The sequence below is a fragment of the Pseudomonas sp. S3E17 genome (assembly GCF_024168685.1).
GTDB lineage: Bacteria > Pseudomonadota > Gammaproteobacteria > Pseudomonadales > Pseudomonadaceae > Aquipseudomonas > Aquipseudomonas marginalis.
Window position 1 is genome coordinate 114,476 of record NZ_JALJWE010000001.1, and the last position, 115,343, is coordinate 229,818.

Sequence of the window (115,343 nt, forward strand, 5' to 3'; positions counted from 1 at the left end):
GGCCACTCCACCCTTGAAAACTCTTCCCTGGTGTTGGACGAAGCCGACTGGCGCTGGTTGCGCGAGCGCCGCACACTCACGATGGGGGTGTCGGCGCCCGACTACGCGCCCTTTGACCTGAGTAACAACCAGGAGCTTGAAGGCATCACGGCCGATTTTGCGGCACTGGTTGCCCAGGCGCTGAATATCACCATCGACGTGAAGCGCTACGACACCCGCGATGAGGTGATCGACGCGCTCAAGGCGGGCGCAGTGGATTTCGTGGGGTCGGCCAACGGGTTCGAGGCGGCCGACCCGGAGTTGGTGCTGTCCCGATCCTACGCCAACGACCAACCCGCATTGGTGACGCGTGCGGGAGAAAACCAGGCGCTGAGGGCTGACCTTTCAGGCAAGCGCCTGGCGATGCTTTACCACTACATGCAGCCTGAGGCCGTCCAGGCCTTTTACCCCGATGCGCAATTGCTCCTGTTTGCCTCGACCTTCGAAGCGCTAGGTGCCGTTGCGTTCGGCCAGGCGGATGTGTACCTGGGTGACGCCATCAGCACCCGCTATCTGATCAACAAGAACTACCTTAATAATGTGCGTATGGCGGATTTTTCCGCATTGGAGGTCAACCCTTTCGGGTTCGCATTCGCCAAGGACAATACCCGCCTGTTGGGTATCATCAACACCGCGCTGGCTGCCGTTACGGCCAGTGAGCAAATGGAAATCCTGCGCCGTTGGAGTGCCGGTGGCAGCGGATTCCTGGAGGCGGAGCAACTGCGCTTGAGCGCAAGTGAACAGCGCTGGCTGGAGAAGCATCCGCGGGTGAAAGTGGCGGTGCTCGACAAGTTCGTGCCGTTGTCTTTTTTCAACGAACAAGCGCAATTCGAAGGGTTGAGCGCCGAGGTGCTGTCGCGCATCAGTTTGCGCACAGGTTTGAAGTTTGATGTGGAGCGGGGCAGTTCGCTGCCTCGGCAAATTGAACAGGCCAGTGCCGGTCGCGTGGACATGCTGGCGGTCGTCACGCCGAGTGTCGAACGGTCTGAAAAGATCCGTTTTACCCGACCTTATCTATCCAGTCCCTATGTCTTGGTGGTGCGCACCGACGACGAGCATCTGGTTACCCTGGAAGATATGACCGGTAAGCGCCTGGCGGTTCTTCGCGGCAACAGCCTGGCCGCGCAAATCAGCCGGGACTACCCAGGCATCGGGTTTGTCGAGGTGGAGAACCCCGAGCAGGCCATGGAATTGGTGGTCAACGGCAGTGTCGATGCGACTGCGGTTTCACTGATGAGCGCGCGCTACATGATCGCCCGCAATTACCGCAAACGGCTGCGCATCACCAGCACCGTAGGGAGTGAACCTGCGCGCATTACCTTTGGTGTAAACCGCAGCCAACTGGAGCTGTACTCGATCCTCGACAAGGCGTTGTTGAGCATTACGCCAGAAGAAATGGACGAGCTGACCAACCATTGGCGCAGCGAGATCATCATCGAAGACAACTACTGGACACGTCACCGCAACATCATCCTCCAGGGGTTTGGCTTGGCTGCGCTGCTGCTGCTGGTCACGCTGGGATGGGTGTTCTACCTGCGCAGCCTGATTCGCAAGCGCGCCCAGGCCGAGCGTGCGTTGAGCGACCAGATGCGGTTCATGAGTGTGTTGATCGACGGCACGCCGCACCCGATCTATGTGCGCGATCGCCTGGGCCGCCTGATGGCCTGCAATAACGCCTACCTGGATGTGTTCGGCTTCAAGTTGGAAGACGTCATCGGTAAGACCGTGGTGGAAACCGACACGGGTAACGCGCCCCAGGCCCAGTCGTTCCATGCCGATTATTTGCGTTTGATGGAGTTGGGCGAGCCGCAGGTTCATGACCGTGTGCTCAAGGTGCCCGGCGGCCAGGTGTTGACCATCTACCAATGGATGCTCCCGTACCGTGACAGCAATGGCAGCGTCGTGGGCATGATCGCCGGCTGGGTGGATGTCAGCGAGCGCCAGCGCTTGCTGGGGCAGTTGCAGGTGGCCAAGGAGGAGGCCGACACTGCAAACCGTGCCAAGACCACTTTCCTGGCGACCATGAGCCATGAGATTCGCACGCCCATGAATGCGGTGATCGGCATGATCGAACTGGCCCTGAAGAACGCCGAGCAGGGCGTGGCTGACCGCGATGCGTTGGAGGTTGCGTCGGTGGCGTCCCGGAGCATGCTGGAGTTGATCGGCGATATTCTCGACATTGCGCGAATCGAATCCGGCCACCTGTCCCTGAGCCTGGAGCCGGCCAATCTGTACGAACTGCTGGCCTCAGTGGCGCGGGTGTTCGAGGGGCTGGCGCGGGACAAGGGCCTGGTGCTGCAGGTGGAGCTCGACCCGTTGATCGACCGGCCGGTGCTGGTTGACCCGCTGCGCTTCAAGCAGGTGGTGTCCAATGTGTTGGGTAACGCGATCAAGTTCACCGCCTCGGGCCAGGTGCGCCTGGGCGCCCAGGGTGCACCGGTGTTGGCCGACGACCAGTTGCACCTGCGGTTGTGGGTGGAGGACACGGGTATTGGCATCAGTGCCGAAGATCAGCAGCGTTTGTTCAACCCCTTTATCCAGGGCAGCAACAACGAACAGCCGGCGCGAAGCGGATCGGGCCTGGGGTTGGTGATCAGTCGTAACCTGTGCGAGATGATGGGCGGTCAATTGCACTTGAGCAGTGTGCTGGGCAAGGGCACGCGGGTGGATGTGACATTGACGCTGGCGCTGACAACGGCGGCGCCGGTCAGTGTCCCGGTCCCGCACATTCCGCCAGCGCGCGGGTTGAATATCCTGGTGGTGGATGACTACCCGGCCAACCGCTTGTTGCTGGCGCGACAGCTGATTTTCCTGGGGCATCGCATCACCTTGGCCGAGGACGGCGCCCAAGGATTGTCACTGTGGCAGGCCGGGCATTTTGACGGCGTGATCACCGATTGCAATATGCCCTTCAAGGACGGTTATGCGTTGGCGCGTGATATTCGCGCACAGGAACGCCAGCGTGGGCTGGCGCCGTGCCTGATCCTCGGGTTCACCGCTAATGCCTTGTCGCAGGAAGCCGAACGCTGCCGGCAAGCAGGCATGGACGGTTGCCTGTTCAAGCCGACCGGGCTTGAGGACTTGCGCCTGGCCCTGGCATCACGGACCGCTGGCGCGCTAACGGATGAAGTGGAAGTGGCGTTTGATTTAAGTTCACTGATCATGCTGACGCAGGGTGATAAGGATGCTCTCAACGAGCTGCTGATGCCGTTGCTCAAGAGCCTCGAGGAAGACCGTGCGCTGTTGCCGTCCCTGAAATCGCCGGCTGATTTCGCCAAGCTCCATGACTTGGCTCACCGCGTTAAAGGGGGCGCGCGCATGGTCAAGGCTCAGGTGTTGATCACGTGCTGCGAGACATTGGAAAGCGTGTGTGAGCGGCATGACAGCGATGCATCGGACGCTGCGGTAGAGGCGGTAGCTTCGGCCATCGAACAGTTGCATCACAGCCTGGGCCGGTATGGCAATCAGGCTTGACTGCGGGAGCTGGCCATTCGGTTGATTTGGGAGAACTCCTACGCGAAGGGGGAACATGCCTGATTTTGTCTTCGGTATATGTCTGGAAAATGGGTCTCGCTCACTGACGAGCGCTGCCTGCCCAGGGGTTTGCCATGCCGAACAAAGCACTGACCATCCTGATTGCCGATGAACAGCACCTGCAACGGTTGTACATCGAAAAAATGCTCAATCAGTTGGGGTACCACCGGATCGTGCCGGTACAAACCTTCGAGGAAGTCCAGATACTCACGGCTATCCCGGCCGAACCTTTCGACGTGCTGATCATCAATGCGGGGCTGACGGCCCAGGCCTGTGGGCCCCAGCCCCAGGTGCGCCATGTATTGGTCTACGATCACCTGGATGTGGGCGCGCATCCCGGTGTAACGCCGGCGGTGCTAGTGCGGCTGCCCGGTGTGCCGGACAACGTCAATCTCGAACACTTCATGGACATCATCGACCCACCCGAGGCCACTGCCGGCCTGCGGGTGTTGCCATGGCTGCGCGAGTTATCCCGCACACCGGTGGCGGGGGTTTAGTCCCACTTCGGCGCGATGCCCTTGGGGCTGGTCAAGCGCTGGCCCCGTTCCAGCCCGGCAATGTGCGCCATGTCAGCAGCGCTCAAGGTCAGTTGCAGGGCCTTGAGGTTGCTTTGCAGGTTGGCACGCTTGGTTGAGGACGGGATGACCGCATAGCCCAATTGCATGGCCCAGGCCAAGGTCACTTGCGCCGGGGTGGCCTGATGGCGCTCGGCGATCTGCTGGATCACCGGATCCTCGAGTACTTCACCGTAGGCCAGGGTCATGTATGAGGTGATCTGGATACCGTTGGCGGTGGCGAAATCCACAACCTGCCGGTTTTGCAGATAAGGGTGCAATTCGATCTGATTGGTGGCTATGTGTTCGGCACCCACGACTGCGATGGCCTGCTTCATCAGGGCGATGGTGAAGTTGGAAACACCGATCTGGCGTGTCAGGCCCAGGCGTTTGGCTTCCAGCAACTGCTCCATGAATTCGGTGACGGGCACCTGGTCTTCCGGCGATGGCCAGTGGATCAGGGTCAGGTCCAGGTAATCGGTCTCGAGCTTGCGCAGGCTTTCCTTGAGGCTTGGGATCAGTTGGCCTTCAGCAAGGTTGGCAATCCAGATCTTGCTGGTGATAAACAGCTCGTCCCGCGGGATGCCGCTGGCGGCGATGGCCCGGCCAACGTCTGCTTCATTTTCGTAGATCTGCGCGGTGTCGATGACACGGTAGCCCAGTTCCAGGCCGGTGCTGACGGAATCGATCACCACCTGGCCTTGCAGACGAAAGGTGCCGAGGCCGAAGGCAGGGACTTTTGGCGTGAGGGTAGACATCGGTAACTCCAATAGGGTCGTAGGCAGTGGTGTTGAGTATCCCCTCGTCGTTGCTTCGGAAACACCGTCGACGCCGAAAAGGACTCTTGCCCGCACGTCACGAATGGCCCGTGTGCTGGGCGCTGTCATGCATGAGGCGCTGTACCTGCGGCAGCAGCGCCTCGATCGATCAGCCTTAAGCGCGCAGGCGCTCGGCAGCCGCACGCAGCAACTGCTCGGTGGCGGTCCAGCCCAGGCAGCCATCGGTCACCGACACCCCGTATTTCATCGACGGGCTCAATGGCTGGCAGCCTTCGAACAAATGGCTTTCGAGCATCATGCCGATCAGCGAGGTATCGCCCTGCAAGCGTTGCTCCAGCACATCGTTGAACACGGCCGGTTGGCGCAGCGGGTCCTTGTTGCTGTTGGCATGGCTGCAGTCGACCATGATCCGCGGGGTGACCTTGGACTTGGTCAGGTCGTGTCTTACCCGCGCCACGCTCTGCACATCGTAGTTCGGCCCGTGATGCCCGCCGCGCAGCACCAGGTGGGTGTCGGGGTTGCCCGGGGTCTGGATGATCGCCGGATGGCCTTGGCTGTCGACGCCGAAGTGGCGGTGCGGGTGGGACGCCGAGCGCATGGCGTCACAGGCAATCGCGACGCCGCCATCGGTGCCGTTCTTGAAACCCACGGGCATGCCCAGGCCGCTGGCCATCTCGCGGTGGATCTGCGACTCGGTGGTACGCGCGCCAATCGCCACCCAACTGAGCAGGTCATCGAAGTAACCGGCGGCCATGGGTTGCAGCAACTCGGTGGCGACCGGCAGGCCCAGGCGCAGCATTTCGCGCATCAGCTCGCGGGACAGGGTCAGGCCGGCGGCCATGTCATCGCTGCCATCCAGGCGAGGGTCGTAGGCCAGGCCTTTCCAGCCGATCGTCGTGCGGGGTTTTTCGACGTAGGCGCGGATCACCAGCAGCATCTGGTCGCCGACGTCGAGGGCCAGCTTCTTCAGGTTGCGGGCGTATTCCATGGCCGATTCCGGGTCATGGATCGAGCACGGACCGACAATGACCAGCAAGCGTGAATCTTCGCCATTGAGGATGGCGCGCACGGCTTGGCGGTGGGCGTGGATCTGTTCGTTGAGGAACGGGCTGAGGGGCAACTGGTGCTTGAGCTCAAGTGAGCTGGGCAGGCGCTGGGTCAGGGCTTCATTGGCACTGTTCAAGGCAGAGAGGGGCAGAGCGGCGACGGAGGAGTTCATATTCAAGGTTTCCTGGGCAAGCGGCGGGCTATTCCCGCGCGCTCGGCCTACTGGGGTGTTCGACAATTCGCCGTATCGGCGATGTGTGTTGGTTTGCCACCGATAGGTGACCGATCGGAGGCGGCAGGCTGTCCCGAGCGGAGCTGGCTAAATCGCCACGCAGTGCACAAGTCGTAGCGGTAATAGGTGGCGTAGTTCATGTCGTGATTCCCTTAAGTGTTCTTGATCAAGTTGAAAGGTTTATGGAGACCTGAAAAAACAAAACCCCCGGTCGGGGAGCCGACCGGGGGTTAGATTTCTCTGGTAGGCGACCCCTTGGTAAGTGGGCGCCGATTTCAGGTATCAGGCGCGCCAGTGGCTAAACCAATACCCAAAATAAAAGCTGACCAGTGTGCTCGAACCGTTCACACGGGTAGCCGACACCGAGCGCTGGGCGCTGGCAGCAGGGCAAACCTGAGTGTGGGTGAGTTGCAACATGGTGTGTCTCCAAATGTATGGAGGGAGCTTACTCGAGGCACGCAGGCAGATTCAATCAGTAATTTCTATTGCGGTGGGGGACTTACGACTATGGGGGGAGTGCCGATATGCTGTTTGCACTTTGATACTGATTGCTTGGACGCGACCATGACTGCCTTCACCCTTGCTGCTGCTCAATCCATTTCCATCGCGGGCGATGTCCCAGCCAATATTGAACGGCACCTCGCATTTATGCGCACGGCGGCGGAGCAAGGTGTGCAATTACTGGTGTTCCCCGAGTTGTCGTTGACGGGGTATGAGCCGTCGCTGGCCGCTGAATTGGCGATTGCGCCGGAGGACAAGGTGCTGGCGCCCCTGCGCGAGATGGCGCGTGAGCTGCGACTGACGGCGGTGGTGGGAATGCCGATCCGACTGACGCCAGAGGCGGGCGTGCTGATCGGTGCGTTGGTGCTGGGAGCGGATGGCTCCCTGGCGGTCTACACCAAGCAGCATCTGCATGCCGGCGAAGAGGCTGTGTTTGTCCCAGGGCAGGGCGGTGCGGTCCTTGAGCGAGGGAATGAGCGGATTGCGCTGGCGGTGTGCGCAGATTTTTCCCAGGCCAGCCATCCCCGTGCCGCGGCGCGAGCGGGCGCCACGGTGTATGCCGCCGGGGTGTTGATCAGTGAGGGGGGGTACGCCACGGACAGTGCGCTGCTTCAAGCCTATGCCGCTGAACATTGCCTGCTGGTATTGATGGCCAATCATGGCGGCCCGTCGGGTGGCTGGGCCTGCGCCGGTCGCAGTGCGATCTGGGCCGCCAATGGCACTTTGCTTGCTGCTGTACCTGGCGTGGGGGATGCGTTGCTGATTGCCCGTCGCGATGGCGGGGGTTGGGTCAGCCACGTGATGGCTCTCTAATGGCTTTTCACCTGCGCGCTGCAACGGACCAGGACCTGCCCTTTGCGCGGAAGTTGACCCACGAGGCCATGGCCCGCTACTACGTGCAGTACGGATTGTGGTGGTCCAACGAAGGCTTTGATACGGCCTGGGCCGGTCGGGAAAACTGGCTGATTTGCCGGGACGACAGGGTCTTGGGTTTTATCAGCCTGAGCCGCGATAGCCGGGCCCTTTATATTCGCGAGTTGCATCTGCTCGAGGCGTATCGCGGGTTGGGCGCGGGTGGCTGGGTGTTGGAACAGATGGCGCTCAAGGCGCAATCGTTGGGACTGTTGCGTTTGACCGTATTCAAGACCAACCCGGCCAGGAGGCTCTATCAGCGCATGGGGCTCAGCATCGTAGGTGAAGAAGACTGCTTCTGGCGTATGGAGCGTGTTTGTCGCTCAAGCTAAAACGTGCACCCACTCCTTATAAGCGCATACTGGCCTCAGGAGCCGATTTCCTGATCGTTGTTCAGGTCTCCCGTCTCAGCAAGGATGATCCCTTCTTTCATGCCCAAAAGGACCGCTACCTTATGGGCTTCCCCACGCCGTCCCTTTTTGCGCCCAGCGAGCACTTGATAGGTGGTTGCCGGATCTACGCCATGTTCACGGGCGAACGCTTGAACTGACTTTCCTTGATGTTCCAGCCAGGCCTTGGCTTGTGCAGCGGTACGGATTCCGGGCATAGTTCAAAACCGTTCAAGTTTGTTTAATAAGAGATGAATGTGTCACCTCTTGGGGTGTGCCAAATAGGATCATACATCCAAATGAGTGGAATCGGTTCGCGTTTACGGCAAGAAAGGGAGCGACTTGGCCTGTCGCAAAAAGTGTTTGGTGAAATCGGCGGCGTTGAAGCCAACGCACAAGGTAAATATGAAAGTGGAGGGCGTGCGCCTAAAGCGGATTACCTGTCTCGTGTCGCCCAAAGAGGCGTGGATGTACTTTACGTGTTGACCGGCGCAGCCACGCCGATTCAATTGGAAAATCTGAGCCAGATCGAAGAGAAAGTCCTCGGGGACTATCGCGCGATGCTCAAGGAAGACCAGGCTGCGATCCGTCGCCTGACCTCGACGTTGGCCGAGCACTCGATTGCGATGAATGGAAAACCCAAGCCCCAGCCCCAGGATTCCTGACCCTTCGCCCAGCAAATTGAGCCATCCGCCGCCCGGCGGATGGCTGTCGCTCAATCAATCTCTCTCTATATGACGCGTGCTATTAGGTCTGTGCCTTGGTTTTTTGCTAAGGTGTTCAGCAACCTATAAGACCATTTCGCGAGGTGTCTGCTTGATTAGGGTGCTAGTAGTCGATGACCATGATCTCGTTCGTACAGGCATTACACGAATGCTGGCTGACATCGATGGCCTGCAAGTAGTCGGTCAGGCCGAGTCAGGCGAGGAATCCCTGATCAAGGCCCGGGAGTTGAAACCCGATGTGGTGTTGATGGACGTCAAGATGCCTGGCATCGGCGGTCTTGGCGCGACGACCAAATTGCTGCGCAGCCATCCGGACATCAAGGTCGTGGTGGTGACTGTGTGCGAGGAAGACCCGTTTCCGACACGCCTGCTGCAGGCTGGCGCTGCCGGTTACCTCACCAAAGGTGCGGGCCTGGCGGAAATGGTCCAGGCCATTCGCCTGGTGTTTGCCGGCCAGCGCTATATCAGTCCGCAGATCGCCCAGCAATTGGCCATCAAGTCCTTCCAGCCCACCAGCGACTCGCCGTTTGATGCGCTGTCGGAGCGGGAAATCCAGATTGCCCTGATGATCGTCGGTTGCCAGAAGGTACAGACGATCTCCGACAAGCTGTGCCTGTCGCCCAAGACCGTCAACACCTACCGATATCGCATCTTCGAGAAGCTCGCCATCAGCAGTGATGTTGAATTGACCCTGCTCGCGGTGCGCCACGGCATGGTGGACGCCAGCGCCTGACATGACCACACCGTTTGATCCGAGTGCCTTTCTCTCAACCTGCAGTGGCCGCCCCGGCGTGTACCGCATGTTCGACAGCGAGGCACGCCTGCTTTATGTCGGCAAAGCCAAAAACCTCAAGAGCCGTCTGGCGAGCTACTTTCGCAAGACCGGTCTCGCGCCGAAAACCGCCGCCCTGGTGGCGCGTATCGCCCAGGTCGAAACCACCATCACCGCCAACGAAACCGAAGCGCTGCTGCTTGAGCAGACGCTGATCAAGGAATGGCGACCGCCCTACAACATTCTGCTGCGTGACGATAAATCCTATCCCTATGTGTTTTTATCCGACGGCAACTTCCCACGCCTGAGCATTCACCGTGGGGCAAAGAAGGCGAAGGGCAAGTACTTCGGGCCTTATCCCAGCGCCGGGGCCATTCGGGAAAGCCTGAGCCTGCTGCAAAAAACCTTTTTTGTGCGTCAGTGCGAGGACAGCTTCTATAAGAACCGCACCCGGCCCTGTCTCCAGTACCAGATCAAGCGCTGCAAGGCGCCCTGTGTGGGGTTAGTTGAGCCGGCCGAATACGCCGAGGATGTGCGCCATTCGGTGATGTTCCTTGAAGGGCGCAGCAATGCCCTCACCGATGAGCTTTCCACCGCCATGGAGCAGGCGGCCAGCACCCTGGATTTTGAGCGGGCCGCTGAGCTGCGCGACCAGATTTCGCTGCTGCGCCGTGTCCAGGATCAGCAAAGCATGGAAGGCGGTACCGGCGACGTCGACGTGATCGCGGCCTTCGTCAATCCGGGGGGGGCCTGTGTGCACCTGATCAGCGTGCGCGGTGGGCGAGTGCTGGGCAGCAAGAACTTCTTTCCGCAGACCGGTATTGACGAGGAGGTCGCCGAAGTCATGGCCGCTTTCCTGGGCCAATACTACGTGAGCAGCCCCGAGCGCGACCTGCCGTCGGAGTTGATCGTCAATGTGGTACACGAAGACTTCCCCGCGTTGATCGAAGCCATCCACGAACTGCGCGGCCGCGAGCTGGACATCAGCCACCGCGTGCGTGGCACCCGCGCACGCTGGCAGCAACTGGCGGTGACCAACGCCGAGCAAGCCCTGAGCGCCCGCCTGGCCAACCGACAGCACGTCGCCGCACGCTTTGACGCCCTGGCTGAAGTTCTTAACCTGGAGGAGCCGCCCCAGCGCCTGGAGTGCTACGACATCAGCCACTCCAGTGGCGAGGCCACGGTGGCATCCTGCGTGGTGTTCGGGCCGGAAGGGCCGATCAAGTCCGATTACCGGCGCTACAACATCGAAGGCGTCACCGCCGGCGATGACTACGCCGCCATGCACCAGGCCCTCACGCGCCGCTTCAGCAAGTTGAAGGACGGCGAGGGCAAGTTGCCAGATATCCTCCTGGTCGACGGCGGCAAGGGCCAGCTGTCCATGGCCCGCGACGTGCTCAATGAGCTGGCGGTGCCTGACCTGATCCTGTTGGGCGTGGCCAAGGGCACGACGCGCAAGGCGGGTTTCGAGACGTTGTACTTGAATGATGCCGCCCATGAGTTCACTTTGAAGGGCGACTCACCCGCGTTGCATTTGATTCAACAGATTCGCGACGAAGCCCACCGTTTCGCCATTACCGGCCACCGCGCCCGCCGTGGTAAAACCCGGCGAACCTCAACCCTGGAAGGGGTGGCAGGGGTAGGCCCGACGCGGCGTCGCGACTTGCTTAAACATTTTGGTGGCTTGCAGGAGCTGTCCCGTGCCAGCATTGACGAGATAGCCAAAGCACCCGGTATCAGTAAAAAGCTCGCTGAGCTGATTTATGCGAATCTGCATAGCGAATAGAATGCCTTTCCACCTCGTAGCCAGTTGTGCCGATGAATATCCCTAATCTGATCACCGTTCTACGCGTCCTGCTCATCCCTATTTTCATTTTGTTGTTCTATTTGCCGTACGAATGGAGTTATCTGGCTTCCAGTTCAGTGTTTGCCTTTGCCGCCGCCACCGACTGGCTCGACGGCTACCTGGCGCGCCGCCTGGAACAAAGCACGCCTTTCGGCGCGTTCCTCGACCCCGTGGCCGACAAGCTTATGGTGGCCGTCGCTTTGGTCCTGCTGGTGCAGGAACACGGCAACCTGTGGCTGACCCTGCCGGCCGCGGTCATCATCGGCCGCGAGATCGTCGTCTCGGCCCTGCGCGAATGGATGGCCGAAATCGGCGCCCGCGCCCACGTGGCCGTGTCCAATATGGGCAAATGGAAAACCGCCGCGCAAATGCTCGCGCTGGTTATCCTGCTGGCCAACCCGTCGGACTTCTCGTTCTGGGTCCTCACGGGTTATGCCTTGCTGCTGATCGCCGCGGGCCTGACCCTGTGGTCGATGCTCCAATATCTTCGCGCCGCCTGGCCGCATCTGCGCACCACCGTTGAAAAGAAATAAAACTTTTTTGAATCAAGGGGTTGACGGGTGCTGAGGATTCTATAGAATGCGCATCACCAAGCGGGAATAGCTCAGTTGGTAGAGCACGACCTTGCCAAGGTCGGGGTCGCGAGTTCGAGTCTCGTTTCCCGCTCCAAGATTCAGAAAAAGCCACTCATATGAGTGGCTTTTTTTGTGCCTGGAAAATGCCCCAGCGTTTGGATGCCTGTGCTAGATGGCCTGCAAGGCTTTTTGGTGCTCGGGCGTATCGGTAAATGCCAAGCACAAGGAGGCAATTTCAAGTGCTGGTGGAGTAAAGCCATCAATCCGAGACGATATTGGGCTACGGGATGATCAAGGCCCGCTGTACGGGGCTGGGCTATTTCTTTTGCGGCGTATGCATCGCCGCGTCAGGCTGGCGTGGTGGGTATAAGAGGGCGGGCTTTGAAGCGGCCTCTTGGCCGGCGGCGTTGTATGGACTCTTTTGGCCGATTCTGTTGAAAAAAATCGGCCATGGTTTTATCAAGGCTCGCTCCTACCTGGCACTAGGCGTGTCACTCTATCGCGCGTGATGTGCTCTGCGACGACTGCCTTAAGCTCAATGGGCTCATGTCGCTCCAGTTCTTTTCTATGTAGGCGAGGCAGTCCGTTTTGGTGCCTTGGAACTCAACGGTGCGCCACCCATTCGGGATTTCCTTGACGATTGGCCATAGGGAGTACTGTCCTTCTGCGTTGACGACTACGTGAAACTGAGTGTCTTCGTTATCCCACAACATGATATACCTTCATAATGAGCACTGTTTTATTCGCTTCTCGCGTTTGAAAACGGAGGAAAAGATCTGGAGGGCTTAATAGGCGTCAACCAATGCACTTCTGATATTTTCTACTCGGGTAGAAATAACCGACAGAAGTGTATCGCTCAGGCCATGAGTGTCCTCGCAGGCTCCTTGCAGGAAAACAGCAGGTTTGAAGTTTTCCGTCGAGCCTAGGCGGTATTGACGGTCTGCACGCAAGTCGCCCAGATAGGGCAGGAGCGGAGCGAGCAGCGTTTCGTGTTGGTTTCGCACATACCCCGTTGCCAGGATGACGGCGTCGTAGGTATGCCCTTGAGTTGAATTGCCAACCATATCGTATGTGTTGATGTGGACACCCTCGGCGTGCGCTTGGGCGCTAGTCACTGTATGGCTTTTCAGGAAGCGATGTTTGTACTGACTTTTGATTTTCTGGTTGTAGAAAATCTCAAACATCTTTTCTGCCAGTTCAACATCGGGTGCTGAGTAGTTGGTGTGCCAGAACTCTTTGATGAGTGCCTGGCTTTTATCCGGATGATGATAAACAAAGTCGACAAAGTCACTGTTGAATATTTCATTCACGAAGGGGCTGTTATCGGAGACCCTCAGCGTATGCCCGCGCATGATGATATCAATGTTGGGTGAGTCCGGGTGCTTCTGGAGGTCCATGAATATTTCGGCCGCGCTTTGTCCCGAGCCTATGATCGCAACGTTGCGGATGTTGGATCTGCACCTGATATCTTGTAGGTAAGAACTGGAGTGGAACACCCGGGCATCCGCTTTCAATGACAAAAAAGCCTCGGGGATATGTGGGGCGCCACCAATGCTGACGACGAGGTTGCGGGTCAGGCGTTCATGGGGCGTTCCGTCGCTATTGATGGATTGCACGCGAAGCGCGCTCACCTCATCTCCCGTTTTTTCAGGAGTGATGCTGACTACCTCTTCACCATAGCGGCAATGGTCTTCGAAGTGACTGGCTGCCCAGTTGAGGTAATCATTGAATTCATATCGACTTGGGTAAAAGGTCTTGAGGTTAATGAAGTCCTGAAGACGCTGTTTTTGGTGCAGATAGTTGACGAAAGTAAAATGGCTTTTCGGGTTGCGCAGTGACACCAGATCTTTCAGAAACGAGATCTGCATTCTAGTGTCTTCCAGCATCATATGTTTGTGCCAGGCGAACACTGGCTGACGCTCAAGAAAGAGGGTGTTGAGCGGACGCTCCTTCTGGGGCTTTTCATTTAGTGCAATGGCCAGCGCCAGATTTGAGGGGCCAAAACCGATGCCGATGAGATCGTGAACTTCCATGTTTTGACGTCCATTGAAATAAGAAAGTTGAATCAGTTTGCCTTTGGAATCCAAAGGCTTTCCTCAAAGAATCGCTCTCGTGATATTACACACAAGGCCGCTCGCTTGTGGGGAAAAGAGAACTCTTTAAGGAGGGCGTAGCCGCACTTGGATAAGTTGCCGATCATCTTCAGGTTGTCCACACGGGGTTCTACCACGACCCGTTCTGTACGGCAATCGTCGAGAAAAAGATAATGCGCAAGAGAAGGCAGCCACGCTGACAGATAGGCTCGGCCCCTGTATGTGGGCTCTCCCACCAAGGCGTGCCAGCCGCGGTCATGGTCGCCTGGATTGCAGAACGGGGCGATACGGTCTTCTTTGGCCCAGTACGTTTCGAAGTAGCCGAAGGGGACGTCATCGAAGCAGCCTACGACGCTTTGCTGATGTGGCATGCCTTGTAAAGTTTGGATGTAGGTTTTGTGTTGTTCTAGATCGCCTTCCTCCTGCCAGAAATGTGCAACACGCGGGTCATTCATCCATTTATGGAAGAGCGGCAGATCATCCTTAGGATCGAGTGTTCGAAAGCTCAGGGTTTTGTTCAGCCACGGCACATGGCGTTGGTACAGAACCCCGGATGTTTTGGGGCGGCGAAGGGGGTGTCGCGTGCCTTGGGCATTGACGTATCGGGTCGGATAGGGAGCGGGATTGGTGCTGTGCCAGATTCTTGGTGATTGCCAGAAGGCTTCCCGTGCAACGACCGCACCATGGTCGCCCTGGGGGACAGCAACGCCGGTATGCAGCAGATGTTCCACATGGTGTGGCGAGCCAGAAAAGTGAACGTGGCCGATGCCAGGGTTGCATGCAAACACGGCATCGATGACAGCCAGTGAATGTCGACCCTCATGTGAGGCCTCAACGTCGGTTGAGGACTCCAATTGCACCAGATGATTCTCGCCAGTCAATCGCCAATGGCTGTGCGTAGAACAGTCATGACTGTTCACTGTAAATGCCCTGCCGTTTTGCGAAATCTCCAGCAATTGCGCGTCGATGAAGGAGCGGAAGTGTTGGACATTATTCTCGATTTCGGAAGCACATCCTATTGCTTGCATGTTGTAATCTTCTGTAATGTAATATTAGCGAAACACGGTTCGAGCTATGGTAGCAGCAGTTCTTCCCGCAACGCACGCGAGTGACTGTCAAGATCATGAAGCATCAATGCTCGCTCTGGCTCACGTAGTAGCCGATTTTGGGCAGTAAGATCCATTCAAAAAAGGCGGCGAGCAGTTTCTTTCTAACTAATTTTTCCTCAAGCCTCCGTGTGTGTCAGCTGAAATGACTGGCCGCGCCAGTGCCGTGACAACGGCTCTGGCGTTCGAGCGGGTGCGCAGAATACCTACCGTTTGCAATAAGGATGTTGTGATGATCTGCGGCGATTACATCGAAATCACCCACAAGTTTTATTCCATTGAAGATATCAGCAAGGCAGCTGCGAGTGGGCTGCCTATTCGCCTATCGCCCGAGGTCGCTCGCAAGATTGATGAGGGCCGCGACTACGTGTTGAAAATCGCTTCGTCGGAAGATTTCGCCTACGGTATCAATACTGGTTTCGGTTCGTTGTGCACGACGAAAGTGGATCAGTCCGAACTGTCCGCTTTGCAGCATAATCACCTGCTTTCGCATGCCTGTGGCGTCGGGATGATCGTTCCGGAGTTGCTCAGCCGTATCGTGGTGCTGGTCAAATTGCTGACCTTCCGCAGCGGCAATAGTGGTATTGGTCGCGAAACCCTTGATCGGGTCATTGACCTCTGGAATCAAGGCGTGGTGGGTGCCATTCCTCAAAAAGGTTCTGTAGGGGCCAGTGGAGACCTGGCGCCGTTGGCGCATCTTGCACTACCCCTGATCGGCCAAGGTGAAGTCTGGATGGATGGTCATTTGATCCCGGCATCCGAGGCTTTGAATCGCTTGGGTATGGCGCCCGTCCAGCTCGGACCCAAGGAAGGGTTATGCTTGACCAACGGCGTGCAGTACATCAACGGTTACGGCGTGATGTCTTTGGTCCGGGCGCAGCGCTTGCTGAGGCTCGCAGACCTGTGTGCAGCCATGAGTATTCAGGGGTTTTGCACGGCAAACACCTTCTACGATGCGCTTATTCACCGCACGAGCCATCATCCGGAGCGCAGTGTTTGTGCTTCAAACATCACGGCACTTACCCAGGGCAGCAATCATTACGCATTGCCTCAATGTAACGCCGCCAAGGAAGATCCATACTCCTTCCGATGCGCGCCTCAAGTACATGGCGCAGTACGCCAGGTCATCGATTTCGCAACGTCGAGTATCGCCAAGGAATGCAACAGCGTCTCGGATAATCCATTAGTGTTTCCTGAGGCTGGCAAGCTTTTGACTGGCGGTAACCTGCACGGCCAGGCAACAGCGTTCGCCTTGGACTTTGCCGCGATTTCCATGTCCGAGCTGGCGAACATTTCGGAACGGCGCACTTATCAATTGCTATCGGGGCAGAACGGTCTTCCTGACTTCCTGATCAGCCGTCCTGGCGTAAACTCGGGCTTCATGGTGGTTCAGTACACTTCGGCGGCGCTGGTCAACGAGAACAAGGTGCTGTCGACTCCCGCCTCGATCGATACGATTCCGACCTGCCATCTACAGGAGGACCATGTCAGCATGGGCGGCACCTCCGCCTATAAGCTAGTCACGGTGCTTGATAACTGCGAAATCATCTTGGCTATCGAGTTTCTATGTGCCTGCCAAGCAACGCAGTTGAACGAAGGCCTGGTGCTTTCCGAGCCGGCAGAGCGTTTGCTCAACGCGTTTCGCAAGACGGTACCTTTCCTCGAGCACGATCTGTTGATGAGTGACCTTATCAATAAAACCCGTGTATTCCTGGCTTCTTCACCTGAAGTCAATGCAGTTCTCGAGACCCTAGAGTAGTCGATCATGGCTGGCATCAATGATGCAGCCGAGCCGGGTATCGAATTGATGGCTATCCCCGTTCCCGTATCGTCCGGGCCTGCATCGTTGATGCAGGAAGGGGTGTGGTTTGTCGAGTCGATGCGTCAGCAGCAGGGTGCTTATAACGAGAGTGTGGTCTTGCATCTTCGCGGTTCACTCGATGTGGCTGTGCTTGAGCGTGCGTTATCACACGTGATCGCGCGTCACGCCGCACTGCGCACTTGTTTTGTAGAGAGTCGGGGAGGACTCGTGCAATGCGTTGCGTCCTTACCGTCGGTAGTGCTGTCAGTCGCGCCCGCGTTGCAGGATGACGAGCAATCGTTGGCCAGTTGGATCAAAGGTGTCACGCTCCCAGGGTTCAATCTGCGAACAGGGCCTTTGTTTCGTGCAGAGCTCGGCACGTTAGCAAGTGACCATCACGTATTGGTCATTGCTGTGCATCACATCGTCGTCGATGGGTGGTCGCTTGGAATATTCAGGCGCGATCTCTCAGCATTTTACGGTGCTTTGGTGCGACAGGTGGATGTCCAATTACCTGAAATACTTACCACGCCAAGTGCCTATTCGGCACGGCAGCGGGCTTTTGTGGCCAGCGCCGCCGGGGAGGCCGCAGGTCGTTTCTGGTGCAGCCAACTGCGTGATCGTCCGCTGCGTCCGTTGCTGGTACAGCGCGCCGGGATGGCCGATCACGCCGTCCATGAGCGACTGGCTCCGCCACAGGCTTTGATCGACGGCGCTTCAGCCTTGGCTCGGCAGGCGAGAACGAGCGTGTTCGTGGTCATGCTGTCAGCGGTCGCTGTCGCCTTGGCCAAAATGACTGGAGAGAAGGACCTGGTGATTGCGACCGACTTCAGCGATCGGGGCCTGCCCGAGCTGGAGCCAATGATCGGATTGCTGGTGAATCAATTGCCCTTGCGCCTGAACATTGGTCATGTGAAGACGACGCAGGCGTTACTTGCCCATGTCCATGGAGTTTGTATCGCTGCTCTAACACACAAGGACTTGCCGTACCCGATGATTGCGCGTGCGTGCAAGGATGTGCCGGGAGCGGGCGCTGAGTTCGCGGTAAAGTTTGTGCTTCATAGCATGCCGATGCATACATTGGATATGCCAGGTCTGGCCGTCGAGCAGGTTGAGATCGAGCCCATGCGGGCGAAGTTCCCGTTGCTCATCGAGCTTTGGGATGCGCAGGCCGGCATGCGTGGCGATATGGTCGGTTCTGCGCATTACACCGATTCAGCTTGGTTGGGAGCACTGCACCGCGGTCTTTTCTCCACGCTTGAACAGATGGTCGCCGACCCTGGCGCCTCGATTTTCCCCGATGAGGCTGGTGTGCCTCCACCCGTGGTCGCCCCGGCAGCCTTTATCGCTCGGCGGGTACCGGTTGCCGTTGGAGCCTTGGCCCGTATCGTACGCAATGACGTCCCCGGGGCACTACCCGCGACGGTCATTGCCAGTCATGCCAAGGTTGATGCGCGAGCATGGGTTCGACAATCAGCTGTTGAACTCAACAACCTGCTGGTTGAAACCGGAGCTGTGTTATTGCGCGGATTCCATGTCGACAGTGCTCAGCATTTCAGTGACATCGTGCGCGCCTTTAACACCGATGTAATGGACTATGTGCAGTGCTCGACTCCTCGCATTGCCGTGCTCGATAAGGTCTATACGTCCACCGAGTACCCGGCGGATCAGGAGATTTTTTTCCATAATGAAAACTCATACGCCTCCGTTTGGCCTGAGCAGATTGCATTTTGGTGTGACCAGCCTGCTGCCGCAGGTGGCAGGACACCGATTGCCGATGGCCGCAAAGTCCTCGCAAGCTTACCTGGCTATGTGAAAGAGGCTTTCGAATCACGTGGGCTGTTGTATCGCCGCCAGTTCAGCCCCGGGATGGGGATTGCCTGGGAGCAAACATTCGGTGTTCGCAACCGGAGCGAACTCCAAGAGCGATTCGGGCCTCAGGGTTATCAATTTGAATGGCTGGGTGAACATACCTTGGTCGCGCGCTTTCGGGCTCCCGCCGTAGTGACTCATCCCGTCAGCGGCGACAGGAGCTGGTTCAACCATGCCAGTCTGTTCCACCGGGCGGCTTTGCCAGAGATGCTGCGCCGACACTTCCAGGATCATGATCCCGATGGGATGGCAACCTCGACATTCTTCGGTGATGGCGAGCCCATACCCGACTCGTGGATTGAAATAATCCGTGATACCTACCGGCGCAATGCCGTGCATTTCGACTGGCAGCAGGGTGACATTCTGTTGCTGGATAACCGACTTATGGCTCACGGCCGCGAAACCTACACCCCACCTCGACGAATACTCGTCAGCATGGCAGGTGGTTCGCGTCACTGAGCAAGACCAGATAAAAGGGAATTTATACATGGCGTCACATTTCGAGCCTGCGCCTCATCAAGTGCATTTCTGGGCGGTCGACCAGCAAACCGGGGACGATCAAGTGTCCACGGTAAGTGCATATGCTCGCATTCAAGGGGCCAGTAGCGACCTTAAACAGCTGCATGCGCATCTGCTGACCGTCTGGGATCTGCACCAGGGGTTGCGTTCCAGGCTTGAAGTGCCGGAAGGGTTTTCCGAGCCCCTGCTCGCTGTGGACGAATCGGCGGCACCCTGCATCGTCTCGTTGTCGCTGGAGGCAGTGGACAGTGAAGAGTGGTTGCGTGGTTTCCACGAACAAGTGGGAGAGGCCGAGCGAAACACTGCGAATCAGCATTGGCTTCAAGGCGGTGCGGTGCTTGCGGTCGCACCGGACGGTCTGATTCATGTGTCACTGCACCACCGCGCCGAGGTGGTCGATACCGCCAGCCTCGTCATGATTCTTGAGGATGTGGCACGGCGAATCGACGCTCTGCCCGAAGTCCACAGAATCCCCTTTGCTGACGTCGCGGGCTGGTTGTTGACGTCGATGCCTTCTGGCGAAACCTCCGTACCGACCAGGGTTGGGCAGCGTCCGGCACGCTGCTCGATGCAACTGAAGGTCGCGAGGGAACCCCTGGTCTCATTGTTTCCGGACGCTTGCGTGGAGGCGGTCCTGCTCGCCGCATGGGCTTCATTGGTGGCCCGCATGAACACCGTTCATGCTATCTCGGTGGAGGTCTGCACCGACGTTCGAACAGTGGTCGGCGACAGCGCGGGCGTCGGGCCGTATTCGATGCCGAGGGTCCAGTGTGTATCGGTCGAAGAGCAGGTGTCGTTCCAGGACGTGGTGCGCCAGGTGCACCTGGATATCTGCGAGCCCGTGGATGTTACGACCTTCATGCTCCCGGCACAGGCGTGCAACTACTCGTTCTTATATACCCGGATCGAGAAGAGGATCGAGATCGGACGGGTCAGCATTGAAGTCGGCGAGTTGCAATATTCGGCATCCGGCGTGCCATTGGTCCTTTCATGTGTGGATTCAGGCACATCCCTGCAAGTGAATATCAGCGCCGACCCGTCGTTGTATGACGTGCAATTGCTTGAGCATATAGTCCAGGGTTACTCCGCGATTTTGGCGACCATCCTGCAACAGCCCGATGCGATCGCTTTGCAGATGCCTCTGACTGCAGACCCGAAGCAGCTCGCTGCGCAGATGCAAGTGTCGGGGCCGGCATCTACTCAATACCTGCCATTTCCCCTGTTGTTGCAACGCACCTTGGGCTGGGCCAGCGAGCGGATTGCTTTGCGTTGCGGCGGGCAAGCCTGGAGTTACAAAACCCTTGATGCCGTGGCGAGTGGCATGCGCGTGCAGCTCGAGGCCGCGGGTGGCCGACGAGGTGACGTCATCGCGTTGATGATGCCACGCTCGCCGGAGCTGATCGCCGCAATGGTGGCGGTGATGCGCATGGGCGGCGTGTTTCTGCCGCTCGATATCAGCGCGCCGGCCCGACGCTTGGGTTACGTGCTTGATAATGCCGAAGTGGCGTTGGTCATGGTCGACCCGACAAGGCACGAACATCCGGCATTGGCGAACCGCCGCTGTGTCTTGGTACAGGATGAGGCCTTGCCGGTTGACCCCGCAGCCCAAGACGAGCCGGTGCTGCTCGAGCCGGATGACTTGGCGTATGTGCTCTACACCTCGGGTTCCACCGGACAGCCCAAGGGCGTCGAACTGACTCACGGTGGATTGTCCAATTACCTCCAGTACGCCGCTCATGCTTATGAACTCGATAAGGGGCGTGGGGCTGTCGTTCAATCGCCAGTGACCTTTGACCTGACCCTGACTGCCTTGCTCGGCCCCTTGCTGGTCGGGCAGACGGTGATCCTCATCGAAGACGATGCGGTCAACGGTGCTGGAGCGCAGATTGAAACTGTGCGTGATGAGTTGATCGCCGGGAACTTGACCCTGCTCAAGGCAACCCCTTCGTACTTGCAATTGATCAATGAAATCCTCCCCGAGAAGCATTTCAAGGGTGCAGTACATAGCCTGGTAGTTGGCGGTGAAATGTTGCACTGGGATGTCATTGCGCCTTGGCTGGCCGACGGTGTCACCACAAGAATTTTCAACGAGTACGGGCCGACGGAAACCGTGGTGGGTTCGATTTGTCACGAGGCGACCCGTGACGATGTTCGCATGGGGCATGTGCCGATTGGTATGCCCGTCGACTACACGCATATTCTGGTGTTGGATTCCCAGGGGAACCCGGTGCCGTCCGATGTGTTCGGTGAAATTTGTATTGGCGGCAGGGGTGTCGGTCGTGGCTATCGTAACCTGCCCGAATTGACGCAAAGGTCGTTCGTGACGCTGCCCTGGTTTGACACGCCACAGCGCTTCTACCGTACAGGAGACCTGGGACGGGTGCGGGCCAGTGGCGAAATTGAGTTGGTTGGCCGGATTGATGCGCAAATGAAGGTCAACGGTGTGCGTATCGAGCCAGGGGAAATTGAAGCCTTGCTGTTGGCGCATTGCCGAATCAGTGCAGCGGCGGTGATGAAAATCAGCGAAGGGGCCAGTGAGACGCTCAAGGCATATGTGGTCCCGGGTAATTCTGACCTGCCTGATTTGCTCGGTATGCAGGCTTGTCTCATGGAGCATTTGCCCGCGGCCATGGTGCCGGGGCAGATCGTAGCGGTTGCCGGCTTTCCACTGACGCGTCACGGAAAACTCGATCGCGAGGCATTGCTGGCAATGGCGCACATCGACTCGCTCAAGGTCGGCGCAGTCGAAAGCAAGACTCGGCCCGTCACGCCCTTGGAGAGCCTTCTGGTGGATGTCTGGTGCCGAACCCTGGGGCTGACCGATGTCGGTACCGATGAAGACTTTTTCAGTTTGGGGGGCGATTCGATACGCAGTATTGCGTTGGTCGGTGAAGCTCGTCTGCAGGGCGTGGAAATCACGGTCGCCGAGGTGTTTGCCAACCGCACGATTCAAGCCCTTGCCCAAGCCTGCCAAGCTCAAAAGGTAAGCCCTGAACAACCCGTGGAGCGCTTTGCACTGCTTGACGAACAGGATATGCGCCGGCTGCCCCAGGGGCTTGAAGATGCCTATCCAATGGCCACATTGCAGCTGGCAATGGTCTACCACAACGAACACGGCGGCAGCGATGCGCTGTACCACGACATATTCAGCTACCATCTGCGATTTGCGCCGGATGTGGCGCTACTGACTCTGGCGGCGCGCCAGCTTGTGCAAAACTACGAAGTCCTGCGTACTACGTTCGACTTGGTGTCGTACAGCCAGCCGCTGCAACTGGTTCACCCCCATGGGCCGGACATGCTGATTGTCGAAGATATCAGCCAGCTGTCGCTTGAGCAGCAGTCGGCCGTCGTTGAACGGTACATGGCTGAGGAAAAGAGTCGTCGTTTCGATATCGAAGCCCTGCCGATGATGCGCTTGATGCTGCACATCCGTGGTGATGGAACGGTGCAGTTGACCATGAGTTTCCATCATGCGCTGATCGATGGCTGGAGCGATGTGGTCATCCTCACAGAACTGTTCGAGCTGTATTTTGCACTGCTTGCCGACACGCTCCCTACGCCAGCCCCCAAGGCCCGATACGCAGAGTTCGTCAAGCTGGAACAAGCCACCATCGCCGACCCCGTCGCCCGCGAGTTCTGGCGCAAAGAACTTGAAGGTTATCGGTTCGTGCCGCTGCCCCGTGCCGTGGCAGTGAAACAGGGTGTCCATGTACATCCTATATCGCTGCCTACCCCGGTGGCAGAGCGACTGAAGCAAATCGCGCAGGACAACGACCTGCCCCTCAAGAGCCTTTTGTTTGCCGTCCACTTGAAGGTAATGGCCCTTCTTCGCCAGCAGGACGACTGTGCGTCATCGATTGTAGTCAACGGTCGGCCCGAAACCCTGGACGGCGATCGTATGGTCGGCCTGTTCATCAATAGCATTCCGGTCCGAATCCAGCTGGAAGACGAAAGCTGGATAGACTTGGCCCGCCGTGTCGTTTCCCGCGAGCGTGACTTGCTCGTTTATCGACGCCTGCCGTTCGCCGAAATCAAAACCCTGGCTGGCGGGGATGCGATCAGCGAAACGCTGTTCTATTTCACCAACTACTACATTGCCCGCAAGCTCAAGCAAGAACATGGAGTGGAGCTGCTCAAGCTGTCCGGACATGAGGCTTCGAGCTTCAAACTGGTGGCGAATTTCTGGGTGGAACCCTTCACTGAGGAAGTCAAGGCATCACTGGCCGTCGACCGAAGTGTGGTGGATGAGACGCTGTTGATGAAGCTCAGTGAGTGCTACGAACGTGCCCTGTCTTCCATCGCAGAGACTCCCTATGCACACCACAGTGATCTGAAGCTCCGGGACAGCAGCGATGTACAAGCGCATGCCGATTTCACGGTAGAACGCGCGATTGTATCGCGCGCGACGCTCAGCCCCGGCTCTAATGCGCTGATACATCGCAATACGCACGTATCGTTTGCCGAGCTCGCGCAGCGCGTACAGGCTTGTGCCCAACGCTTGCGCAGTCAGGGGGTAATGCCGGGGGACCGGGTGGGGCTGTGCGCGACAATGACACCGGCGTTCGTCATCGCCATGCTGGCGACCATGCGTTGCGGGGCGGTGTATGTGCCATTGGCGACTAACCAGCCGCCTGCTCGCCTGAGGCTGATCCTGGAGGACTCACAACCCAGCCTGGTACTGACGGACCTGCGGGGGCGCACACTATTGCCTGAAGCAACCCCGTGTGCCGACCTGATTGAAATGACACAGGTCTCTGCCGATCTGGCGGCTCTGGACGTGTCCCTGAGTAAGGCCGAGGGCTTGGCCTATCTTTCCTATACATCGGGCTCGACGGGTAAACCCAAGGGCGTCGCGGTTTCGCAAGCCAGCCTGTCGAGTTTCTGCGCGGCGATGAGCGATCTCTTGTCATCTGACTCTGCGTCAGTGTGGCTGTCGGGGACCAGTGTCGGGTTTGATATTTCGCTGCTCGAACTGCTGTTTCCGTTGACTGAAGGCCACACCGTTGTCCTTCATGACGATACTCAAGCGTTGCTGCCAAGTGTTTCATCTGGCAGGAAGAACCCGCGGTCCGGCCCGGACATGAGTTTGTTTTTCTTTGCCAGTGAAGCGCCTGACGACGCTTATCGGCTTCTGCTTGAGTCTGCCCGGCGCGCCGACGCGATGGGCTTTAACGCAATCTGGACTCCCGAGCGGCATTTCAACGCTTTTGGTGGGCCATTCCCCAACCCATCCATAACCAGTGCAGCGCTGGCCATGGTCACCCAGCGTCTGCAGATTCGTGCGGGCAGCCTGGTAATGCCTTTGCATGATCCCGTGCGAGTGGCTGAAGATTGGGCGATGGTGGACCAGCTTTCCTCCGGTCGTGTGGGTTTGTCCATCGGCTCGGGCTGGCATCCTGACGATTTTGTCCTGGCCAGAGAGCCGCATGCGCAACGACGCCAGAGCATGGAGGAGGGGATCGATGTACTCACACGTCTTTGGCGGGGTGAGGCTGTTTCGGTTCGTGACAGTGATGGTTCGACGCGATCGGTCAGTACCCTGCCTAGACCGGTTCAGGCCCAACTGCCTATCTGGCTTTCCGCCGCCGGCGGTCGTGAAACGTTTGAACTGGCGGGTTATTCCGGTTTCGGCGTACTGACGCACTTGTTGGCTCAGGATGTCGAAGGGCTCACGGAGAACATCGCGAGTTACCGTCGTGCCTCCCGCGAGAAAACTCATGTGGCCTTGATGCTCCATAGCTATGTAGGTACCTCTGCGCAACAGGCGCTGGATGTCGCCGGTGGCCCATTGCGTCAATACCTTGATGGGGCGATGAATCTGGCCAGCCCGGCGACGGGGCGCGAGGGTGACTCCCGTGCGCGTGACGCGCTGTTGGAGCAGGCGGTTCAGCGCTATCTGGAAAGCGCCAGCCTCATCGGTTCTGTCGAGGAGTGCGTCGAGCGCGCACGCGATCTCCATCGACGCGGTGTGGATGAGCTGGCGTGCCTGATTGACTTCGGGATCGATGCCAACCAGGTGCTTGAGAACCTTGAGCGTCTCGACGAAGTGCGGGCCAGGGCCGGTGAGATCGCCTCAGTGAGTGACGACCATTCCCTCGCCGCGCTGATTGAGCGCCATGGTGTCACGCACTTCCAATGCACACCGACCCTACTGCGCGAACTGATGGCCAACCCGCGTACAGGCCGTGCTCTGCGCAGTCTCGACGTACTGCTGGTAGGCGGGGAAGTCTTGCCTGAAACCCTGGCTCAACGCCTGCGCCGGGAAGGGCCGTCGAGAGTCCTACACATGTATGGGCCTACGGAAGCGACCATCTGGGTCAGCGGCAGCGAGTTAAGCGATGCAGTGCTGACGTTGGGGCAACCGTTGAGCAACAGCAGCTTGCATGTCCTGGATGACGAGGGTCAGCCGGTGCGGGACGAGGAACCAGGGGAGATTCACATCGCCGGTGCCTGCTTGGCCAATGGTTACTGGAACAATGCGCCACTGACCGCCACCGCATTCGTCGACGGTCTGGTGCCGAACCAGGGGCGGCTGTATCGCACCGGTGACATCGGTATGCGACTGGCCGATGGCAAGATCAAGTTTCTCGGCCGCAAGGACCGGCAGCTCAAGATCATGGGCCAACGTATCGAACCCGGTGAGATTGAGCATGTCTTGATGACCCATCCGGCGGTTGCCGACTGTGCCGTGGTACTGGAAGCTGATCAGTTGGTTGCCGCCATCGTGCCGGCCACCGGTCAAGTGCTGTCGGAGGACGCGCTGCGGCATTTCGCCCTGGATCACCTGCCGCTGGGTATGGTGCCCGTCCGTTTTCTCGTGATGCCGCGCCTGCCGCGTACGCCGAATGGCAAGCTGGATGCGTCCGGCATTCTCAGTCTGGTTGGCACATCGTCGGCCTCCACCGTGCCGGTTATCGAGCCAGCACCGGAAACGGCACTGAGCACACGCATTTCACAGCTATGGGCGCGAACATTGGGTGCGGCGCCAGCCAGTGCGGATGCGCATTTCTTTCGTTCCGGTGGCAACTCATTGAAGGCGATGTTGTTCGCCAAACATTTGAGCGAAGCACTGAGCGTCGATGTCACGGTGCGCACTGTCTTCGAAAACGCCACGGTCGAAGCGTTGACTCGCTGGATTTCGCAGCAGGCGCCGGTGACGCTGGAGGCTCGCACGGCCACTGTAGAGCAGCCTCATTCAGTTCATCCGCTGAGCTTCTCCCAAAGCAGCTTGTGGGCGATGGTGCAGTTGGCGCCGCAGTCGATGGCGTATAACGATGCGATGTTGGTGGAGGCCTGTGGCTCCCTATCGATCGAGCGTGTACGCGCAGCGGTCGAGTGCGTTATCGCTCGGCATGAGTGCCTGCGCAGCCGCTTCTTCGAAGAGCATGGCGTTGGCCGCGTCAGGTATGTGCAGTCGTGCGCTTTTGATTTCGAAACGGTCGACCTGCGCGAGCTCGACCAATCCCAGCGCATCGACGCGGGTATCGCCCTGGCGCGTGAGGTGGCGCGCAAGGGCTTCGATCTGGAGCAAGGGCCTTTGCTGCGTATGCTGGTCACCCGTTTGGGGGAGGAGCACTACCAGTTGCTGCTGGTGGTGCACCATATCGTTTCCGATGGCTGGTCACTGGCGTTGTTCATGCGCGAGATAGCGGCCAAGTACGCCGAGCCGGAGCGCGCGCTCCCACCGCTTGCGTTGACATACTCTGAGTTCGTTCGTCGCCAGCAGGACCATTTGGCGCCGGCGCTCAAGTCGGAACAGTTGCGATATTGGCGGGAACAGCTGGCGGACCTGCCGGTTCCGTTCGAACTGCCCCTGGATTACTCGCGGTCCCATGCTCTGGACAATCAGGGCGCGATTACCAGCCTGTTCATCGTACAGCCGCTGCTGAAGGCGCTCGACGAACTGGCAGTGCAGCAAGGTACTTCGACTCATATTCTGTTGGTTTCAGCACTGGCTGTTGTGTTGATGCGCATGTCGGGTCGTACCGACATCGTTGTAGGTTCGGACAGTGCCAATCGCTTGTCGCCTGACACCCAGGAGCTGGGCGGGTTGCTGGTCAACCAACTGGCGATCCGTTGCGATCTGTCGGCAGACCCGTCGTTCGCGCAGCTCCTGGCGCGTGTGCATGGCACTGCACTGGATGCCTACGATCACCAGGACCTGCCGTTCCAGATGATCGTCAACGATCTCAGCCCACAACGGGAGGTGTTCAGGAACCCGATTTTCCAGGTTGCTTTCACCCTGCAAGAGACGTTCGATTTCACGGTGGACAGCCTGTCGCAATTGACACTCAAGCCCTTGCCGTTCGACATTGGCATTGCGCGCCTGGATCTGGAATTCAACGCCCACAGAACCAGCCAGGGCCTGACGTTGCAGGCCATCTATAACAACCAGCTGTACAAAGTCGAGACGGTCGACCGACTGCTTGATTGTTTGTTGCGGTTGCTGCAGGGCGTGTTGCTCGAGCCTGGCCGACCTATCAGCCAGATCGATATCATTGGCGACGCCGAAAAAGACCGCCTGCTTAATCAGTTTAACCAGACAGCGGTGGCGTGGGAGCAACGGTCGTTTCTTGAGATCTTTGCCGATTGGGTGACGCGTACTCCCGATGCCCAAGCCGTGGTAGGCGAATCGGGCGCCTTGAGCTACCTCGAACTGGACGAGCAGGCCCGTTTGCTTGCGCTGCGTTTGCGGACGGAGGGTGTGCAGTCCGGTGACGTGGTGGCCGTTATCTGCCATCGAGATGTGCCATTGCTGGTGTCGATGCTGGCGTTATGGCGAGTGTCGGCGGTTTACCTGCCGCTGGACCCCAACTGGCCATCGCGACGCATTGGTGAATTGTTGCTGGAGTCGAGCGTCAGGCATGTGCTGTGTACCGATGACCTGACGCCCAGCGTTGGTGATGCCTGCTTGGTGGCGCGCCAGGCAGGCCAGGAAGTCGGGATTATCGACCTGCCTGTTCGCTTGGTGGTGCCCCTCGCGGGGGGGGAGGACATCAAACCTAATGAGGATGTTGCTGACGCTGCAGCGTATGTGATGTTCACGTCTGGCTCCACCGGCAGGCCCAAAGGGGCTATCGTGCAGCACCGCGGCATGATGAATCACCTGTGGGCCAAGATCAGCGACCTGTCGTTGCAGGCCGGGGACTGCGTAGCACAGACAGCACCGCAGACCTTCGATATCTGCGTGTGGCAGATGTTGTCGGCGCTGGTCGTTGGTGGGCGTGTGCGGATCTACGATGATGAAATGGCGCAAAACCCCCGTGCGCTCATCGATGCCATCGACCATGAGGCGGTCACCGTCTTGCAGGTGGTGCCCAGCTTCCTCGACTTGGCGATCACCGCCGCCAGTGCGGCCGGTGCGTCGACGCTGTTTGCGAAGCTGCGTTGGCTGATCTCCACTGGCGAGCCGTTGACCGTGGCGCTGTGTCGTCGCTGGTTTGTGGTGTTCCCGAATATTCCGCTAATGAACGCCTATGGCCCGGCAGAATGTTCGGATGATGTGACCCATCACGTCATCACGCACATGCCGGAGGTCGATGCCGTATCCATTCCTATCGGGCGTCCGGTCGGTAACGTACGCATCTACCTGGTGGACGAGCACCTGAACATCGTGCCAATGGGGGCTGCCGGCGAGTTATGTGTCACTGGCATCGCCGTGGGCGCGGGGTATCTGAACAACCCGCAAGCGACCCAGCGGCAGTTCCTCGAAGACCCTTTCAATGCGGGCAGCCCGTATGGGCTGTACCGGACCGGTGATCTGGCACGCTGGCGCCCCGATGGCGTGCTCGAGTTTCTCGGACGCGTCGACAATCAGGTCAAGATCCGTGGATGCCGTATCGAGTTGGGTGAGGTCGAAGCGGTGCTCAATGAAGATGCCCTGGTACGCCAGAGTGTCGTGATTGCGGCGGGGGAAACGCACACGCGATTGGTCGGTTACGTGGCCGCAGACTGGCCGCAAGTGGAGGCCTTCATCGCCGATCATGCCAACCATGATCGCACTGCGGAATGGCAGTCGATCTACGAATTTTACTATCAGGACGGTGATGAGCGTGCGGTTGAGCCGGCACACCCACAAGCGCCGATTGACCCGACTTTCGATACCCGAGGCTGGGTAGATAGTTTCACCTCCGACGCTATCCCCGCGCAGCAGATGCGTTCCTGGCTGGACCAGACCGTCGAGCGGATCCAGTCATTGAAGCCGCGCAGAATTCTGGAGATCGGCTGCGGTACCGGCATGCTGCTGTTCCGGCTCGCTGAGGGCTGCGAGCGTTATCGCGGGATCGACTTGTCTGCAGTGGTCATTTCCCAATTGCAAGTGTCGCTGGCCGAGCGACATCCGGATTGGGACCACGTGGAGGTCAGCCAATGCGCGGCCCATGAACTCGAGCTTATCGACGAGACAGGGTTTGACTGCATCATCCTCAACTCGGTGGTCCAGTACTTCCCAGGTGAGTCGTACCTGCGCAATGTATTGGAGGCGGCCAGCCGCAAGTTGGTGAAGGGCGGTCATATATTCCTGGGTGACATCCGTGCACTGGAAATGCTCGAACCGTTCCACCAAGCAGTGCAGTTGACCGGCAGTGAGGATGAGTTGTCGTTGGCCGAGTTGGCGGAGCGCACGCGTGTAGCGATCACCCGCGACAAGGAGCTATTGCTGTCCAATCGTTTCTTCAACGGGCTGCTGGCCGAAAGTGGCCTCGACGGTCGACCTGTCGGGGTGCGCAAGTGGCTCAAGCGCGGGCCGTTTGACAACGAGTTGGTGCGTTACAGACTGGATATCGTGCTGATGCTGGATACGCGCGCCAGCAACGTGATCGACAGCGTCACTTGGCAGGACGTGGCGGGATCGGGGATTGTGCAGCGACTGCGTGACAGTCGCGTCGAGACTCTGCTGATCACGGGCGTTCCGAATCTGCGGCTGGAGGCTGAGTGCCGAGCGGCCAGTTGCCTGGCCGCCAATGAATCGCTCAGGACTGTCGGTGAACTGCGTGAGCAGATGCGTCTGTTGGCGATGCCGACGAGGGTCTGCCCCGATGAGCTGATTCACGAGCTCGCTGTGCAAGGCTATGTGGTGCAGACGGGGTTCAGTTCCGTCAGCCAAGCAGCCTTCGGGTTCGATCTGCTGGTCAGTCGCCAGGAAATCTCCTGGCCGGTCGTGGAAGACATTGATACCGATGCCATCGCGTTGTCGAGCAATCCCCTGCGTAACCGTGCCCAACAGGTCCTATTGCAACGGCTGCGGGAAAAACTGGCTGAGCGCCTACCTAGCTATATGGTGCCTGGAACCCTGGTTGTATTGGACGACTTTCCACTGCTGCGCAACGGCAAAGTCAACCGGCGAGCGTTGCCGAAAGTGCAGTTGGTACAAGAAGAAACCCCGCTTGATGAGCCTCGTACCCAAGCCGAGCGCATTCTGTGCCAGATCTGGGGGGAGTTGCTCGGCGTCAAACGGGTAGGCATTCGAGCCAACTTCTTTGCGTTGGGCGGCGATTCGATTCTGGCAATCCAAATGGTTTCGATGGCGGCCAAGCAGGGCCTGAAACTTAAGACTCGGCAAGTGTTTCGTCATCAGACCATTGGCGACCTGGCCGCTGCCACTATCGGGCAGTTCAGTGAGGACAATCGAGACGAGCCGCTTCACGGTGACTTTGCGCTGGCGCCCAACCAAATGGATTTTTTTGTCGCGGGGCACGCGAACATCAACCATTGGAACCAGGCCGTCGTGCTGCACTGTAGCGAAGCGCTCAACGAGCCGCTCTTGCGCGACGCCTTGCGGCATCTGCTGCATCGCAACGACGCGCTGCGCATGCGTTTCGTCAATGAGCACGGGCGCTGGCATCAGGTGTATTCGCCGGTGGCAGAGTGTCCGGATATTCCGTTGACGCTTATCGCTCATGACAACACTGAAGCCTTCCAGGCTGCTGAAGCCCAACTCAACGCGGGCCTTTCGCTCGAGCACGGACCGATTATGCGAGTGGCCGTACAACCGGCTGGCGATGGCGGCACCTGCAAGATATTGCTGGTGGCACACCATTTGGTGATTGATGCGGTGTCGTGGCGGATTATCGTGGATCAACTGTCGCACTTGCTCCAGGCTCTGGCGGCGCAGCGTTCACCGATGTTACCGAGCAAAGGCGCGAGCTACAGGGAGTGGGTAGAGCGTCATATCGCCCTGGCGGAGTCCCAAGTACTGCGTGACCAATGGCCATTTTGGGTGGAGCAGGCGCGTGTGGGCCAGGCTCATCCGATTGCCGGATCGCCAGGAGGCGAACCGGCGGGTACCGCGATCATCACCACGATGATCGACTCGCACAGCGCTCACCGTTTGACCCAGCCAGCGCCGCGCCTGGCAGGTGCCAGCGTCGAAGAGGTGTTATTGACCGCCTTGATCCTTGGATTGAAACAGCGGTTTGGCAACAACGATGTGATCGTCCTCATGGAGGGGCATGGCCGGGATCTGTTTGATGAGCTGGACCTGAGCCAGACCGTTGGCTGGTTTGCGACGGAGTACCCCATGCGCCTGCGCGTCAACGAGCATGCGAATGTGGATCGGCAAATTGAGGGGCTGCTGGAGCAGATACGGTTCGCCAAAAGGCATCAGGTCGGTTTCGGCGTGCTCAAGCATTTCAGCCCTGACGCTTCGATGCGTCAGGCTTTGTCAGAGTTGCCACCTGCGGAAATCGCGTTCAACTATTTCGGCCGCGTTTCCCGGGCCGGTGGTGTTCCAGGCCCACTCAGCTTCATCGAGGCGGGCGGCGGAACGGTTCGCGACAGTATGAGTGTCAACCCTTGCGCGGTACAACTGGATGTCCTGGTGCGTGAGCAGGCGGTAGAGCTGCACTGGACACTTGACCTGGCACGGATCTCACGAGAGCGGGTGCTTGAAGTCGCCCGGGCGTTCGAGTCTCAATTGACCAAGGCGCTGGATATCCTTGAAGGCCGTGACGACACCACTCAGGAGCGGGTATCCGACCGCTTCGACTCAGTCGCCATTGAAGATCTTGGCGCTGCAATTTCAGAGATCAGTCAATAATGAATGTTGCTATGAGCAGACTATCGGCAGCCGCTCCCCGGAAGTTGGCAAGGCAGCCCCAAGACCTGATCTTTCGCGATCTGTTTTATGAGCTTGAGGGGTTCAGCGAGCGTGCACGAGTGATTGCCAAGCTCGAGGGCTTCAACATCACCGGGTCCATCAAGATCAAGACCGCGCTCGCGTTGCTCGATGACGCCGAAAGGCTGGGAGGGGCAGTGCCGGGCAAAACCACTATTGTGGAGTCGTCCTCCGGCAACCTAGGCGTGGCCCTCAGTTGCGCATGTCAGCAGCGCGGTTACCGTTTCATTTGTGCCACCGATCCATCCATGTCGCGCAGCAACCTGTTGGCAATGCGTGCCTATGGCGCGCAGATAGTCTCGGTGTCTGAACCTCACCCGGTTGAAGGTTTTGTGGGTGCCCGAATTGCCAGGGTACGGCAGATAGTGCTCGAAGAGCCCGATTGCCTGTGGTTAAACCAGTATGCAAACCCGGCAAACAAAGGGGTGCATGCCCGGGAAACGGCGCGTGAAATCCTGGCGCACATCCCACGTCCCGACTGGCTGGTGTTGGGGGTCGGCACCTCTGGCACGTTCATGGGGTGCGCCGAGGTATTTCGCCGCGAGTCGCCCTCTACCCGCCTGGTTGCCGTCGATCCCGTTGGTTCCGTGATTTTCGGCGGGCCGGCGGGAGTTCGCAGGATCCCCGGGCTGGGAGGCGGCCGAGTGCCTGAGTTGTTGGATACCACTTTGCCAGATCAGGTCATACAGGTTGAGGAACGGGAGACCATACGGGCCTGTCGGCACATTGCCCGCAATTACAGTCTGCTGCTGGGTGGTTCTTCAGGCACGGTGTTGGCTGCGGTGCGTGCACTTGAGTCGCAGTTCCAGGACGGGCAGACCGTGGTTGTGATCGCTCCGGATACCGGTGACAAGTACCTGGATACCATTTATGACGATGACTGGGTCATCGACCATTACGGCGCGTTGCCGACCGGTTACTGAATTTTTATTCAAGGAGCATGTTTTTTGAACGTTACCCCTTCATTCACCCTGGTTCCGGGTGTCGCCGTGACCGACGTCCTGGCCCGCGCCCACGATGCGATCGCCGAGGTTGTCGAGCAGGCCTATCTGTTGCATGCGCAGGGCCAGTCCGAGAACCCGGACAGTTACTTCCTGCGGTTTGCCGAAAAGCCTTCGGCGCGCATTATCGCGTTGCCAGCTTACCTGGGAGGTGCGTTCGATTGCGCCGGGCTTAAATGGATCTCCAGCTTTCCGACCAACGCCGCATTGGACCTGCCCCGGGCTTCTGCCGTGCTGGTTCTCAACGACTACACGACCGGGTTTCCAAGGGCCTGCCTGGAAGCCTCACAGATCAGTGCACATCGCACGGCGGCTTCGGCAGTGCTGGCGGCCGAGAGGTTGTCTGGACGTGGCCGTAGCAGTCAGCGTCTGGCGATTGTGGGGGCCGGCTTGATTGCACGGCATGTGGTCGAGTACCTCATCGGCCGCAACTGGTCACTGGGGGAGGTTGTGGTGCATGACCATCACGCTGATAGCGCCGACCGATTCTGTGGCTGGCTGGAGGGCAAATGCACATCTGCCCAACGCGCGGTAGACCTGGAGCAGGCTTGCCGCGACGCGGATCTGGTGGTGTTTGCCACCACTGCTGCCACGCCCTATGTTCACGATGCCGGTGTGTTTGCACAGGCGCCGACAGTGCTGCATTTGTCCTTGCGTGACCTGGCACCGGAAGTCATCGCCTCTGTGCAGAACATTACCGATGATGTGGAACACAGTATGAAGGCAAATACCTCGTTGCACCTGGCCGAGCAACAATTGGGTTCCAGGGCATTTGTCGCCGGTACGTTTGCCGATCTGGCGAGCGGCACGCTGCAACCGGATTTCTCCAGACCTCGAGTGTTTTCACCGTTCGGCCTGGGCGTACTGGATCTGGCCGTGGCGAGCCTGGTGCTCGAAGCGGCGACCAAGGCCGGTACAGCCATGGAGATCCCGGGTTTTCATATTCCCAATCTGTCCTGGTCAAGCTGAGGCGCCTGGGAGCGCTGAGTACAGGTGCGCGCTCAGGTGCTTGTGGCCATTTCCCGTTTCAGGCAGGCGATGACCGCATCCAGCTGGGTGTTGATGAAAAAGTGGTCACCTTCAAAGCTGTGGGTGCGGCACGGGCTCGCTGTTTCTTCAGCCCAGCGGTTGGTTTTATCAGGGCTGACCTGAAAATCCCCGGTTCCGTTCAACACGATGATCGGGCACTGCAACGCAGGGCCTGGGCGGTAGGTGTAGCTGCGAGCCATGTGCAGGTCGGCGCGGATAAGGGGGATGAGCAACTCCATGAACTCGCGATTTTCAAGGACGTCGGTGGGGGTGCCATTGTTTTTTCGCAGCCATATGGTCAGCGAGTGGTCATCCAGAGCCATCGTGCCTCGGTCCAGATTGAAGAGTGGTGGTGCATTACAGCCAGAGACAAACAGTTTCTCTGGTGGCAAGCCCCAAGCCTGCAGCTTTCGGCTGACTTCGAATGCCACCAGAGCGCCCAGGCTATGGCCAAAGAAAAAGAACGGGCCTCTGACGTCCTGTGCGATGCATTCGGCCAAGGGGGTCACGACGTGATCCATGCTGACCAGCGGGGGCTCCGAGAACCGCGTTCCTCGGCCTGGCAGTTGTACGCCGTAAACATCGGCAAGGGCGCCCAGGTGCTTTTGCCAGTTGGCGAAGCTCGATGCGCTGCCGCCCGCGTAGGGGAAGCAATACAGCTGTCGGCTACGTACTGCAGGCACTGGATGTATGAGCCAGGGAGAAGAACTGTACGATGGGGTCACAAGATTCATCCATCAGGGTGTCATGAAAAAGCGTGGGAGGTGCAGCCTATGGTGGACCTGTCCCGCGCAGTGTTTGGAACGCATTGGCGCATTGTGCATGACCGGTGAGCGCTTCCCAAGGTTTGCATGGTGTCCTGAAGACCACCGGGTCATAGGCATTGATATGAAAGGATTCAGTTCTTGAGCAAGAAATTTCCACTGTTGACGCGCGTCATCTTGATCATCGTCATTCCATTGCTGGTCGTGTTGGGGCTGATCGTTCATCAATTGCGCTCGGCGCTTCCCGAGCAGGACACGCAGCTGTTGCAGGGCGACGTTTCGAGCAACCCTGTGGCGCATATCCTGCGTGACGAACAGGGAGTGCCGCATATCGAAGCTGGTAATGATCGAGAGGTCTTCTATGCCCTGGGCTATGCCCACGCTCAAGACCGTTTATGGCAGCTTGAGCGACAGCGGCGCATTGCCCAGGGACGCTTGAGTGAGCTGTTCGGGCAAGGCATGCTCAAGCAGGACGCCTGGTTCCGGACATTGGGGCTGTACCGGGCCGCTCAGGCGGCCGTGCCCGCCCTGAGCGCCGAAGCCCGGGATTCGCTTGACGCCTATGCCGAGGGCATCAATGCCTGGATTGGCAGCCATCCCACGTTGCCGGTGGAGTTCACTGCGCTGGGCATCAAGCCGGAGCCCTGGACGCCTGCAGACTCATTGGCCTGGATCAAAGTGTTCTCCTTGAACCTGTCGGGCAACTTCAGTGAAGAAATCGAGCGCTACATCAGCAACCAGTACCTTTCCAAAGAGGAGATGACCTTCCTCTATCGGGATCGCGGCCAGGGGCAACCCGTTATCGTGGACACCCAGGCGCAAGCCAGGGCGAAGGCCTTGACATCGGTCATGGGGCTTACGCAGAGCGTTCAGGATGAATTGCATTTGGGTGGCAAATGGCTGGGTAGCAATGCCTGGGCTGTGGCAGGGCGATTGTCCACAGACGGGCATGCAATTCTCGCCAATGATCCGCACCTGGGGCTGAGCATGCCATCGTGGTGGTATCCGGTCGTGCTCAAAGGCTCACGCTTGAGGAGTTCTGGCATGAGTCTGGTGGGGCTTCCCATCGTGGTGCTCGGGCGTAATGCGGACCTGGCTTGGGCGGCGACCAGCATGACGGCGGATGTGCAGGACCTGTATTTCGAAACCACCGATACACGCAGGCCCGGGCAGTACTTGAGTAACGGTCACTGGGAAAACTTTGCGAGTCGAACGGAAAGTATTCAAGTGCGGTCGGATTTCCCGTCCAGTTTGCGCCCGCCGCTCCAGCCGGTAGACATCCGGGTGCGCTCCACCCGCCATGGCCCCGTGATTACTGACAGCGAAACGGCGCTGGACGCAACCGCATCGTTGCGTTGGGTGGCCCTGGATCCCGGGGACACGACGTATGAGGCGTTGCTGAAACTGAACTACGCCCAGGATTGGGCGACGTTTCAGTCGGCCCTGGCCTTGTTCGTGTCCCCGGCGATGAATTTCCTGTATGCAGATACCAAGGGTAATATCGGCTACCTGGGGGCAGGGCGAATCCCGATTCGCCAGCAAGGCGAGGGAAGCTTGCCCGTTGCCGGCGAAACAGACGCCTATGCATGGAAGGGATACATCCCTGCAAGCGAAATGCCCCGCAGCTACAACCCGCCCAGCGGCTACCTGGTGTCGGCCAATAACCGGGTAGTAGGGCCCGAGTACCCGTATTTCATTTCCAACGACTGGGCGCCGCCGGGGCGCGCGCAACGCATTACCCAGTTGCTGGACCTGTACAAAGCAAACGGGACAGGGATAGGCATTGAATCCCATCAGAAGATTCAGCTGGATGTGCTGAGCTTGCCTGCAGTCAAGATGCAGGCCGTACTGAAAAAGGTCGAGGGCCGAACGGCGCGTCAGCAGTCGGCCCTGAAGTACATTGAACAGTGGGACGGCCAGATGGCCATGGACAGCCAGGCGGCGTCGATCTTCAATGTGTGGATGCGCCATCTTGCCACCCAGTTGTACGGCCAAAGAATCAAGGCACCGTGGAACTCCAAGGGTCATAACACCTATTTGAACGCATTGATGGCGCGTACCACGACGGATGATTTGTACGCTTCGCTGACTGAACCTGCCAGCCCCTGGTGTGATCAGGCACAGTCGCCGCTACCGTGCGCCGATGCGCTGTCACGTTCGCTGGACGCAGCTCTGGATGAACTCGGTAAGCTGAAGGGCGATGACATGAGCAACTGGAAGTGGGGTGAGATCCAGCGTGCGTTTTATGAGCATATTCCCTTCAGCAATGTTAAACCGCTCAATGCGTTATTCGAACGCAAGGTCGGCACACCGGGCTCGACGGACACCATCAACATCGCCTATTCGGTGTTCAAGAATTCCGAGGGCTACCTCAAATACTCCGGTGCCGGCTTCCGCCAGATCATGCAAATGGGCCCTGAGCACAGCGAGCACGTCTACATGAACTCCACAGGGCAGTCTGGAAACGTATTGAGCCCGCACTACGCCGACATGGTGGTGCCTTTCGAGCAAGGTCATTACGTGAAACTCGACGATGCCGAGCCCTCTGCCAGATAAGCCATCTGGCTTGAAACCCATGCTGCAACAACGGTAATCGACATGCTGATCAGTGAATTCGGGCGCCAGGCGCCCAACCGACTCTTTGCCGCCGTGGTACTAGGGTGCCTGGCAGGCGTGTGCTATGCCTTTCTCATACCGATTGTGCTGAGCAGCCTGCGCGGCGCAGGCGAAGGGGAGACTGTTGCGGACAGCCAACCCTTTACGCTGTTTTCCATCGAAATTGCGGATCACAGGCTGGCGGCGGTGTTCCTCGCCTTGTGCCTTTTCATTCTAGTGGCTCGCACGGCCTCACGGGTGATGTTGACGCGCATTTCGGTGGAAATGACCGTGAGCCTGCGCAGCCGTTTGTATGCGCGAATCCTCTCGGCAGACCTGCACAATCTTGAGCGTGTGGGCGCGCCACGGTTGATGGCGACAATGACCGAAGACGTCAAGCGCATCATCCTCGGCGGGCAACTGCTGCCTGACCTGCTGATGAACTGCGTGACCCTGCTGGGGATATTGGGTTTTCTCGCTTTTCTCAATGGTCCAGCGTTTGTTTTTGTGCTCCAGGCCATTCTGTTCGGCGTGGTCACCCACCAGGTGCCGGTGTTCTTGAGCACCCGCAGTTTTCGCAAATCGCGCCAGATATTCGGCAAACTCCAGGAGTCCATTACAGGGCTGGTGTATGGCGCGAAGGAGCTCAAGCTCAACTCGGCAAGCCGACGCACTTATCTGGATGAAGTCGTCATGGGCCATGAGCGGGATTTGCTGCAGTCGGACAAAGCGACCTACACCACGCTGGTTGCCGCCAATGCCTATGGCGACCTGCTGAGTTTCTTCGTGATCGGCGTGGTCGCCTTCGTATTTATCAACTATCACGCGGTGAGCACCACAGAGTTGGTCGGTATCGTGATGGCGCTGCTCTATGTATCCGGCCCCGTGGCGGTGATCATGGATGTGATCGCACCGATCGCGATGGCCAAGAGCGCCGTCGCCAGTATGGAGCGCGTGTTCGCGGAGCTGTCCGAGGACCCCTCCCAAAATGCCCTTGAGGCGGTACAACCCTGGCGCCATATTACATTCGAGGACTTGGTCTACGAGCATCCTCGCAGCTCGCGCAAGGATGGTTTCAGCGTCGGCCCGGTGGGTTTTGAAATCAGGCGCGGGCAATTGACCTTCATCGTGGGTGGCAATGGCTCTGGAAAATCCACGTTGTGCAAAATGATCTCGCTGCATTATCTACCCATGAAGGGCAGGATTCATTTTGGCGAGCACCCCGTGACCGATAGGTCTCGAGAGAGTTTTCGTCAGGAGGTCTCGGCTATCTATTCCGACTACCACCTGTTCGAGCGTCTGCTGTGTCCGTTGGACGACCGCGTCCTGGCGCAAGCGCGCATGCACCTTGTCGACCTGGGGCTGGAAGACAAAGTCTCTATCGAGGATGGGCAGTTTTCGACCCTGGCTCTCTCTGACGGTCAACGCAAACGTCTGGCCTTGATGGTTGCGCTGATGGAGGATCGATCGCTGTATGTCTTCGATGAATGGGCGGCCGACCAGGATCCTGCCTTCAAGGAGGTTTTCTATCGCAAGATTCTTCCGTCGTTACGCGCGCGGGACAAGGCGGTCGTGATCATCAGTCACGACGATCGTTATTTCGATATCGCTGATCAGATCCTGGTGATGGAGTCCGGCAAGTTGGTTGATAGCCGCACGCCTGTAAAAGTGCCGTATCGCGAAGGGTAACAGGGCCTTTGCTGCGCCGCGATCAATGTCGGGCGCAGCAAGAGCGCCGGCCTACGTCAGGGCGGCGTTGGCTGCGGCGCAAGCGCTGAACGTTTTGCTGGCCAACGCTTCCACGGTTGGATTGGCAAGGAACTCGCCAATTGCAACTTGAGTGCCTGTGCGCCGCATCACTTCGTTGAGCAGTTGCATGGCAATGATCGAGTTGCCTCCCACTGCAAAGAAGTTGCTGGTGATATCAATCGTTTCCTCAGGGAAAAAACTGCTCCAGATCTCAATCATCAAGCGTTCGTTGGCACTGAGCTTGGTGGTGGCAGACGTCGGTGGTGTGACCGATCGCTTGGTTCGTTCCAGTCGCGTGCGGTCCAGTTTGCCGTTGAGCAGCCGCGGCAGGCTGGACACCCGGCGCAACTCGCCAGGAACGTGGGTATGCGGCAGCGCTTCGAGGCAGAAGCGGCGCAACTCGGTGGCATCCAGCGCAGTGCTGCCGACCACCAGGGCGATCAATGTCGCATCGGCGCCTTCTTCGCGGTCAAGGGTGACCAGACACTGCTCGACGTGTTCATGACGTAGCAGGGCCGCTTCCACCTCGCCCAGTTCGATACGCACACCTCGCAGCTTCACCTGATTGTCCCGACGGCCCGCCAGCTCCAGCACACCGTCGCTCAACCAGCGCCCACAGTCACCGGTGCGGTAACGCCCTTTGATAGCGCGCACAGGGTCAGGTTTGCGCACGAAACCGTTGCCGACGGCGGGCGCGCCAAAAGCGTAGTCCTGGGGCATGTCCCACGTCTCTACCCAGATATCACCTTCGATGCCCACGGGCACAGGTTCACCTTCATTGTTCAGAACCAGCAACGTGCGTTCATGGATCGGACGACCTACCGGGATCTTGGGGCGGCGAAGGTCCATTGCTGTCACATGATGGTAGGTGGCGGCGACGACCTCGCTGGGACCATAGAGGTTCAGCAGGTCCAGCGGCGCCTGGCTGCGCCCCAGGATCTCGCTCGCCAGTGCTGGCGTCAGTGCCTCACCGACATTGGCCAGGGTGCGCAGGTGCGAAGGCCATGGGCCCGGGCTGAAGCGCAGCACTTCGCTGACGAACGATGAAATGAGCTGTACGCAGTGGATACGGTCACGCTCGAGCCAGGCCATGAAATTACCCGGCGCCAGATCGGTATCGCGATTGGGCAAGCAAAGGGTTGCACCAAAACAGAGGGCGCCGAGTATTTCGCAGAAGCTGACATCGAAGCCGGCCACTGCGACTTGTGCCACCCGGGTGCCTGGCTGAATGGACAAGGCGTGGGCCTGCCACTTGAGGAACCGGTAGAAGGCCGCGTGGCTTTGCTCGATACCCTTGGGTGTGCCGGTTGAACCGGAGGTGAATACCAGGTAGGCGGGCGCTGTGCTATCGACCTCTCTACAGCGTGGAGATTGGGGCCTATCGCCGGGTACCGTGACATCGACCAGGGCAGTGCAACGGTGCCCCAGAAGAGGGGGCTGGTCGCCATCGGTCAGCAACAGTGCCGGATTGGCCGCTGCAATCCGTGCGCCCAGATAATCTTCGGGCGCCTGGTGGTTGAGTGCCATGGCGATCCCGCCCGCCTGCAAGGTGCCGAGCAGGGCTGCCACCTGCAAAACCGGATCTTTTATCAGCAGGCCTATACGTGGGTTGTGCCTTCCATGGGTTGCCCCGAGGATCTGGTCACGGATGCGCGCGGCCATGGCATCGAGTTGTTCATAGCTACAGGACCGAGTGCCAAGCAGCAGGGCGGTGTTCTGTGGCGTGTTGCGCACCCAATGATCAATCTGCGTATGCAGGCAGGTCGAGTTGGTTGCCTGGGAGGCGGGTTGGCCCCATACCAGGGCATTGTGGGTGTCGCTGGCCGAACGCGGGATATGTGGACTGATGAGTTCTTCCGGCGCATCGACGAGGTGTTGCAGGCATTCGGATACGCGAGCGGCAAAGCGCTCGGCGCTGGCCTTGGATAACACGTCAGCGTCCAGGCGGAGCAGCGCGTGCAGCGTGCCCGCACACTCGGCTGAAATCAGTTCGACGGTTTGTTCAAGCCGCGTGACGGGCAGCGCAGACAGTGAATAAGGCCCAGCCTCGATCGACGTATGGCTGTTGCGCAAACCCAGGCCTGCCCACTCGTGGGACAAGCCGGGCGGCAATGACAGATGAATGGCCGCCTTGTCCAGCACCAGTGATTGGTGAGCGTGGCCACTGCGGCGCAATGCACTCAGGATCGGACCGAGTGTCAGCGAGCGGTGATCGATTGCAGAAAAGATCGCCTGGCCGACGGCTTTCACCGCGTCGACATGGCTCATTCGCTCGTTCAGTGAGAGCCTGAGTGGCAGTGGGTTCACCTGGTAATCGACGCTGGTCGGGTCCTGGGCGTCATCGCGAACCGAGATGGGCACGGCAATGACGACATCGTTGTCTGGCGAGTAGCGCCAGAGTGTGATGGCGTACGCCGTCAGCAATACGGCGAAGGGAGTGTGCCCCCAATCGCTGGCACGCTGGTACACCGCTGTCGAAGGCACCGAAACAGATGCCTCATGGGGCGGATGTCGATAGTCCGGTAAGTTGTGAAAGTCTGTAGGGAAAGTGCTCCAGGTGCAGTCACGCAGGTTGTCCACCCAGTACGTTTCGTCGCGGCTGTCCGATTCGTCGCGAGAGCGGGCCAACGCTGGGCGAACCTCCAGGGGCGATGGCTCGTGCGGCTGCGGCGTCAGGGTGTTGAGCAGGTCGTTGGCCAGGAGCGCCAATGAAGTAAAGTCCGCGACGATGTGATGCACCATGACCAGTACGCTGTATATGCCACCGGATTGTTCGCCATGGACCAACCGGAGTGCACCTTGCTCCAGGTCCATGGGCGTTTCAAGTGCGTTGGAGAGCTCATCGCGCCACTGGGCTTCGTCATGTACACCCGTCAGATGCAGCTCTGCCGGTTGCGCTTGAGGTTGCTCGAGTATCACGGCAATGCCAGCCTGTTCCGCGAACCTGCGGGCCAAGGCCCTATGGCGCAGGGGCAACGCACGGGCCGCTGCGATCAGTGTCGTTGAATGTGACGCCTTGCATCGGACCTGAAAGGCCAGCAAAAACGCGGCATCGCCGATTTCTTTGCGGCGTATCCATATAGCCTGGGAATCCGGCCCGAGCTTTTGTTCCGCATGCACAGATAACGGCAGCGGGCTGGGCGCGGCAGGCGCCTCGGCAGGCATCGCGCGGGTGGACTGAAGGGTGGTGGCCAGATCCAGAACAGTGGCGTTGCCATAGAGCAAGCCCATGGGCAGCCTTACGCCGGTTTGTGCGCGGATGCACGAGAGCAACCGCATGGCATGCAAGCTGGGTAAACCGAGGTCTGTCAGTGGGGTTTGCGCAACAATTGGGTTAGTTGAGGTTGCCCAGTACCCACATAGCTGGCAAAGCGCTTCGATCATGGCCTCAGGTGCCTGTCGACGGTACGCCAGCCTCAGGGCTTCAAGCGCGGTAGAGGTTGGCTCGGCAGGCTGTTCGGCAGGGCGAGTCCAGCGTGCGAGCATTTTCAGTTGCTGATGAACCAACTGATGGCGCATCTGTGCCCGCCGGACCTTGCCGCTGGTGGTGAGCTCCACGCCACCTTGGTGAACGATCACGACAGCGGCGACGGCGATACCGTGTTCTTGCGCGATGGCCTGCCGTAGCGCAAGCATGGCGATGTCGATCTGATCCGCCGGGGTATGTCGGCCGACCTCATGTACGACCACCACGCTGTCGTTGGTTTCTCGCTCCGCGGACTCGATACCGAACGCCGCCTGCATTTCCTCCGGGCTCAGCGCCAGGGCCGCGCCGAGCCCAGGTGTCAGTAGGGCATGGGCAGCGCGCACGGTCTCTTCGATATCCTGGGAGTGATGATTGCTCCCGGCGATGATCAACAGGTCTTTCTGGCGCCCGACGATAAACAGCTCACCATCGATCAGGCAACCCAGATCGCCGGTGCGCAGAAAGCGGTGGTCGTGTGAGGTGTGATAATTCGACAGGTCATCGCGATCTTGCGGCCAGTATCCAGGGGTGATGTTCGGCCCACGGAGGCATACTTCACCAATCTGGCCGGGTAGCACGGCGGCATCGGTGTCGACCTGGGCAATGGCAATGTCGCAGACGGGAGGGCCGAGGGAAACCAGGGTCTTGGCGTCTTCATCGTGCGGCGAAACAGTCACCAGCCGATCTGTGCGCATGGCCGCTTGAGACAGGTGAACTTGGCGCGGCACGCTGTCACGACTCTTTCCGGAGCACAACAGTGTCGCTTCTGCCAGGCCATAGCAGGGCAGGAATGATTCTTGACGGAAACCGACGTTGCTGAAGGCGTCTGCAAAGGCTTGCAAGGTGGTCGCGCGCACAGGCTCGGCGCCGTTGAAGGCGACTTTCCAGGCGCTCAGATCGATGTTGCGCAGGGCTCGCGCCTCAGTGTCGCGCGCGCATAGCAGGTAGGCCGAATCAGGCGCACCGCTGGTGTGTGCGCGATAGTCGGAAACCATCTGCAGCCATCGAGATGGCTGTTCAACAAAGCCCGCCGTGGGTAGCAGGATGGATTCGGCACCGAGAAAAAGCGGCTGCAGTACCGTGCCCACCAAGCCCATGTCGTGAAACAGTGGAAGCCAGTTGGCAAAGCGACTGCGGGCGTCATGCCCGAACGCGGCGCGAATCATGCGTGCGTTGGCCAGCCAGCCCTCATGCGTGACGATCACCCCCTTGGGTTGCCCCGTGGAGCCTGAGGTGTACTGCAAGAAGGCAGCTTGGGTGGCCGGTACGCTGGCGGTGGTAAAACCTTGGCCAGGTTCTACATCGGCCATTGTCAGCAGGTTGATTTCAGGGTGGATGACGCTCGGGGTGGTCGCCGTGCTGGCGTCCATGATCCATGCCGTCGGCGAGCAATCGGCGACAATGGCATTGATCCGCTCACGGCGGCGTCCCCGGTTGACGGGCGCAGGAACTGGGATGGCACCCAGCAGGGACGTGCCCAGGAACGCGCAGACGAAATCGGCCGGGCTGGAGCACGAAACGACGACGCGATCACCTGCGCGCGTTCCACATCCTTGCAGTGCGCTGGCGACATCTGCGCAGCGTTGATACAGCTGGGCATAGTCCAGCTGTGTTCGCTCCTGGCCATCCTTGTCGAGAAAGCGAAAGGCCGGCTTATCGGCATCGTGCACGGCACGCCATGTGAGGATTTCACCCAGGGTAGACAGGCCGTCAAATGTGTTGGTCTGGAAATTCATCGGGTGGTGCGTTCCCTATAGGTTCGGCATGTCGAAGAGGTCGAGGAAAATGCCGAAGGTCAAGGCCAGCAGCACCGCGTCATCTTCGATATGAGGGTTCAGGGTCCGCCCGGTCTTGCGGCTGTCATCGATCATTCGGGTGATCCACTCGACATTGAGATAACCCTGGCGCTTGAGCGTTTCCGGTGCCAGCAATTCTTCGATCCAGGGCTCGTTGAGGCTGAGCAGATAGGGGCTGCCTGGCGCCCGGAACCCAAATTTTTCGCGGTTGAGGATGCGCTCTGGAACCAGGCCCTTGGCGGCCTGTTTAAGCAGGTATTTTTCTTCCAGGCCACGCAGTTTCAAGGACGGCGGTACTTTGATGAGAAAGTCGCACAGCGAGCGATCAAGAAATGGATATCGGCCTTCAATCGAGTACGCCATGTTCATCCGGTCGCCATGATCGCCCAACAGGTGATCGCCAAGACGCGCTTTGACGTCGATGTAGGAGCGCTGGTGCAGCCGATGGCGGCCCTTGAGCTGCTCAATGTCCAGGATAGGTGCGCCCAGGCAGCCCTGTTCGCCCAGTTCATGCAGTGCATCGGCGGAGAACAGGTTGCGTCGCCACTGGCTGAACTGACCGTATTGGCGTTCATAGCGAATGTCCGGCGCGCCCCACAGCCGCTGGTTGGCCACCTGCTCCTCGGGCGAGGCCATGCTTGGGTTGCTCGCGGCGAACTGGTCGAATCGATAGCCGGGATATCCGCCCAGCAGTTCATCGGCACCTTCTCCGCCCAGGACCACGGGGACTCCGCTGGCCCTGGCGGCTTCAGCGAGCGCCATGGTGCAGGTGTTGTAGGTTTCCTTGATCGGGCATTCAGAGTGCCATACGGAGTCTCTGAGCCGAGAGGCGATCTGCTCGCGGGAAAAGGCGATTTCGTGATGATCGAATTTCAAGGTCTGAGCAACCAGGCGCTGGTACTTGCGCTCGTCGATCAATGTCGAGTCGGGAAAAGTGATCGAGAAGGAAGGAATGCTTCTATCCGGTTGGAGCTCACGCATGACGGCGGCGACAATCGATGAGTCGAGCCCGCCGCTGAGATAGACACCCACCGGCGTGTCCGCGCGCAGTCTCAGCGCCACGGCATTCTTGAACCGGTAGCTGAACTCTTCGACGGCCTCGTCTTCGGTCATGACGTTTTCGGCCACGCCATCGGCGGGGTAATTCAAGTCCCAGTAACGGGTGGCGGTCACTTTCTGATTTGTCACGCTCAGGCAATGGCCTGGCGGCAAAGCGCTGATGCCCTTGAACATCGAGCGGGGACTGGTCAGGCCTGGAAAGCAGAGAATCTGGTCAAGGCCGGCCAGGTCCACGCGACGGGGCACCGCCGGGTGGCACAGCATCGCCTTGATTTCCGAAGCGAACACCAGCACGCCATCAAAGACCCCATAGTGCACCGGAGTGATGCCGAAATGGTCGCGAACGATGTGCAGCGCCTGGGTACGTTTGTCGAAGAGCGCCAGGGAAAACTGCCCGTTGAGCTGATGCACGAATGAGGTGCCCATTTCCTCGTACAGGTGCACCACGACCTCCAGGTCTCCTTCGGTCTTGAAGCAATGGCCGCGCGCCTGGAGTTGCTGGCGCAGCTCGCGGTAGTTGAAGATTTCGCCATTGCCGACAAGGATGATGTCGCCGCTCTCATTGAACAGCGGTTGCGCGCTGCCTTGAGCGTCGATAATCGAGAGCCTGCGCATGCCCATTGCCACGGGACCGTTGATATAGGTCCCGGTGCCGTCCGGTCCACGGTGCCAAATCTTGTCAAGCATTGCTGCCAATACGTTTGCGTCTGCCGGGTGTCTTCCCGAGAGATCAATGAAACCTGCTATTCCACACATGACGATCAACCAAAGCGGGGACGACGAATCTGCGGAATGATCTCCAGATCGTCATTGAAATCCTGGGCCTCCAGAGGAGGGTTCGTGGGTATATCGATCTGATTCAAGGGTTTGTCGGGAAACTCGCAGACGGCCAAAACCAGTTTTGTGAACGCATCGGCAAAACGCGTCATGGTGCCTTCGTCAAACAGGTCCATTCGATAACCCAGCCAGCCGGTGAGGCCTTCGCCGCTCTCGGCAAACTCGAACAGCATGTCGAACTTCACCGAAGTACTGCCTGCCGCCAATAGCTTGATATCTATCTGTGGCAATGACAGGGCAGGCTTGCGGGTGTTTTGCAGGATGAACATCACTTGGAACAGCGGGTTGCGCCCCGGTGGGCGCTCTGGCTGTAGCATTTCCACCAGCATTTCGACGGGTGTGTCTTCCTGTTCGAATGCGTCCAACGATGAATTGCGCACGCGTTCCGTCAGTTCCTTGAACGTCGGGCTTCCACCCAGGTTTGTACGGATGACGGCGGTATTGGCGAAAAAGCCGATCAGGTCTTCCGTGCTGGGGTGGGTGCGCCCGGCGACCGGCACGCCGACGGTGATGTCTTCCTGCATTGAGTAGAGGTGCAGAAGACCTTTGAAGGCGGCGAGCAGCGCCATGAATACCGTGGCGCCCCATTGCTCGGCCAACACCTTGAGGCGTGCAGTGGTTTGGGCGTCGAAGTGTACGTAGCGGTACCCCCCGCGGTCAGTGACCGCCGAAGTCGGCGTCCGGTCAAAGGGCAAGCGTAGTGGCTCGACGCCGGCAAGGCGGTCACGCCAGAACCTGCGCAGCGTGTCCAGCCTTGCGCTCGTCATGTGTTCTTGTTGCCAGCGTACGAAGTCGGCGAACTCGATGGCCAGCGGTTTCAACCGGTGGGGACGGTTTTCCACGCGCGCTCGATAGCATTCGCTGAAGTCGGCGACGAATACCCCTGTTGACCAACCATCACTGATGATGTGGTGCATGTTCACCACCAGGTAATGCAAGTGCTCGCCAACGCGGATCAAGGTCATTCGAACCAGCGGTCCGTTCTCCAGATCAAAGGAGCGATTGGATAGGTCGGTGAGCATCTGCGTCACCCGCTCCTCCCTGTTGGGGTCGCCTTCGGCGAAGGGGGCCTGGACGACTTCTACGGCCTGGTTCGTGACCGGCAGGATCGTCTGTGCGGGGCCGTGCTCGGTATCGGTAAAGACCGTACGCAGGCTGGAATGGCGCTCGAGCACATCATTGAATGCGCCGTTGAAGTGTTCCAGCTCGATGGGGCCGGTCAGTCGTGCGCACTCCGGCATGTTGTACATCGCACTGTCAGGTGTGATGCGAAACAGAAACCACAGCCTGCGCTGAGTGTATGACTGGGGGATGAAGGCGCTGTGGTCATAGCGCGGTATGGGCGCAATGGCGGTTTTCGCCTTGGCACGCATGGCCTCAACCAGTATTTGCCGCTGATGCGGTGTGAGGTCCTGGAAACGTTGGCTCAGGGATTGTTCAGGCTGCTTGCTCATGAGGTGGTCCACCGTTCGTTGAACACATTGGCCATGCGTTGATCTTCGCCATGGCGTAAATCGATGCTGGCGATCTGTACGTTGGCGTCATCGACCACAACGTCCAGCAAGCGCTGGAACCGTTGGGCAAAAGTTTCAATGTCTACCAGGTCGAACAGGTCAGTGTCATAGGTGAAGCGTAAGGTCAGGCCGCGATCGAGTTCGAACATCTCGATCAGCAAGTCGGTCTCTGCGGTGGCGCTATCCACTGCCTGCGTCTTGATGGGGATGCCGGCGATATGGCATCCGGGCGCTGGCATGTTTTGCATGACAATCATGATTCTGAACAGCTGACTGATACCGTCATGGCGATCCAGGCGCTGGACCAACTGCTGGAAAGGTACGGCCCGGTGACGATGCGCATCGAGGAATACCTGTTGTACGGTCGCCAGCAAAGTCTTGAATGAATCATCGGGGCAGACGGGTATACGCATCACCAGCGGGCGTGAGAGTGGCCCCACGACGGATTCGAGCCATGGCTCATCGCGACCGGCATCCATCGTGCCCAGACAGATGTCTTTATCCGCGTGGTAAAGGTGCAGCAGGACGCTGAAAGCACTCATCAGCGCAGCAAAGCGGGTCGCGGAGGCCAAGGTGGCTACGGTTCCCAGGCGAGTCATGGTGGCCGGCGAGATCGTCAGGGTGTGATGCCCGCCCACAAAACTGGGTACTGCCGGCCGTGGTCGGCGCAACGCCAGTGTCGTCGGGCGTACACCGCTCAGGTGTCGGCTCCAGTATCTGAGGGCTTCGTTGAAATGGCCTTCGCGCACGTGTTGCTGTTCCAGCGCTGCATATTGGGCGAATTCGGGACGCACTGTATCGGGTAGTGCGAGCGCAGGGTCTATTGCCGCTTCATAGCATCTGCCCAGATCGTCAATCAGCAACTTCAAGGACCATTCATCTACAAGGATGTGATGGATGATCAGCAGCAGGGTGGCGCTGGCTGTCTGCTCCATAAAAATGCAGCGAACCGGCACGCGCTCTTCGAGCAGCAGTGGGCCACTGATTTCCGAGCGCATCCGGCGCTCCAGTTCGTTCGGCGCAGCGTCGCGCAAGTCGATGACTTCCAGCGCCACTGTCGGGAGTCCGAACACCTTTTGCTTAAGGCTGTCGCCTTGCTTGACGAATGTCGTCCTCAGGATAGCGTTGCGTTGTTGCAATGTTTCCACGGCCTGGCGCAGCGCCAGCAAGTCCACTGAGCCTTCGAAGCGAACAGCGGCACTCAACTGGTAAGGATGGTTCGCCGGGGATATCTGCGTGACGTAATACAGGCGCTCCTGGGTGGCCGATGCGGGTTGAAGTTGCGCAAGATCTACCGGCGGCAGGGTGTCCTGTACGGCGCCGGGCGAGCGCAATGCCTGTTCGATAGCTGTGACGAACTGCCCGGCGCCAGGGTTTTCGAAGATGGTCGCCAGTGGCAGTGAAACGTGACAGGTCCTATTGATGGCCGACATCAGAGAGATGGCCTTGAGCGAGTGGCCACCGAGCGCAAAGAAATTGTCGTCGCGCTGGAAGGTTGCGACGCCCAGGATGGAGCACCAGATTTCTCCCACCGCATCCTGCAAGAGTGTGCGCGGGCCCGTCGCAGCAATTTCGGTATTGACGAGGGGGGTGGGCAAGGCTTTCCGATCGACCTTGCCGTTACTGCTGACGGGCAGTGCATCCAGATGCACTAATTTTGCAGGAATGGCAGCGCTGGACAGATGCGGCTTGAGGAACTCGATGAGCTGAATGTCCGCTTGCTTCAACCCGGCGCTGACGACATAGGCAACAAGCGTGTCATGTCCTTGCAGCGATACCACCTTGACCGCGACAGCGCTGACCTGCGGATGTTGGCTCAGTAACGCTTCGATTTCTCCGAGTTCGATTCGCACGCCTCGTAGTTTGACCTGCGTATCACTGCGGCCAATGAAGCAGATACGCCCATGCGCGTCCACGCGCGCCAGGTCGCCGGTGCGGTACATACGCTGGCCAGGGTGGTCCGGCATCGGGTTTGCGATGAAGGCATTGGCAGTTGCACCTGGATTGCCGGCATAACCCTGCGCCAGGCACGCTCCGGCGAAGTACAGCTCGCCGGCCACGCCATCCGGAACCGCTCTCAGCCATTGATCGAGGATGTAGCAATCGACGTTACTGATGGGGCGGCCCAGCTCTATTGGCGCGGGGCCAGGCTGGACCTGTGCAACCATGGTCCAGATCGTGGTTTCGGTAGGACCGTATAAATTCCACAGAGAGGCGGTGCACGCCAGGAGGCGGTCAGCGAGATCACGAGACAGGGCCTCCCCCCCACACCATGCCCGCAAGCACGAGCGGCCTTGCCAGCCACTCTCCAACAGCATGCGCCATGAGGTAGGCGTCGCTTGCATCACGGTGATGTCGAACTGTTCGATAGCCTTGGCCAGCAAATCAGCGTCACGCACCATGTTTTCTGCCGCGATCACCAGGCGTCCTCCGGACATGACGGGCAGCAGCAGTTCAAGTACCGAGATGTCGAACGACACGGTGGTGACGGCGAGCATGACATCTTCGGCACTGAAGCCTGGGTGTAATGCCATGGCGTGCAGCACGTTCTCCAGGGCGCTATGGGGGACTGAAACTGCCTTGGGCATACCTGTGGTGCCCGAAGTGAACATCAGGTATGCGATGCGTTCATCACCGCCTCGCAGGGTGTTCAGCGCTGGAGCTCCGATACTGGAAATCACCCCCGACTGATCAAGGGCTATAGTGGGGAAACCATTGGACGGTGGTTCCCAGGCGACAGCGATGCGCGCGCCACTGGCCTTGAGCATATGATGCTTGCGGGCTAAGGGAAGCATCGGGTCAATTGGCAGGAGCGTGGCTTTCAATTGCAAGATGCCGAGCATCGCTACCACCAATGCAGGTGAGCGCGGCAGGTGGATCGCCACGACATCACCGGCCTCAATGCCGGCCTGCGTCAGCGCCTGCGCGAACGAGCGGCTGCGTTGCGCCAGTTGTGCATAGGTCAGTCGGCAGTCGTCGTCAGCCCCTGACACTATCGCTATCCGGTGGGGCTGCGAGTCGGCAAGGGCAAGGATAGTCTTGGCGATGCCCGTCGCTGGAGCCGCACGGGCAGGGCCACGCACAACCGTGCAGGCGCCGCTGCCGAATGAAGCACCGTCCAGCAGTTGCTGTACGGTCTGGGGGGCTTGAAGAGCGCTGGATACGAGGCGTTCCAGTTGCTCCAGGATTCGCTCGATGCCGTCAGTGGAAAAGCGGCCACTGTCAAAAGAAAACTCAAGCTTGAGTCTATGCCCGGGGGCGATCATCAGCGACAACGGGTAGTTGGTCTGCCAGTGAGTACGCCGGTCTTCGATCATCAACTCACCCTCGGAGGAGGGCTTGAGGGCAGTTGGCAGGTTCTCGAAAATCATCACCGACTCGAACAGCTCCTGCCGAGGATCTATCGAAGCGACACGCTTGATCTCTGCAAGCGAAAGGTGTCCGTACTCATTCGCTTCTACAGAGCGCAGCGCGACTTGTGTGTAGAGGTCTTTCAGTGTTTGCGACGGTTCGACACTGACCAGCAGGGGAACGGTCGCGATCATCAAGCCCACCATCTCGGAGGCTTGTGCAAGGTCGTGCGGGCGAACCGACATTACCCAACCAAAGCAGATCTCACTTGCGTTGCTGTAGCGATGCAGGGCAACCGCCCACATTGACTGCATGAAGTGCGCCAGGGTCATTTGCCGGGTGCGTACATACGTTTCGACTGCGTGTGAGAGCTCAGGTGACAGCAAGCGCACTTGCTTGGTGATCTGTGTGGCGCCTGGGGGCGACGGCTCGGGCAACTGCATTGTGCCCGCGCTGTTGTGATTGGCCAGCAGAGATGACCAATACTGGCGTGCGCGATTGCCATCCTGGTGCTCTAGCCATCTTGCGAAATCCTTGAACCGGGGCGCGTTGCGTGTCGTTTGCTCAACGGGGTGCTGGTACATCTTCATGACGTCTGACATGACGATCAGGGCAGACCAGCCATCGAGGATCAAATGGTGATAGGTCCAGACAAACTGATACTCGTGTTCGCTCAGGCGAACCAGCGTCATTCTCATCAGGGGAGCGCTGGAAAGGTTGAGACCTCGGGCCCGATCCTGCGCCAGGAAATCTGTCAGGTTGAACGCTGTTGCATCCGGTAGGCGAGCATCGATCTCGTTCCATTCAGGAGCTGCGTTGGCGGCAATGACTTGTACGGCTCGCTTGACTTTCTTCCAGCTGAAACCGGCCCGCAGGATTTCATGATGGGCAATCACACTGTTCCACGCTCGCCTCCAACGATCGGTTTCCAGCCGGGTCAGCTTGCATGAAACTTGGACGATGTACTCATTCGCCTCCTCATCCTGCAAAGAGTGGAAGAGAATGCCTTCCTGCATCGAGGTCAGATGATAGGCATCGAAGATGTTCGAATTTCGATTCACTGAGGTTGCTTCGCACTGATTTCAAGAATGAGGAGACGGGCATGACGCTCCCCTTGATCGTATGACGATGTATGGGCGAGACAGGGTCGAGATAACGCCCGACACGAGTCGTACGTCAGCAAGGTGCCGACGTAAAAAGCATCAGGTCATTAAGCTGCCAGGCTGGCCAATCGTTGCGAGAAAGGCATCGAGAGGTCGCTGGTGAGAAGTCAGGGTCACCCCGGTATTGGTCACGGGGTTCCATCGACGATATTCGATTGTACTTTGCATAATCCTCCCTGATTCGCTCATGTGCAGTGGGGTGTGGCAAAAACTCCCCGCTGCTTGGGGCCGGCACGGCGATCGAATTCCCGGTGCTTGCCGAGTTCATCCGATGCCACTTGGGTATTGGCTACCACGCGCACGCGCAACGCGTTGTGTTTGCAATAAGCAAACCAGCAGTTGCGGATGTGTGAAGTGATTTTTGATGCCGTCGCTCGGATGAACGGATAAGATCTAAGCGCAAATGAGGCGTGCATTGCAAGAAACTTCTAATGGCGTCGCTGCGCTGAACGTTAAGTGCGAAGCGAACACTACCTATTGAATTTGGTGCGATGAGTAGTGCCTGCGAAGCGACGTCACGCTATGTTTCGCTTGCGCGGCAAGGATCAACTGAAACAAACTATTCATACATCGTCACTTCATATTCACACAACACTCGCACATTCTGTTTAGTCGAATGCTTTCGAGGGGATCCCGTGTGAGTAGGCAAGGCCTTTTTAATGAGATTTGTTATCAGTTCCCGTGAAAGGTCGCTCGGATAAAAAACATTGATAAGGCGTTTCTGGCGGACAATCACGTCTGCAGGCAAGTCGGTTAGCGTGCTGTTTCTGGTCAACTATTTCAGGGAGGAAATCTAGTGTCATCGAACATATCCGAAACGATCGCCCAGGTAATTACGGCATTGCCCGATCACGTGGCGATCAGCACGCCAGACCAGGATCTCAGCTATCGCGAACTCGGACATTGGGCTGCAGGTATTCAGCAGCAAGTGGCGCAGTTGGCCACCGACACTGAGGCTGCCGTACTCATTCTGAGCGCCGATGCGATGGGGGCCGCGGTCTCGATGATCAGCTTGATGGCCAGCGCCAAAGTCATGGTGCCGTTGGATATGGACCAGTCGCCCCACCGCTTGTCTCAGATCGTTGAACAGGTTAAGCCTCAGTTGGTACTGCATGACACCGAGGCTGCCAGGGTGTTGGATGCCGTCCCCGCGCTGGCTACAGTGCCCCGCTTGAATATTCAGCGCGATCAGTTATCGATCACCTCCTGCGGACAGTTTCAAGTCACCCCGCGTGATCCCGATGCGCCTTGCTACATCTACTTCACGTCCGGCTCCACCGGTCAACCCAAAGGTATCCTGGGTCGACTCAAGGGGGTCGCTCATTTTATCGACTGGGAAGTGGACGAACTGCAGCTTGAGGAGGGCGTACGTGTCTCACAGATCACGTCGCCTTCTTTTGATGCCGTGCTTCGCGACCTGTACACGCCACTCACATTGGGTGGCACCGTCTGTGTGCCATCCTCTCGCAAGATCGTGGGTGATGGCGCCGCCTTTGCCACTTGGCTTGGTAAGGCGCACGTAAGCGTTCTTCATTGCGTGCCGTCGGTGTTGCGCGTGTTGCTTCAGGCCATCAAGGCGAACGGCGCCCTGCGCCCTGCGTCGCTGCAGCATGTGTGTGTCGCGGGTGAAGTCCTGTTTCCCGCGGACGTGCAGGTGTTCAAGGAAACATTGGGCGACACGGTGTCGCTGATCAACCTGTATGGCCCTTCCGAAACGACCATGGTCAAGTTGTTCCATCGTGTGGACATGCACGCCGACTCGCGCGTATCGGTGCCGGTGGGCAAGGCGATGCCCGGTGCTCGCGCGTTGGTGATCGACTCGCGCGACAAACCCTGCGGCATTGGCATGGTTGGGGAGATCTACATCCGTACGCCTTACCGCAGCCTGGGTTACTTCAATCGCCCGGACCTGACCGCCGAAGTGTTTGTGCCTAACCCGTTGAGTGGTGATCCACTGGACCTGGTGTATCGCACCGGCGACTTGGGGCGCATGCTGGATTCCGGTGACATCGAGTTCGTAGGCCGGCGTGATCGCCAGGTCAAAATCAACGGCGTTCGTATTGAGCTGGCTGAAATTGAGAGCCTCATCCGTCTGGCCCCTGGTGTCACTGACGTTGCCGTGGTCGAGCGCCAGTTGCCTGAGCGTACGAGTGAATTGGTTGCCTATATCGTGATAGCCGAAGGCGCTGATATCGAACAGGTCCGCAGCTTTGTGCTGGAACAGGGTTCAGCCGTGATGCTGCCCCATCACTTGCTGCTTATGCCGGTTCTGCCGCGTACGGTCACAGGCAAGATCGACTATGCGAACCTTCCAGCCGTCGAATTGCTGGCAAGCGATAGTGGTGATGATGGTCCTCAGCCCGGGACGCCTCTGGAGATCGCGGTGGCAGAGTTGTGGCAGGAATTGCTGGAAGTGCCCGAACTACCGGGCATCGATGCGCGCTTTTTCTCCAAGGGCGGGCACTCGCTGCTGGCCATGCAGTTGCTGTCGCGGATCGAGGCGACGTTCGGGGTCAGCGTATCCATTCGCAACTTCCTGGACTCGCCCACCGTTCGTCATCTTGCTCAATTGGTCGAAACCGCGTTCCTTGAGGCCAGTGCGGACGACGACTTGTTCGCGCTAATGGACGAGGGGGCGTAAATGGAGTTGATCTCTGTATTTCCGACGACCTCGATGACCTCTGGCGCTTGGGTCTCGCGGATGCAGTCCGAAGGGCTGGCGACTGATGCCGTCCTGTTGAGGGCGTCCCAGCCCAAGGGCTGCCGTTGTGCGCGTTGTGGGATTTCCGATTTCGTGGACGGCATCGTGCTGGACGCGGCTGGAGTCTGTAGCGAGTGCCTGCGTTACGACACCTATCGGGATCGCCTGGCGGCCTATTTTCGGACACCTGCCCAATTGTCGGAAGTGTTCAGCGAAAACCGCGCCGTAAAGCGCGGGCCATACGATTGCCTCCTGCTGTACAGCGGTGGCAAGGACTCGACCTATGTGCTTTATCAGCTGCTGAAGATGGGGTTGAAAGTCCATACGTTCACCTTTGATAACGGCTTCATCTCAAAGCAGGCACTGACCAACATCAGCAACATCACGCAGAAGCTGGGTGTTGAACATACGACGCTTACCCATGCAAACATGCACGAGGTGTTCCGCGAGAGCCTCACCCGTCACAGCACGGTCTGTAAGGGCTGCTTCAAGGCATTGCTGGACCTGAGCCTGGAGTTTGCCGAGCAACAGGGGATCAATCTGATCGTCAATGGTTTGTCCAGAGGGCAGATCGTCGAGGAGCGGCTGAAAAAATTCTACGAACAGGACACTTTCGATTCGGGCACCATCGAGCAAGGGCTCAAGGATGGGCGACGGATCTACCACACTGTCGAAGCGTACAGCGGTTTGAATGGCGCCCGTTTCAAGGATGACAGTATCTTTGATCGCATCACGCTCATTGATTACTTCAGATACTCCGATGCTTCGAAGGAAGATATCTATCGCTGCCTGACCGATCACGACAGCTTGTGGAAAGAACCGGAAGATACCGGTTTCTGCTCATCCAACTGCCTGATCAATGACGTGGGCGTCTACGTGCATGGCAAAGAGAAGGGCTACTCCAATTATGAGGTGCCAACTTCATGGGAGGTACGCTTGGGCCATCTCAAGCGTGAAGCGGCGTTGGCAGAGTTGGCGCCAATCCAGAACGAGCGACCTGTGCTCGGCATTCTAAGACGTATCAACTATGCACCTCGCACCGGACACGCTGTAGCGGCTTCGGTTCTTTATTGCGTGCTGGCGCCCGGCAAGACGCTGGCGCAGGCGCAACAGGCGGTGAATGCCGTGCACACCGATGGTGTGCCTCCGCATGTCGTGGCCGTTTCGCATATTCCTCGCGACACCGATGCGAACGTTCAGGAAGATGCTTTGCGCCTGTTGGCCGCGGTCGTCAAGGAATCTAAGCCGGCAGTTGGCGATAAATCCACAGAGCCAGCCTTGGCGTCCGAATGGCTTGAGGCCCCGCCGCCTGCGGATTTATGGTTGCAACGCAAGATCGAATCCAGCCTGATCCTGGATAAGGCCGCATTCCGCCGCGTGATGTTGCAGTTGTTCATTCAGCACCCGGCACTGCGCAGCTCGCTGGTGGAAGTAGAAGGGCGCTGGCGCCGCGACTTTCCAATGCCTGCTGCCGGGTTGCCCTTGCAGTGGCTCGACCTGAGTCAAATCGCTGTGGACCGACGCGCAGCGGTAACGGCGGCGGCGATGGGCAAAGTGCTTGAAAAGGCCCGTGCTGGCTCCGGTGGCCCACTGGTGAACTTCCTGGTGCTTACCCATGATGAAAACGCAGGCAGCAGTCTTGTGATCACGACTCACGGGATGGTGGCTGATGATTGTGCGTGGGCGCTGTACCTGTCGGATTTCCAGGCGGCTTATGTCGCGGCGACAGAGGGCGCAACCGCTGTTCGTTCTGGCCCCGTTCGGCAGCGAGTTGAGACGCTGGCACCGCTTCAGGTCCCGCCTGGGGGGATAGCTTCTGCTGCGCGCCGCGCTGAGAGGGTTGCTACCGCGTGGCTGCCGTTCGCCGAGCCTGCGCAGTTGCTGGACGTCTTGCGCAAGCACGTTCCGGGGCACTGGTCATGGGCCTCGGATCAACTGGAGTGCAAGCGCGCTGACGACGGCCAGATCGTGGGGTCCCATTCACGGTTTGTGCCGATGAGCGTATTGCCCGGCAACGTCGGCGCCGAGCAATCGGGTGAGCAGGATTTTTGTGTACTGCTCTTCTCGGATGAAATACAGGGCAGCACGGCGCTGTTTCCCGATACGACCCAGGTCTACCGACCATTTTTCGTGGGGCAGGCCTCCTGGCTGACGATTCAGCCGGCTGACGGTGGCTTGAGCCTGATGTGGAGTGCCAACACAGACCGCGCAGATGACAGCGCACTGATGCAGGCCTTGGCCCGTCTCGTGCAGTGATGAGTGAGCGTCGCCGGTGCCTGCGATTGCGCAGTCATCGGCCTGGGCAACGTGGTTGCGTCGATAAAACGTACAAGGAAGGCAAGGATGGAATCAGGCGTCGAGGAGGCCGCCCGCGTAGCTCGGGAACAACGCAAGCAATTGTTGGATGCCATGCTGGCGAAGGGTGCATTCAAAAGAAAGCAGCTGATCCAGCCTCGTCCCGCAGGCCAAGATAAAATCCCATTGTCATTGGCTCAGCAGCGTATCTGGTTTCTCGATCAGCTTGCATCGGATCCTGCGGTTCATAATGTGCCCAATGCAACCCGGTTCTACACCGCCCTGGATATGTCAGCGCTCGGCCTTGCGATCAACGAAGTGATCAAGCGCCATGAAGTGCTGCGCACCGTTTTTGATATGCACGATGCCCAGCTCTGCCAAGTGGTTTTACCAGCATTGACGGTCGAGCCTGTGTTGGTAGATCTGACCCAGCAGCTATCCACCGAGCCCGGTAGCGCGGTGCTGTTTGAGCGTATTGACCGGGACGTGGCCAGCCCATTCGATTTGCGCACAGGGCCGCTCATCAGGGCGCATGTCTACCATTGCGGTCATGATGATTTTGTTCTGTTGATGACTGTGCATCACATTGTGTTCGATGCGTGGTCGATTGGGCTCTTGTATAAGGAAATGCTGACGATCTACCGCGCACTGCTCGAGGGCAGGGCTCACGGGTTGCCGGCGCTATCGCTGCAATATGGCGACTTTGCCCGCTGGCAAGCTGAACAGTTGGGCGGCCAATCCTGGTCCGGGCAGTTGGCCTACTGGCGTGATCAACTGGTGCAAATGCCTGAACCGCTTGAGTTGCCCTTCGACTTGTCCTCTTATGCCATGGCGGACAGCGCGGGTGCTGTGTTGCCGTTTGCTGTGGACGAGCGTGTGGCAACCCGCCTGAAACAGTTGGCTGCTGCCAACGACGCGACCTTGTTCATGGTGCTGGCCACTGCGTTTTATGTGGTGCTGCACCAATATTCCGGCCAGAGCGACATCTGCATCGGCGTTCCCGTGGCGGGCCGAGGGCGGTTGGAGTTGGAGCCGGTTATCGGACTGTTCACCAACATGCTGGTTATCAGGACTCAAATACCCGTCGATGAGACGTTCGCAGGGTTGTTGAAGGTCGTTAAAAAGAACTTGCTCAGGGCCTATGAGCATCAGGATGTCCCCTACGAAAAGCTCATGGAGTTAGCCAGCGCAGAGCGAGCCGTTGGCCCGCTTTTTCAGGTGGTATTCTCGATGCAGGGGACCGCGGAAAATGCGGCGCGCGCGCGTGTGTCTGAAAGTCAGGTGGCGTCGGTCAATTGGCATGGCAACCGGTATTCGAAATATCCCTTTTCCCTCTTCATGCAAGACACTGCCGAAGGGCTGGTAGGGTCTTTCGAGTACCAGACGTCGCTGTTTCATAAAGAGACGATGCACAACCTGTCGAGCAACTTCCTTCACCTGCTTGCGCAGATTGCCGAGTGTTAAGGGGTGCTGTGTCCTGTTGCTTGCATGGCGAGGTCAAGGATGGATATGGACAAAAAAGGAGTGTCGTGTGCGTTTAGGTGATTTGGATGTGCTCGCTCCCGCGCAGCGACAGCTTCAATTGACCGCCTGGAACGATACCTCGCGCCCCTATCCGCAAGGGTTGCGTCTGCATGAGGTGTTCGAGCGCCAGGCCAGTCAGTTTGCCGATTCGATAATCGTGGAGCACGGCGACGTTCGGCTGACTTACGCCCAGCTCAACGGTAAGGCCAACCAATTGGCTCACCGCTTGATCGAAGACGGCTGTGGTGCCGGCAGCATGGTCGGTATCAAGCTGGAGCGCAGCCTGCAGATGATCATTGCATTGCTGGCGGTCTTGAAGAGTGGTGCGGCGTATGTCCCGCTTGACCCGGCGTATCCGAGGGCGCGTCTGGACCACCTGTTGCGCCAATCCGGCGCAGCAACGGTGATCACGTCTGCCGCGCTTGCCGACAGCGACGACACCACGCTGCAGTGGGTTATCTATGACGATGACCAGCTTGGCGGCTATAGCGAGGACAACCCTGAAGTCGTTGGCGGGGAGCTCGCCTATGTGATATTCACGTCCGGCTCTACGGGACTTCCCAAAGGGGTTGCAGGCTTGCACGGTAGCATCCTCAATCGTCTTCAATGGATGTGGGAAAAGTATCCGTACGCAGTCGATGAAGTCTGCTGCCAGAAAACGGCGCTTAATTTTACCGATTCGATCACTGAGATTTTCGGGCCGTTGCTGAGTAACGTGCCTTTGGTGCTGATCAGCGATGCGCAGTTGAAGGAGCCTTTGACTTTTTTGTCACTGGTGCAGCAGAAGGCAATTACCCGCATTGTGCTGGTGCCTTCGTTGTTGAAGGTGTTACTGGCGGTGGGCGGTGCGGTGCGCCAGCAGTTCGCCGGACTCAGGTTGTGCGTGGTCAGTGGCGAGGCGCTGGATGGACAGACGCGAAATGAGTTTCTGCGTTTGCTGCCCCATGTCCTGCTGCTCAACCTCTACGGTTCCACTGAGGTCTCGGGTGATGTGTTGTTCGCCGAGGTGAATCAGATGCAGCCAGTATCCGTGCCCGTTCCCATTGGTCGTCCGATGGCGAATGTCAGGGCTTATGTCCTCGATGTGAACATGAGCCTGTTACCGCAGGGCGCGCGGGGTGAGCTGTATGTGGCGGGGAGTAATCTTGCGCTGGGCTACTTTGCCGACCCGGCGGCGACAGCCTGGAGCTTCGTGCCTGATCCTTTCTCGACAGTGCCCGGCCAGCGACTTTTCAGAACGGGCGACATGGCGCGGCTGCGAGCCGACGGGCAAATCGAATACCTGGGGCGCCGCGACTCGCAGGTCAAGGTGCTTGGCATGCGCGTGGGGCTGGGCGAGATTGAGGAATGTCTGCGCCAGTTGAGTGGCATCAGGGATGTCGTGATCGTAGCGCGGTCAAGGGAAGATGGGCATGACCTGGCGGCTTACTACACCCTCGGCGGACCATGGCCTGACAGTGTCAGCGTGCGACGCCACTTGCTCGACAGGCTGCCTTCGCACATGGTCCCCAGGTTTCTGAGTGAGTTGGAAACCATGCCTTTGCAAATCAACGGCAAGATAGATCGACATGCTTTGCCGGAACCCAGCCTGGCGCTCGCTACCCTCGATGATGGGGTTCGGCTGCCCCCGGTGGGTGAGACTCAGGTATGGCTCTGTGAGCTCTGGTCCAGGGCCCTGGGTCTTGACACGGTGGGAGTACGTGACGACTTCTTCATGCTGGGCGGTAACTCTCTGGATGCAATGAGGCTCGTCGCAGCTATCAACACGCACTGGCGTCACGCGAATATCGGGGTTCGGGATATTCTCGAACTCAGGACTGTCGAAGGGCTTTGCGCGTCAATCGAGTCGAGGTTGGCGCTTGATCCAGAGAATACTCAAAGTCAGGCCGACGAGGATGAAGAGATCCTCTGGGTACTCGATGATCTTGCTCAATGAACGCTTCACTGCCCGCCGGAAAGTGTCATGACTAATTCAGTTCTTCCTGTTGATATGGGCTCAATCGAGTTTTGCGAAGGGCAATACCTCGCTGCACGCGTCCGTGCTCTGTCTGCCCTGGCTGGAAATCCCTATGGCGCGAGTGTTCGTGAATTGGGGGAGTTGTCGGGGTGTAAGGTGATGGCGACCAAAAGCCCGATGTTGAACCGGGTTTGCGGCGATGCGGTGAAGTCGCCAGATCACTTCGCTGCGCTGGCACGTTGGTTTGCAAATGATGGCAGGGAGGTCGCTGTGCCCCTTGTGTCCGCCCGCAAGCCGGGTGGTGAGGCGCTGCAGGTCGGAGAGTGCCGGCTTACGAAAATGCGCGGTTGGACTCATGCCCAGATGGCCGCATCGGTCGATGAGTTGAAAGCGATCAAGCCCGGCGTGCAGATCGAAGAGTTGGACGTAGCGAAATTGGGCTCGTTTCTTGATATCCATGCCGCGGCATTTCATACCCCACCTGAGGAGCGCGAGATGTCACTGGCCTCGTTCGTCGGGTTGTACGAGTCGGGGCGTGCCGGTTTTTTCGTGGCTCAGATCGACGGGCGAGTGGCGGGTGCGGCACTTGTCTATTTTGCCACCAACGGCATGGCCTATCTGGGGACCGCTGCCACGGCCAAAGCATTTCGTGGGCAAGGTTGTCACGCTGCTCTGATTGCAGCGAGGATCGCAGCAGCGCGTCGGTTCGGATGTCATGGTGTGGCGGCGACTGCGCTGATGAATTCGCAAAGCCGGCGCAACCTGGAGCGCTTCGGCCTAGGCTTTTCCCATGTTCAGACGCTTTACACGGCCGCGCAAGACTGAAGCGGCCTGGGCCGTCAGTCCGCGGCCAATGCATTGACTGGGTTCAACTTGGCTGCTTTTCGCGCCGGCATGAACCCGAAGACCAGGCCGGTCAGAACGGCACAGCCGAAGGCGCTGGCGCACGCCGCCAGCGACTGCACCACCGGTACCTTCAGCCACTCCAGGGCCACAACCACGCTCGTCCCGATGATCACACCGGCGGTTCCCCCTATGGAGGTAACCAGTACGGCTTCGGTCAGGAATTGGTACAGGATATCGCGCTGTCGGGCCCCCGTAGCCATGCGCACGCCGATCTCGCGCATTCGCTCGCGGATACTCATGAGCATCACGTTCATCACCCCGATACCGCCGACGATCAGGGAGACTGCCGCCACCAGCCCGAGCATCCTGGTCATGGATTGGGAGGCAGCGGCTTGAGCCTGCATGGCGTCGATCCTGTTCCACACCTGCACATCCCACACATGACGCTGTTCGGCCAGCAGCGCCTCTATGGCTTCGGCGGTCTCCCAGGATTGCCCCATGTCCCGGATCTTCACGGCTATCCAGGATGGGTTGGGGCGGCCAAACAAGCGGGCGGCGGCAGCCGAGAAAGGCACGGTGACACGATCATCGAGATCCTGGCCACCGCTGGCGCCCTTGGGGGCAAAGACGCCGATGACTTGAAAGGGCACCTGATCTACCAGGATGTTCTGCCCAACAGGGTTTGAACCGTCCGCGAAAAGTGCCTTTTTGACCGTCTGGCCGATCATCGCGACTTTCTCGACACGGCGATCATCCTGCGCATCGATCATCGTGCCTTCAGCCATCTTCCAGTTCATGACTGAAGCGAAGCTCGGGGTGGCGCCACCCCCGTAGGTTACATGGTCCACATTGCCACGTCTGACGACTACCCGATCTTCGATATACGGGGCCACGGCTTCGACATTAGGCAGCGACTGGATAGCCTTGGCATCCTCCAGGGTCAGTGGCGCCCCTTGGGTGCGGGTGCCGGCCGCCTTGACCGACACAAACATCGTCTGAATGCCCAGGGTTTCGAACTGTGCCATGACCTGGCGTTGCGTTCCGCTCCCCACGGCGAGCATGACGATGACGGAAGCGATGCCTATCACGATACCCAGCAAGGTCAATCCGGTGCGAAACCGGTTGGTTTGCATGACACGCCAGGCGGAGCGGGCCATTTCGCCCAGATCGGCCGGCACTCGTCTGGACCGCGTCGCGTTGAGCTGCGGGCTAGGTGCGGCCGACTCGGTTTCTAAGGCGCTGGGTGGGGTATCGAGTGTATGTGCGTCGCCCGAATCTGCAACGATTTGGCCGTCATGGATTTCAATGATACGACGCGCTTGTGCGGCGATGTCACGGTCATGGGTGACGAGAATAATGGTATGGCCCGCTTCGGCCAGTTCATGCAGCAGCGCCATCACTTCTGCTCCGCTGCTGCTGTCCAGCGCACCGGTCGGTTCGTCGGCGAGGATGATACGTCCGCCATTCATCAGGGCGCGGGCAATCGCGACGCGCTGCTGCTGACCCCCCGATAATTGGCTGGGGCGATGCGCCAGGTGTGCACCCATGCCCAGCCGCTGAAGCAGGTTGGTGGATTGCTCCCGGCGTTTTTCGCGCAATTGCCCGGCGTACAGGGCCGGAACCTCTACGTTCTCCCTGGCTGTTTCGGTGGCCAACAAATGGTAGCCCTGAAACACGAAGCCAAAGCCGTCGCGTCGAAGCTGAGCCAGCTCGTCGGCGCTCAAGCCAAGGGTATCGCGCCCTTCAAATAAATAGTCTCCGGAGCTGGGCTTATCCAGGCAGCCGAGAATGTGCATCAGGGTGGATTTACCTGAGCCCGACGCGCCGACGATGGCGACAAATTCTCCCGGGTATATCTTCAGGGAGACGCCGCGCAGCACTTCGGCACAGGCAAGGCCCTGGGCATTTCGCTTCGGCGAGTCGCCATAGGTCTTGCGTATGTCGCGCAGCTCGATCAACGGTTGCGCGCGGTTACCAAGGTGCCCATCCATGGAGGTCATCCTTTTGCACCATTTTGGATAAGGCTGCCGGTGACAACACGCTCACCAGGCTGCAGTCCCTCGAGGACCTGAGCGAAAAAGCGATTGCGCGTCCCGATACGTACCTGGCGCGTTTCAGTGTTGCCATCGGCTTTCACCACCTGCGCCAGGAACAGATCAGCAGAGCCCTCTACCGGAAACAGCGCGGCAAGAGGTACCGACAATGCGTCCTTGGCCGAGGTCTCGACGAAGGTTACCTGCGCTGTCATCTGGGGCATGAGTTCGGCATCTGTGTTGCTGACGTCGAACAGCACGGTATACACCACCACCTTGTTCGCGGCGCTTGGGGTGCCCGTGGCAGCACCTGCCGCTGCAGCAGGCGGCGCGGGCAATACTTGGCGAACCTTGCTTTCCCAGCGGCGCTGGTCATTGCCGAGTGTGGTGAAGTAGGCGGCCATCCCGGGTTTGACTCTTCCCACATCCGCCTCGGAGACTTCGGACCACACTGTCATGGACGTCAAGTCTGCGATGCGCAGCACGTTGGGAGTCTGGTAGGTGGCGTTGAGCGTCTGTCCTTCGCGGGCATCCACCGACACAACCGTGCCAGCCATGGGGGCGTAGATGCGGGTGTAGCCCAGTCGCGCCTCATCGGCCTTGAGTGTGGCTTGAGTCTGGGTGATCTGCGCTTGCAACTGTTGAATGCGAGCGCCCGAGGAGGTGAGCGTGGCTTGCGCGTCTTGCAGTTCGTCAAGGCTTGAGGCACCGTCGCTGGCCAATGGCCGAAGGCGCGCATGCCGCTGAGTAGCCAGCCAGTACTGCGCGTTCTGATCGATCAGTTGGGCTTTCTGGGCTTTGAGCGAGGCGCGTCCCGCGTCAACCGAGGCTTGTTGGACACTCGGGTCGATCTCAACCAGCAGTTGTCCCTTGGTCACGACATCCCCGGCCTGGGCATGCAAGTGCATGATCTGTCCCGACACCTGTGCACCGACATCGACATACCGATGTGGCTGCAAGGTGCCTAAGGCAGTGACGCTGGTTTCGATGGTCGAGCGCGTCACGGCGACGGATGCTGGAGGGTTCGACGCTCGCTGATCCCAAGGGTGCCATGCCGCACCGCCAACCAGCAGAAGGACAAGTACGAAACCGCATGCAAACCAGCGCGCCAAGCGTGAATGACGTGGCGTGCCGACAGAAGTTCTAGAGGACATAGTGGTGGACTGCCAATGACGGCGGCGAAGAATCACGGCCGGCTTCCTTGTTCGGATGGACCCCCATCTTGAGGGCTGTTTTCTTAGTGGACACTCAGTATACTCGGCGCGACCTTTGAGCGCTCCCCACGAAGCTTATTGCAGGGAGTGCAAAAATCGAAAACGTCACATCGATATCATGGGTTTGGCCGTAGTATCTGCATGTTGCGCACGCGCAAATTATACGTCTTTTATGGCGCTGCACATTACTTTGGCTTTTTACTTCACAGGTTTTTCTATCAGAGCAAGGAGGCGCGATGGCTGCAAGTCGATTGACCAGGAAACTGCGTGGTGTTGATGAGGATCAGACTGCTGTTGCATCGGATCTTATCGCTCTAATTCGCAGCGCAAATACAGAGGGGATCGAGAATCTCGATCTAGTGGGCATGGAATTTCCTGAGGTGGTGCTCGATGGCATCAGCCTGAAGTTTGCCGATCTGTCGTCTTCCAATCTGGAGGGTGCGCTTTTCTCTGGTGCCGTCCTCAGCGGCGCCTGGCTCGAGAAGGCAAGGCTCGCTCATGCCAATCTTTCCGGCGGACAATTTCTCGGGACCAGTTTCCAGGGCGCAGACCTTCGCGGGGCGACGCTGGAAGGCGTCTCGCTGGAAGGTGGAAACTTCATCAATGCCGTTCTTGTTGATGCACGTGCCAAGCGCGGCGAGTTCAATGTGACCAACTTCAAGGATGCCGATCTGTCCGGCGCCGATTTCAGTTTTTGCACATTGAACAATTGCAATCTAGGTGGGGCTGATCTTCGCGGTGCCAACTTTGAAGGCGCTCGATTGAGCAATACCAACGTTCAGGGAAAAACACTGGATGGGGCGATCTTTGAGAATGCCTATCTGGGGGAGTGCCTGGCGTCAGATGTGGATTTCAGAAAGGTCAATCTCAAAGGGGTCGACTTCAGTTATGCCAACCTTGCAAATGCCAACTTCTCAGGGGTAGACCTGACAGGCGCCAAGTTTATCGAAGCCTCATTGAAGGGCGCGGATCTGCGTGGTGCGATATTGACCGATGCGGACTTCACGCATGCGTCGATGAAAGGTGCATTGAAAGACGACTGAGTCTGGACCTGTCACCAGGCGGCTTAAATGCCCAGGCGCGCCGCGCTGGTGATGCCGACACCAAGGTTGGAGGCATGGCAAATGGATGAGCATAGGAAAAGCACTTTGGACTCAGGGTTGATGGGCCCGTTGTTGACACCCGACTGGATCGCAGCCTGCGAGGAACTCGACGTACAGTTGGCCGACGTTGCCGAACCGGATCTGGCCAGGCTGGCTTTCAGGTTGATGGCTGCAATGTATTGTCGGGATCTCAAGACACTGCCTTCGTGTGCTCCGACTCAGGCATTGGTCGAGCAGTGTGCTCAGTTGGTAACACCGTTGTATCGGCCAGAACCAGATCTGGTTCGCACTATCTACTTTCCCACGCGTCCCGGTGATGTACCGCAGTTCTATGGAATTATCGCGTTTTGCGCGTTCTGGGCGTTGATAAGCCGTTACGAAGGGCCGGTTGCCTGGTTGTCATTTCCCCTTGGTTTACTCGGTGACAAGGTGCATGGGGAAGTGTGTGAACTCATTGCCTGTGTGGAGCGCACCCGACTTCGGGCTGGAGCGCTGGCAGGGTCCAACAGGCCCGTGACGATCAGCTTCGAAGATGAGTCGGCCTCCCTGAGCATGTTTCATCTGGGGCGTCGCTGCCCTCCTGCCTGGGAGGTGCTGGCAAACGAGCCTATGGCGACGGCGTTCGGGCTCCCGCTTGTCTGTGTGCCAAGCCGCTCGGTGGCTCAGATGAGAGTGTCGCGGACGTCTTGGGGAAATGTCGTCGGGGTATTCTGACGGTGGTAGGTTGTATTGCAGCGTAGTCTGGCAAGGATGCATGAATGACGATTTCAAATCAGGATATTTTCGATGCCGAGTTGCGACTTGAGGGTGTTGTCCGGAAGACGCCGGTCCTGCGCAGCAGCAGCCTTGATCGAATGATCCATGGTAACGCCTTCATCAAGGCAGACTCGCTGCAATGGGGAGGCGCGCTCAAATATCGCGGCGTGATGAACAAGTTGTTTGCCTGCCCAGTGCCACCCGGCACTACGATAGTGGCGTATTCCTCAGGTAATCATGCTGTCTCTGTGGCGATTGCTGCTCGCCAACACGGTCTCGTAGCGATACTCGTGATGCCCCATGATGCGCCTGCAATCAAGATCGAACGGGCGAGAGAGCAGGGTGCAGAGATTGTTTTCTACGACCGGACCCATACCGATCGAGTCGCTCTGGCACAACGCTTGTGCAACGACGCCCAAGGCGTGCTGTTCCCGCCTTTCGATGATGAGGACATTATCTGTGGCCAGGCAACGGCAACGCTCGAACTGATCCGTCAGTGTCGAGAGCAGGGGAGTGAGCTGGATCACATCCTGATCCCATGCGGTGGAGGCGGGTTGCTCTCGGGAGCCGTGCTGGCCGTCCGGGCCGCTCGCTCGAATGCCAGGATATGGGCGGTTGAGCCCGAGGGGTTCGACTGCATGCGTCGATCCATGGAGGCCGGGTGCAAGATCGAAAACCGCTTGGGCGAAGGGTCAATTTGTGACGCGCTCATGGCCCGCGCACCTGCCGATATCACGCTTGAATTGGCCTTGGAAGGCCGGTGTGGATCGTTAAGACCAGATGATGAGACGGTACGCAAGGCAGTTGCCCATGCGTTCTCCGAGCTTAAGCTGGTCGTTGAGCCGAGCGGTGCGATTGCGCTGGCGGCGGTCATGTCTGCTCCCGAATTGTTTACGGGAGCCTCGGTAGGTGTGGTCCTGTCGGGCGGAAATGTCGATGCGTCGGCATTCGCTGAAATCATTGCGCTTGAGGCGCATCTCTCATCAAGCTGACGTGCTCCGGATCCGTGATTGACGCCGCTGCTGGTGCGTGCTGACAACTACGCGTTGGCAAATTTCTCGTTTTTTTGGCCTGTCGGCCATTCTCTTTTTGTCTGGAGTCCCCTGTGCCTGCTGAAGGTTCAAACCGCCCGCACGGTTCGCCGCTGGATATCTTGCGTGTGCTTGAAGCCGCCAATATACGGCTCACACTCACCCCTGCTGGCCAGCTCAAGGTGCAGGCGCCAAGCGATGCCATGACCGAGCCTATGCGGGAGCTGATCGTGACCAGCAAGCGGGCATTGATCGATCTGCTGAAGAGTTTCAACGGCGCAGGGACAATCCCAAGAGTGGCGGATAAGGAGCGGATGCTTCCTGCTGTTTTGTCCTTTGGTCAGGAGCGGTTGTGGTTCCTCGATCGCTACGAATCCGGCAGTGCCCAATACAATATTCCGGCGGCCGTTCGCCTGAGCGGTGAGGCATTCAGTTTGCCGATATTGCAGTGCGCGCTGGACGATCTTTTGATGCGGCACGAGTCACTCAGGACGGTATTCGTGGAGCGCGAAGGCCGGCCATATCAGGTCGTTCTGCCACAGGCTCGATCACTCATCGACATGATCGATCTAAGTGCTGTGCCAATGGTTGAGCGAGAGGCTCGGTTGATGGCACTGCTAGCACAGGAGTCGGCCAGGCTGTTTGACCTGACCAGTGGCCCCATGCTCAGAGCAACGGTGGTTCGCATGGGCGAGCGCGAGCATGTGTTGTTGGTGACGTTGCACCACATCGCCTCGGATGCCTGGTCCATGTCGGTGCTAATCCAGGATGTACTCAGCCTTTACAACGCGCACTTGTCCGGTCTTCCGTCGCAGTTGCCTGAGTTGCCGTTGCAGTACTTGGATTATTCGGTGTGGCAGCGCCAACGGTTGCAAGGTGAATTACTTCAGGAGCAGGTGACTTATTGGCGTCGTCAGATGGCCGGTGCTCCCGCTTTGCTCGACTTGCCCACGGACCGACCCAGGCCGCCCATCCAGACGTACCAAGGGGCGAGCCTGGACTTCATGTTGTCCAAACAGACCACCGCCAGGCTGAGGGAACTGGGGAAAATCCATGGCGCAACATTGTTCATGGTGCTACAGGCAGCTTTTTGCGTGTTGATGCACCGCTACAGTAACCAGGAAGATATCAGCCTGGGAACACCGACTGCCGGCCGCAGCCGCACCGAGTTAGAGCCGCTGATCGGTTTCTTCGTCAATACGCTGGTGCTGCGTACGCGTATCGATCCCCAGGCACGCTTTCTTGACCTGCTGGCGCAAGTCAAGGAAACCGCTTTGCAGGCTTACGCCCATCAAGACTTGCCTTTCGAACAGTTGGTCAATGAACTCAAGCCCACGCGCAGCCTCAGTCATTCGCCGTTGTTTCAGGTGATGTTCATTGTGCAGAACGCGCCACGCGGCACCCTGAATATTCCCGGCTTGCATTTCGAAACGCTGGAAAGCCCTGTCCAACTAAGTAAGTACGACCTGACCTGTGCCATTGTGGAAAACGCCCACCCTCATCAATTGCTGGGGAGTCTGGAGTACAACACTGCACTGTTTGACGAGTCGACGATGCGCCGGTTGGTGCAGCACTTTGAGGTGCTCCTGGAGGACGTCGGCGAACGCCCTGAGGCGCGTGTTGAAACGCTACGGTTGCTCTGTGCTCAGGAGCTGCACAAGGTGGTGGTCGAATGGAATGACACAGCGACCAGCCAGGCGAATGTCGAGTCGATACATCAGTTGTTCGAGCGACAGGCGAGCCTGGTGCCCGACGCCGTTGCTGTGGTTTTCGAAGGGCAAGAGCTGACTTATGCAGAGCTAGATGCCAGGGCCAGCCGCCTTGCTGCCGGGCTGTTGGCGCTTGGGGTGCAGGCCGGCACGCGGGTGGTGTTACTGGCGGAGCGTGGGCTTGAAATGATGGTTGGGCTGTTGGGCATCTTGAAGGCCGAAGCGGCTTATGTACCGCTGGATCCTGGGTATCCCGTAGAACGCCTGGCATTCATGTGCGAAGACTCAGGTGCGAAGGTGATGTTGACCCAGGCACATCTGGTTAGTGTATTGCCCGAGAGTGCTCACTGCCTCACCCATATCCTGCAGGAAGACTGGAACGTACCCCCAGAATCTCGCTGGTCAGGGCTAAGGCACGCAGGTCGCCCGGAAGATCTGGCCTATGTGATTTACACCTCGGGCTCGACCGGTGTACCCAAAGGGGTAATGGTCGAGCACCGCAATGTCATCAACCTGCTGGGCGCCATTGGCCGGCGCATCCCCTTGGCAGCGGGAGAGGGGTGGCTGGCGGTCACCACAATTTCCTTCGACATCGCTGTACTGGAACTGTTTTTACCTTTGGTATGCGGCGCGCGCATTGTGCTGGCAAGCCGTGAAGCCGCTGCCAACCCCGGGATGCTGACGCAGCTCATGGAGGACCATGAGGTGTCGATCATGCAGGCAACACCTTCAACCTGGAAGATGCTTGCCGAGCATGGCTGGCCTGGCAGGAAAGTGCGGGTATTGTCGGGTGGCGAACCATTGCTGCCAGGATTGGCGCAGGGCTTGCTGGCGTACTCGGGAGAACTCTGGAACCTCTATGGGCCTACGGAGACCACCATATGGTCGACGTGCCAGCATCTGGTGGGCGACGTCGTGGCAGAGGTCACGCTTGGCCGGCCGCTGGACAATACCCAGGTGTACGTCCTTGACCCCTCTGGCACACCAGTTCCTGTGGGGGCCGTGGGTGAAATTCACATCGGTGGGGCAGGCGTTGCACGGGGCTATATCGGCCGTCCGGAGCTGACCGCCGAACGCTTTGTCCGGGACCCCTTCAGTGGCGGGCAGGGGCGCCTGTACAAGACCGGTGACATGGGACGATGGTTATCCGATGGTCGCCTGCAGTATCTGGGGCGCAACGATTTCCAGGTCAAGATTCGCGGCGCTCGGATCGAGCTAGGTGAAATTGATACTTGTCTGATCAGTCATCCCGAGGTACGTGATGCGGTAGTGGTCGCCGGCAATGATGTCAGCGGCAATGCTCGTCTGGTGGCCTATGTCGTTCCCCGGGGGAAACATTCGGAACATTTGCCCGGGCTGTTACGCGAGTATTTGATCCAGCGATTACCTAGGCACATGGTTGTCAGTGGCTTCGTTTTTCTTGATTCAATGCCGTTGACGTTCAACGGCAAGATCGACCGTAAGGCGTTGCCCAGCGCGGATCAGGCCGGTGCGGCGAGCGCCGCCTATGAGGCGCCCATCGAAACCGGCGAGTGGGTGTTGGCCTCCATTTGGCAAGAGCTGCTGACCCTGGAGAGGGTTGGTCGCAACGATCACTTCTTCGAGCTGGGCGGGCACTCGTTGATGGCGGTGTCTATGGTTGCGAAATTGCGCGCCCAAGGGCTCGACCTGGAGGTGCATTCGGTGTTTGCTGCACCGAGGTTGGCAGACATGGCCAAGGCGCTTTACGAAAAACGAGAAGCCCAGGTTCCGCCCAACCTGATTGGGCACGATGACACCCTTATCACACCGCTTATGCTGCCGCTGGCAACGTTGGTCCAGGCCGATATCGACCAGGTCGTTGCCCGGGTCCGTGGTGGACGGGCCAACGTCCAGGACATCTACGCGTTGTCGCCCTTGCAAAGCGGCATTTTGTTTCATCACTTGATGGCATCGCAGGGCGATCCTTATTTGCTGGCGCACCAGTTGGCCTTTCAGGATCGAGGGCGACTCGACCGCTACCTGGCCGGCATTTCGTCTGTCATCGAGCGCCACGATATCCTGCGTACCGGGTTTGTCTGGAAAGACTTGTCAGTACCTGTGCAGGTGGTCTGGCGCGAGGCACCGCTACACATCGAAGAGGTGCATCTGGATCCCGCACAAGGAGCGATCAGCGAGCAATTGCATGCGCGTTTCGACCCTCGGTATCGGAGCATCGATGTCACGGAAGCTGGATTGCTGCGTGCGGCCATCGCTTATGATTCTGAGCACGACAGGTGGCTGTTGCTGCTGCTTCAGCACCACTTGATTGGCGACCATTCCACGCTGGAGATGTTGCACGAAGAAGTCACCCAGATCCTTGCTGGAAACGCACGTACGCTGGGAACGGCTCGCCCGTTTCGCAATTTGATCGCGCAGACCTTCCTTGAGGAAGACTCTGAGCGCCACGAAGTGTTTTTTCGCGAGCAGTTGGCCGATATCCACGAACCTGCCTTGCCGTATGGCATCGCGCAGTTGAAAACCCAGGACATTGCAGAGTTCCGTCTGGCGCTGGAGCCCGCACTTTTAGAGCGACTGAGCCTTCAGGCCCGGCGTCTTGGAGTTGGCTTGAGCAGCCTCTGCCATTTGGCGTGGGGGCTGGTCGTGGCCCGCACCAGTGGGTCTGACACAGTGGTATTTGGCACCGTATTGCTGGGGCGTTTGTCCACTCAAGAGCATTCTGAGCGCACCATGGGGCTGTTCATCAATACCTTGCCACTGCGTCTCGAGTTGCAGGATATGGCGGTGGATGCGGCTGTTCGTCAAGCCCATGCCAACCTGACTGCACTCTTGCGTCATGAGCACGCGCCGTTAGCCTTGGCTCAAAGTTGCAGTGGTATCGCTGTACCCGCACCATTGTTCAGTGCGTTGCTCAATTACCGACACGGGGCGATGACTGCAACGGGTAACGACTCAGGCGTACCAGACGTCGAGTGGCTTGGCTCCTCTGCCGGGGCAACGTATCCATTCTGTCTGACGATCGAGGACTATGGGCAGTCGTTGGAGCTTATTGCACACGTTGCCAGCCCGATCTCGCCAGCGCGTACGTGTGAGCACATGCGCAGCGCCTTGGAGCAACTGGCCGATGCCTTGGGCCATGGCGAGCCAACTCGTATGGACCAATTGCATATCCTCCAGGATCATGAACGCGTGCAGGTACTGCAGGCGTGGAACGACACAGCTACGCAGTTCGATGCCAAGAACTTGGTGACGTTGTTCGAAGACCAGGTGCTGCGCACACCCCACGCCACCGCCGTACAGCACGGCAGCCGTCATCTGAGCTACGAACAACTCAATCAGCAAGCCAACAGGCTGGCCGATGCCTTGCTGGCCGAAGGCATCGGCGCGCAGGACCTGGTTGCGCTCGCCTTGCCGCGTTCGCTGGAGTTTGTGGTGGCGGTATGGGGCGTGCTCAAGGCAGGCGCGGCCTACTTGCCGCTGGACCTGTTGCACCCTCGCGAGCGTATCGAGTGGATGCTGGAAGATGCCAAGCCGGTTCTGGCCCTGTGCCTGGAGTCGGCGTTGGCGGATTTCCCGGCAAGCGTACCGGCACGGGCGTTGGATGCCGAGCAGTGGTTGGCGGGGCGTCGTTCATCAGCCCCGCTAAACCCTGTACAAAGTGCCGAGCAGTTGGCCTACGTGGTCTATACCTCGGGCTCGACCGGTCAGCCCAAGGGCGTGATGGTGAGCCACGCAGCGATCGCCAACAAGATCGCAAGCCTTGCCGGTTTCCTGGAGATCGGTGCTGACGACCGCGTGTCGCTGCTCAGCGGCGTGTCGTTTGATGCGCTGATCGTGCAACTGGCAGTACCGCTGATTTGCGGTGGTTGCACCGTGGTGATCGACGACGCGACGCGCGACGACCTCGCACGTTTCTGGGAATACGTGCACACCCAGGGCATCAGCGTGCTGAGCTGCGTGCCCTCTTATCTGGCCCATGCCCTGTCGGCAGCGCCTCAGGGGCTGGTGGTGCGGCAGGTGCTTTTAGGGGGTGAAGCGTTATCGGCCAGTGTGTGCCAAGCCATCTACCATACCCTGAGCGCGCAACGCATCACCAACCTGTATGGCCCCACGGAAACCACCTGTGATGCCACTGCCTACCGGGTGACGCAGGAGGACATGGACGATGGCACGCTGCCGATTGGCCGGCCGTTGCCGAACTACCAGGTGTTTATCCTGGACGACTACCTGGAGCCGGTGCCCGTCGGCGTGGTGGGGGAGGTGTACCTTGCAGGTGTTGGACTGGCGCGAGGTTACCTGCACCAACCGGGGCTGACGGCGCAACGCTTTATCGCCAACCCGTACGGCGAAGCCGGCAGCCGCATGTACCGCACCGGCGACCTCGGCAGTTGGCGCGACGACGGCACTCTCGTCTACCGCGGCCGTGCCGATCAGCAGATGAAACTCAACGGCGTGCGGATCGAGCCGGGAGAGATCGAAGCGGTGTTGTTGCAGCACGAAGCGGTGTCGCAGGCGACCGTGATCCTGCGTGACGAGCCTCGGCAACTGGTCGGGTATGCGGTGCTGCACGAGGCCGAGGCGGTCACTCCCGAGGCGCTCAAGAACTACCTGGCGGAGCGGTTGCCCGGTTACATGGTGCCGGCGGCGATGATGCTGCTGGATGACCTGCCACGCACGGTCAATGGCAAGCTAGATACGCGGGCCTTGCCGGCACCGCAGCGGCTTGCCAGCGGCCGGCGAGCGAGCACGCCGCAGGAAGTGGTGCTGTGCCAACTGTTCGGCGAAGTGCTGGGCCTGGAAGAGGTGGGACTGGACGACAGCTTCTTCGAATTGGGCGGCCACTCGCTGTTGGCCATGCGCCTGATCAACCGGATCCGGGGAACCCTGCACGTCGACGTCACGATCCGCAGTTTGTTTGAAGCGCCTACGGTGGCGCAGTTGGAAGCGCACCTGGAGCCTGCCCGTTTGCAGCGCCCGCTGCTTGAAGCACTGCCACGGCCGCCAATCATTCCCTTGTCGTTTGCTCAGCAGCGGCTGTGGTTCCTGGCGCAACTGGAAGGCGCGACGTCGACGTACAACGTGCCCTTTGCCTTGCGGTTGCGCGGCCCACTGGACCAACAGGCGTTGGTCGCGGCGCTGGCCGATCTGGCGCAGCGCCATGAGAGCTTGCGCACCGGTTTTGCCTTGCACGATGGCGAACCTTCCCAGGTGGTGCTGACGGATCTGCAGCCGGCCTTACGCACTGTGGCCGTGACCGAGGCCACACTGCCTCAGACTTTGACGGCACACGCCAACGAACCGTTTGTGCTGGACCCGTCGCCGCCTTGGCGGGCGAGCCTGTTGGTGTTGGGGCCGCAGGAGCATGTGTTGCTGGTGGTGCTGCATCACATCGTCACTGACGGCGCCTCGCAATGGCCGCTGGTGCGTGACCTGGCCCAGGCTTATCAAGCCCGAAAGGCCGGGCACGCACCCGGTTGGTCACGCCTGCCGATTCAATACGCCGATTACAGCCTCTGGCAGCGCCAGTGGCTGGGCGAAGAGGGGGACGAACACAGTGCGTTAGCTCATCAATTGGCGTACTGGCGTACAGCGTTGCAAGACCTGCCGGTACAGATCGCTTTGCCGACGGATCGCAGTCGCCCTGCGCTCGCCACAGCGCGGGGAGGCAGTGTCGAGTTTCGCCTGAGCGCGACGCTGCACCAGCGTTTGCTGGCGGTAGGGAGAGCGCGTCAGGCCACGTTGTTCATGGTGTTGCAAGCCGGGTTCTGCGCGCTGTTGAGTCGCTTGGGCGCAGGTACCGATATTCCCATCGGCAGCCCGACGGCAGGGCGTGTCGACGACGCACTTGAGCCTTTGGTCGGCTTTTTTGTCAACACCTTGGTCCTGCGCACAGACACCCAAGGCAATCCGGATTTCAACACCCTGGTCGACCGCGTGCGAGCCACGGACCTGGAGGCCTACTCGAACCAGGACTTACCGTTCGAGCGCCTGGTGGAAGCCCTGAACCCGGTGCGTTCGTTGTCGCACCATGCGCTGTTTCAGGTGGCCATGAGCCTGGAAGCCAACCTGGTGGGGCAGTCCGAACAGTTGGCCTTCACCGGTTTGGACATTGCACCGGTGACGCTGAGCAACTCGTCCGTCAAGTTTGATCTGTCACTGTTGTTCAGTGAAGAGCATGACAGCGATGGCCTCCCGGCAGGCCTGAGTGGGGTGATGGAGTATCGGTTGGACTTGTTCGACCCTGCCACGGTCGAGCGCTTGGTGGCGCGCCTGGTGATGTTGTTGGAGGCAGCTGCACTGGCCCCTGACACAGCACTGGCCGCGTTGCCTCTGCTTGAGGATCATGAACGCGTGCAGGTACTGCAGGCGTGGAACGACACGGCTACGCAGTTCGATGCCAAGAACTTGGTGACGTTGTTCGAAGACCAGGTGCTGCGCACACCCCACGCCACCGCCGTACAGCACGGCAGCCGTCATCTGAGCTACGAGCAACTCAATCAGCAAGCCAACAGGCTGGCCGATGCCTTGCTGGCCGAAGGCATCGGCGCGCAGGACCTGGTTGCGCTCGCCTTGCCGCGTTCGCTGGAGTTTGTGGTGGCGGTATGGGGCGTGCTCAAGGCAGGAGCGGCCTACTTGCCGCTGGACCTGTTGCACCCTCGCGAGCGTATCGAGTGGATGCTGGAAGATGCCAAGCCGGTTCTGGCCCTGTGCCTGGAGTCGGCGCTGGCGGATTTCCCGGCAAGCGTACCGGCACGGGCGTTGGATGCCGAGCAGTGGTTGGCTGGGCGTCGTTCATCAGCTCCGCTAAACCCTGTACAAAGTGCCGAGCAGTTGGCCTACGTGGTCTATACCTCGGGCTCGACCGGTCAGCCCAAGGGCGTGATGGTGAGCCACGCAGCGATCGCCAACAAGATCGCAAGCCTTGCCGGTTTCCTGGAGATCGGTGCTGACGACCGCGTGTCGCTGCTCAGCGGCGTGTCGTTTGATGCGCTGATCGTGCAACTGGCAGTACCGCTGATTTGCGGTGGTTGCACCGTGGTGATCGACGATGCGACGCGCGACGACCTCGCACGTTTCTGGGAATACGTGCACACCCAGGGCATCAGCGTGCTGAGCTGCGTGCCCTCTTATCTGGCCCATGCCCTGTCGGCAGCGCCCCAGGGGCTGGTGGTGCGGCAGGTGCTTTTAGGGGGCGAAGCGTTATCGGCCAGTGTGTGCCAAGCCATCTACCATACCCTGAGCGCGCAACGCATCACCAACCTGTATGGCCCCACGGAAACCACCTGTGATGCCACTGCCTACCGGGTGACGCTGGAGGACATGGACGATGGCACGCTGCCGATTGGCCGGCCGTTGCCGAACTACCAGGTGTTTATCCTGGACGACTACCTGGAGCCGGTGCCCGTCGGCGTGGTGGGGGAGGTGTACCTTGCAGGTGTTGGACTGGCGCGAGGTTACCTGCACCAACCGGGGCTGACGGCGCAACGCTTTATCGCCAACCCGTACGGCGAAGCCGGCAGCCGCATGTACCGCACCGGCGACCTCGGCAGTTGGCGCGACGACGGCACTCTCGTCTACCGCGGCCGTGCCGATCAGCAGATGAAACTCAACGGCGTGCGGATCGAGCCGGGAGAGATCGAAGCGGTGTTGTTGCAGCACGAAGCGGTGTCGCAGGCGACCGTGATCCTGCGTGACGAGCCTCGGCAACTGGTCGGGTATGCGGTGCTGCACGAGGCCGAGGCGGTCACTCCCGAGGCGCTCAAGAACTACCTGGCGGAGCGGTTGCCCGGTTACATGGTGCCGGCGGCGATGATGCTGCTGGATGACCTGCCACGCACGGTCAATGGCAAGCTAGATACGCGGGCCTTGCCGGCACCGCAGCGGCTTGCCAGCGGCCGGCGAGCGAGCACGCCGCAGGAAGTGGTGCTGTGCCAACTGTTCGGCGAAGTGCTGGGCCTGGAAGAGGTGGGACTGGACGACAGCTTCTTCGAACTGGGCGGCCACTCGCTGTTGGCCATGCGCCTGATCAACCGGATCCGGGGAACCCTGCACGTCGACGTCACGATCCGCAGTTTGTTTGAAGCGCCTACGGTGGCACAGTTGGAAGCGCACCTGGAGCCTGCCCGTTTGCAGCGCCCGCTGCTTGAAGCACTGCCACGGCCGCCAATCATTCCCTTGTCGTTTGCTCAGCAGCGGCTGTGGTTCCTGGCGCAACTGGAAGGCGCGACGTCGACGTACAACGTGCCCTTTGCCTTGCGGTTGCGCGGCCCACTGGACCAACAGGCGTTGGTCGCGGCGCTGGCCGATCTGGCGCAGCGCCATGAGAGCTTGCGCACCGGTTTTGCCCTGCACGATGGCGAACCTTCCCAGGTGGTGCTGACGGATCTGCAGCCGGCCTTACGCACTGTGGCCGTGACCGAGGCCACACTGCCTCAGACTTTGGCGGCACACGCCAACGAACCGTTTGTGCTGGACTCGTCGCCGCCTTGGCGGGCGAGCCTGTTGGTGTTGGGGCCGCAGGAGCATGTGTTGCTGGTGGTGCTGCATCACATCGTCACTGACGGCGCCTCGCAATGGCCGCTGGTGCGTGACCTGGCCCAGGCTTATCAAGCCCGAAAGGCCGGGCACGCGCCCGGTTGGTCACGCCTGCCGATTCAATACGCCGATTACAGCCTCTGGCAGCGCCAGTGGCTGGGCGACGAGGGGGACGAACACAGTGCGTTAGCTCATCAGTTGGCGTACTGGCGTACCGCGTTGCAAGACCTGCCGGTACAGATCGCTTTGCCGACGGATCGCAGTCGCCCTGCGCTCGCCACAGCGCGGGGAGGCAGTGTCGAGTTTCGCCTGAGCGCGACGCTGCACCAGCGTTTGCTGGCGGTAGGGAGAGCGCGTCAGGCCACGTTGTTCATGGTGTTGCAAGCCGGGTTCTGCGCGCTGTTGAGTCGCTTGGGCGCAGGTACCGATATTCCCATCGGCAGCCCGACGGCAGGGCGTGTCGACGACGCACTTGAGCCGTTGGTCGGCTTTTTTGTCAACACCTTGGTCCTGCGCACAGACACCCAAGGCAATCCGGATTTCAACACCCTGGTCGACCGCGTGCGAGCCACGGACCTGGAGGCCTACTCGAACCAGGACTTACCGTTCGAGCGTCTGGTGGAAGCCCTGAACCCGGTGCGTTCGTTGTCGCACCATGCGCTGTTTCAGGTGGCCATGAGCCTGGAAGCCAACCTGGTGGGGCAGTCCGAACAGTTGGCCTTCACCGGTTTGGACATTGCACCGGTGACGCTGAGCAACTCGTCCGTCAAGTTTGATCTGTCACTGTTGTTCAGTGAAGAGCATGACAGCGATGGCCTCCCGGCAGGCCTGAGTGGGGTGATGGAGTATCGGTTGGACTTGTTCGACCCTGCCACGGTCGAGCGCTTGGTGGCGCGCCTGGTGATGTTGTTGGAGGCAGCTGCACTGGCCCCTGACACAGCACTGGCCGCGTTGCCTCTGCTTGAGGATCATGAACGCGTGCAGGTACTGCAGGCGTGGAACGACACGGCTACGCAGTTCGATGCCAAGAACTTGGTGACGTTGTTCGAAGACCAGGTGCTGCGCACACCCCACGCCACCGCCGTACAGCACGGCAGCCGTCATCTGAGCTACGAGCAACTCAATCAGCAAGCCAACAGGCTGGCCGATGCCTTGCTGGCCGAAGGCATCGGCGCGCAGGACCTGGTTGCGCTCGCCTTGCCGCGTTCGCTGGAGTTTGTGGTGGCGGTATGGGGCGTGCTCAAGGCAGGAGCGGCCTACTTGCCGCTGGACCTGTTGCACCCTCGCGAGCGTATCGAGTGGATGCTGGAAGATGCCAAGCCGGTTCTGGCCCTGTGCCTGGAGTCGGCGCTGGCGGATTTCCCGGCAAGCGTACCGGCACGGGCGTTGGATGCCGAGCAGTGGTTGGCTGGGCGTCGTTCATCAGCTCCGCTAAACCCTGTACAAAGTGCCGAGCAGTTGGCCTACGTGGTCTATACCTCGGGCTCGACCGGTCAGCCCAAGGGCGTGATGGTGAGCCACGCAGCGATCGCCAACAAGATCGCAAGCCTTGCCGGTTTCCTGGAGATCGGTGCTGACGACCGCGTGTCGCTGCTCAGCGGCGTGTCGTTTGATGCGCTGATCGTGCAACTGGCAGTACCGCTGATTTGCGGTGGTTGCACCGTGGTGATCGACGATGCGACGCGCGACGACCTCGCACGTTTCTGGGAATACGTGCACACCCAGGGCATCAGCGTGCTGAGCTGCGTGCCCTCTTATCTGGCCCATGCCCTGTCGGCAGCGCCCCAGGGGCTGGTGGTGCGGCAGGTGCTTTTAGGGGGCGAAGCGTTATCGGCCAGTGTGTGCCAAGCCATCTACCATACCCTGAGCGCGCAACGCATCACCAACCTGTATGGCCCCACGGAAACCACCTGTGATGCCACTGCCTACCGGGTGACGCTGGAGGACATGGACGATGGCACGCTGCCGATTGGCCGGCCGTTGCCGAACTACCAGGTGTTTATCCTGGACGACTACCTGGAGCCGGTGCCCGTCGGCGTGGTGGGGGAGGTGTACCTTGCAGGTGTTGGACTGGCGCGAGGTTACCTGCACCAACCGGGGCTGACGGCGCAACGCTTTATCGCCAACCCGTACGGCGAAGCCGGCAGCCGCATGTACCGCACCGGCGACCTCGGCAGTTGGCGCGACGACGGCACTCTCGTCTACCGCGGCCGTGCCGATCAGCAGATGAAACTCAACGGCGTGCGGATCGAGCCGGGAGAGATCGAAGCGGTGTTGTTGCAGCACGAAGCGGTGTCGCAGGCGACCGTGATCCTGCGTGACGAGCCTCGGCAACTGGTCGGGTATGCGGTGCTGCACGAGGCCGAGGCGGTCACTCCCGAGGCGCTCAAGAACTACCTGGCGGAGCGGTTGCCCGGTTACATGGTGCCGGCGGCGATGATGCTGCTGGATGACCTGCCACGCACGGTCAATGGCAAGCTAGATACGCGGGCCTTGCCGGCACCGCAGCGGCTTGCCAGCGGCCGGCGAGCGAGCACGCCGCAGGAAGTGGTGCTGTGCCAACTGTTCGGCGAAGTGCTGGGCCTGGAAGAGGTGGGACTGGACGACAGCTTCTTCGAATTGGGCGGCCACTCGCTGTTGGCCATGCGCCTGATCAACCGGATCCGGGGAACCCTGCACGTCGACGTCACGATCCGCAGTTTGTTTGAAGCGCCTACAGTGGCGCAACTGCAAAGCGGTCTTGCTCAAGATCAAGGTTCTTCTTTCAGCGTAATTTTGCCGCTGCGATCAGTCGAGAATGCCCCAACCTTGTACTGCATTCATCCGGGAAGAGGATTGTCATGGTCCTATTCAGCGTTTATCAGACGCCTGCCTGACATTTCCTTGATGGGGATTCAGGCCCGTGGTATCGAGGGCGAAGAACCTTTCGCCGAGTCCTTAGCTGTTATGGTCGAGGACTATAAAACGCAGATTCTGGAGCGGCAGCCGCAAGGTCCTTACCATCTGTTGGGATGGTCTTTTGGAGGCCGCGTTGCGTTTGAGCTGGCTTGCGCACTGGAGCGAGGGGGACATGAAGTGGGAGAAGTTATTCTTCTTGATCCGCGTGTGCCTTTTGAATGGCTCAAAAACGAAAATATCACAGAGAAGGTGGTCTTCGGCGCGATACTTTCAGAAGCCGGTATCGCCCCAGAAGATTTTGCAACAGCGTCGAGAAGTTTGTTTGCGTGCCACACTGCCCTGCGCGCATTGCATAACCCGCTGGGGTCGATTGATATTGAAAACTTCGAAAGGATAGTGGAAGTCTCCATTAATAATACCCACCTGGGTCAGGAACCGATGCTGAGTCGATATAACGGTAATGTCACTTACTTTACGGCCAGCCAGGAAGTTGATCCGCAGGCCCCCCAATGCGAACAATGGCGTCCTTACATTGATGGTGTTCTTGACAACATTACAGTCGACAGCATGCATGACGATCTTCTCAAGGAGCCGTCGATAAGTTTAATCAGTGGAATTATCAACAATGCCATCGGCAAAAAAAACAAACCCTTGTAGCTTTTTGAATGAGCCCACCAAGGGGGTGGGCTTTCAAGAAAAATAGTTTCTTGTGGTTTGTAAAATCAATAGGCCTCCTTCTGGCCCTTGATTGGGCGTTTCACTGTACCAGGCGTGGGTTTTGCATTCGCCAAAGAGGGACGGATGGATGTGATACCCGCGACCTGACACCATCGTCGTCGGCCGCGATCCGGAAATCGTCGAACCGCGTCCACCGAGGCGCAGCTGGAGAGGATTGCCGCCGCTGGCTTCGATGGGATCACCGACCATTTCTGGATCGCGCCACAGGCCGAACGTCTGCATGTCGCTGCCAAGCCGCAAGGCCTGAACTGGCCGAGCAGTTGCGATCGCACACCGGTTGAGACGTTTACGGATGAAAAAAACTGGCAGGCCAAAATGATCAACTGAATTTGACCTGACAGTCACGACCGCAAATTCAATAACTGTCAGATTAAGTCTGAGTTTCTACATGGTATGCAATTAGAATTTAACCCTTCATAACTACACGTATTTTGTTCCTTGCTGCGAATACATTAAGCAGCGCAACTTCTGAAGTTTCACCTTCAGCCAAAAGTATTCCGATACTAGCTCGTTGGTCGACAATGGTGCTTATTGACTTTCCACTGTAAGCCGTTGGATAAAAGCGTGGGCTTCCGGGATGAGCACTCAACCTGTCGAGTCCTTCGATATGGGAAAACTCGCCCGTTTCCGTGGCATAAATAATTAACTGGCCAATCCCCTTGTGAATATTAAGTGGTACATCCATAAGAGCTGGCCTTTTATTTAACGCCATCTCAATCCAAGCTTCATAAATATTAATATCAAGAGATTGACACAGCGCCTCACCGATTTGCACGCCGCCCAGACGAGGATTGATTTCGATCACCTCAAAACCCGTATCGGTTATCATGAACTCCGTATGCGCAAAGCCATTACCGTATCCGATACTTTTCAAGACATTATCAATCCATACCTCCAGCGCTGCGCTTATTGAATGGTTGATAGTTACCGGTGATGAGAAAGCCTCCTCGCGGAAATAAGGTTCCTGAGAGGTAATCCGGCTCGTCAACGCAATTACACGTGTCTCACCCTTCCAACTAAGCGTTTCAAGACTATAGAGCGTACCCGAAAAGAAGGGTTCAATGGCGATCTGGCCGCGAAGGACTTCTTGAGCAGCCTTATCAAGAGTTTGTAGCAAGTCCTCCTTGTCATAAGCGATCCATACGTTCTGGCTGCCAGTTCCAGCAGTATCTTTAACTATGCACGGATAGCTGATGTCTTTAATTACTGACTCATTATCAAATTTTCTAGGATCCACCAATTGACTTTTGGCAGAAGACAGGCCAGCCTCATAGAGGCGATTACGCAGCTGGTATTTGTCTCGGGCTATTCGGACTGCATCTGCGTTCTGAGCGGGTAATCCTAGACTTTTACTCACGTCAAGGCAATGCAAACTCCAAGTATCCGTTGAACTGAGTAATGCTACGACGTCCTTCTCATTTCTGATCATCTCAACGACGGCATGATCATCGAATGTGTCGATTTCTACAACCTTGATATTCTGCTCGTCGAGCAAGGATAACTCATAGTCATATACTGTTTTGTCACGTGTGAAAAGCGTTAGCGAACAGCCATGTTTTCGTGAGGCCGCAGCCAAACGGCCGAGGCCAAAGGTTAATGCTTCAAGTGCTATGATATTCATCATTATCTCCTTCTGTTAATGCGATGAGCTGTAAACGGTGAGAGAAAGACCTTTTTCATAATTGTCACGGGAATATAACGGTAGCCCCTCATCGCTTGAAATAAGGGTTAGCGCGTACATTTGGTTCTGTTGAGCGACAGAAGTGATGGTCGCCAGTAAATAGGAGGCAAGTCCTTTTCTGCGAAAGTCCGGGTGTGTTTGAACGTCATCAACAACCAAGAAGGTTCCGACACGAATCGCTCTCGCATGAGACGTCATAATGCCCCGTTCACGGGTATAAAAGTCGTACACGTCCGGATCAGCAATATGCTCAGGCTGGATAAATATCGATCCTTTTTGAGCGTTATACCAGTCAGCCTCCTCCTGACTGAGGACTCGATTGACAGCACAGCAAGGGGAGGGCGCATTCTTCGAGATCGACTTATACATATGCGTTTCCCGCGCAACGATATCATATCCCTTCATCAGAAGGCGCTCATGGGTTTTCACGTCAATACCGAAAACACTAAGGAAATGATGTTTGCTCTGATGAAACTCAGTAACAGAGTCGACAAGTTCAAGCCCTCCCCAACAAAATGTTTCCCTGTCACGGGCTCTTTTGCCTATAGGGTATTCAAAAATGCAATGAGATATTCCACTCCCGTGCGTGACCGAAACATGCGATCCTCCCCGAGATTTAGCCCACCCTGTGATAAGGGCTTGCATGATTGCATCACGTTCCGGGTTACTTTGAAAAGGCTCAAATGTCATGATCAATCAACACTTGGCGAATGAACTCGGCGTATGCTTGTTCAACAAGCGTATCGGCTCCTGGAATATATCGACTAATTTTAATCGCGGGGCAGGTATTTATTTCAATGATAAAAGGGGCTCCTGACGAGTCCATAGCTATATCAACACCACAAAAGAGTGACTTTGCTGCGATAGAGCTTTTCTCCGCCATGAGAACAAGCTCCTGAGGCAATGTGTCAATAGTGAACGTCTTGCCAGTACCGTCCTTCATGAGATTAGTAATCCAGCTACCGTTCGCACCACGTCGCGAGTATGCATATTTAGCGACATGGTTAACAACTACCACTCTAAAGTCTTCGTTGTTTTTCTTTTTAATGTAGGGCTGAACATAGTAGTCCTTTATAAGATGTTCATGCTCCTTGAACCAATCGCAAAATTCTAAATATGAATCAAGCTTAAATAATCCGCGTCCACAGGCGCCGTTCACAGGTTTAGCAACCAATGGAAAGCCAATAGAATGAAGTGCTTTTTCTGAAGGTAACTCGAGGAATTTATAATATGGCAAGTGCCGTACTTCTGCGTTGCTGTTAAGCATTGCCGACGATAAATCCTTGTTTTGGCCGCAAAATAGTGTTTCGGCATCGTTTAGGACTGTAACGCCCATCATCTGCCATAACTTCATTAACTTCATTGCTGTAATCAAATCATCTTCATACGCGTACCCGACCACGAGGTTTGGTTGCAGGGGGGCGCCGCGAAAAAGAAAAGAAGACCCTTCGGCTCCATTTGTTATACAGATTTCACGTGGCTTAGCTGTAATGCCTCTGATGCCCCATTTCGAGAGGACTTCAAATACCGCTTGATATTCAATTTCGTCTTCGTAGTCGGACAAAAATACAACAGTTTTCATAATGAAGCTTCCTTGTGAATGGAGTTCTGCGCCCAAACCCTGGAGATAATAAATGCTAAGGCTATACAGGATGTACTAATTGGCAATATCATCGCAGTGTCTTCACCGAACGCAACACTGGCAATGCCCAAGCCAACATTAGAAGCAATAACACCAATATCTGCAGAGGCAGCAACGACGGAGGATGAGGTTCCAACCAACGGCTGATCTACGCTACAGACAACGTATGACATGACCGCAGGGTAGATAAGCCCAAGAGCCGCTCCACAAAAAACTGCCCCGATGTACACAAGACTGCTGCCCGCCAACAGGTAATTCGAAAACGTTCCGAATATGGCAGAAGCCACGCAAACCGTTAGAATTTGCGTTGGGAATCGGCTGTCCTTTGGTAGATATTTATTCAAAAAAAGTCTAGGCAACATCATACAGATGGTGAACGCTAGAAAATACCAAGAGGGATCTTTCATGCCTTTTTTAATAAGAAAAAATGGCAAGAAAGTAACCGTGGTTCCGCTTATGACGTATATCAGTGCCAATATAATAACTGCTGTTCTTATGTTTTGGTCTGCAATGACATGTGTTATTCCTTTTGGTGGTAAGGTTCTGTCAGCGGCTGAAGGCACGTCAACAGAGTTCTGTTGAATATCCAAGACAAATGTAAACAACAGGCAGGTCAAAAATAGCACTAATCCAGCCAGTGAAACGCTCCCCCCTCCCCAAGTCTGGGTGATTTTAAGCGCTACAAATGGTGCAAGGCACGTAGGTAGAACATTGAAAAATGTGATCATCGAAACATTTTTTGATTTCTCAACTGCATTATTACTGAATGCAATTGAATAATACATGAGTAGTGTAGACATCCCTCCCAAGAGAGCCCCTTGTGCCAGCCGCCCCATGATAACCGATGAAACCCAGTTAAAATTTATGAGGAGCAAAGAGCCACAGTACAGAAGCGCAGTAATAAATAATGCCCATCTCGGCCTAATGCGATCTATGAGTACACCTGACACGAGCCTCATTATCAGGGTAAGGACAGTCGCACCTCCCACAATTAACCCGACCACCCCATTTTCTATGCCTAATTCCTCTAGCTTGAAAGGGTAGCTGTAGAAAATCATAAAGTTAACAAATGACAGGATAAAGCTCACGGCGAAGACAATATGATTATTCATGTGCTCAATTTCGGCCTTCCAGCATGCTAAAATGAGTTATAGTCGTGTCAGGGACTTCCAGGATGCTGATCAAATCATCCCTGTAATTACTCTCTATATCAGGTGATTCTATAGGTCTGTCCATGGTTTCAACGAGCGCCTGTAATTTATGGAGTTCAAGCCCTGTATCAATATTATTGTCTTTAAGCCAGGCGTCATTGTAAAGAGTATCCAAATATCTTTCCCCGCTATCGCCCAAAATGGCCACAACAGGTTTATGGCTCCCGATGCGTAAAGATAAATTAAGTGCCGCCAGAAGAACGGCTCCCGAGGAGACTCCGACCAAAATCCCTTCATGGCGACACAGTAGGCGGGCAGCTATGTAGGAGGATTCATCTCTTGCTCGATAAAAGTAATCGATCTTTGAAACGTCGTTTATGTTCCTTGGTGTCCAGCCAAGTCCAACTCCAGGGATTTTATAAGCATGGCATGGCCCGCCGAATACGGAGGAACCATATGCGTCCACGCAGGTAACCTTGACGTCAGGAAGGCACTCGTTGAAGTATTCCGAAATGCCTCCAATCTGGCCTCCTGTACTGACGGCGCAAACGACGCCTCCGATTTGCCCATATGTTTGTTCATGGATCTCTTTTGCAGTTGAGTGGTAATGCGCTAACGAACTGAGGACATTAAAACACTGATCAGGTCGATAGCTACCAGGAATTTCCCTTGATAAATCATTGGCTAATTTGATTCTGGTTTTATGATAAGAGCCTGTATCGTCTTTTTCCGTTACAGTAATGACCTCAGCTCCGTAAGCTTTCATGAGCGCTTTATTGGTTTCGGTGGCCTTAGGGTCTACAAGCGCAATAACCCGATATCCACTCACTGCACCGATCATAGCCAGGCTGATTGCAAAGTTACCTGAAGACGACTCAATGATCGTGCCTCCAGGCTTGAGTTGGCCCTTTTTCTCGGCCTCCTCGATAATATAAGCAGCGGCTCTATCCTTGATGCTTCCACCAGGGTTATTTTTTTCCAGTTTGACAATGACGTTTGTACCCATTGCTTTGTTGATTTTTGAAAGTGTGACGAGCGGAGTGACAGTTAGTCCATCAATAATGTTCTTTTTAGCAAACGACATAGATAACCTCGTGATTTCCATATGCTTCGGGGTCTTTAAAGTCTAGACGGTTCAATAATCATAGTGTCAAATGACCTGATTATTCATGGTAAGTGTTTATAGTTACTAAGTTGTTGCGCTCGGGCAGTCGTCATTACGCCTTTCTGCGTTACCAGATGCCTAATACAGCCGTGTTAGTTCGATGTTCACTGTGGCAAATTGTTCAGAAAAATCGTGGCGAGTGGTTTTAGGAGGAAAAATCTTTCCAGACTCGACAGATTTAAAGATTTGTTGGTACGCAAAAGGGAGGCCGGTTTTCCAGTCATACACCCTTACCTTTTCTGACGAGTATGACATTTCATAACATGGAACCCGGGATAAACCCGACGTAAGAGCGAAATTATAGCGATGGTGCCCATCCATAATTATCCCACTTTCCTTATCAATGATTATGGGAGTATCCCAGGCGCCATTTTTATGGATCTTCTCTGTAAGAGATGTGAGGTTGGCTTCGTCAATGTCTTCATGCGGGCGTAAAAAATTTATATCCACGAGTTTTACATCTGTAACAATCATTCCATGATTTCCTTTCGCAAGCATCTAGTGCAAGTATTTTTTATTAGCATTTCGCGCACGTGTAAGCGCGATTGATATTATCAGATCCACCTCAACTGGCTTTGGCTTGGAGCAGAGAGTGATACTGGGTATGGACAGACGCTTCTCTCTTAGCTTCCTATGCTGCCAATCTATTAATTGGATTTTACGCCATGAAATAACCATGACTGCAACAGATTTAAGGGTTTTAATATGTGTGGGCAATAAATCGCCGGCGCCGAAAAAGTTGAGTGTTTCTGATCCTCTAAGATGTTACAAAGGAAAAGCGACACAAACCGCTGCTAAGAATTTATGGCGCCGAAATAAGACAACGAAGCCTTTTTGCTGCAAAGGAGGGGAGGCAAACAAGATCTGTTTCCTCGTAAGGGGTATGAAGCTTGGAGAGAGGATTTATAGTTGATGCGGTCATTTTCCGACGTCCATTTCAGGTACCTATATCAGAGATAAAAGGTCTTTAAGTTGACATTCCATGTCTACAAAAAATCAATGCTATTTAAAAATTAAATATGGCTGCCATGCTTTCGCAAGATTATTGGCTGAGCGCTTCAAGGACGGGGGCCAATTAAGGAAACCCGGATCAAGTAGCTGCTATCGCGTGGCAAGGCGAGAATCTCGCCAAGACCATGGCGATTTACCGCAAAGCGTCGCATGCACAGAACAGTGGCGGGCTTTTCGCCCGACTCTCCGGGTTGCACGCGTACGACACAGCTAATTAAACTCCATAAGCTGCGAGGTCTTATCGTTTTTGGCTTTGCACATATCCTAATAGTTTATATTTATAACCATATATAAGTAAAAAATTATTACGTTAGGTAGGAGGCTAATCATCGATAATTATTTTGTCAAGAAAATATTTTCTCGGGGATAAGCTCTCCAGTAAATACACACCAGAGCCGCCTGTAGTGGTCAACTCATCCCGGACACGGTTTTGAGTTTTTCTTCCGTTTTCGTGGGGGCCAATCCATCGTTAAATTGATGAGGTCGGATCCAGTTGTAGTGATGCATCAGGTACTGGCTAATGTCTCTCTGAGCCTGGTGGCCGGTCATGTAGCCAGTGGTTGGCATCCACTCTGTTTTCAAGCTGCTAAAAACCCGCTCCATCGGCGCATTATCCCAGCAGTTTCCTCGGCGGCTCATACTCTGACGCATGCGATAACGCCACAGCCGCTATCGAAAGTTGCGGCTGCCCAGTACAGCAGCTCCGATTGGCGCAGTTTTTTGAAAGCGAACAATTTGGTTGCCAGCATGAGTCGCCGAGGCAACTGTCATGACAACGCCGTGGCCGAGAGCTTTTTCCAGCTTCTAAGGCGGGAACGGATCAAGCGGAAAATCTATTCCACGCGCGAAGATGCTCGTAGTGATGTGTTCGATTACATCGAGATGTTCTACAACGCAAAACGCCGGCATGGTTTCAACAATCAACTGTCAACTTTCACCGGTAGAGTTTGAAAAGCGTTACGCAATTGGCCGGACGGTTACAAACCTATTTCAGGACTAGACAGTGATTTACGTGATAGACGCTTCGGCGTCTTTTTTCGTTTCTGCGCAAACCCATTGGAGGACGGGCGGCACCAAGTGTCTGGCGACAGGCTGCGTGACTGATCAGCGGCTATGAGCTATCCGGTTATCCCGTCGATCAAGATATGCCGTTGTCCCCGACTGCACTGCTCGATCCGCGCCTCAACCTGGTATACCTCGCGCAGCATGCGTTCGGTGATCACCTCATGACTCGCGCCGCTGCCCTGGGCGGTGCCGTCGGCAATCACCAATACCTGGTCGGCAAAGCGCAACGCCTGGTTCAGGTCATGCAGGGCAATAAACACGATGACCTGCTGTTGGCGGGCCAGTGCGCCCATGAAGTTCAACACTTGCACCTGGCGATGCATGTCGAGGGCGCTGGTGGGTTCGTCCATCAGCAGGATTTCCGGTTCGCGCACCAAGGTCTGGGCGATGGACACCAGTTGCTGCTGGCCGCCGCTGAGTTCGCCCAAGTTGCGAAAGGACAAGTCGCTGATGCCAAGGGCCTCGAGCATTTCGTCCACCAGGTTCAACTCGTCATCGTGGACGGTCCATTGCGGCGACAGTTGCTTGCGGGCCAGGAGTACCGATTCATAGACCGTCAACCGCGCACTGGCATTCAAGCCCTGGGGCATGTAGCAGATGCCCTGCCGGCCCTTTTTCGAGTCCTGCAGGATCACCTGTCCAGGCCCGTCGATCAGCCCGGCCATGCGTTTGAACAGGGTGGACTTGCCCGCCGCATTGGGCCCCACCACCGCGACCACTTGGCCGCCGGTGAACGCGGCGGTGGTAACGCCACGGATGATCGTGCGCTGGCCATAGCGGGCACCCAGGTCTTGCAGCTGAATCTTCACCATGTGTTTTTCTTCCCGCTGAGGATCAGTGATATGAAGAACGGCACGCCGATCAGCGAAGTGACCACGCCGATCGGGAAGATGGCGCCGGGGATCAGGGTTTTGCTCACCACTGAACTGGCGGACAGAATCAGTGCGCCGGTCAGCAGCGAGGCCGGCAGGAAGAAGCGTTGGTCCTCGCCGATCAACATCCGCGCAATATGCGGGCCGACCAGCCCGATAAAGCCGATGGTGCCTACAAAGGCCACGGGGAACGAGGCGAGCAGGCTGACCATGATCAGCGTCTGAAAACGCAGGCTGCGTACGTTGATCCCGAAGCTGGCGGCCTTGTCGTCACCCAGTCGCAGTGCGGTCAGGGCCCAGGCGCGCTTGGCAAAGATCGGCAGGGTGATCACGATCACCAGGCAGATCACCCCGAGTTTGGGCCAGGTGGCTTTGGTCAGGCTGCCCATGGTCCAGAACACCACGGCCGCCACGGCTTGCTCGGTGGCGAAAAACTGCACCAGGGCCAATAACGCGTTAAACGTGAAGACCAGGGCGATCCCCAGCAGCACGATGGTTTCCGCAGTGACCCCGCGACGCATGCTCAGGAAGTGAATCAGCAACGCCGACAGCATGGCCATGATGAACGCGTTGACCGGCACCATGTACTGCGCCGCCAACGGAAACAGCGCCACACCAAACGCCAGCCCCATGGCTGCACCAAAACTTGCGGCGGCGGAAATGCCCAGGGTGAAGGGGCTGGCCAGCGGGTTGTTGAGGATGGTCTGCATCTGCGCGCCGGCCAGTGACAACGCCGCACCCACGGCAACCGCCATCAGCGCGATCGGCAGGCGGATGTCCCACATCACCACGCGAACCTGTGCCGGCGCACTGTCCGGCGCAAACAGTGCACCGAGTACTTCATTGAAGCTGTAGCGCGCCGGCCCCAGGGCCAGGTCAAGCAGCACACTGCACAACAGCAGCAAGAGCAGGCCACCGAGGATCAGGCGTTTGCGCAGCACCAGGGCCCGGTAGGTGTCGCGTTGGATCACGGCACTCATGGCTTGAGGCTCACGAAGTAACCCGGCTCATAGGGCACCGGCAGGAATCGCTCGTGCAATTCGCGAAACGAGGCTTCAGGGTCCAGGTCGGTAAACAGTGTCGGATGAAACCACTTGGCCAACTGCTGGATGGCCACGAACTGATAAGGGCTGTTGTAGAACTGGTGCCAGATGGCATGGAACGCCTGGTCATCCTGGGCCTTGATCCCGGCATAGGCCGGGCGTTGGGTATACCAGGCCAGTTTGCGCCGGGCTTGGGCCATGTCGGCACCGGGACCCACCCCGACCCAGTGGCCACCGGGGGCAAAGGCTTCCCAGTTGGCACTGGTGACCACCACCTGTTCCGGGTTGGCGACGATCACTTGCTCGGGATTCAGCTGGCCAAAGGTGGTGGGAATAACGCCTCTGGCGATGTTATTGCCACCCGCCATATCGACGAACAGACCAAAGTTTTCATTGCCGAAACTCAAGCAGCAATCGTCGGTGTAGCCACCGATACGCTCGATGAACACGCTGGGGCGCGAAGGGTGCTGCGCGTTGATCACGTCGGTGACGCGGCGGATCTGCTGGTTGCGAAAGTCGATAAACGCTTCGGCACGCGCCTCTTTGCCGAACAACTGGCCGAACAGGCGCATGGTCGGTTCGGTGTTCTGCATCGGGTGGTTGCGAAAGTCGACGTACACCACCGGAATCCCCAGGGCATCGAGCTTTTCGATATAGCGGGCGTCCTCGGTCGCGTGCTGGGCCTCGATATTGAGGATGATCACGTCCGGGCGCTGGGAGATGGCCTGCTCGATATCGAAAGTGCCGTCTTCAAAGCCGCCAAAGGTGGGGATGTTGGCGATGGCGGGAAATTTACGCAGGTAAGCGTCATAGGTGTCCGGGTCGGACTGGATCAGGTCCTTGCGCCAGCCGACGATTCGCTCGATGGGGTTTTGCGTATCCAGCGCGGCAACCAGGTACAACTGACGGCCTTCCCCGAGAATCACCCGCCGGACCGGCAGGTGCACCTTGACCTGGCGCCCGAGCAAATCGGTGACGGTGCTGCGTGGTGCCTGCGGCTCGGCGGCCGTTGACGGCAGCGCCCATCCCAACAAACCCGCAAGCAGCAGCCCGGCTAAGGCGTGGCTGCGTCGAACAATGGTAACCATGGTTAAAGCCTTTGCAATGGTCGGGCCGGGTGGCGGTGCAGCTTGCCGTGCCGGGCCGAAGGTTTCAGAAATCGACCGTGGTCGACAGTAGAAGGGTGCGTGGCGAGCCTTGAGAGAACGCACCGTAGGAGGCGACGCCCGACCAATATTCACGGTCGAACACGTTCTGTACCGTGGCGCGGAAGGTCGTCGGCCGCTGGGCGATGCGCGTGCTGTAGCGCACGCCCATGTCGAAGCGGGTCCAGGGGGCCAACTGCTGGGTGTTGGCCTGGTTCACATATTGGCTGCCGGTGTACAACGCCCCGCTGGTTAGCGTCAGCCCCTCGACCCAGGGCACGTCCCACTCGGCCCAGAGGTTGGCTTGCACCTTCGGCACCCCCACCGGGGTATTGCCCCGGTTGGCCGCAACCGCGCTTTTGGTCAGTTGTGCATCCAGCAGCGTCACCCCGCCGAGCAGGCGTATGCCTTGGCCGGCCTCACCGGATACGTTGAGTTCGAGACCCCGGTTGCGCTGTTCGCCTTGTACCGCAAAGGTGGTGCCTGACAGCTCGCCACTGGGTTTGGTGATCTGGAACAGCGCGAGTGTGGACATGACCGTGCCGTAGTCGAGCTTGACCCCGACCTCATGCTGGCGTGAGACGTAGGGGGCAAAGATCTGGCCCGCGTTCGAGGCCGTGGCGGGGGCGATATCGCCTTTGCTCAAGCCTTCCAGGTAGTTGTAGTAAAACGACACATGCTCCCAGGGCCGGACAACTGCGCCGAACAGCGGCGTGGTCCTGCCGTCGTCGTAAGCCGTGGTCACCGCGCCTGCCGCGTTGTAGTTGTTGGAGCGGATGGTCTGTTTGCGCAGGCCGGCCGTCACCTGCAGGCGTTGATCGAGCATCGACAAGGTGTCGGCAACCGCGACGCCGGACAATTCGGTCGCCGAGACTTTCGGCGTGGCCGGCGTGGCAATGTCGGCCTCGGGTCGTGAGACAGGATGGTAAATGTTCGACAGGATCGGCGGGCCGGAAATAATGCCGCGCGACAACTCATCGCGATAGCGCGTGACTTGCAGCGTGGTGCTGTGGCTGATCGGCCCGGTGTCGAAACGCAGTCGGGCACCGCTGTCGACCGTGTAGCGCCGTACTTTAAATTTGTAATAGCCGGGGATCGACGAGGTGTCGCCGGCGGTGTTGATGATAGTCGGGGTCTGGTCGGAAAGGCGTGCCACGTTCGACTTCCCACCGCCGGCATGGGCAAACAGGGTCAGTGCGTCGCTCACGTCATACTCGCCACCCAGCAATGCCGACTCGTCGCGAGTCTTGGACCAGCCCCACGCCTGGCTGACGTTGGTACGCCCGTTGGCGGCGTGGGGAATCGGCACGCCGGGCGCGATCAGGAAGGGCCGTGACGCCGCGTCGAATTGCTCTTGCTGGTTGATCAGGTCCAGGCTGGTGCGCAGGCGATCGCCCTGGTAATCCAGGGCGATGGCACTGACCCCGACATCCCGCGATTGCTTGTCGATGACAGTGTCACCCTGCTGCACGCGGCCGTTGACGCGCATGCCGAATCGCCGGTCCTCGCCAAACCGCCGACTTAGATCGATATGGGTGCCCAGTTGCAGGTCCTGGGCATAGGAGGCCGTGACGCGGGTCAGGTCCTCGTCCAGGGCGCGCTTGGGGACCACGTTGATCACGCCACCGACGGCGCTGTTGGGTGACATGCCGTAGAGGAGGGCGCCAGGGCCTTTGACCACTTCGATGCGTTCGGCGTAGTCGGTGAATACCCGGTAATTGGAGGCCACGCCGTACACACCGTCGAACGCCAGTTCCCCGAGGTTGCCTTCGCCCACCGGAAAGCCGCGGATAAAGAATGAGTCGACGATCCCTCCCGTCTGGCCGGTGGAGCGGACTGAAGAGTCGCGCTCCAGCACGTCGCCCACGGTGGTCGCCTGCTGGTCTTTGATCAATGACGCGGTATAGGTGCTGATGCTGAACGGCGCGTCCATCACATCCGTATTGCCGAGCAGGCCGAGACGCCCGCCCTCGGCCACCTGGCCGCCCGGGTACACCGGCGGCAGGCTATCGGTGTGTTTTTGCGCCGCCTCCACCGTGGTCGCCGACAGCGTCAGCCGGCGCAGTACCAGGGTGTAGCTGCCATCGCTGCGCAATACCATCTCCAGGCCGCTGCCTTCGAGCAAACGCGTGACGGCTTCCTGCGTGGAGTAGGTGCCGTTCAGTTCGGGGCTGATCAGGCCCTCCGTGATCGACGGCTGGAACGACAGGGCAATACCGGCGTCCACGGCAAAGCTCGAGAGCGTCGCGCCGAGCGGGCCGGGGGCGATGTGGTAGGCCTGCACAGCGACCGAATCCAATTGGGCCGGTGCCTCCGCCAATGCCAACGGGCACATGGCACCGGCCAGCAGCAGGCTGAGCACGACGCCGTGCACCATCGGTTTGAGCGGACGAGCCGGACGCAGGGGCCGTGCTACGAGCATGAAAGGATGACCCATGGACGAGAGGAAAAGGCTGTTCCTGTCTTTGCCAGTCGAGATCGAAAAAAGTATCACCCCGGCCGCCGTTTATTTTTGCGTGGGATCAGGCGGGCGACAGGGTGACCCAGTAACCGCGCAAATGACTGTTCGCCAGCACGGGATAAGTGTGCACCAGCATGCTCAAGGTGCGATCGGTATCACTGATCGGAAAGGCTCCGGAAATGCGCAAATCGGCGATGGCCGGATCACAGCGCAGGAAGCCTCGGCGGTAGCGCGTCAGTTCCGCGACGAAATCCGCCAGGCGCATCTTGTCGGCCATCAACATGCCTTGGGTCCATGAGCCGATGTAGCGATCGGTCGGCGCCAGGTCACCAAAGGTCTGTGAGGAGAAGTCGGTGCGTTGTCCGGCGTTGACGATCAGCGGCGGGGTCTGGCGGTTATCGGCCAATATCACCCGCACCGCGCCGTCGATGACCGCAAGATGGGTGCGAGGGCTGACTTCACGCACGGTAAACCGTGTGCCCAGCGCCTGCATGCTTCCCTGGCGGGTGCTGATCAGGAACGGCCGGGGCAGGGGGGCTGTGTCCACGGCGGTCTGCACCAGGATTTCGCCTTCGCGCAGGTGAATAAGCCGTTGGCGGTCGTCGAATACGACGTCGATGGCGGTAGCGGTGTTCAGGGTGATGCGCGAGCCATCGGCCAGGGTCAGTTCGCGGCGCTGGCCAACGTCGGTGCGGTAGTCCGCTGACCATTGCTGCGATTGCGCCAGTTTCCAGCTCCCCCAACCCGCGGGCGCCAGCGCCAGCAGGATCGCCAGCTTGCCCAGTGCTGCACGACGTTCAGGGCTGTCTGGCCGGTCCAGCGCCGACATCGCCAGGGCGGGCGGCAGGCCGCCGAACTTGCTCTGCAGCAATTGCGCACGGGACCAGGCGCGATCCCGCTCCGGGCTGCTGACCTTCCAGCGCTCCCATTCGGCGCGCTCGTGCTCGCTCAGTTCGCGTTCGCTCAAGCGCATCAGCCACTCGGCGGCTTCTTCGAGTACCTGCGGGTCCAGCGGCGGCTCCTTGCGCAGACCGAGCATTCACTCCACCAGCATCAGGCACTGTACGAAGGCCTGTTTCATGTAGCGCTTGACGGTGATCAGCGATACACCCAGCTGCTCGGCGATGTCGTCGTACTTGAGGCCGTTGATCTGCGACAGCAGGAAAGCGCGCTTGACCAGGGGCGCCAGGGTATCGAGCATGGCGTCGATTTCGTGCAGGGTTTCCAGCACCATGAAGTGCGCCTCGGGCGACGGCGCTTCGTGGGTGGGCACGTTCGCCAGCGCATCCAGGTAGGCGCGTTCCAGTGCCTTGCGCTGCTGGTACCAGTTGACCAGGATGCCCTTGGCCACGCAGCTCAGGTACGCCCGTGGCTGGTCAATCACCGTGACCTGTGAGGCCAGGATCCGAGTGAAGGTGTCCTGGGCCAGATCCGCCGCATCCATCGCGTTACCCAGTTTTCTCTTCAGCGTGGCATACAGCCAGCCGTGATGCCCGCTGTACAGGGCCTCGATGGCGCGCAGGTGATTGAGGTGATTCGCGGAAGAGGTTTCGCTCATGGCGGCAGATTTGTTTGTAATTGAGAAGTATTCCCAATGCTAGTTGACAAACCAGCTTGAGCGCAAGCGCCATCGTGTCCTGTGATCAGGCGTGTGACAGGCGTATCAAGGCGTTAATCAGCAAATCGATTTCAGCTTCGGTGTTGTAAGCGTGAACCGATGCACGGCTGACCTCAAGCAAGCCCCTATGCTGCATGTCGAGCAGGGTCGAGCCTGCTGTCGAAGTGCTCACGTTGATGCGTTTGGGTTGCGCTGCGAGCCACTGCTGCACCTGTGGGGCGTTGTGGTGGCGATGACTGAAGGTGACGATGCCGGACTTTACAGGGCCCAGGTCCTGCGAGGTGATACCGGCCACGTCGGTCAGTCGATGGCGTAAGTAACCCGCCAGGTGCTGGATGCGCTGCCATATCGGTTCGATACCCTGCGCCAACGCATACTCCGCTGCGGCCCCCAGGCCCAGCTTGGCCGCAACGTTGCATTCCCAATTTTCAAAGCGTCGCGCATCCGCACGAATTTCAAAGCTGTCTGCCGTGAGCAAGGACGCCGCATGCAGGTCCAGAAAAACCGGCTCCAGGCGTTGGCACAGGGATTGTTCTACGTACAGGAACCCCACGCCCCTCGGCCCGCGCAGGTATTTTCGACTGGTGGCGGCGAGCATATGGCAGCCGATCTTTTGCACATCGATCGGCACCTGGCCCACCCCCTGGCAAGCGTCCAGCAGGAACAACACACCCGCCGCCCGGGCGAGGGCACCGATCTGCTCGACGGGTTGCACAGGCCCGCCGTTGGTGGCGATCATCGGCAGCGATACCAGGGCGACGCGCTCGTCTTCAAGCATGGCCGCCAAGGCTGCGAGGCACACCTGGCCGTGTTCATCGTTGGGGATGATCCGGATCTCGATCCCGCGCTGCTGCCTCAATTGCAGGTATGGGATGTAGTTGCCGGCGTATTCGGTCATGGAGGTCAGCACGGCGTCGCCGGGCTTGAGCGCCAGTGAATAGAAGGCCATGTCCCAGGCTCGGGTGGCGTTTTCGACCACTGCGATTTCAGTGGGGTGCGCATTGATCAGGCGCCCGATGGCGGTGTAGACATTGTCCAGTTCAGGCGCGCATCGGGCGGCCGCTTCATACCCGCCGAGGCGGGCCTCCTGTTGCAGGTGCCCGGTCATGACCTGGACCACCGGCTCAGGCATCAGCGCCGCACCGGCATTATTGAAATGGATCAGATGCTCGACACCCGGTGTATCGGCACGCAGTTGTTCAATGTTCAAACCCTTACTCCTTGTTCAGTCGCTGCCTGCAACGCCATTGGAAGGCGCGGACACCGACCAGTACCGCAGCGCGACCATGGGAATCAGCGCCACTGCATAGGCCAGGCACACGAAAAGATAGGTGTATTGCAGGCCGTAGACCTGGCTCAGCAAGCCACCGATGGAGATGCCGGCAATCGAGGCGAACTGCGCAGTGCTTTGGGCAATACCCAGTACGTAGCCTTGTCGCGAGCTGTCGGCGGTTTTCGAGACCAGCGCCATCAGCACGGGGGTGGTCGCCCCCAGCAGCACCCCCCAAATGAAGTAGGTGACGATAAATACCACGGGGCTGCGCGTTACGCCCGCCACGGCGGTCAGGGCGATGCAGCCCATGACGACATATGTGATGCGTTGCAGGGTTTCTGCCTGGGAACGATGCTCGAAGTAGCGCGACCATGCCGTTGCCGACAGGATGAAGCCCAGCGCCAGCAACCCGTAGCACAAGCCGACGACGGAGTTGTTGACCTCGAACGTCGAGCTCACGTACAGCGAGAACGAGGTCTGCGGCAGCATGCGCGCGAGCAGCAGGATGCCCATGACGCACAGCAGCGACAGCAGGGGAGAGCTGCGCCATACGCTGTCGGTGCCGGCGACCGGCGTGCGGGTGGCCGCCGTCGGTTTTTTTGGTACGGGAGGCACATCCGGCAAGGTCACGGCGGCGATGACGGTACAGAGTGCACAGAGCACCGAGGCGACGATGTTGATCCAGAAAAACGTCGCGTAATCGAGGATCAGGCCGCCTACGACCGCACCGAGCAGTGAGCCGACATTGGTCGAGATCTGCAGGATCGCGAATAACCGCGCCCGCCGCGACGGCGCTTCGATACTGACCCCGTAAGCCTGCGCCGGGGCTATATAGCCGGCAAAGGCGCCCTGCAGAAAACGCAGGATCAGGATGACCCAGATGTCACTGAAAAAGGCCAGCCCGAGCTGGGTCAGGGACAACCCCGCGAGTGCGCGGATCATCATCAGTTTGTGGCCGTAGCGATCGCCGATACGGCCCCAGAATGCACTGGTCAGCATGATGCCCAGCATCGGCCCGACGTACACGGCGATGCTGGCGAAGCTGAATACCGACTCCGAGGACGCCAGCCCGCGCAGGTGCACGGGCCAGAACGGCCCGCTCATTTCCATCGCGCCCATGGAGACCAGCTGGATCGCGAACAGAAGATAAATGAGGATTCTTACACGCGAACCCTGGATGGCACCTGCTTGGGACATGAGACGGCCTCGGTGATTAAACGGCAGCTAGCGGGTTGGTCAGGGTGTGCTGCAAACGGTAGTTGGAATACTGCATCAAATGCATACGCAGTAACGAACGGGTAGGCCATGGATCCTCGACAAAGGCCTGGCGCTCGACCTCCCACACCTGCGGCGAGACCCGCTCGCGTACGGCAGCAAAGGCGTTTTCGGTTTCCTCGCGCAATATTGCCCACAAGCGTGTGTTGTCCATGCCGTACTCCTTGGTCAGCCACAGGGCCATTTCATGCAAGTGGGTGAGGAACGCGGCGTCCAGTACAAACATGCGCACCGGCTCGATATCGCCGCTAAATACCGTAGGCAGAATGCCAGGCTGCACATGCGGCTGTAACGTATAACCGCGTTCTTCCAGCAGGGGGGCGTAGGTTCTGCCATCGCCAAAATCGCGGATCAGCAGGCTGCGCGGCACGCCATCGGGTGAGAACAGCACCATGGTGTTCTGCTGGTGCGCTTCGAGCCCGATCCCGTACAGCAGATAGATTGCCACCACGGGGTGGGTGACGACCTTGGCATAGTGGCGAAACCACTGTTCTACGCTGGCGGCGTCGGCACGCACCCCGTCGCGTTCGATCAGGTCGGTAAACAGCGGCCGACCGCTGCCCGGTAAACGGGTGAACAACGAAGCCACCGTGATCGGCAGACGCTCATCGCTGCGTTCGAACGCTTGCCGGCTGGCACGAAACACCACGGACAGGTGTTTTCCCGGTACGTCGTCCTGGGTGATTGCGTGGCGATAGCGCACGCCGATTTCTTCCGGGAAAATTTCCAGTTGCTGGTCGAAACCGTTTTCGGCTTCCAGGATTTGCGTAATCACCGTGCTGATGCGCGGCCCCATATGGATCGACTTGGCTTGCAGGCTGCGCAACTCGCTGGTCATCCACAACGCGATGGGCAATTTGATCAGCGGTGCAGCGTGGTCCAGGACCGGCATCATCGTGCGGTATGACATGGTCGGCAGCGTCTGAATATCCGGCCCCTCAGTGATCAGCAGGCCTTCTTCGATTTCCGCAGCAAACGTCTTGAGCACATAGGCCTGCAAGTGCCAGGCATGAATCGGCAGAGGCAGCCATTGCGTTTCATCCAGGCCTTTGGCGTTGAGCGCCGCTTTCCATTGCTCCCAGTGTGCCGGGAAATTGCTGGCGAACCAGGCGGGGTAGTTGGTCACGTGAGGCATGCTTTCGCTTTTGGCCATGTCGGCACGCAAGGCGGCTATCCGCAGGGGCACCTGGGCGTTGAATTCCGGAGACAGTTGCTCGACCTCAGCGTCATTCAGCCCGGGGCGGGCTTTCCAGGTCGGGTAGTAGGGGTGGCCTTCCAGCGAGCCCCACTGATCCAGCAAGATCGCGGCGTCCTTGGTGCTCGCATGCCGACGCAGGTAATCGGTGAGGCTGCTGAGGCCCTGGCGTTGAGCGGCCTGCGCCAGGCGCGCGTTCCAGTGTTGGCGAAACTGACGGGCGTGGGCGTCGTTCCGCAGGCTGTTTTCCATATCCGACTTGAGACCGGCCACACCTTCGTCGCTGGGCTCGAAGTCGAAACTGTCGCGCAGTACATCCAGCAGGTCCTGATGGCGGGTGATCACCTGGCGCACGCCTTCGGCCGTCAGCAGTACCACGTCGCCGTCATTGACCAGCGTGTCGGCCGGGCCCAGCGCAATCTCGGAGAAAAACAGCTGCGCGCCTTTCTGCTTGAGCGGGTAGGTGGCCTGCTGGCCGTCGTGGGTAAACGCCAGCGCCGAACGATCCAGGATATTTTCCGCAAACAAGCAACGAATCAGCCGGCGCAGGGCGTTCTTGCGGGAGTAGGCGATCAAGGTGTTGAGGTCATCCATATCAGCTCTCTGCTCGTTGAATCATTCATTAAAAGGGTTATGCCGTGCGAGGCCATTGGCTCGGGAAGTAATCCAGCGCCGAGTCGCGCAGGCCTTGCATGTAGGCAACGCTCCAGTGCAGGACTTCTTCGATATAGGGCACTTTCAGTTCAAAACGCCTGGCCATTTCCACCAGCAGCACCAGGCCATAGGCGACGTCTTCGTTAAACGCACGGCTCTCACGCTCGATCACATACCCGGCGCGGTTATCACCGGCTGGCACCATGGGCGCGAGGATGTCGTTGTAGGCCTGGTTGGTGCGCAGAATGGACAACATGCTGCTCTGGTCGCGAATCTGATCGCCGTACGCCTCGACGATTTCCTGTTTCAAGGATTTGACGGACGACAGGTCGACGCCCATGCGCGCACTGATGACCGCGCACAGTTCCTGGCTCTCCTGATCCATGCGTTCCAGGAAGTAGGCGCCCAGTTCGGGGCACTCCGTCCACCAGCACAGGCGCTGGGGAAAGATCTTGCGGTGCCATTGCCCGTAGGGGCCGATCAACCCGTAGATCACCGAGCTGTGCATGATCGGGTTGCCGGGCGTCAGGGTGATCTCCAGATAGTGATCGAGCAGCGTGACGCAAGGGCCGTAGAGGCGTGTGAGGATGTCGTGCAACTGCTGGCGCGACGCCTGGGATTCGCGGGCATGGGTCGCGACATATAACTGGCTTTTGCCGCCGCCCATTTTTATCGACCGACCGGGGGTGAGGTCGAAGGCGGTATGAGGTACGTCCTTCATGCCCCAGATCACCAGGTTCGGGTGGTTTGCCAGTGTGGCCTCGGCCAGCCAGTCGAATCCGCAGAAGCCCGGAATCGCACCGATGTACACCGGTTTGCTCGTGCTCAAATGCGGGGCGATGGCCTGCAAAGTTTTGGCGCGGGCATGGGCTGGCACCGTGATGATGACGATGTCGGCGTCTTCGACGGCGGGCCTGGCCTCGGCGGTCACCCGATCCAGCCGGGCGTTCAATGTGGAGCCGTCCGGCAGCAGGGCCTGGAGCGGCACTTGCCGCGTGTGGTGGTCGACGACTTCCAGGTTGCTGGTCAGCAGCGAAACCTGGACGTCAGGCAGTTGCTTGAACAGGATGGCGTTGAGATGACCTGTTCGGCCACCGCCGCAAATGGCGACTTTCAGCGGTTTCATTCAGAGGCGCTCCTTGGTCGAAAGAGGGTCATGCGACGCTCAGTTGCAGCGGGGCGGAGCTGGACTCCTGCCAGTGGTTCTTGCCCAGCCAGGCATCCAGTTGCGACGCGACGCCGGGGTCGAGCAAGTCGCGTTCCTCCAGCCACTTATCATCGAAGACCGTGTGCAGGTATTTTTCGCCGCCATCGGCAATCGGCACCACTACATTGCCGCTCAGTACACCTTTGTGAATCAGCTCCAGGGCCTTGAAAATTGCGCCACCGGTCGAGCCGCCTACCAGCAGGGCGAGGTGGCGGGCGATATAGCGCGAGGTCTCGAAGGCTTGTGAGTCGGTGACCTGCACGCCCAGGTCGATGCAGCTGTAATCGAGCACCAGCCCCACTGTGTCCCCGGCAGGCGTGCCGGTACCGGACTGATAGTACGGATAGCCGGGATGCCCGAAAACGATGGAACCCGCGGGCTCCACCGCCACGGTCACAATGTCGGGGTTGTGCTGTTTAAGGCCTCGGGCAATCCCGGTCATCGACCCGCCGGTACCGACGCAACCGACATACGCGCCGATCACACCTTCGGCCTGAACGATGGTTTCCCGCACAAAGTCGCTGTAGCCGCCGGCGTTGGCCGCGTTGTCGGACTGGTTCATGAACACGGCCCCCGGGATCTGCTCGGCGAGTTCGGCCGCCAGGCGCTGGCGCTCTACCACCGCGACTTCATCTTCACGATAAGTTCCCGCGACAAACCGAATATCGGCGCCCAGTGCCTTCATCACCGCGATCTTGTCCTGCGCCGCGTGATGGTCGACCACGGCGATAAATTGCAGGCCGAATTCGACGGCGGCCATGGCCAGGCCGATGCCGGTATTGCCCGACGACGACTCGACCACCACGCCACCTGGTTTCAAGCGTCCGGACTTGAGCGCGGCGAGTACCATGTTGCGCGCCATGCGGTCTTTGATACTGCCGCCGGGATTGTTTTTCTCTATCTTTAATAACAGCCGGGCATCAGTGCCCGGAATATAAATACCCAACATAGGCGTATTGCCGATCAGCTCGGAAACTTTAGTCAGTATCATATGAAGTACTTCCTTTAGTCGTCAGGTGAAAACGCGTAGTTACCGTACGTGCAACAGGTCGCCACCATTCGCCGGGGCAGGGGGTGACGATGGAACTCGTTCTCCAATAAGTCCATTTGATAGCCGGCGGTGTTGGCATAAATTAATAAGTCGCCGGCCTTGGGGGAAGTCGTAAAGTTGATCAGGCGGTGGGTGATGACGTCATCATCCAGGCAACTATGTCCGGCAATATAGGCTTGCATCGGTGTGGCGGATGTTGGCGCTGCGCTGATTAAAATCGGGTCGACCAGATATTCCGACGCGAACCATGTTTCGCAGGCACTGAAGCTGCTGCCTTCAACAAATAACACCGTTTTGTTATTGGCCAGTTTTTTGCTGCGTGTAATGCGAAATACCGAAATTGCGGCTTGGTCCACCAGACTTCGGCCCGGCTCCAATGCCAGGGTGATGCTGTTGGCCTTCAAGTACTGGGCAATGTTTTGCCGCGGCGAGAAGGCACTTTCAAGAAACAACGTCAACCATTGGCTCGCCGTCAAGTTGCTGCCGTAAGGGTAATAAGACTTGGGCACTGACTGGTTGTAATAGTGATTGGGTGTATTGTCGTTTTGTAGAAAGCGCTCGTAGGCGTGTGGCTCGACATAGCGGATGGGCAAACCTCCGCCGATATCGATCATGGTCGGCGCCAACCCCATCGTCCGAGCAACATCGACGAAATCGGTCACTTCACGAAAGGCCTGTGCTCGAGATTCGAACCCATAGCCACCGAGGTGGAAATGGAAACCCTCGAAGTCAAAAAATGCCCTGAGTCCGGTCAGTAAGTGCAAGCACACCAGCAGGTCTGCGGCCCCCATTCCGAAGCGGCTGGTCCCACAGGCTTTAGGCCTGTAACGCAGTAAAACCCTGGCTTTTATGGCCTCGCTGCTGGCTTCGACCAGTGTTTTCAAATGGTCGAACTCTTCCAGCGAATCCACGCAGATCAGTGCACCGGCATGGACCAGCGCCCGATGAAAATCCTCGGTTTTCGCCGGGCCGGTGGCACACAACTGAGCGGCCGGCACACCGGCGCGCAGTGCTGCTTGCATCTCGTAAATACTGGAAACGTCGACGCCGATACCGGACGCCTTCGCTGCGCCGAGTAAACATTGTGACTTGTTGGCTTTGGCGCCATAGAAGATCGCATGTCGGACTTCATGCTGTTCCAGCACGGATTGCAATGCGCCGGTGTTCAGTGCAAAGGCGTGTGGCCATACAAGATTCAGGGGGGAGCCATGTTGCGCAACGAGTTCAAGCAGTTTGTCGGGTTGGTTATGTAACAGCTGTGCGATGCATGCGTCCAATAATGGATTAAGCATTTTCGAAAGATGAACTTCTGTACACGCTTCATTGAGGCGCGTTATTGCAATAGACATAACTATCCCCTGGCGCTTATAGCGTCGTCATTCATATTTAAATCTCTGGAAGAGATCGATGAATGTGGTCTTGTCGTTCGTCGTGTTTTTAACGCTTATGCGTTTGGCGGTGGATGCCACACGAATCCTGCAGGCGAAACTGTGGCTTTGATGGTAATAATCGGTTCATAAAACAATTGCATAAGAACCCCATTCCATAAGGTTTATACGAGTGTAGCGATCGGCCACTAACTGCCGTTTTTCTTAATCTGACTCACCGCTGAGTGATGGTTAAATGATGTCGCGAGGCCATACTTTCGGTGAGCGTTAAGACTTGCCTAGGGTCATGAAAAGTTTCTCTTGGCGGCGTGAACAATATTGCTACCGAGAACGATTATCAAGTAAGGTTTTCAAATATTTCTAATTGATCCCGGCCGAACAGCGTTGCGCGAACGTGTATTTGCACGCTCTTGCGGGCGTTCGTCCCAAGTTTGAAAGCGTTGTTAATTCATTGATCAATAAGGGGTTAAACGTTGATCGGCGAGGGCGCTGACAGAGGCGCAATTCAGCCGTCCCGAGGCCCCTGAAAATTTTGCAAAAACCACGACTGATGCACGCCAAGGAGAACTGCTATGAACACTGATCGTCCGATCACGACTGCCCTGCTTCCCATCAGCTACCTGTTCGTTCCGGGGAACCGTCCGGAGCGCTTTGCCAAAGCGGCTGAGGCCGGAGCGGATGCAATCATCCTGGACCTTGAGGATGCGGTTCATCCCGATAGCAAAGCCGCTGCTCGAGCTGCCATCTGGGCGTGGCAGGAGAGTGCGCCAAGTGTGGCGTGCCAGCGGTTTATCCGGCTCAACAGCGTCGGCAGCGCGTTGTTCCGCCAGGACCTGACGTGGTTGGGCGACATGCGTTACCCCGAGCGTTGCACCGGGGTATTCCTGCCCAAGGCCGAGGCGCCGCAAGCGTTGGCGCGGGTGGTCGAGCAGATGCTGGCGTGGCAACCCCAATTGCACATTGTCGCGATCATCGAGACGGCCAGAGGCTTGCAGCAGGTGGAGGCGATTGCTGCGGTTCCCGGCCTGGCACGCCTGGCCTTTGGCTCGCTGGATTTTTCCCTGGATATCAATTGCGGCCAGGTGCCTGAGGCGTTTGTGTACGCACGCAACCGCATCGTGCTGGCCTCTCGCACTGCGGGTTTGCCGGCACCGATCGACGGAGTCACGCCGGCGATCAACGACCTGGCGGTGGTCGCCCAGGACTCGCTTTACGCTCGCTCCCTCGGGTTCGGGGCCAAGCTGTGCATCCATCCCGCGCAGCTGGCGACGGTGCAGCGCGCATTTCTACCCGATGCGCAGCAATTGGCCTGGGCCGGTCGGGTGATGAGTGCCGTGGCCGGGGGCAGCCATGCGGTGCAAGTTGACGGCGAAATGGTCGACCTGCCGCTGATCGAACAGGCGCAACGCCTGTTGGACATGGGCCGCCGACACGCAGCGGTCGCCAAGACCGGAGCTTGCTGAGCATGCTGCCAGGACAGGAAGGGGCTATTGAGCAGACCTATCAGATTGCGCTGCGACCGGTGTGCGAAGTGCTGCAATCGGAACAGGTGGACCCGGCGAATGTGCAGTGGCTATGCGACTCGATTATCCGCGCAGGGCATTGGCTGGAACCGATCATTGTCGAGCGCTCGCAAGGCATCGTGATGGACGGTAACCATCGCCTGAATGCAGCGTTGCAGTTGGGTCTGTGTCGGGTGCCGTGCATCCAGCTCGACTACGCGGACCCACGGGTGTGCGTACGGCACTGGCACACGGGGCACGCGTTCGAGGTCGCGCGGATTTTCAACACCATCGCTCGCGGCGAGATCTTTCCGTACAAGACCACACGGCATGTGTTTGATCCGGCGCTACCGGTCATCGCGATCCCGCTGGACCGCCTGTACGAATGAGTCGTGTAAAAAAATCAAGTGAGTGGGTGATACTTTTTCGCACGTCGACTGGCATTAGGAGTGATTCCCATTTTCTCTCGTTGAAAGGATCCTCTCGTCATGCCTGTTGCCAGTCGGCCTTGCGGTGAACGCGCGTTAACCCTCGCTATTCGAACCGCCCTGTTGAATTTCGTCATGGTCGCAGCGGGCGCCAACGCCTGGGCTGAGACACCAACGCCTGCCGCCACGGATGACAGCACGCCCAGCCTGACCCTCGACACCACCACGATCGACGGCCGCTACAACGGCCCGACGGCGTTGCCCGAGGTGCTTGCCGGTGGGCAGGTGGCGCGCGGCGCGCGGCTGGGCATGATGGGCAACAAAGACGTGATGGACACGCCGTTCAGCGTCACCAGCTACACCGCCAAAACCCTCGCCGACCTGCAAACCGTCACCGTTGCCGATGCCTTGGAACGCGACCCGTCGGTGCGCTCGACCGGCCAGACCGGCGGTATCGTCGATTCGTTTTTCATTCGCGGTTTTGCCATCGGCGAAGGCAACCTGGGTGAGCTGGCCTACGACGGCGTGTATGGCGTAGCCCCCAATTACCGGGCGTTTACCGAGTACGCCGAGCGTGTCGAAGTGCTCAAGGGGCCGGGTGCCTTGATGTATGGCATCTCGCCCAACAGTGGCGTGGGTGGGGTCATCAACATTGTTCCCAAACGGCCGCTGGAGGAAGACCTGACCCGGTTCACCGGCAGCTACGCGTCAGACTCCCAGGCGGGCGGGCACCTGGATATCAGTCGGCGTTTTGGTGAGGAAAACCAGTTCGGCGTGCGCTTTAACGGCAGCCTGCAGGGCGGCGACACGGCGGTGAACGACCAGCATCGCGACGTAGGGATCGGTGCGATTGCCCTGGATTATCGTGGCGAGCGGCTGCGCCTGAACCTGGACTACATCAGCCAGAAAGAAAGCTTCGACGGTGCCTCACGCCCGTTCACCATCGCGCCGGGCGTTGACGTGCCATCCGCCCCCAATGGCCGTACCAGCCTGCCGCAAAAGTGGGGTTGGTCGGATACCAAGGAACAGTCCGCATTGCTCGGCGGTGAATATGATCTGAGCGACAACCTCACCGTGTTCGCCCATGCAGGGGGCGGCAGGTCGGATGTGAAACGCATGTCCGACCAGGTGCCGCGCATCCTCAATGACGCGGGCGACACCAGCAACGTCCCGGGCTATTACAAATTCAACGTCGACCGTTCTACCGCCGATGTGGGGATGCGCGGGCTCTTCGCCACCGGCCCGGTAACCCATACCACCACGCTGATGGCGACCCGTTACCAGGATGAGCTGTCGCGGGGCATCAACAACGGCACCACAATCCTCTCCAATATCTACCACCCGGTGGACACGCCCAAGCAATACATCAACACGCCCAAGGTGCTGCGAATCTCCGAGTCGGAGCTGTCCGGCGTGGCGTTGACCGACACCTTGGGGATGCTGGATGACCGTCTCCAACTGAGCCTGGGCGTACGCCGGCAGTTTATCGAGTCGCGTAACTACAATGCCGCCGGCACCGTCAGCTCTCGTTACAGCGCCAACGCCACCACGCCGTTGCTGGGGGTGGTGGTCAAGCCCTGGGAGGACGTCTCCCTCTACTACAACTACGTCGAAGGGCTGAGCAAAGGCGATGCGGCACCGGGCACGGCGAGCAATGCCGGGGAAACCTTTGCGCCGTATGAGTCCAAGCAGCACGAACTGGGGGTGAAGTATGAACACGGCACCTTCATGACCACGCTGGCGTTGTTCCAGATCGAGAAACCTGCCGGCGAACTGGGCGCCAATGGCGTGTATTCGGTGCAGGCCGAACAGCGCAACCGTGGCCTGGAACTCAGCGTGTTCGGCGAAGTGGCCACCGGCACCCGTTTGATGGGGGGCGTGACCTTCCTCGATGGCGAGCTGACCAAGTCGGCGACTGCCGCTAACCAGGGCAACAAGCCGGTCGGCGTGCCCGATATCCAGGCCAACCTGTGGGCGGAATACGACACCCCCTGGCTGGAAGGTTTCACCCTCACGGGGGGGGCGATCTACACCGACAGCCAATACGTCAACCAGGCCAACACCCAGGAACTCGACGCCTGGACCCGCATTGACGCCGGTGCGCGTTACGCCACCAAGATAGAAGGGCGGCCGACGACATTCCGCGCCACGGTACAGAACGTGTTCGACCGTGAGTACTGGTCCGGCGTGGCCTCTTATGGTGCGTTTTCCCCGGGGTATCCGCGGACCTTGCAACTATCGGCGACCGTCGATTTTTGACGGGCGCCGGTATGGAGCAATCATGCACCAGCAATAACCTTCAGCCTTGCTGGTCGCCTGATCGTCAATGACCCGAATTCGCCATTGCTCAACGGTGCGCAGGGGGTTTACAGCCCTTGCGCTCTTTGTTGACGTGGTTGCTCGGGTGATCGTTCTGCGAACAGGCGGCGCCACGGTGTCCTGCGATCATTGCCCTTTGAGAGCGATTGCCACTGCTGCTGAAAGTGAAGTCGTGGCCCTGCCGATCAGCGTCGAAAGCTGATGGCTATCATCGAAAAGTGCGCCTTGGGATGCGTTGACATCGTAGCCAGCCAGGGCCTGTGCGAGTGGCTCCGGGAGGCCGAAATTGATTAACGCAGAGGCGTAGTCAGTTTCAGGCAAGTTCTTGTAGGGAATGTTCCTGCCCGTTTGCCGAGAAACCTCGGCTGCGAGTTCCGATAACGTCCAGGCGCTGTCACCCGCCAACTCGTAGACCTTCCCCTCTTGATCGTCGCGGGTGAGCACGACGGCAGCGGCCTGGGCGAAATCTTCCCGTGTCGCCGCAGAAATCTTTCCGTCACCTGCGCTGCCGATAAATTCACCGGCCGATAACGCGCCAGCGATAAAGCCGGTGTAGTTCTCGGTATACCAACCATGACGCAATATCGTGAATGCCAACCCCGATGCTGTGAGCTCGGCTTCCGTTTGCCGATGCTCCTCGGCGAGGCTCAATGAAGAGGTATCCGCGTGCAGTACACTGGTATAAACGACGCGACTCACACCGGCCTGCCTTGCGGCGTTGATGACATTTCGATGCTGTGAGAGTCGCTTACCTATTTCGCTTGAGGAAATGAGTAGAAGCGTGTCGACTCCGCTGAGCGCCGCGACCAGGGTTTGCGGATTGTCATAGTCGGCAACACGTGCCTCCACGCCTAGATCACTCGCCTTGTCAGGGCTGCGCACCAGCGCGACCAGGTTGGACGCGGGTACTTTTTGCTTGAGTTGCTGGACAACGAGGCGGCCAAGTTGGCCGGTGGCTCCGGTGACGGCGATCATGAGGGGTTCCTTTTACAAAAAGTGATAGAGCTGGCAGAGTAGGGCCTTAACTAACTTTTCGTAAGTACGTACCTAAAGGTAAGTAAGCATGCCGGATTTCGAGCCCTCTGGAGCAACCCGTCCCGCAACAGTGGCCGACCGACTGCGCAGCGGTGAATTATTCGACCCGGATTGTCCCTCGAGGGTCGTGCTCCAGCACGTCAGCAGCCGCTGGGGAGTATTAGTATTGGTGGCCTTGCTCGCGGGTACGCATCGCTTCAGCGATCTGCGTCGCAAGATTGGAGGCGTCAGCGAAAAGATGCTTGCGCAGACCCTCCAGTTTTTGGAACTCGATGGTTTCGTCCTGCGCAAATCCTATCCGGTCGTGCCACCCCACGTTGAGTACAGCCTCACCCCTATGGGAACTGAAGTAGCCCGCCATGTCGAAGGCCTGGTTGACTGGATCGAAGGCAATCTGCCAAAGATTCTGGAGGAACAACGCTCTCGCCAGATTTCATAACGGGCTTGCGAGCTACAGGTAAGGCTATGCGTGAGGAAGAACTGGCCGCTTTGCCGTGGTCGGCAAGCGTTGCAGTTACGCGCAATGCCCAAGCGGGTCTTTATCTTCACGTCGGATGACTGAGCGACGGAGGTTTTCTGGTTCCCGCGGCAGAGTTTAACCAGAGCAGCATTGCGGCGAGAGAGGCGGCGACTATCAGCGTAAGCCACATGATGACCAGCAGGGTGAAGGTGACACTGTTGTTTAACTCACGAAAAATGCCGAAGGCAAAAGCCGTGTACCAAGACACCCCCGAAACTGCACCGGATGCGAGAAACAAGGCCGCTCTTTTGCGGGACACGCCAAAGAGCAGGGGGCGACTCAGGTCGCGTAGGGCTTCTGGCAGCACAAGCGCGTGGATGATTATTCCGTTGATGGTCAGGACGATCACCACAATGACTTTCGCCCAGAGTTTGGGGTTTTCAAACTTTTCCGGCGACTCCATCGCGTAAAGGGCAAGGAAACCAAGGCCTGAAAGCCACAGGAGGCAGAGTCCAATAGTGACCGCGTCGCTGATGAAGTGAAAGGTGCGTCCGATTTCAACCGGGAGGCTGCCCCGGCGCATCCAACGCAAGATCCAGAGGTCCAGCATCGTCGCCCCACCGAGACCGAAGCACATGCCGAGCAGGTGTATACCTATAAGGAGTGTCAGCACCTTTAGCTGTGGGAGTGGAGCCGGCAATGGAACGCTCAGCGCGAGTGTGTCGGCGAGTAAGTAGCCACTGCCGGACAGCGCAAGCAGGCCGCCTAAAATCATGAAAGACGTGCGTATCTTCATTTATTACGGCCTTGGACGAGTGTTTTTAGTTGGACGCGTGTGCAGTTTGTTTACTGGAATAGGCTGATCAAGCGGCTGCTACCCGCAGCGTTGCTGCAACCAGGAGGATAAGTGTCGGGTCTAGCGCCACATCAGCAGGTTGCACGGGCGTAGGCCTTGCTCAGGAAGGGACCGGTGCTTGGGCATCGATCAGGTTCCGGCTCTTGAGTTCCTCCCAAAAGGCTGCCGGGATACCGACCTTCATCGCCTGCACATTGGAAACGATCTGCCCCGGCGTGCGGGCACCCGGAATGATCGCTGACACTTGCGGATGTGCTGCCGCGAACTGCAGGGCGGCAGTATGAATGTCGATGCCATGTCGTTTGGCAACCGCCATGATTCGCGCGCGCTTTTCCACCGCTCCGGCAGGCAGATCCAAACTGAAGTTGTATCGGCTGCGTCCTCCCAGGAATCCATCGTTCAGTGGTGTTCCAACCACAACGCTGGTGCCCTTCCTGCTCAACGCCGGAAAGGTGTTGCGCAACGCATCGCCGTGCTCGAGCAGGGAATACTGGCAGGCAAGCAACACGATATCGGGAGTCGGGTCATCACCGGCCATCGCCTGGACCACAGCATTCGGCGTATTGACGCCGAAGCCCCAAGTCTTGATGAGGCCCTCGTCACGCATCTTTTCAAGTTCGACCATCGCCCCTGTGCGCGCAATGCGATACGCCGCTTCCCAACCGCCTTCCAGTTCGCTGTTATCGGGCGAGATGTCATGGATAAACACGATATCGATACGCGGCAGCCCCAGCCGCTGCAGGCTGTCTTCCACGGAACGCCGTGCGCCTGCCGCGGTGTAGTCATACCGGTAGTTGAAGGGCGCGGGTGACTTCCAGATGGCATGGTCCGCGCGCGGGCCACCCGCGGCAGTCAAAACCCGTCCTACCTTGGTGGAGACCACATAGTCGTTCGGATTTTTGCCGTGCAGAAAGCGGCCTACCCGATATTCACTCAAACCAAACCCGTAGAACGGCGACGTGTCGTAAAGCCTTACACCCGCGTCCCAGGCGGCCTGTAGAACCAGGCCCGCCTGCTCGTCGCTGAGCGGCGCAAAGATATTGCCAATCTGTGTCCCGCCCATGCCAAAGCGTTGAGGCGTCATGTATCGCAGGGTAGGCGAAGGTGAATTGAGGGGCAGGCCTGTGCGCACTAGCCGGCCTTCCGTACGCATCACGCTCCCGCGCTCTGTCAGTAAAGAGGGCGCTGGGGCTGCCGGACTGGCGACACTCGAGGCTGGCAGCAAAGCGGCTGTAACAGTACCCACTGCCGAGTAAGTAAGAAAATCTCGTCTGTCCATCCAACGTTCCTTTCGCGACCGAGGTTTCACGGGATCATCGAAGCCGGTATTCGTACTGGAAGTTAGAACAACGAGGGTTGGCCGGGTGACCCTAATACGCCATATTTTTTGCACAATCCTGCCGATGCGCTTGTGTTGGTCACGCACTCTCAGCAGACTCGAACATTCCGTAAACAGGGGCGCATGTGATGACGAGCGGTTCCTTCTCGCAGTTCGGTTCCGGCCACCTGCATTCTCTGACGTTGCGCGATCCCATACAGCCCAACGAGCGTCTCCAGGCACTCAGGCGGCTGATCGAAAAAGTCACCCGGCAGATTGGTTTGAACGAGGTGTGCAAAACATCCATTCCAGGCCTGGCCTTTTATCGAATGGCTGACCTGGGTACGCCCACTTACTGCATTTATGAGCCTTGCGTGGCCATCATTCTGCAGGGGGCGAAGGAGATCACGTTCGGCGAGGAGGCCTGTGAGTTCGGGCCGGGGGCGTTCTTCGTCACGTCGGTCGACATCCCCACATTGGCCCGCGTTACCGCCGCCAGCGAGGCAACCCCCTATTTATCCGTGGTGTTGAAGCTCAACCTTTCCATGCTCAACGAGGTGATCCAGACCTTGGACCCCCCCACGCAGGAAATGGCTACTCAAGCGCGGGGCTTCGTATCCGGTGCGGCGTCGAGTGAGATGCTCGATGCATTCGCTCGACTCGCTACGCTGATCGAACGGCCGCTTGAAGCAGGCTTGATGTCGGATCTGATCAAGCGGGAAATATGCGTTCGGCTGTTGTTAAGTGGTGCAGGGCAGTGGTTGCGCAGCGTCACCCGCGACGGTTACCGAGACAAGGGCATCGTGAGAGCCATTGAATGGCTGAAACATCACTACGACAAACCGCTGCACGTGGCCGATCTCGCCGAACGATCAGGAATGGCCAGCTCTACGCTGCATCACAGTTTTCGCAAGCTGACAGGCACCAGCCCTGTTCAGTATCAAAAGGCGTTACGGCTGCAAGCCGCACGCAGCCTGATGTTGACCGATCGGGTTGACGTGAACACCGCCGCGTTGCGCGTCGGCTATGAAAGTGTCGCTCAATTCAGCCGTGAATATGCCCGGCGTTTCGGAGCCCCGCCCTCGAGAGACATCAAGCACGTACGGGAGCAGGGCGGACTGCTCGACTAGCGACGCTTCAAAGGGGAATGTGGGTGGTCGACACGACCTGACGCAACCCCATGAACGATCGAATCTGGCGAACCCCAGGCAGGTAAAGCAACTGCTCCGCGTGGAGCCGGTTGAAACTGTTGCTGTCCTTGGTTCGTATCAACATGAAGTAGTCGAACTCCCCCGTCACCACATGGCACTCCATACAGCCGGACACTTTTTGTGCGGCTGCCTCGAATGCGGCGAAGGATTCCGGTGTGGAGCGGTCCAGCACCACGCCGATCAACACCACCATCCCCGCATCCAGCGCGACATTGTCGAGCAGCGCGACTATGCCTTTGATCAGGCCGACTTGCTTGAGCCGCTCGACGCGCCTGAGGCACGCCGGTGCACTCAATTTCACCTTCTCTGCCAGCGCCACATTGGAGATGGAGGCATCTCGCTGCAGGGCCTTGAGAATGGCGCGGTCGGTTCGATCCAGCGGCTGCGGCACCGGGGCTGATACGCCTGGCTTCTTGCGAGTGTTTATTGCGTTCATGAATGTTTATTCGCAATTAAAGTATGTTCGCTATTTATAGCGAGAAATTATAGTTCTTCAAGTGCTAGAAGTTTGCAACACATCTTTTTGGAAATCTTCTTAATATTGAACTCATCGAAGCCCGTCTGAAAGAACCTGGAAGGCAACCTTTGCCTTTCGGTCTGGCGCTTTGATGTCCAGTAATCAAGGAGCCGCGTCATGAACCTGAATCGTTTTAAACGTTATCCGTTGACCTTCGGTCCTTCTCCCATCACGCCCTTGAAGCGCCTCAGTGAACACCTGGGTGGCAAGGTCGAGCTGTATGCCAAACGTGAAGACTGCAACAGTGGCCTGGCCTTCGGCGGGAACAAAACGCGCAAGCTCGAATATTTGATTCCCGAAGCACTCGAGCAAGGCTGCGATACCTTGGTTTCCATCGGCGGCATCCAGTCGAACCAGACTCGCCAGGTGGCCGCCGTTGCCGCTCACCTGGGCATGAAGTGCGTGCTGGTGCAGGAAAACTGGGTGAACTACTCCGATGCGGTATATGACCGCGTTGGCAATATCGAAATGTCTCGCATCATGGGCGCCGAGGTACGACTGGACGCCGCCGGGTTCGATATCGGCATTCGGCCCAGCTGGGAGAAGGCCATGGACGATGTGGTGGCGCGGGGTGGCAAGCCGTTCCCGATACCGGCGGGTTGTTCCGAACACCCCTACGGCGGCCTTGGGTTCGTCGGCTTTGCCGAGGAAGTGCGAGCGCAGGAAAAACAACTGGGGTTCACGTTCGACTACATCGTGGTCTGCTCTGTGACCGGCAGTACCCAGGCCGGCATGGTCGTCGGTTTC

At 58.5% G+C, this 115,343-nt stretch carries 65 protein-coding genes, 1 tRNA gene and 3 pseudogenes (2 of these 69 running past the window's edge); 33 read left to right on the top strand and 36 right to left on the bottom strand.

The features are described from left to right. Positions 1 to 3,513, top strand: the 3' portion of a protein-coding gene (locus tag J3D60_RS00530; protein ID WP_253488664.1) for a transporter substrate-binding domain-containing protein. The gene continues 102 nt to the left of window position 1, outside the view; the window shows 3,513 of its 3,615 coding nt (coding positions 103–3,615); its start codon lies off the left edge, out of view; its stop codon occupies positions 3,511 to 3,513. A 134-nt stretch (positions 3,514 to 3,647) separates the two neighbouring features. Further along, positions 3,648 to 4,070 (top strand): chemotaxis protein CheY, encoded by a 423-nt coding sequence (locus J3D60_RS00535; protein WP_065926224.1) that lies wholly within the window; start codon positions 3,648 to 3,650, stop codon positions 4,068 to 4,070. On the opposite strand, the gene dkgB is transcribed toward J3D60_RS00535, so the two are convergent. Together dkgB and J3D60_RS00545 are read right to left on the bottom strand one after the other, a co-directional pair. Further along, positions 4,067 to 4,885, bottom strand: a complete 819-nt coding sequence (gene dkgB / locus J3D60_RS00540) for a 2,5-didehydrogluconate reductase DkgB (RefSeq protein ID WP_253488666.1) — start codon at positions 4,883 to 4,885, stop codon at positions 4,067 to 4,069. The genes J3D60_RS00535 and dkgB overlap by 4 nt on opposite strands. 175 nt (positions 4,886 to 5,060) lie before the next feature. Further along, complete coding sequence (locus tag J3D60_RS00545) at positions 5,061 to 6,125, bottom strand: 3-deoxy-7-phosphoheptulonate synthase (RefSeq protein ID WP_253488668.1); 1,065 nt, start codon at positions 6,123 to 6,125, stop codon at positions 5,061 to 5,063. 624 nt (positions 6,126 to 6,749) lie between these two features. Here J3D60_RS00545 and J3D60_RS00550 point away from each other — a divergent pair. Together J3D60_RS00550 and J3D60_RS00555 are read left to right on the top strand one after the other, a co-directional pair. Next, complete coding sequence (locus tag J3D60_RS00550) at positions 6,750 to 7,499, top strand: carbon-nitrogen hydrolase family protein (RefSeq protein ID WP_253488670.1); 750 nt, start codon at positions 6,750 to 6,752, stop codon at positions 7,497 to 7,499. Next, positions 7,499 to 7,930 carry a GNAT family N-acetyltransferase gene (locus J3D60_RS00555; protein ID WP_065942155.1) on the top strand — a complete coding sequence of 144 codons (432 nt, stop codon included), beginning with the start codon at positions 7,499 to 7,501 and terminating at the stop codon, positions 7,928 to 7,930. Before J3D60_RS00550 ends, J3D60_RS00555 begins: the two co-directional genes overlap by 1 nt. A 35-nt stretch (positions 7,931 to 7,965) precedes the next feature. Here J3D60_RS00555 and J3D60_RS00560 read toward each other — a convergent pair whose 3' ends face one another. Next, the gene (locus J3D60_RS00560; RefSeq protein ID WP_065942156.1) at positions 7,966 to 8,205 is read right to left on the bottom strand and encodes a DNA-binding protein; all 240 of its coding nucleotides are present in this window, start codon (positions 8,203 to 8,205) and stop codon (positions 7,966 to 7,968) included. Positions 8,206 to 8,286: 81 nt separating this feature from the next. On the opposite strand from J3D60_RS00560, the gene J3D60_RS00565 reads away from it, so the two are divergent. From J3D60_RS00565 to J3D60_RS00590, 6 genes are all read left to right on the top strand, one after another. Next, complete coding sequence (locus J3D60_RS00565) at positions 8,287 to 8,652, top strand: helix-turn-helix domain-containing protein (RefSeq protein WP_065942157.1); 366 nt, start codon at positions 8,287 to 8,289, stop codon at positions 8,650 to 8,652. 151 nt (positions 8,653 to 8,803) lie between these two features. Continuing rightward, positions 8,804 to 9,445, top strand: coding sequence for a UvrY/SirA/GacA family response regulator transcription factor (uvrY, locus tag J3D60_RS00570; RefSeq protein WP_003190387.1), 642 nt, complete (start codon positions 8,804 to 8,806; stop codon positions 9,443 to 9,445). A gap of 1 nt (position 9,446) precedes the next feature. Next, entirely contained in the window at positions 9,447 to 11,270 is a 1,824-nt protein-coding gene (gene uvrC / locus J3D60_RS00575; protein ID WP_027603206.1) for an excinuclease ABC subunit UvrC, read from the top strand. Between the two features lie 32 nt (positions 11,271 to 11,302). Further along, the gene (gene pgsA / locus J3D60_RS00580) at positions 11,303 to 11,863 is read left to right on the top strand and encodes a CDP-diacylglycerol--glycerol-3-phosphate 3-phosphatidyltransferase (protein ID WP_027603207.1); all 561 of its coding nucleotides are present in this window, start codon (positions 11,303 to 11,305) and stop codon (positions 11,861 to 11,863) included. A gap of 60 nt (positions 11,864 to 11,923) precedes the next feature. Continuing rightward, positions 11,924 to 11,999, top strand: a tRNA-Gly gene (locus J3D60_RS00585). Between the two features lie 193 nt (positions 12,000 to 12,192). Then, positions 12,193 to 12,414, top strand: a complete 222-nt coding sequence (locus tag J3D60_RS00590) for a hypothetical protein (RefSeq protein ID WP_168166811.1) — start codon at positions 12,193 to 12,195, stop codon at positions 12,412 to 12,414. On the opposite strand, the gene J3D60_RS00595 is transcribed toward J3D60_RS00590, so the two are convergent. The 3 genes from J3D60_RS00595 to J3D60_RS00605 form a co-directional block, all read right to left on the bottom strand. Next, the gene (locus tag J3D60_RS00595; RefSeq protein ID WP_065939515.1) at positions 12,397 to 12,618 is read right to left on the bottom strand and encodes an MbtH family NRPS accessory protein; all 222 of its coding nucleotides are present in this window, start codon (positions 12,616 to 12,618) and stop codon (positions 12,397 to 12,399) included. The two genes, J3D60_RS00590 and J3D60_RS00595, sit on opposite strands and share 18 nt — an antisense overlap. A 72-nt stretch (positions 12,619 to 12,690) precedes the next feature. Beyond that, positions 12,691 to 13,938: a lysine N(6)-hydroxylase/L-ornithine N(5)-oxygenase family protein gene (locus J3D60_RS00600; protein ID WP_065939516.1), complete on the bottom strand. Its 1,248-nt coding sequence runs from the start codon at positions 13,936 to 13,938 to the stop codon at positions 12,691 to 12,693. A gap of 32 nt (positions 13,939 to 13,970) precedes the next feature. Beyond that, positions 13,971 to 15,026, bottom strand: a complete 1,056-nt coding sequence (locus J3D60_RS00605; protein WP_253488672.1) for a GNAT family N-acetyltransferase — start codon at positions 15,024 to 15,026, stop codon at positions 13,971 to 13,973. A 310-nt stretch (positions 15,027 to 15,336) separates the two neighbouring features. On the opposite strand from J3D60_RS00605, the gene hutH reads away from it, so the two are divergent. From hutH to sbnB, 5 genes are read left to right on the top strand one after another with little or no spacing between them, the layout of a single operon-like run. Continuing rightward, positions 15,337 to 16,863: a histidine ammonia-lyase gene (gene hutH, locus J3D60_RS00610; protein ID WP_065939517.1), complete on the top strand. Its 1,527-nt coding sequence runs from the start codon at positions 15,337 to 15,339 to the stop codon at positions 16,861 to 16,863. 6 nt (positions 16,864 to 16,869) lie between these two features. Further along, complete coding sequence (locus J3D60_RS00615; RefSeq protein ID WP_253488673.1) at positions 16,870 to 19,236, top strand: condensation domain-containing protein; 2,367 nt, start codon at positions 16,870 to 16,872, stop codon at positions 19,234 to 19,236. Continuing rightward, positions 19,220 to 32,332, top strand: a complete 13,113-nt coding sequence (locus J3D60_RS00620) for a non-ribosomal peptide synthetase (protein WP_253488674.1) — start codon at positions 19,220 to 19,222, stop codon at positions 32,330 to 32,332. Before J3D60_RS00615 ends, J3D60_RS00620 begins: the two co-directional genes overlap by 17 nt. Before the next feature lie 11 nt (positions 32,333 to 32,343). After that, positions 32,344 to 33,333 (top strand): 2,3-diaminopropionate biosynthesis protein SbnA, encoded by a 990-nt coding sequence (gene sbnA / locus J3D60_RS00625; protein ID WP_253488677.1) that lies wholly within the window; start codon positions 32,344 to 32,346, stop codon positions 33,331 to 33,333. 24 nt (positions 33,334 to 33,357) lie between these two features. After that, entirely contained in the window at positions 33,358 to 34,380 is a 1,023-nt protein-coding gene (gene sbnB, locus J3D60_RS00630; RefSeq protein ID WP_065939521.1) for a 2,3-diaminopropionate biosynthesis protein SbnB, read from the top strand. 32 nt (positions 34,381 to 34,412) lie between these two features. Here the strand turns inward: sbnB and J3D60_RS00635 are convergent, their stop codons facing one another. Beyond that, positions 34,413 to 35,174 (bottom strand): thioesterase II family protein, encoded by a 762-nt coding sequence (locus J3D60_RS00635; protein ID WP_253488679.1) that lies wholly within the window; start codon positions 35,172 to 35,174, stop codon positions 34,413 to 34,415. A gap of 171 nt (positions 35,175 to 35,345) precedes the next feature. On the opposite strand from J3D60_RS00635, the gene J3D60_RS00640 reads away from it, so the two are divergent. After that, on the top strand, positions 35,346 to 37,760 hold the full coding sequence (locus J3D60_RS00640; protein ID WP_253488681.1) for a penicillin acylase family protein: 2,415 nt from the start codon (positions 35,346 to 35,348) through the stop codon (positions 37,758 to 37,760). Between the two features lie 42 nt (positions 37,761 to 37,802). After that, positions 37,803 to 39,488 carry a cyclic peptide export ABC transporter gene (locus J3D60_RS00645; RefSeq protein ID WP_253488683.1) on the top strand — a complete coding sequence of 562 codons (1,686 nt, stop codon included), beginning with the start codon at positions 37,803 to 37,805 and terminating at the stop codon, positions 39,486 to 39,488. Between the two features lie 51 nt (positions 39,489 to 39,539). Here J3D60_RS00645 and J3D60_RS00650 read toward each other — a convergent pair whose 3' ends face one another. From J3D60_RS00650 to J3D60_RS00665, 4 genes are read right to left on the bottom strand one after another with little or no spacing between them, the layout of a single operon-like run. Beyond that, positions 39,540 to 44,750 (bottom strand): AMP-binding protein, encoded by a 5,211-nt coding sequence (locus J3D60_RS00650; protein ID WP_253488685.1) that lies wholly within the window; start codon positions 44,748 to 44,750, stop codon positions 39,540 to 39,542. A 15-nt stretch (positions 44,751 to 44,765) separates the two neighbouring features. Further along, positions 44,766 to 46,625: an asparagine synthase (glutamine-hydrolyzing) gene (gene asnB / locus J3D60_RS00655; RefSeq protein ID WP_253488687.1), complete on the bottom strand. Its 1,860-nt coding sequence runs from the start codon at positions 46,623 to 46,625 to the stop codon at positions 44,766 to 44,768. A 5-nt stretch (positions 46,626 to 46,630) separates the two neighbouring features. After that, positions 46,631 to 48,160, bottom strand: a complete 1,530-nt coding sequence (locus tag J3D60_RS00660; RefSeq protein WP_253488689.1) for a condensation domain-containing protein — start codon at positions 48,158 to 48,160, stop codon at positions 46,631 to 46,633. Further along, positions 48,157 to 52,632, bottom strand: coding sequence for an amino acid adenylation domain-containing protein (locus tag J3D60_RS00665; RefSeq protein ID WP_253488691.1), 4,476 nt, complete (start codon positions 52,630 to 52,632; stop codon positions 48,157 to 48,159). The genes J3D60_RS00660 and J3D60_RS00665 overlap by 4 nt, the downstream gene beginning before the upstream one ends. Positions 52,633 to 53,530: 898 nt before the next feature. Between J3D60_RS00665 and J3D60_RS00670 the strand changes: the two genes are divergently transcribed. The 5 genes from J3D60_RS00670 (at position 53,531) to J3D60_RS00690 (ending at position 62,036) form a co-directional block, all read left to right on the top strand. Then, on the top strand, positions 53,531 to 55,375 hold the full coding sequence (locus J3D60_RS00670; RefSeq protein ID WP_253488693.1) for a non-ribosomal peptide synthetase: 1,845 nt from the start codon (positions 53,531 to 53,533) through the stop codon (positions 55,373 to 55,375). After that, complete coding sequence (locus J3D60_RS00675) at positions 55,376 to 57,691, top strand: 7-cyano-7-deazaguanine synthase (RefSeq protein ID WP_253488695.1); 2,316 nt, start codon at positions 55,376 to 55,378, stop codon at positions 57,689 to 57,691. It abuts the gene before it with no gap. Between the two features lie 87 nt (positions 57,692 to 57,778). Further along, on the top strand, positions 57,779 to 59,194 hold the full coding sequence (locus J3D60_RS00680; RefSeq protein ID WP_253488697.1) for a condensation domain-containing protein: 1,416 nt from the start codon (positions 57,779 to 57,781) through the stop codon (positions 59,192 to 59,194). 67 nt (positions 59,195 to 59,261) lie between these two features. Further along, entirely contained in the window at positions 59,262 to 61,190 is a 1,929-nt protein-coding gene (locus J3D60_RS00685) for a non-ribosomal peptide synthetase (protein ID WP_253488699.1), read from the top strand. A 27-nt stretch (positions 61,191 to 61,217) separates the two neighbouring features. After that, positions 61,218 to 62,036, top strand: a complete 819-nt coding sequence (locus tag J3D60_RS00690; RefSeq protein WP_253488701.1) for a GNAT family N-acetyltransferase — start codon at positions 61,218 to 61,220, stop codon at positions 62,034 to 62,036. Positions 62,037 to 62,050: 14 nt separating this feature from the next. Here J3D60_RS00690 and J3D60_RS00695 read toward each other — a convergent pair whose 3' ends face one another. Further along, a complete protein-coding gene (locus J3D60_RS00695; protein ID WP_065939531.1) occupies positions 62,051 to 64,048 on the bottom strand; it encodes an ABC transporter permease in 1,998 nt (665 codons plus the stop codon). Positions 64,049 to 64,053: 5 nt separating this feature from the next. Next, positions 64,054 to 65,094 carry an efflux RND transporter periplasmic adaptor subunit gene (locus J3D60_RS00700; RefSeq protein ID WP_253488703.1) on the bottom strand — a complete coding sequence of 347 codons (1,041 nt, stop codon included), beginning with the start codon at positions 65,092 to 65,094 and terminating at the stop codon, positions 64,054 to 64,056. Positions 65,095 to 65,540: 446 nt separating this feature from the next. On the opposite strand from J3D60_RS00700, the gene J3D60_RS00705 reads away from it, so the two are divergent. The 4 genes and pseudogenes from J3D60_RS00705 to J3D60_RS00720 all read left to right on the top strand — a co-directional run. Further along, positions 65,541 to 66,347: a pentapeptide repeat-containing protein gene (locus J3D60_RS00705; protein ID WP_065939532.1), complete on the top strand. Its 807-nt coding sequence runs from the start codon at positions 65,541 to 65,543 to the stop codon at positions 66,345 to 66,347. Between the two features lie 818 nt (positions 66,348 to 67,165). Next, complete coding sequence (locus J3D60_RS00710; RefSeq protein WP_253488705.1) at positions 67,166 to 68,155, top strand: threonine/serine dehydratase; 990 nt, start codon at positions 67,166 to 67,168, stop codon at positions 68,153 to 68,155. A 353-nt stretch (positions 68,156 to 68,508) separates the two neighbouring features. Continuing rightward, complete coding sequence (locus tag J3D60_RS00715) at positions 68,509 to 81,972, top strand: non-ribosomal peptide synthetase (protein ID WP_253493930.1); 13,464 nt, start codon at positions 68,509 to 68,511, stop codon at positions 81,970 to 81,972. A gap of 216 nt (positions 81,973 to 82,188) precedes the next feature. Next, a pseudogene (locus tag J3D60_RS00720) lies at positions 82,189 to 82,299 on the top strand (sugar phosphate isomerase/epimerase); the annotation flags it as partial. A gap of 160 nt (positions 82,300 to 82,459) precedes the next feature. On the opposite strand, the gene J3D60_RS00725 reads toward J3D60_RS00720, so the two are convergent. The 7 genes and pseudogenes from J3D60_RS00725 to J3D60_RS00755 all read right to left on the bottom strand — a co-directional run. Further along, on the bottom strand, positions 82,460 to 83,674 hold the full coding sequence (locus J3D60_RS00725) for an ATP-grasp domain-containing protein (protein ID WP_253488716.1): 1,215 nt from the start codon (positions 83,672 to 83,674) through the stop codon (positions 82,460 to 82,462). Positions 83,675 to 83,689: 15 nt separating this feature from the next. Continuing rightward, positions 83,690 to 84,379, bottom strand: coding sequence for a GNAT family N-acetyltransferase (locus J3D60_RS00730; protein WP_253488727.1), 690 nt, complete (start codon positions 84,377 to 84,379; stop codon positions 83,690 to 83,692). A 34-nt stretch (positions 84,380 to 84,413) separates the two neighbouring features. Further along, positions 84,414 to 85,316, bottom strand: a complete 903-nt coding sequence (locus J3D60_RS00735; RefSeq protein WP_065939564.1) for a RimK family alpha-L-glutamate ligase — start codon at positions 85,314 to 85,316, stop codon at positions 84,414 to 84,416. Further along, positions 85,313 to 86,488 (bottom strand): MFS transporter, encoded by a 1,176-nt coding sequence (locus J3D60_RS00740; RefSeq protein ID WP_253488729.1) that lies wholly within the window; start codon positions 86,486 to 86,488, stop codon positions 85,313 to 85,315. The genes J3D60_RS00735 and J3D60_RS00740 overlap by 4 nt, the downstream gene beginning before the upstream one ends. A 4-nt stretch (positions 86,489 to 86,492) precedes the next feature. Beyond that, positions 86,493 to 87,611 (bottom strand): cysteine synthase family protein, encoded by a 1,119-nt coding sequence (locus tag J3D60_RS00745; protein ID WP_065939751.1) that lies wholly within the window; start codon positions 87,609 to 87,611, stop codon positions 86,493 to 86,495. 159 nt (positions 87,612 to 87,770) lie between these two features. Continuing rightward, a complete protein-coding gene (locus J3D60_RS00750; RefSeq protein WP_065939566.1) occupies positions 87,771 to 88,166 on the bottom strand; it encodes a ParB N-terminal domain-containing protein in 396 nt (131 codons plus the stop codon). 945 nt (positions 88,167 to 89,111) lie between these two features. After that, positions 89,112 to 89,393: pseudogene (locus tag J3D60_RS00755) on the bottom strand (integrase core domain-containing protein); the annotation flags it as partial. Between J3D60_RS00755 and J3D60_RS00760 the strand changes: the two are divergent. Next, positions 89,391 to 89,703, top strand: a pseudogene (locus J3D60_RS00760) (IS3 family transposase); the annotation flags it as partial. The pseudogenes J3D60_RS00755 and J3D60_RS00760 sit on opposite strands and share 3 nt — an antisense overlap. Positions 89,704 to 89,821: 118 nt before the next feature. Here the strand turns inward: J3D60_RS00760 and J3D60_RS00765 are convergent. From J3D60_RS00765 to J3D60_RS00820, 12 genes are all read right to left on the bottom strand, one after another. Continuing rightward, a complete protein-coding gene (locus J3D60_RS00765; protein WP_065939567.1) occupies positions 89,822 to 90,580 on the bottom strand; it encodes an ABC transporter ATP-binding protein in 759 nt (252 codons plus the stop codon). Then, complete coding sequence (locus J3D60_RS00770) at positions 90,574 to 91,620, bottom strand: iron ABC transporter permease (RefSeq protein ID WP_065926092.1); 1,047 nt, start codon at positions 91,618 to 91,620, stop codon at positions 90,574 to 90,576. The genes J3D60_RS00765 and J3D60_RS00770 overlap by 7 nt, the downstream gene beginning before the upstream one ends. Next, a complete protein-coding gene (locus tag J3D60_RS00775) occupies positions 91,617 to 92,771 on the bottom strand; it encodes an ABC transporter substrate-binding protein (protein ID WP_253488732.1) in 1,155 nt (384 codons plus the stop codon). The genes J3D60_RS00770 and J3D60_RS00775 overlap by 4 nt, the downstream gene beginning before the upstream one ends. Positions 92,772 to 92,835: 64 nt before the next feature. Next, entirely contained in the window at positions 92,836 to 95,250 is a 2,415-nt protein-coding gene (locus J3D60_RS00780; RefSeq protein WP_253488735.1) for a TonB-dependent receptor, read from the bottom strand. 100 nt (positions 95,251 to 95,350) lie between these two features. Beyond that, positions 95,351 to 96,328, bottom strand: a complete 978-nt coding sequence (locus J3D60_RS00785; RefSeq protein ID WP_065939571.1) for a FecR domain-containing protein — start codon at positions 96,326 to 96,328, stop codon at positions 95,351 to 95,353. Next, a complete protein-coding gene (locus J3D60_RS00790; protein WP_253488738.1) occupies positions 96,329 to 96,847 on the bottom strand; it encodes a sigma-70 family RNA polymerase sigma factor in 519 nt (172 codons plus the stop codon). A gap of 85 nt (positions 96,848 to 96,932) precedes the next feature. Then, complete coding sequence (locus J3D60_RS00795; RefSeq protein ID WP_253488741.1) at positions 96,933 to 98,117, bottom strand: aminotransferase class V-fold PLP-dependent enzyme; 1,185 nt, start codon at positions 98,115 to 98,117, stop codon at positions 96,933 to 96,935. A 15-nt stretch (positions 98,118 to 98,132) separates the two neighbouring features. Next, positions 98,133 to 99,377: an MFS transporter gene (locus J3D60_RS00800; RefSeq protein ID WP_253488743.1), complete on the bottom strand. Its 1,245-nt coding sequence runs from the start codon at positions 99,375 to 99,377 to the stop codon at positions 98,133 to 98,135. A gap of 16 nt (positions 99,378 to 99,393) precedes the next feature. Beyond that, positions 99,394 to 101,244: an IucA/IucC family siderophore biosynthesis protein gene (locus J3D60_RS00805; RefSeq protein WP_253488746.1), complete on the bottom strand. Its 1,851-nt coding sequence runs from the start codon at positions 101,242 to 101,244 to the stop codon at positions 99,394 to 99,396. Between the two features lie 37 nt (positions 101,245 to 101,281). Further along, on the bottom strand, positions 101,282 to 102,430 hold the full coding sequence (locus tag J3D60_RS00810) for an NAD/NADP-dependent octopine/nopaline dehydrogenase family protein (protein ID WP_065939575.1): 1,149 nt from the start codon (positions 102,428 to 102,430) through the stop codon (positions 101,282 to 101,284). A 28-nt stretch (positions 102,431 to 102,458) separates the two neighbouring features. Next, on the bottom strand, positions 102,459 to 103,502 hold the full coding sequence (locus J3D60_RS00815; protein ID WP_065939576.1) for a PLP-dependent cysteine synthase family protein: 1,044 nt from the start codon (positions 103,500 to 103,502) through the stop codon (positions 102,459 to 102,461). Between the two features lie 14 nt (positions 103,503 to 103,516). Next, entirely contained in the window at positions 103,517 to 104,911 is a 1,395-nt protein-coding gene (locus J3D60_RS00820) for a Y4yA family PLP-dependent enzyme (protein ID WP_253488748.1), read from the bottom strand. A gap of 611 nt (positions 104,912 to 105,522) precedes the next feature. On the opposite strand from J3D60_RS00820, the gene J3D60_RS00825 reads away from it, so the two are divergent. From J3D60_RS00825 to J3D60_RS00835, 3 genes are all read left to right on the top strand, one after another. Further along, entirely contained in the window at positions 105,523 to 106,413 is an 891-nt protein-coding gene (locus J3D60_RS00825) for a CoA ester lyase (RefSeq protein ID WP_253488750.1), read from the top strand. Positions 106,414 to 106,415: 2 nt separating this feature from the next. Then, positions 106,416 to 106,841, top strand: a complete 426-nt coding sequence (locus J3D60_RS00830; RefSeq protein WP_065939579.1) for a ParB N-terminal domain-containing protein — start codon at positions 106,416 to 106,418, stop codon at positions 106,839 to 106,841. 99 nt (positions 106,842 to 106,940) lie between these two features. After that, on the top strand, positions 106,941 to 109,139 hold the full coding sequence (locus J3D60_RS00835) for a TonB-dependent siderophore receptor (protein ID WP_253488752.1): 2,199 nt from the start codon (positions 106,941 to 106,943) through the stop codon (positions 109,137 to 109,139). Positions 109,140 to 109,325: 186 nt separating this feature from the next. Here J3D60_RS00835 and J3D60_RS00840 read toward each other — a convergent pair whose 3' ends face one another. Further along, positions 109,326 to 110,174, bottom strand: a complete 849-nt coding sequence (locus tag J3D60_RS00840; RefSeq protein WP_253488754.1) for an SDR family oxidoreductase — start codon at positions 110,172 to 110,174, stop codon at positions 109,326 to 109,328. Positions 110,175 to 110,262: 88 nt separating this feature from the next. Here J3D60_RS00840 and J3D60_RS00845 point away from each other — a divergent pair, with 88 nt between their 5' ends. Further along, the gene (locus J3D60_RS00845; protein WP_108574699.1) at positions 110,263 to 110,673 is read left to right on the top strand and encodes a helix-turn-helix domain-containing protein; all 411 of its coding nucleotides are present in this window, start codon (positions 110,263 to 110,265) and stop codon (positions 110,671 to 110,673) included. A 106-nt stretch (positions 110,674 to 110,779) separates the two neighbouring features. Here J3D60_RS00845 and J3D60_RS00850 read toward each other — a convergent pair whose 3' ends face one another. Both J3D60_RS00850 and J3D60_RS00855 read right to left on the bottom strand, forming a co-directional pair. Beyond that, positions 110,780 to 111,490, bottom strand: coding sequence for a hypothetical protein (locus tag J3D60_RS00850; RefSeq protein WP_169899619.1), 711 nt, complete (start codon positions 111,488 to 111,490; stop codon positions 110,780 to 110,782). A gap of 160 nt (positions 111,491 to 111,650) precedes the next feature. Next, positions 111,651 to 112,829, bottom strand: coding sequence for an aldo/keto reductase (locus tag J3D60_RS00855; RefSeq protein ID WP_253488756.1), 1,179 nt, complete (start codon positions 112,827 to 112,829; stop codon positions 111,651 to 111,653). Positions 112,830 to 113,017: 188 nt separating this feature from the next. On the opposite strand from J3D60_RS00855, the gene J3D60_RS00860 reads away from it, so the two are divergent. Continuing rightward, the gene (locus J3D60_RS00860; protein WP_253488759.1) at positions 113,018 to 113,998 is read left to right on the top strand and encodes an AraC family transcriptional regulator; all 981 of its coding nucleotides are present in this window, start codon (positions 113,018 to 113,020) and stop codon (positions 113,996 to 113,998) included. A gap of 7 nt (positions 113,999 to 114,005) precedes the next feature. Here the strand turns inward: J3D60_RS00860 and J3D60_RS00865 are convergent, their stop codons facing one another. Then, on the bottom strand, positions 114,006 to 114,515 hold the full coding sequence (locus tag J3D60_RS00865) for an Lrp/AsnC family transcriptional regulator (protein ID WP_253488762.1): 510 nt from the start codon (positions 114,513 to 114,515) through the stop codon (positions 114,006 to 114,008). Between the two features lie 198 nt (positions 114,516 to 114,713). Between J3D60_RS00865 and J3D60_RS00870 the strand changes: the two genes are divergently transcribed. Then, positions 114,714 to 115,343, top strand: partial view of a 1-aminocyclopropane-1-carboxylate deaminase gene (locus J3D60_RS00870; RefSeq protein ID WP_253488765.1) — the 5' portion only. 387 nt of this gene lie beyond the right edge of the window; 630 of the gene's 1,017 nt are visible here — the first part of the coding sequence; it begins with the start codon at positions 114,714 to 114,716; its stop codon lies beyond the right edge, outside the window.

Excerpts from the sequence above, each read along its gene's own strand:
- J3D60_RS00535 (WP_065926224.1), top strand. The coding sequence starts at position 3,648 with ATGCCGAACAAAGCACTGACCATCCTGATTGCCGATGAACAGCACCTG.
- dkgB (WP_253488666.1), bottom strand. The coding sequence starts at position 4,885 with ATGTCTACCCTCACGCCAAAAGTCCCTGCCTTCGGCCTCGGCACCTTT.
- J3D60_RS00545 (WP_253488668.1), bottom strand. The coding sequence starts at position 6,125 with ATGAACTCCTCCGTCGCCGCTCTGCCCCTCTCTGCCTTGAACAGTGCC.
- J3D60_RS00550 (WP_253488670.1), top strand. The coding sequence starts at position 6,750 with ATGACTGCCTTCACCCTTGCTGCTGCTCAATCCATTTCCATCGCGGGC.
- J3D60_RS00555 (WP_065942155.1), top strand. The coding sequence starts at position 7,499 with ATGGCTTTTCACCTGCGCGCTGCAACGGACCAGGACCTGCCCTTTGCG.
- J3D60_RS00560 (WP_065942156.1), bottom strand. The coding sequence starts at position 8,205 with ATGCCCGGAATCCGTACCGCTGCACAAGCCAAGGCCTGGCTGGAACAT.
- J3D60_RS00565 (WP_065942157.1), top strand. The coding sequence starts at position 8,287 with ATGAGTGGAATCGGTTCGCGTTTACGGCAAGAAAGGGAGCGACTTGGC.
- uvrC (WP_027603206.1), top strand. The coding sequence starts at position 9,447 with ATGACCACACCGTTTGATCCGAGTGCCTTTCTCTCAACCTGCAGTGGC.
- pgsA (WP_027603207.1), top strand. The coding sequence starts at position 11,303 with ATGAATATCCCTAATCTGATCACCGTTCTACGCGTCCTGCTCATCCCT.
- J3D60_RS00590 (WP_168166811.1), top strand. The coding sequence starts at position 12,193 with ATGATCAAGGCCCGCTGTACGGGGCTGGGCTATTTCTTTTGCGGCGTA.
- J3D60_RS00595 (WP_065939515.1), bottom strand. The coding sequence starts at position 12,618 with ATGTTGTGGGATAACGAAGACACTCAGTTTCACGTAGTCGTCAACGCA.
- J3D60_RS00600 (WP_065939516.1), bottom strand. The coding sequence starts at position 13,938 with ATGGAAGTTCACGATCTCATCGGCATCGGTTTTGGCCCCTCAAATCTG.
- J3D60_RS00605 (WP_253488672.1), bottom strand. The coding sequence starts at position 15,026 with ATGCAAGCAATAGGATGTGCTTCCGAAATCGAGAATAATGTCCAACAC.
- hutH (WP_065939517.1), top strand. The coding sequence starts at position 15,337 with ATGATCTGCGGCGATTACATCGAAATCACCCACAAGTTTTATTCCATT.
- J3D60_RS00615 (WP_253488673.1), top strand. The coding sequence starts at position 16,870 with ATGGCTGGCATCAATGATGCAGCCGAGCCGGGTATCGAATTGATGGCT.
- sbnA (WP_253488677.1), top strand. The coding sequence starts at position 32,344 with ATGAGCAGACTATCGGCAGCCGCTCCCCGGAAGTTGGCAAGGCAGCCC.
- J3D60_RS00635 (WP_253488679.1), bottom strand. The coding sequence starts at position 35,174 with ATGAATCTTGTGACCCCATCGTACAGTTCTTCTCCCTGGCTCATACAT.
- J3D60_RS00645 (WP_253488683.1), top strand. The coding sequence starts at position 37,803 with ATGCTGATCAGTGAATTCGGGCGCCAGGCGCCCAACCGACTCTTTGCC.
- J3D60_RS00650 (WP_253488685.1), bottom strand. The coding sequence starts at position 44,750 with ATGAATTTCCAGACCAACACATTTGACGGCCTGTCTACCCTGGGTGAA.
- asnB (WP_253488687.1), bottom strand. The coding sequence starts at position 46,625 with ATGTGTGGAATAGCAGGTTTCATTGATCTCTCGGGAAGACACCCGGCA.
- J3D60_RS00660 (WP_253488689.1), bottom strand. The coding sequence starts at position 48,160 with ATGAGCAAGCAGCCTGAACAATCCCTGAGCCAACGTTTCCAGGACCTC.
- J3D60_RS00675 (WP_253488695.1), top strand. The coding sequence starts at position 55,376 with ATGGAGTTGATCTCTGTATTTCCGACGACCTCGATGACCTCTGGCGCT.
- J3D60_RS00680 (WP_253488697.1), top strand. The coding sequence starts at position 57,779 with ATGGAATCAGGCGTCGAGGAGGCCGCCCGCGTAGCTCGGGAACAACGC.
- J3D60_RS00690 (WP_253488701.1), top strand. The coding sequence starts at position 61,218 with ATGACTAATTCAGTTCTTCCTGTTGATATGGGCTCAATCGAGTTTTGC.
- J3D60_RS00695 (WP_065939531.1), bottom strand. The coding sequence starts at position 64,048 with ATGGATGGGCACCTTGGTAACCGCGCGCAACCGTTGATCGAGCTGCGC.
- J3D60_RS00705 (WP_065939532.1), top strand. The coding sequence starts at position 65,541 with ATGGCTGCAAGTCGATTGACCAGGAAACTGCGTGGTGTTGATGAGGAT.
- J3D60_RS00710 (WP_253488705.1), top strand. The coding sequence starts at position 67,166 with ATGACGATTTCAAATCAGGATATTTTCGATGCCGAGTTGCGACTTGAG.
- J3D60_RS00715 (WP_253493930.1), top strand. The coding sequence starts at position 68,509 with ATGCTTCCTGCTGTTTTGTCCTTTGGTCAGGAGCGGTTGTGGTTCCTC.
- J3D60_RS00725 (WP_253488716.1), bottom strand. The coding sequence starts at position 83,674 with ATGAATATCATAGCACTTGAAGCATTAACCTTTGGCCTCGGCCGTTTG.
- J3D60_RS00730 (WP_253488727.1), bottom strand. The coding sequence starts at position 84,379 with ATGCAAGCCCTTATCACAGGGTGGGCTAAATCTCGGGGAGGATCGCAT.
- J3D60_RS00735 (WP_065939564.1), bottom strand. The coding sequence starts at position 85,316 with ATGAAAACTGTTGTATTTTTGTCCGACTACGAAGACGAAATTGAATAT.
- J3D60_RS00740 (WP_253488729.1), bottom strand. The coding sequence starts at position 86,488 with ATGAATAATCATATTGTCTTCGCCGTGAGCTTTATCCTGTCATTTGTT.
- J3D60_RS00745 (WP_065939751.1), bottom strand. The coding sequence starts at position 87,611 with ATGTCGTTTGCTAAAAAGAACATTATTGATGGACTAACTGTCACTCCG.
- J3D60_RS00750 (WP_065939566.1), bottom strand. The coding sequence starts at position 88,166 with ATGATTGTTACAGATGTAAAACTCGTGGATATAAATTTTTTACGCCCG.
- J3D60_RS00765 (WP_065939567.1), bottom strand. The coding sequence starts at position 90,580 with ATGGTGAAGATTCAGCTGCAAGACCTGGGTGCCCGCTATGGCCAGCGC.
- J3D60_RS00770 (WP_065926092.1), bottom strand. The coding sequence starts at position 91,620 with ATGAGTGCCGTGATCCAACGCGACACCTACCGGGCCCTGGTGCTGCGC.
- J3D60_RS00775 (WP_253488732.1), bottom strand. The coding sequence starts at position 92,771 with ATGGTTACCATTGTTCGACGCAGCCACGCCTTAGCCGGGCTGCTGCTT.
- J3D60_RS00780 (WP_253488735.1), bottom strand. The coding sequence starts at position 95,250 with ATGCTCGTAGCACGGCCCCTGCGTCCGGCTCGTCCGCTCAAACCGATG.
- J3D60_RS00785 (WP_065939571.1), bottom strand. The coding sequence starts at position 96,328 with ATGCTCGGTCTGCGCAAGGAGCCGCCGCTGGACCCGCAGGTACTCGAA.
- J3D60_RS00790 (WP_253488738.1), bottom strand. The coding sequence starts at position 96,847 with ATGAGCGAAACCTCTTCCGCGAATCACCTCAATCACCTGCGCGCCATC.
- J3D60_RS00800 (WP_253488743.1), bottom strand. The coding sequence starts at position 99,377 with ATGTCCCAAGCAGGTGCCATCCAGGGTTCGCGTGTAAGAATCCTCATT.
- J3D60_RS00805 (WP_253488746.1), bottom strand. The coding sequence starts at position 101,244 with ATGGATGACCTCAACACCTTGATCGCCTACTCCCGCAAGAACGCCCTG.
- J3D60_RS00810 (WP_065939575.1), bottom strand. The coding sequence starts at position 102,430 with ATGAAACCGCTGAAAGTCGCCATTTGCGGCGGTGGCCGAACAGGTCAT.
- J3D60_RS00815 (WP_065939576.1), bottom strand. The coding sequence starts at position 103,502 with ATGATACTGACTAAAGTTTCCGAGCTGATCGGCAATACGCCTATGTTG.
- J3D60_RS00820 (WP_253488748.1), bottom strand. The coding sequence starts at position 104,911 with ATGTCTATTGCAATAACGCGCCTCAATGAAGCGTGTACAGAAGTTCAT.
- J3D60_RS00825 (WP_253488750.1), top strand. The coding sequence starts at position 105,523 with ATGAACACTGATCGTCCGATCACGACTGCCCTGCTTCCCATCAGCTAC.
- J3D60_RS00830 (WP_065939579.1), top strand. The coding sequence starts at position 106,416 with ATGCTGCCAGGACAGGAAGGGGCTATTGAGCAGACCTATCAGATTGCG.
- J3D60_RS00835 (WP_253488752.1), top strand. The coding sequence starts at position 106,941 with ATGCCTGTTGCCAGTCGGCCTTGCGGTGAACGCGCGTTAACCCTCGCT.
- J3D60_RS00840 (WP_253488754.1), bottom strand. The coding sequence starts at position 110,174 with ATGATCGCCGTCACCGGAGCCACCGGCCAACTTGGCCGCCTCGTTGTC.
- J3D60_RS00845 (WP_108574699.1), top strand. The coding sequence starts at position 110,263 with ATGCCGGATTTCGAGCCCTCTGGAGCAACCCGTCCCGCAACAGTGGCC.
- J3D60_RS00850 (WP_169899619.1), bottom strand. The coding sequence starts at position 111,490 with ATGAAGATACGCACGTCTTTCATGATTTTAGGCGGCCTGCTTGCGCTG.
- J3D60_RS00855 (WP_253488756.1), bottom strand. The coding sequence starts at position 112,829 with ATGGACAGACGAGATTTTCTTACTTACTCGGCAGTGGGTACTGTTACA.
- J3D60_RS00860 (WP_253488759.1), top strand. The coding sequence starts at position 113,018 with ATGACGAGCGGTTCCTTCTCGCAGTTCGGTTCCGGCCACCTGCATTCT.
- J3D60_RS00865 (WP_253488762.1), bottom strand. The coding sequence starts at position 114,515 with ATGAACGCAATAAACACTCGCAAGAAGCCAGGCGTATCAGCCCCGGTG.